Origin of the sequence: Streptomyces sp. GSL17-111 (assembly GCF_037911585.1) — a bacterium.
In the GTDB taxonomy this organism is placed as follows: Bacteria; Actinomycetota; Actinomycetes; order Streptomycetales; family Streptomycetaceae; genus Streptomyces.
The window spans coordinates 4,362,745-4,477,477 of record NZ_JBAJNS010000001.1 but is presented as its reverse complement, the minus strand read 5'-3'; the positions used below and the strand labels follow the sequence as shown (position 1 = coordinate 4,477,477).

At 72.8% G+C, this 114,733-nt stretch carries 98 protein-coding genes, 4 tRNA genes, 1 pseudogene and 1 riboswitch (2 of these 104 running past the window's edge); of the genes and pseudogenes, 36 read left to right on the top strand and 67 right to left on the bottom strand.

The annotated features are described in order from the left end of the window. The 8 genes from V6D49_RS19975 to V6D49_RS19940 all read left to right on the top strand — a co-directional run. A protein-coding gene (locus V6D49_RS19975) for a cytochrome P450 (protein WP_340561639.1) crosses the window boundary here: on the top strand, positions 1-1,138 show its 3' portion. 257 nt of this gene lie to the left of the window's left edge; 1,138 of the gene's 1,395 nt are visible here — the last part of the coding sequence; the start codon falls outside the window, past its left edge; the stop codon is at positions 1,136-1,138. Then, a complete protein-coding gene (locus tag V6D49_RS19970; RefSeq protein WP_340561637.1) occupies positions 1,135-2,376 on the top strand; it encodes a cytochrome P450 family protein in 1,242 nt (413 codons plus the stop codon). Before V6D49_RS19975 ends, V6D49_RS19970 begins: the two co-directional genes overlap by 4 nt. 77 nt (positions 2,377-2,453) lie before the next feature. After that, positions 2,454-3,785 (top strand): NAD(P)/FAD-dependent oxidoreductase, encoded by a 1,332-nt coding sequence (locus V6D49_RS19965; RefSeq protein ID WP_340561636.1) that lies wholly within the window; start codon positions 2,454-2,456, stop codon positions 3,783-3,785. A 59-nt stretch (positions 3,786-3,844) separates the two neighbouring features. Next, positions 3,845-6,400, top strand: a complete 2,556-nt coding sequence (nirB, locus tag V6D49_RS19960; RefSeq protein WP_340564161.1) for a nitrite reductase large subunit NirB — start codon at positions 3,845-3,847, stop codon at positions 6,398-6,400. Further along, the gene (gene nirD, locus V6D49_RS19955) at positions 6,397-6,822 is read left to right on the top strand and encodes a nitrite reductase small subunit NirD (RefSeq protein WP_340561634.1); all 426 of its coding nucleotides are present in this window, start codon (positions 6,397-6,399) and stop codon (positions 6,820-6,822) included. Before nirB ends, nirD begins: the two co-directional genes overlap by 4 nt. A gap of 113 nt (positions 6,823-6,935) precedes the next feature. After that, positions 6,936-7,886 carry an aldo/keto reductase gene (locus tag V6D49_RS19950; RefSeq protein ID WP_340561633.1) on the top strand — a complete coding sequence of 317 codons (951 nt, stop codon included), beginning with the start codon at positions 6,936-6,938 and terminating at the stop codon, positions 7,884-7,886. 458 nt (positions 7,887-8,344) lie between these two features. After that, positions 8,345-8,522: riboswitch (cyclic di-AMP (ydaO/yuaA leader) on the top strand. Between the two features lie 3 nt (positions 8,523-8,525). Next, the gene (locus tag V6D49_RS19945; protein WP_340561632.1) at positions 8,526-9,893 is read left to right on the top strand and encodes a transglycosylase family protein; all 1,368 of its coding nucleotides are present in this window, start codon (positions 8,526-8,528) and stop codon (positions 9,891-9,893) included. Positions 9,894-10,091: 198 nt separating this feature from the next. Further along, a complete protein-coding gene (locus V6D49_RS19940; RefSeq protein ID WP_340561631.1) occupies positions 10,092-11,246 on the top strand; it encodes an alkaline phosphatase PhoX in 1,155 nt (384 codons plus the stop codon). A gap of 175 nt (positions 11,247-11,421) precedes the next feature. Here the strand turns inward: V6D49_RS19940 and ppdK are convergent, their stop codons facing one another. Next, entirely contained in the window at positions 11,422-14,166 is a 2,745-nt protein-coding gene (ppdK, locus tag V6D49_RS19935) for a pyruvate, phosphate dikinase (RefSeq protein ID WP_340561629.1), read from the bottom strand. A gap of 764 nt (positions 14,167-14,930) precedes the next feature. Between ppdK and V6D49_RS19930 the strand changes: the two genes are divergently transcribed. Beyond that, positions 14,931-16,385 (top strand): MGH1-like glycoside hydrolase domain-containing protein, encoded by a 1,455-nt coding sequence (locus tag V6D49_RS19930; protein ID WP_445330557.1) that lies wholly within the window; start codon positions 14,931-14,933, stop codon positions 16,383-16,385. Here the strand turns inward: V6D49_RS19930 and dusB are convergent. The 5 genes from dusB to V6D49_RS19905 all read right to left on the bottom strand — a co-directional run bounded on the left by dusB (position 16,331) and on the right by V6D49_RS19905 (position 20,774). Beyond that, positions 16,331-17,464, bottom strand: coding sequence for a tRNA dihydrouridine synthase DusB (dusB, locus tag V6D49_RS19925; RefSeq protein ID WP_340561627.1), 1,134 nt, complete (start codon positions 17,462-17,464; stop codon positions 16,331-16,333). The two genes, V6D49_RS19930 and dusB, sit on opposite strands and share 55 nt — an antisense overlap. Positions 17,465-17,483: 19 nt before the next feature. After that, a complete protein-coding gene (locus tag V6D49_RS19920; protein ID WP_191207908.1) occupies positions 17,484-17,912 on the bottom strand; it encodes a Fur family transcriptional regulator in 429 nt (142 codons plus the stop codon). Positions 17,913-18,006: 94 nt separating this feature from the next. After that, complete coding sequence (locus tag V6D49_RS19915; protein ID WP_340561626.1) at positions 18,007-18,885, bottom strand: metal ABC transporter permease; 879 nt, start codon at positions 18,883-18,885, stop codon at positions 18,007-18,009. After that, positions 18,882-19,667: a metal ABC transporter ATP-binding protein gene (locus V6D49_RS19910; protein ID WP_340561624.1), complete on the bottom strand. Its 786-nt coding sequence runs from the start codon at positions 19,665-19,667 to the stop codon at positions 18,882-18,884. The genes V6D49_RS19915 and V6D49_RS19910 overlap by 4 nt, the downstream gene beginning before the upstream one ends. Before the next feature lie 36 nt (positions 19,668-19,703). Next, positions 19,704-20,774: a metal ABC transporter substrate-binding protein gene (locus V6D49_RS19905; protein ID WP_340561622.1), complete on the bottom strand. Its 1,071-nt coding sequence runs from the start codon at positions 20,772-20,774 to the stop codon at positions 19,704-19,706. A gap of 165 nt (positions 20,775-20,939) precedes the next feature. Between V6D49_RS19905 and V6D49_RS19900 the strand changes: the two genes are divergently transcribed. Further along, positions 20,940-22,322, top strand: coding sequence for a glycine--tRNA ligase (locus V6D49_RS19900; RefSeq protein WP_340561620.1), 1,383 nt, complete (start codon positions 20,940-20,942; stop codon positions 22,320-22,322). 81 nt (positions 22,323-22,403) lie between these two features. On the opposite strand, the gene V6D49_RS19895 is transcribed toward V6D49_RS19900, so the two are convergent. Together V6D49_RS19895 and V6D49_RS19890 are read right to left on the bottom strand one after the other, a co-directional pair. Further along, positions 22,404-23,228, bottom strand: coding sequence for an isoprenyl transferase (locus V6D49_RS19895; protein WP_340561618.1), 825 nt, complete (start codon positions 23,226-23,228; stop codon positions 22,404-22,406). Positions 23,229-23,928: 700 nt separating this feature from the next. Beyond that, positions 23,929-24,948: an aldo/keto reductase gene (locus V6D49_RS19890; protein ID WP_340561617.1), complete on the bottom strand. Its 1,020-nt coding sequence runs from the start codon at positions 24,946-24,948 to the stop codon at positions 23,929-23,931. A 153-nt stretch (positions 24,949-25,101) separates the two neighbouring features. Between V6D49_RS19890 and V6D49_RS19885 the strand changes: the two genes are divergently transcribed. Then, positions 25,102-25,692 (top strand): TetR/AcrR family transcriptional regulator, encoded by a 591-nt coding sequence (locus tag V6D49_RS19885; RefSeq protein ID WP_340561615.1) that lies wholly within the window; start codon positions 25,102-25,104, stop codon positions 25,690-25,692. Between the two features lie 172 nt (positions 25,693-25,864). Here V6D49_RS19885 and recO read toward each other — a convergent pair whose 3' ends face one another. Further along, positions 25,865-26,614, bottom strand: coding sequence for a DNA repair protein RecO (gene recO / locus V6D49_RS19880; protein WP_340561614.1), 750 nt, complete (start codon positions 26,612-26,614; stop codon positions 25,865-25,867). A 100-nt stretch (positions 26,615-26,714) separates the two neighbouring features. Further along, entirely contained in the window at positions 26,715-26,978 is a 264-nt protein-coding gene (locus V6D49_RS19875; RefSeq protein ID WP_340561613.1) for a hypothetical protein, read from the bottom strand. A gap of 236 nt (positions 26,979-27,214) precedes the next feature. Here V6D49_RS19875 and leuA point away from each other — a divergent pair, with 236 nt between their 5' ends. Further along, positions 27,215-28,933, top strand: coding sequence for a 2-isopropylmalate synthase (leuA, locus tag V6D49_RS19870; RefSeq protein WP_340561612.1), 1,719 nt, complete (start codon positions 27,215-27,217; stop codon positions 28,931-28,933). Positions 28,934-29,119: 186 nt separating this feature from the next. Further along, positions 29,120-29,833 (top strand): TerB family tellurite resistance protein, encoded by a 714-nt coding sequence (locus tag V6D49_RS19865; protein ID WP_445330556.1) that lies wholly within the window; start codon positions 29,120-29,122, stop codon positions 29,831-29,833. A gap of 34 nt (positions 29,834-29,867) precedes the next feature. On the opposite strand, the gene era is transcribed toward V6D49_RS19865, so the two are convergent. The 7 genes from era to V6D49_RS19830 form a co-directional block, all read right to left on the bottom strand. Further along, positions 29,868-30,800: a GTPase Era gene (era, locus tag V6D49_RS19860; protein WP_340561610.1), complete on the bottom strand. Its 933-nt coding sequence runs from the start codon at positions 30,798-30,800 to the stop codon at positions 29,868-29,870. A 110-nt stretch (positions 30,801-30,910) separates the two neighbouring features. Further along, entirely contained in the window at positions 30,911-31,261 is a 351-nt protein-coding gene (locus V6D49_RS19855) for a cytidine deaminase (RefSeq protein WP_340561608.1), read from the bottom strand. Between the two features lie 33 nt (positions 31,262-31,294). Then, a complete protein-coding gene (locus V6D49_RS19850; RefSeq protein WP_340561606.1) occupies positions 31,295-32,053 on the bottom strand; it encodes a hypothetical protein in 759 nt (252 codons plus the stop codon). Positions 32,054-32,137: 84 nt separating this feature from the next. Then, positions 32,138-33,451, bottom strand: coding sequence for a hemolysin family protein (locus V6D49_RS19845; RefSeq protein ID WP_340561604.1), 1,314 nt, complete (start codon positions 33,449-33,451; stop codon positions 32,138-32,140). Between the two features lie 6 nt (positions 33,452-33,457). Continuing rightward, positions 33,458-33,955, bottom strand: coding sequence for an rRNA maturation RNase YbeY (gene ybeY, locus V6D49_RS19840; RefSeq protein WP_340561602.1), 498 nt, complete (start codon positions 33,953-33,955; stop codon positions 33,458-33,460). 48 nt (positions 33,956-34,003) lie between these two features. Then, positions 34,004-35,020: a PhoH family protein gene (locus V6D49_RS19835; RefSeq protein ID WP_340561600.1), complete on the bottom strand. Its 1,017-nt coding sequence runs from the start codon at positions 35,018-35,020 to the stop codon at positions 34,004-34,006. Between the two features lie 110 nt (positions 35,021-35,130). Then, positions 35,131-36,201 (bottom strand): carbohydrate kinase family protein, encoded by a 1,071-nt coding sequence (locus V6D49_RS19830; RefSeq protein ID WP_340561598.1) that lies wholly within the window; start codon positions 36,199-36,201, stop codon positions 35,131-35,133. 37 nt (positions 36,202-36,238) lie between these two features. On the opposite strand from V6D49_RS19830, the gene V6D49_RS19825 reads away from it, so the two are divergent. Next, the gene (locus V6D49_RS19825; protein ID WP_340561596.1) at positions 36,239-37,537 is read left to right on the top strand and encodes a family 4 glycosyl hydrolase; all 1,299 of its coding nucleotides are present in this window, start codon (positions 36,239-36,241) and stop codon (positions 37,535-37,537) included. A gap of 24 nt (positions 37,538-37,561) precedes the next feature. Here the strand turns inward: V6D49_RS19825 and V6D49_RS19820 are convergent, their stop codons facing one another. The 7 genes from V6D49_RS19820 to hrcA form a co-directional block, all read right to left on the bottom strand. Continuing rightward, positions 37,562-38,215: a maltokinase N-terminal cap-like domain-containing protein gene (locus tag V6D49_RS19820; RefSeq protein ID WP_340561594.1), complete on the bottom strand. Its 654-nt coding sequence runs from the start codon at positions 38,213-38,215 to the stop codon at positions 37,562-37,564. Between the two features lie 28 nt (positions 38,216-38,243). Continuing rightward, positions 38,244-39,161, bottom strand: coding sequence for a ribonuclease Z (locus V6D49_RS19815; protein ID WP_340561592.1), 918 nt, complete (start codon positions 39,159-39,161; stop codon positions 38,244-38,246). A 60-nt stretch (positions 39,162-39,221) separates the two neighbouring features. After that, positions 39,222-39,575 carry an HIT domain-containing protein gene (locus V6D49_RS19810; RefSeq protein WP_340561591.1) on the bottom strand — a complete coding sequence of 118 codons (354 nt, stop codon included), beginning with the start codon at positions 39,573-39,575 and terminating at the stop codon, positions 39,222-39,224. A 30-nt stretch (positions 39,576-39,605) separates the two neighbouring features. Then, positions 39,606-40,343: a 16S rRNA (uracil(1498)-N(3))-methyltransferase gene (locus tag V6D49_RS19805; protein ID WP_340561590.1), complete on the bottom strand. Its 738-nt coding sequence runs from the start codon at positions 40,341-40,343 to the stop codon at positions 39,606-39,608. Then, on the bottom strand, positions 40,340-41,395 hold the full coding sequence (locus V6D49_RS19800) for a nitronate monooxygenase (RefSeq protein ID WP_340564156.1): 1,056 nt from the start codon (positions 41,393-41,395) through the stop codon (positions 40,340-40,342). The genes V6D49_RS19805 and V6D49_RS19800 overlap by 4 nt, the downstream gene beginning before the upstream one ends. A 70-nt stretch (positions 41,396-41,465) precedes the next feature. Beyond that, a complete protein-coding gene (gene dnaJ, locus V6D49_RS19795; RefSeq protein ID WP_340561588.1) occupies positions 41,466-42,593 on the bottom strand; it encodes a molecular chaperone DnaJ in 1,128 nt (375 codons plus the stop codon). After that, positions 42,594-43,610, bottom strand: a complete 1,017-nt coding sequence (hrcA, locus tag V6D49_RS19790; protein ID WP_191207931.1) for a heat-inducible transcriptional repressor HrcA — start codon at positions 43,608-43,610, stop codon at positions 42,594-42,596. 196 nt (positions 43,611-43,806) lie between these two features. Here hrcA and V6D49_RS19785 point away from each other — a divergent pair, with 196 nt between their 5' ends. From V6D49_RS19785 to hemW, 3 genes are read left to right on the top strand one after another with little or no spacing between them, the layout of a single operon-like run. Next, the gene (locus V6D49_RS19785; RefSeq protein WP_340561587.1) at positions 43,807-44,538 is read left to right on the top strand and encodes an MBL fold metallo-hydrolase; all 732 of its coding nucleotides are present in this window, start codon (positions 43,807-43,809) and stop codon (positions 44,536-44,538) included. A 36-nt stretch (positions 44,539-44,574) separates the two neighbouring features. Beyond that, on the top strand, positions 44,575-45,426 hold the full coding sequence (locus tag V6D49_RS19780; RefSeq protein ID WP_340561586.1) for a DUF3097 domain-containing protein: 852 nt from the start codon (positions 44,575-44,577) through the stop codon (positions 45,424-45,426). 22 nt (positions 45,427-45,448) lie between these two features. After that, positions 45,449-46,681, top strand: coding sequence for a radical SAM family heme chaperone HemW (gene hemW / locus V6D49_RS19775; protein WP_340561584.1), 1,233 nt, complete (start codon positions 45,449-45,451; stop codon positions 46,679-46,681). 242 nt (positions 46,682-46,923) lie between these two features. Here hemW and rpsT read toward each other — a convergent pair whose 3' ends face one another. Continuing rightward, positions 46,924-47,190, bottom strand: a complete 267-nt coding sequence (gene rpsT / locus V6D49_RS19770; RefSeq protein WP_340561582.1) for a 30S ribosomal protein S20 — start codon at positions 47,188-47,190, stop codon at positions 46,924-46,926. A gap of 199 nt (positions 47,191-47,389) precedes the next feature. On the opposite strand from rpsT, the gene lepA reads away from it, so the two are divergent. Both lepA and V6D49_RS19760 read left to right on the top strand, forming a co-directional pair. Further along, positions 47,390-49,258: a translation elongation factor 4 gene (gene lepA / locus V6D49_RS19765; protein ID WP_340561581.1), complete on the top strand. Its 1,869-nt coding sequence runs from the start codon at positions 47,390-47,392 to the stop codon at positions 49,256-49,258. Between the two features lie 466 nt (positions 49,259-49,724). Next, a complete protein-coding gene (locus V6D49_RS19760; RefSeq protein WP_340561579.1) occupies positions 49,725-51,617 on the top strand; it encodes an AMP-dependent synthetase/ligase in 1,893 nt (630 codons plus the stop codon). 88 nt (positions 51,618-51,705) lie between these two features. Here V6D49_RS19760 and V6D49_RS19755 read toward each other — a convergent pair whose 3' ends face one another. Both V6D49_RS19755 and V6D49_RS19750 read right to left on the bottom strand, forming a co-directional pair. Beyond that, positions 51,706-52,179 carry a pyridoxamine 5'-phosphate oxidase family protein gene (locus V6D49_RS19755; protein WP_340561577.1) on the bottom strand — a complete coding sequence of 158 codons (474 nt, stop codon included), beginning with the start codon at positions 52,177-52,179 and terminating at the stop codon, positions 51,706-51,708. 162 nt (positions 52,180-52,341) lie between these two features. Then, positions 52,342-52,587: a hypothetical protein gene (locus V6D49_RS19750; RefSeq protein ID WP_340561575.1), complete on the bottom strand. Its 246-nt coding sequence runs from the start codon at positions 52,585-52,587 to the stop codon at positions 52,342-52,344. Between the two features lie 70 nt (positions 52,588-52,657). Here V6D49_RS19750 and holA point away from each other — a divergent pair, with 70 nt between their 5' ends. Continuing rightward, positions 52,658-53,650 carry a DNA polymerase III subunit delta gene (gene holA, locus V6D49_RS19745; RefSeq protein WP_340561573.1) on the top strand — a complete coding sequence of 331 codons (993 nt, stop codon included), beginning with the start codon at positions 52,658-52,660 and terminating at the stop codon, positions 53,648-53,650. Between the two features lie 4 nt (positions 53,651-53,654). On the opposite strand, the pseudogene V6D49_RS19740 reads toward holA, so the two are convergent. The 12 genes and pseudogenes from V6D49_RS19740 to V6D49_RS19685 form a co-directional block, all read right to left on the bottom strand. Next, positions 53,655-56,159, bottom strand: a pseudogene (locus V6D49_RS19740) (ComEC/Rec2 family competence protein); the annotation flags it as partial. Next, complete coding sequence (locus tag V6D49_RS19735; protein WP_340561572.1) at positions 56,156-57,235, bottom strand: ComEA family DNA-binding protein; 1,080 nt, start codon at positions 57,233-57,235, stop codon at positions 56,156-56,158. The pseudogene V6D49_RS19740 and the gene V6D49_RS19735, both read right to left, overlap by 4 nt. Before the next feature lie 174 nt (positions 57,236-57,409). Beyond that, positions 57,410-58,255: a DegV family protein gene (locus V6D49_RS19730; RefSeq protein WP_340561570.1), complete on the bottom strand. Its 846-nt coding sequence runs from the start codon at positions 58,253-58,255 to the stop codon at positions 57,410-57,412. A gap of 64 nt (positions 58,256-58,319) precedes the next feature. Then, positions 58,320-58,979 (bottom strand): hypothetical protein, encoded by a 660-nt coding sequence (locus V6D49_RS19725; RefSeq protein ID WP_340561568.1) that lies wholly within the window; start codon positions 58,977-58,979, stop codon positions 58,320-58,322. 184 nt (positions 58,980-59,163) lie between these two features. After that, a tRNA-Ala gene (locus tag V6D49_RS19720) sits at positions 59,164-59,236 on the bottom strand. Between the two features lie 160 nt (positions 59,237-59,396). Beyond that, on the bottom strand, positions 59,397-59,630 hold the full coding sequence (locus tag V6D49_RS19715) for a hypothetical protein (protein ID WP_191207945.1): 234 nt from the start codon (positions 59,628-59,630) through the stop codon (positions 59,397-59,399). A 209-nt stretch (positions 59,631-59,839) separates the two neighbouring features. Continuing rightward, positions 59,840-59,912: transfer RNA gene (locus V6D49_RS19710), tRNA-Ala, on the bottom strand. A 103-nt stretch (positions 59,913-60,015) separates the two neighbouring features. Then, positions 60,016-60,651 (bottom strand): histidine phosphatase family protein, encoded by a 636-nt coding sequence (locus tag V6D49_RS19705; protein WP_340561566.1) that lies wholly within the window; start codon positions 60,649-60,651, stop codon positions 60,016-60,018. Then, entirely contained in the window at positions 60,651-61,067 is a 417-nt protein-coding gene (gene rsfS, locus V6D49_RS19700; RefSeq protein WP_340561565.1) for a ribosome silencing factor, read from the bottom strand. The genes V6D49_RS19705 and rsfS overlap by 1 nt, the downstream gene beginning before the upstream one ends. Before the next feature lie 130 nt (positions 61,068-61,197). Continuing rightward, on the bottom strand, positions 61,198-63,126 hold the full coding sequence (locus V6D49_RS19695) for a LytR C-terminal domain-containing protein (RefSeq protein ID WP_340561563.1): 1,929 nt from the start codon (positions 63,124-63,126) through the stop codon (positions 61,198-61,200). A gap of 13 nt (positions 63,127-63,139) precedes the next feature. Continuing rightward, positions 63,140-63,769, bottom strand: a complete 630-nt coding sequence (gene nadD, locus V6D49_RS19690) for a nicotinate-nucleotide adenylyltransferase (RefSeq protein ID WP_340561561.1) — start codon at positions 63,767-63,769, stop codon at positions 63,140-63,142. 40 nt (positions 63,770-63,809) lie between these two features. After that, positions 63,810-63,971 (bottom strand): hypothetical protein, encoded by a 162-nt coding sequence (locus V6D49_RS19685; RefSeq protein WP_340561560.1) that lies wholly within the window; start codon positions 63,969-63,971, stop codon positions 63,810-63,812. 177 nt (positions 63,972-64,148) lie between these two features. On the opposite strand from V6D49_RS19685, the gene V6D49_RS19680 reads away from it, so the two are divergent. Continuing rightward, positions 64,149-65,252, top strand: coding sequence for a M48 family metallopeptidase (locus V6D49_RS19680; RefSeq protein ID WP_340561558.1), 1,104 nt, complete (start codon positions 64,149-64,151; stop codon positions 65,250-65,252). 58 nt (positions 65,253-65,310) lie between these two features. Here V6D49_RS19680 and V6D49_RS19675 read toward each other — a convergent pair whose 3' ends face one another. The 5 genes from V6D49_RS19675 to proB all read right to left on the bottom strand — a co-directional run bounded on the left by V6D49_RS19675 (position 65,311) and on the right by proB (position 70,426). Then, positions 65,311-66,429, bottom strand: a complete 1,119-nt coding sequence (locus V6D49_RS19675) for an SCO2583 family membrane protein (protein WP_340561556.1) — start codon at positions 66,427-66,429, stop codon at positions 65,311-65,313. A 69-nt stretch (positions 66,430-66,498) separates the two neighbouring features. Then, positions 66,499-67,122, bottom strand: a complete 624-nt coding sequence (locus V6D49_RS19670) for an SCO2584 family spore wall biosynthesis protein (RefSeq protein ID WP_340561554.1) — start codon at positions 67,120-67,122, stop codon at positions 66,499-66,501. A gap of 74 nt (positions 67,123-67,196) precedes the next feature. Beyond that, positions 67,197-68,495, bottom strand: a complete 1,299-nt coding sequence (locus tag V6D49_RS19665) for a glutamate-5-semialdehyde dehydrogenase (protein WP_340564154.1) — start codon at positions 68,493-68,495, stop codon at positions 67,197-67,199. Between the two features lie 131 nt (positions 68,496-68,626). Continuing rightward, positions 68,627-69,079: a hypothetical protein gene (locus V6D49_RS19660; RefSeq protein ID WP_445330555.1), complete on the bottom strand. Its 453-nt coding sequence runs from the start codon at positions 69,077-69,079 to the stop codon at positions 68,627-68,629. A 195-nt stretch (positions 69,080-69,274) separates the two neighbouring features. Then, positions 69,275-70,426 (bottom strand): glutamate 5-kinase, encoded by a 1,152-nt coding sequence (gene proB / locus V6D49_RS19655; protein ID WP_340561553.1) that lies wholly within the window; start codon positions 70,424-70,426, stop codon positions 69,275-69,277. A 314-nt stretch (positions 70,427-70,740) separates the two neighbouring features. Between proB and V6D49_RS19650 the strand changes: the two genes are divergently transcribed. Further along, positions 70,741-72,843 carry a hypothetical protein gene (locus tag V6D49_RS19650; RefSeq protein WP_340561551.1) on the top strand — a complete coding sequence of 701 codons (2,103 nt, stop codon included), beginning with the start codon at positions 70,741-70,743 and terminating at the stop codon, positions 72,841-72,843. Between the two features lie 3 nt (positions 72,844-72,846). On the opposite strand, the gene obgE is transcribed toward V6D49_RS19650, so the two are convergent. From obgE to folC, 15 genes are all read right to left on the bottom strand, one after another. Then, on the bottom strand, positions 72,847-74,289 hold the full coding sequence (obgE, locus tag V6D49_RS19645; protein WP_340561549.1) for a GTPase ObgE: 1,443 nt from the start codon (positions 74,287-74,289) through the stop codon (positions 72,847-72,849). 137 nt (positions 74,290-74,426) lie between these two features. Next, positions 74,427-74,684 (bottom strand): 50S ribosomal protein L27, encoded by a 258-nt coding sequence (rpmA, locus tag V6D49_RS19640; RefSeq protein ID WP_191207955.1) that lies wholly within the window; start codon positions 74,682-74,684, stop codon positions 74,427-74,429. A 14-nt stretch (positions 74,685-74,698) separates the two neighbouring features. Further along, complete coding sequence (rplU, locus tag V6D49_RS19635) at positions 74,699-75,019, bottom strand: 50S ribosomal protein L21 (RefSeq protein WP_191207956.1); 321 nt, start codon at positions 75,017-75,019, stop codon at positions 74,699-74,701. Between the two features lie 262 nt (positions 75,020-75,281). Further along, on the bottom strand, positions 75,282-79,175 hold the full coding sequence (locus V6D49_RS19630) for an Rne/Rng family ribonuclease (RefSeq protein WP_340561547.1): 3,894 nt from the start codon (positions 79,173-79,175) through the stop codon (positions 75,282-75,284). A 239-nt stretch (positions 79,176-79,414) separates the two neighbouring features. Next, complete coding sequence (locus V6D49_RS19625) at positions 79,415-80,215, bottom strand: TIGR03936 family radical SAM-associated protein (RefSeq protein WP_340564150.1); 801 nt, start codon at positions 80,213-80,215, stop codon at positions 79,415-79,417. Between the two features lie 61 nt (positions 80,216-80,276). After that, complete coding sequence (locus tag V6D49_RS19620; protein WP_340561545.1) at positions 80,277-80,834, bottom strand: GNAT family N-acetyltransferase; 558 nt, start codon at positions 80,832-80,834, stop codon at positions 80,277-80,279. 5 nt (positions 80,835-80,839) lie between these two features. Beyond that, positions 80,840-82,765, bottom strand: coding sequence for a TIGR03960 family B12-binding radical SAM protein (locus V6D49_RS19615; RefSeq protein ID WP_340561543.1), 1,926 nt, complete (start codon positions 82,763-82,765; stop codon positions 80,840-80,842). Positions 82,766-82,958: 193 nt separating this feature from the next. Continuing rightward, on the bottom strand, positions 82,959-84,146 hold the full coding sequence (gene rodA, locus V6D49_RS19610) for a rod shape-determining protein RodA (protein ID WP_340561541.1): 1,188 nt from the start codon (positions 84,144-84,146) through the stop codon (positions 82,959-82,961). Then, the gene (mrdA, locus tag V6D49_RS19605) at positions 84,146-86,305 is read right to left on the bottom strand and encodes a penicillin-binding protein 2 (protein ID WP_340561539.1); all 2,160 of its coding nucleotides are present in this window, start codon (positions 86,303-86,305) and stop codon (positions 84,146-84,148) included. The genes rodA and mrdA overlap by 1 nt, the downstream gene beginning before the upstream one ends. A gap of 13 nt (positions 86,306-86,318) precedes the next feature. Beyond that, positions 86,319-87,074, bottom strand: coding sequence for a rod shape-determining protein MreD (gene mreD, locus V6D49_RS19600; RefSeq protein WP_340561537.1), 756 nt, complete (start codon positions 87,072-87,074; stop codon positions 86,319-86,321). Between the two features lie 3 nt (positions 87,075-87,077). Further along, positions 87,078-88,175 (bottom strand): rod shape-determining protein MreC, encoded by a 1,098-nt coding sequence (gene mreC, locus V6D49_RS19595; RefSeq protein WP_340561536.1) that lies wholly within the window; start codon positions 88,173-88,175, stop codon positions 87,078-87,080. A 127-nt stretch (positions 88,176-88,302) separates the two neighbouring features. Next, positions 88,303-89,322, bottom strand: coding sequence for a rod shape-determining protein (locus V6D49_RS19590; RefSeq protein WP_191208269.1), 1,020 nt, complete (start codon positions 89,320-89,322; stop codon positions 88,303-88,305). A gap of 317 nt (positions 89,323-89,639) precedes the next feature. Next, positions 89,640-90,053, bottom strand: a complete 414-nt coding sequence (gene ndk, locus V6D49_RS19585; RefSeq protein ID WP_340561534.1) for a nucleoside-diphosphate kinase — start codon at positions 90,051-90,053, stop codon at positions 89,640-89,642. A 101-nt stretch (positions 90,054-90,154) separates the two neighbouring features. Then, positions 90,155-90,499 (bottom strand): DUF4233 domain-containing protein, encoded by a 345-nt coding sequence (locus V6D49_RS19580; protein WP_340561533.1) that lies wholly within the window; start codon positions 90,497-90,499, stop codon positions 90,155-90,157. Beyond that, complete coding sequence (gene folC / locus V6D49_RS19575) at positions 90,499-92,046, bottom strand: bifunctional tetrahydrofolate synthase/dihydrofolate synthase (protein WP_445330554.1); 1,548 nt, start codon at positions 92,044-92,046, stop codon at positions 90,499-90,501. Before folC ends, V6D49_RS19580 begins: the two co-directional genes overlap by 1 nt. A gap of 90 nt (positions 92,047-92,136) precedes the next feature. On the opposite strand from folC, the gene V6D49_RS19570 reads away from it, so the two are divergent. Further along, on the top strand, positions 92,137-92,625 hold the full coding sequence (locus tag V6D49_RS19570; RefSeq protein ID WP_340561531.1) for a ribose-5-phosphate isomerase: 489 nt from the start codon (positions 92,137-92,139) through the stop codon (positions 92,623-92,625). A 31-nt stretch (positions 92,626-92,656) separates the two neighbouring features. Beyond that, the gene (locus V6D49_RS19565; protein ID WP_340561529.1) at positions 92,657-93,478 is read left to right on the top strand and encodes an Fpg/Nei family DNA glycosylase; all 822 of its coding nucleotides are present in this window, start codon (positions 92,657-92,659) and stop codon (positions 93,476-93,478) included. Here V6D49_RS19565 and V6D49_RS19560 read toward each other — a convergent pair. Further along, complete coding sequence (locus V6D49_RS19560; RefSeq protein ID WP_340561527.1) at positions 93,466-94,698, bottom strand: GNAT family N-acetyltransferase; 1,233 nt, start codon at positions 94,696-94,698, stop codon at positions 93,466-93,468. The two genes, V6D49_RS19565 and V6D49_RS19560, sit on opposite strands and share 13 nt — an antisense overlap. 113 nt (positions 94,699-94,811) lie before the next feature. On the opposite strand from V6D49_RS19560, the gene V6D49_RS19555 reads away from it, so the two are divergent. After that, entirely contained in the window at positions 94,812-95,966 is a 1,155-nt protein-coding gene (locus V6D49_RS19555; RefSeq protein WP_340561526.1) for a PP2C family protein-serine/threonine phosphatase, read from the top strand. 18 nt (positions 95,967-95,984) lie between these two features. On the opposite strand, the gene V6D49_RS19550 is transcribed toward V6D49_RS19555, so the two are convergent. After that, positions 95,985-97,148 (bottom strand): acyltransferase family protein, encoded by a 1,164-nt coding sequence (locus tag V6D49_RS19550; protein WP_340561525.1) that lies wholly within the window; start codon positions 97,146-97,148, stop codon positions 95,985-95,987. 344 nt (positions 97,149-97,492) lie between these two features. On the opposite strand from V6D49_RS19550, the gene V6D49_RS19545 reads away from it, so the two are divergent. Further along, the gene (locus V6D49_RS19545; RefSeq protein WP_340561523.1) at positions 97,493-97,687 is read left to right on the top strand and encodes a hypothetical protein; all 195 of its coding nucleotides are present in this window, start codon (positions 97,493-97,495) and stop codon (positions 97,685-97,687) included. Between the two features lie 115 nt (positions 97,688-97,802). Here V6D49_RS19545 and V6D49_RS19540 read toward each other — a convergent pair. Next, positions 97,803-97,873: transfer RNA gene (locus V6D49_RS19540), tRNA-Gly, on the bottom strand. Positions 97,874-97,951: 78 nt separating this feature from the next. Between V6D49_RS19540 and V6D49_RS19535 the strand changes: the two genes are divergently transcribed. The 5 genes from V6D49_RS19535 to clpX all read left to right on the top strand — a co-directional run bounded on the left by V6D49_RS19535 (position 97,952) and on the right by clpX (position 102,756). Beyond that, positions 97,952-98,028, top strand: a tRNA-Pro gene (locus V6D49_RS19535). Positions 98,029-98,245: 217 nt separating this feature from the next. After that, positions 98,246-99,664 carry a trigger factor gene (gene tig, locus V6D49_RS19530; RefSeq protein ID WP_340561521.1) on the top strand — a complete coding sequence of 473 codons (1,419 nt, stop codon included), beginning with the start codon at positions 98,246-98,248 and terminating at the stop codon, positions 99,662-99,664. Between the two features lie 274 nt (positions 99,665-99,938). Then, positions 99,939-100,544 (top strand): ATP-dependent Clp protease proteolytic subunit, encoded by a 606-nt coding sequence (locus V6D49_RS19525; protein WP_340564147.1) that lies wholly within the window; start codon positions 99,939-99,941, stop codon positions 100,542-100,544. A 94-nt stretch (positions 100,545-100,638) separates the two neighbouring features. Beyond that, complete coding sequence (locus tag V6D49_RS19520) at positions 100,639-101,319, top strand: ATP-dependent Clp protease proteolytic subunit (RefSeq protein WP_191207974.1); 681 nt, start codon at positions 100,639-100,641, stop codon at positions 101,317-101,319. 150 nt (positions 101,320-101,469) lie between these two features. Continuing rightward, positions 101,470-102,756: an ATP-dependent Clp protease ATP-binding subunit ClpX gene (gene clpX, locus V6D49_RS19515; RefSeq protein WP_191207975.1), complete on the top strand. Its 1,287-nt coding sequence runs from the start codon at positions 101,470-101,472 to the stop codon at positions 102,754-102,756. 67 nt (positions 102,757-102,823) lie between these two features. On the opposite strand, the gene V6D49_RS19510 is transcribed toward clpX, so the two are convergent. The 4 genes from V6D49_RS19510 to V6D49_RS19495 all read right to left on the bottom strand — a co-directional run bounded on the left by V6D49_RS19510 (position 102,824) and on the right by V6D49_RS19495 (position 106,895). Continuing rightward, the gene (locus V6D49_RS19510) at positions 102,824-103,768 is read right to left on the bottom strand and encodes a hypothetical protein (protein ID WP_340561519.1); all 945 of its coding nucleotides are present in this window, start codon (positions 103,766-103,768) and stop codon (positions 102,824-102,826) included. A 152-nt stretch (positions 103,769-103,920) separates the two neighbouring features. Further along, positions 103,921-104,847, bottom strand: coding sequence for a hypothetical protein (locus V6D49_RS19505; RefSeq protein WP_340561517.1), 927 nt, complete (start codon positions 104,845-104,847; stop codon positions 103,921-103,923). Between the two features lie 121 nt (positions 104,848-104,968). After that, positions 104,969-106,090 carry a hypothetical protein gene (locus V6D49_RS19500; RefSeq protein ID WP_340561515.1) on the bottom strand — a complete coding sequence of 374 codons (1,122 nt, stop codon included), beginning with the start codon at positions 106,088-106,090 and terminating at the stop codon, positions 104,969-104,971. Positions 106,091-106,295: 205 nt separating this feature from the next. Further along, a complete protein-coding gene (locus tag V6D49_RS19495; protein ID WP_340561514.1) occupies positions 106,296-106,895 on the bottom strand; it encodes a biotin transporter BioY in 600 nt (199 codons plus the stop codon). A gap of 283 nt (positions 106,896-107,178) precedes the next feature. Between V6D49_RS19495 and V6D49_RS19490 the strand changes: the two genes are divergently transcribed. After that, positions 107,179-108,603, top strand: a complete 1,425-nt coding sequence (locus tag V6D49_RS19490; protein WP_340561512.1) for an amino acid permease — start codon at positions 107,179-107,181, stop codon at positions 108,601-108,603. Between the two features lie 135 nt (positions 108,604-108,738). Beyond that, complete coding sequence (locus tag V6D49_RS19485; protein WP_340561510.1) at positions 108,739-109,383, top strand: superoxide dismutase; 645 nt, start codon at positions 108,739-108,741, stop codon at positions 109,381-109,383. 139 nt (positions 109,384-109,522) lie between these two features. Here V6D49_RS19485 and V6D49_RS19480 read toward each other — a convergent pair whose 3' ends face one another. Continuing rightward, complete coding sequence (locus V6D49_RS19480) at positions 109,523-110,152, bottom strand: mycothiol-dependent nitroreductase Rv2466c family protein (RefSeq protein ID WP_340561508.1); 630 nt, start codon at positions 110,150-110,152, stop codon at positions 109,523-109,525. Positions 110,153-110,322: 170 nt separating this feature from the next. Here V6D49_RS19480 and pepN (V6D49_RS19475) point away from each other — a divergent pair, with 170 nt between their 5' ends. From pepN (V6D49_RS19475) to pepN (V6D49_RS19465), 3 genes are all read left to right on the top strand, one after another. Next, on the top strand, positions 110,323-112,926 hold the full coding sequence (gene pepN, locus V6D49_RS19475) for an aminopeptidase N (RefSeq protein ID WP_340561506.1): 2,604 nt from the start codon (positions 110,323-110,325) through the stop codon (positions 112,924-112,926). A 149-nt stretch (positions 112,927-113,075) separates the two neighbouring features. After that, positions 113,076-114,131, top strand: coding sequence for a hypothetical protein (locus tag V6D49_RS19470; protein ID WP_340561505.1), 1,056 nt, complete (start codon positions 113,076-113,078; stop codon positions 114,129-114,131). Between the two features lie 83 nt (positions 114,132-114,214). Next, positions 114,215-114,733: the 5' portion of an aminopeptidase N gene (gene pepN, locus V6D49_RS19465; RefSeq protein WP_340561503.1), read on the top strand. 2,058 nt of this gene lie beyond the right edge of the window; only the first 519 of its 2,577 coding nucleotides appear in the window; it begins with the start codon at positions 114,215-114,217; the stop codon falls past the right edge of the window.

The following is a 114,733-nucleotide window of genomic DNA, read 5'->3' as shown; positions in this document are numbered from 1 at the left end:
GCGCGAGGGCCGGGTCCCGGCGGACTCCCCGATCATGCCGATGGTCGGCTGGCGCCCCGCGCTGCTGTTCGCCGACGGCCAGCAGCACCGCAGGATGCGCGCGGCCGTCTCCGACGCCCTCACCCGCATCAACGGACACGAACTGCGCCGCACCGTGCGGTTCACCGCCGAACGCCTCATCACCTCCTTCGCCGAGCGCGGCGAGGCCGACCTCGTGCCGCACTTCGCGCGGAAGCTGCCCATGGAGGTCATCATGCGGCTGCTGGGCCTGGACGAACGGACCGGGCAGCAGCTCGTGCAGGCCATCGCCGGCACCGTCGTCGCCAACGCCGACTCGGCCAACGCCAGCCGCCGCATGGGCGCCATCCTCGGTCAGCTCATCGAGGACAAGCGCCGCGAACCCGGCAACGACGTGACGTCCGCGCTCCTCGCCCACCCGGCCCGGCTGACGGACGAGGAGGTGCTGCACAACCTCGTCGTCATGTTCGTGGCGGGCAACCAGACGACCGTCAACTGGATCGCCACCACCCTGCGCATCCTGCTCACCGACGCGGCCTTCCGCTCCTCGCTGACCGGCGGGCACCTCACCGTCGACGACGCGCTGGACCTGGTGCTGTGGCGCTTCCCCCCGACGCAGAACTTCCCGGCCCGCTACGCCACCCGGGACCTGCACTTCGGCGGTCAGCACATCCGGGCCGGGGACATGCTCATCCTCGGCCTCGCCGCCGCCAACGCCGACCCGTCCGTCCTGCCCCCCGACGGGCGGCCGGTCACCGGCAACCGCTCCCACCTGGCCTTCGGCGCCGGGCCGCACGCCTGCCCGGCCCAGGACCCGGCCCGCCTCATCGCCCGCACCGCCGTGGACACCATCCGGCACCGGCTGCCGGACATGGAGCTGGCCGTGGAGGAGCACGAGCTGGCGTGGGTCAAGTCGCCGTGGACCAAGGGACTCGCGGCGCTGCCGGTCCGCTTCGCCGACCCGCAGCTCCCCGCGCCGGCGGACCCGGGCGGCGACCCCGGCGTCGTCCCGCACCCCGCCCCGGCGTACCCGCGTCCTCCGTCCCCGTCGGCCTCCGACGGCCGCCCCGCGCAGCACCCCGTGCCCTATCCGGCCCACCCCCAGGGAGAGCGAAGATGACCGAGGCCCACAACCCGCCGCACCGCCTCGACCCGGCGGGCGGCTGCCCGCACGCCGCGAACGCCCGCTTCCTCGCCGAGGGTGCCGTCGCCCGGGTCGTGCTCCCGGACGACGTGGAGGGGGCGATCGTGCTCGGGCACCAGGAGCTCAAGGAGTTCCTGTCGCACCCCGACGTCGCGAAGAACGCCCGCCACTTCACGGCGCTGGAGAACGGCGAGATCCCCGAAGGCTGGCCGCTGCGGACGTTCGCCACCGTGCAGAGCATGACCACGGCCGACGGCGCCGACCACCGTCGGCTGCGCTCCCTGGTGAGCCGGGCGTTCACCTCCCGCCGCGTCGAGGCGCTGCGTCCCCGGGTGGAGGAACTGGCCGCCCGCCTGCTGGACGACCTGGAGCGGGCCGCCGCGCAGAGCGAGGACGGCACGGCCGACCTGCGCCGGAACTTCGCCATGCCGCTGCCCATGGGCGTCATCTGCGAGCTGCTGGGCGTGGACGCGGAGCAGGGCGAGCAGTTGCACGCCCTGTCCAACCGCGTCGTCTCCACCAGCCTCAAGCCCGCCGACGTGGTGGCCGCCAACCAGGAGCTGCTCCAGGTCCTCGCGCAGGTCGCGGCGGCCCGGGCGGCCGACCCGGGCGACGACCTCACCAGCGCCCTGATCGCCGCCCGCGAGGAGGACGGCGACCGGCTGAGCGAGCCGGAGCTGATCGGCACCCTGATGCTCATGGTCATCGCGGGCCACGAGACGACGCTGAACCTCATCACCAACGCCGTCCGGGCACTGTCCGGCCACCCGGAGCAGCTGGACGCCGTGCGGTCCGGGAAGGCCGACTGGGCCGACGTCGTCGAGGAGACGATGCGCTGGGACAGCCCCGTCAGCTACTTCCCCTTCCGCTACCCCACCCGGGACCTGACGCTGGACGGCACGGTCATCCCGGCGGGCACGCCCGTGCTCGCCGGATACTCCGGGGCCGGGCGGGACCCCCGGACGCACGGCGCGGACGCCGACGTGTTCGACGTCACCCGCACTCAGGTCCGCCACCTGTCCTTCGGGCACGGCGCCCACTTCTGCATCGGGGCGCCGCTGGCCCGCATGGAGGCGTCCCTCGCGCTGGAGGCCCTGTTCACGCGGTTCCCGCAGCTCACCGTGGCCGTGGACGAGACGGAGATCCCCCGGCGCGGCAGCTTCGTCGGCAACAGCGTGCCCGTCCTGCCGGTGCGGCTCACAGCCGCACCGTGACGGGGCTGAGGCCCGCGTTGCGCGGGGGAAACAGCCGGGAACCCACCGGGTAACAGCGACGCCGCACGCTGGGGGACATGACCTCGAAACAGCGTGTGGTGGTGATCGGCGGCGGCATGGCCGGAGCCCGGCTCGTGCAGCAGCTCGGCCGCGCCGCCGACGCGCCCGGGCGCTCCCGGCACGCCGTCACCGTGATCGGCGAGGAGCGGCACCCGCCGTACAACCGGGTGCTGCTCGCCGAGGTGCTGGCCGGGCAGTACACGCCCGACGTCATCGCCCTCCCGGCCCCGGGCCCCGACGTGCGGCGGCTGACGGGCGTCCGGGCGGTGCGCGTCGACCGGGCCGAGCGGCGGGTCGTCTGCGACGACGGCGGCGTCGTCGCGTACGACGCGCTCGTCCTGGCCACCGGCTCGAACCCGGTGCTGCCGCCGGTGCGCGGCCTGTTCGACGACGGCGGCCCCGGCGTCGCCGACGCGGGCCTGCCCGACGGCGTCCACCCCTTCCGCACCCTCGACGACTGCGCCGCGCTCGCCGGAGCGGCCGGGCCCGGCAGCCGGGCCGTGGTCATCGGCGGCGGGCTGCTCGGCGTCTCGGCGGCGCGCGCGCTGGCCGCCCGGGGAGCCCAGACGGTCCTCGCCCACCAGGGTGAGCACCTGATGGAACGCCATCTGGACGCCACCGCCTCCGACCTGCTGCGCACCCACCTGACGGGCCTCGGCGTCGAGGTGCACACCGAGTGCCGCGTACGCGGCCTCGGCACGGGGCGCGACGCCCGCACCGGCCGCCGCACGGTGCGCTCGGTGACGCTGGCCGACGGCTACGCGCTGGACACCGACCTCGTCGTGCTGGCCTGCGGGGTGCGGCCGCGCACCGGGCTGGCGCAGGCCGCCGGACTCACCGTCGCCCGGGGCGTCGTCGTCGACGACGGGCTGCGCACCGACGACCCGCACATCTTCGCCATCGGGGACTGCGCCGAGCACCGCGGCACCGTCTACGGCCTGGCCGGTCCCGCGCAGGAGCAGGCCGACGCCCTGGCCGCCGTGCTGCTGGGGCGGGACCCCGCGCCCCGCACCGCGTACTCCCCCACGGCCCCGCCCGTCCCCGCGCGGGCCGGCGGCCCCTACACCGGCACCCGTGCCCTGACCCGACTGACCCTCGCCGGCCCCGGACCCCTGGACCTGGCGGCCTTCGGGGAGACCGTGCCGCGACCCGACGACGACGTCGTGCACCTGGCCGACGCCACCCGGGGGGCGTACCGCAAGGTCGTCGTCCGGGGCGACCGGCTCGTCGGCGGCATCCTGCTGGGCGACCTCGGCACCGTCGGCGCGCTCGCCCGCACCTGGGAAGGGGACGAGCCCCTGCCCTCCGCACCGCTGCTCCACCTGCTCACGAACGATGGAGGCCTGTGACCGTGTCGCACTCGTCCCAGCCGCAAGCGAAGCCGACGATCGTCCTGGTCGGCCACGGAATGGTCGGGCAGCGCTTCCTCGAAGCCCTGGCCGCCGAGGGCGTCACCGCCCGCGCCCGCGTCGTGGTGCTGTGCGAGGAGCCCCGCCCGGCCTACGACCGGGTCCAGCTCACCTCGTACTTCTCCGGCGTCACTCCCGAGCAACTGTCCATGACCGACGAGGCGTTCCTCGCCGAGCACGGCGTCGAGCTGCATCTGGGCGACCCGGCCGAGACGGTGGACCGGGCCTCCCGCACCGTCACGGCCCGCTCGGGGCGGACCTTCCGCTACGACACCCTGGTGCTGGCCACCGGTTCGTACCCGTTCGTACCGCCGGTGCCGGGCAAGGACAGCGCGGGCTGCTTCGTCTACCGCACCATCGAGGACCTGCTGGCCATCGAGGAGTTCGCGAAGAACGCCACCTCCGGCGTGGTCGTCGGCGGCGGGCTGCTCGGGCTGGAGGCGGCGGGGGCGCTCAAGGGCCTCGGCGTGCGGGCGCACATCGTCGAGTTCAACGACCGCCTCATGGCCCTCCAGGTCGACGACGGCGGCGGGGCCGCGTTGCGCCGCAAGATCGAGGACATGGGCCTGACCGTCCACACGGGCGTCGGCGGCAAGGAGATCACCGCGAACGCGGACGGGACGGTGACCGGCATGGTGCTGTCCGACGGCTCCACCCTCGACACCGACATGGTGATCTTCTCCGCCGGGGTGCGCCCCCGCGACCAGCTCGCCCGCGACTGCGGTCTGGACGTCGGCGAGCGGGGCGGTGTCGTCGTGGACGCCCGGTGCCGCACCAGCGACCCGGCGGTCTACGCGATCGGCGAGTGCGCCAAGGCCGTCGACGGGATGGTGTACGGACTGGTCGCGCCCGGCTACGAGATGGCCGAGGCGGCCGCCGCCGCCATCGCCGGGACGGCGGCGGGCGAGGGCTTCACCGGCGCCGACACCTCCACCAAGCTCAAGCTCCTCGGCGTGGACGTGGCCTCCTTCGGCGACGCGCACGGGACGGCCGAGGGCTGCCTCGACGTCATCTACGCCGACTCCCGCGCGGGCGTCTACAAGAAGCTCGTCATCGCCTCGGACGGCGCGCTGCTCGGCGGCGTCCTCGTGGGCGACGCCGACGCCTACGGGCTGCTGCGGCCGCTGACCGGCTCCGTCCCGCCGGTCGCCCCCGAGTCGCTGGTGCTGCCGGCCGGCGCCGGCGCGCCCGCGCAGCTCGGCCCGTCCGCGCTGCCGGACGAGGCCGTCGTGTGCAGCTGCCACAACGTCACCAAGGGGACGATCCGCGCCGCCGTCACCGAGCACCGGTGCGGCACGGTGCCGGAGGTGAAGAAGTGCACGAAGGCGGGGACGGGTTGCGGCAGTTGCGTGAAGGTGCTCGGCCAGCTCGTGGACGCCGAGCTGACCGCCCAGGGCATCGAGGTGGACCCGGGGCTGTGCGCCTGCTTCGGCCAGACACGGCAGGAGCTGTACGAGATCGTGCTCGCGCTGCGGCTGACGTCCTTCCGGCAGCTCCTGGACGGCCACGGCCGCCCCGAGGCGCGCGGCGGCGAGGGCTGCGAGGTCTGCAAGCCCGCCGTCGCCTCGATCATCGCCTCGCTCGCGCCGACCATCGGCGCCGGGGGCTACGTCCTCGACGGTGAGCAGGCCGCCCTCCAGGACACCAACGACCACCACCTCGCCAACCTCCAGCGCAACGGCTCCTACTCGATCGTCCCCCGCGTCCCCGGGGGCGAGATCTCGCCGGAGAAGCTCATCGTCATCGGCCAGGTCGCGCAGGACTTCGGCCTGTACACGAAGATCACCGGCGGCCAGCGCATCGACCTGTTCGGCGCCCGGGTGGACCAGCTCCCACAGATCTGGGCGCGGCTGGTGGACGCCGGGTTCGAGTCGGGACACGCCTACGGCAAGGCACTGCGGACGGTGAAGTCCTGCGTGGGGCAAACCTGGTGCCGCTACGGCGTGCAGGACTCGGTGAAGATGGCCATCGACCTGGAGCTGCGCTACCGGGGCCTGCGCGCCCCGCACAAGCTCAAGTCGGCCGTCTCCGGCTGCCAGCGGGAGTGCGCCGAGGCGCAGAGCAAGGACTTCGGCGTCATCGCGACCGCGGGCGGCTGGAACCTGTACGTGGGCGGCAACGGCGGCGCCACACCCCGGCACGGCGACCTCCTGGCGCAGGACCTCTCCGACGCCGAACTCGTCCGGCTCATCGACCGTTTCCTGATGTTCTACATCCGTACCGCCGACCGGCTGGAGCGCACCTCGGTGTGGCTGGAGCGCATCGAGGGCGGCCTGGACCACGTCCGCGACGTCGTCGTCCACGACTCCCTGGGCATCTGCGCGGAGCTGGAGGCCATGATGGCCGAGCACGTCGCGGGCTACCGGGACGAGTGGGCCGAGACCCTGGCCGACCCGGAGCGGCTGCGGCGCTTCGTCTCCTTCGTCAACGCCCCGGACGCCCCCGACCCCTCGGTGCGGTTCGTGCCGGAGCGCGACCAGAACAAACCCGACCTCGACATCCTGGCCGGCCCGGACCTCCCCGTCCGCACCCTCGAAGGAGCACCCCTGCCATGACCGACGTGCTGACCCCTGACGCCCCCGCCGCGACACCGACCGTCACCGGGGACGCCGCAGCCACCGGGGACACCGCCGCCAACGCCGCCACGGGCACGGCGCGCGTCGAGGTGCGGACCGGCGGCGCGTGGGCGGCCGTGTGCGCCGTCGAGCACCTCGTCCCCGGACGTGGCGTCGCGGCCCTGCTGCCCGACGGCGGCCAGATCGCGCTGTTCCTCGACCGCACCGGCACCGTCCACGCCATCGGCAACCGTGACCCGTTCACCGGCGCCTACGTGCTCTCCCGGGGCCTGCTCGGCTCGGTTGACGGAGCACCCTTCGTCGCCTCGCCGCTGCTGAAGCAGCGCTTCGACCTGGCCAGCGGACGCTGCCTGGACGACGAGACCGTCACGGTGCCCGCGTACGCGACGCGCGTGCGGTGACCCCCGACCGGCGCCGCCCCGCCCTGTCCGTCGGGCGGCGCCCCACCTTCCGGGCCCGGCCCGGCCGCCTCGCGCGTGCCGCGCCGGGCCCGGCCGCATGGAAGGCTGGCGGGGTGACGACGACAACGAACACCGCCCCCCTCCTGTACGGCTGCATGGGTCTGGGCGGCGCCTGGGACGCGGCCGGGTACGAGGCGGCGGACGTCGCCGAGGCCGAGGCGGCCGTGGAGGCCGCCCTCGACAGCGGGATCACGACGTTCGACCACGCCGACATCTACGGGCGGGGGAAGGCCGAGGCCGTCTTCGGCGAGGTCCTCTCCCGCACGCCGGGGCTGCGCGAGCGGATCACCCTCCAGACCAAGTGCGGCATCCGGCTCGCCGACGGCGAGCGCCCCGGCGTCTACGACCTGCGCGGCGGCAGCATCACGCGGCGGGTGGAGGAGAGCCTCACCCGGCTCCGGACGGACGCGCTCGACGTGCTGCTCCTGCACCGGCCCGACCCCCTCGCCGATCCGGACGGGATCGCCGAGGCCCTGACGTCCCTGCACCGGCAGGGCCTCGTCCGCCGCTTCGGCGTCTCCAACATGAGCGCGGCACAGATCGCCCTCCTCCAGTCGCGGACGGACGTACCGCTGGAGGTGAACCAGCTGGAGATGAGCCTCCACCGGCGCGACTGGCTGGAGGCGGGCGTCCTCGTCAACACGCCCGAGGCCACCGGGAACGGCTTCCCCCACGGCACGGTGGAGCACTGCCAGGCCGCCGGAATACGGCTCCAGGCGTGGGGGGCGCTCGCCCAGGGCCGCTACACCGGACGTCAGGGGACGGACGCCGAGCGGGCGACGGCGGAGCTGGTGGCGGAGCTGGCCGAGGTGAAGGGCACGACGCCCGAGACCGTGGTGCTGTGGTGGCTCCAGCGCCACCCGGCGGGCGTGGCACCGATCGTCGGCAGCGTACGGCCGGAGCGCATCCGTGCCTGCGCGGACGCCGCGCTCCGGCATCCGGCCCTCAGCCACGAGGAGTGGTACGCGCTCTGGTTGACGGCCCGCGGTGTCCCCCTGCCGTGAGGGCCCCACCGCGACAGCCCGCCAGCACCGCCAGCGCGAACTCCCCCCCGGACCACCAATAAGCCTCACAAGAGACACAAACGGACATTACGACCAGGCTCGCCTGATGCACCATCAGAACAAGAGCGCCGGGATTGGACCGATATAAAGAGGCGACCGACGGGCAGGTGACCGGACTCACAGCACCCCGGACCGTGTGCGATCGCACCGCCGGCCCCGTTGTCACCGCCTCGCCAATTTCCCTGCTGACCAGGGATTTTCGGACATACGGAAAGATCCGCCCTCTTACGCTCGGAATCAGCCCCGGTGCGCACCGTGCCGAAGGCCCGTCCCGGTGGTCTCGTCACCGGGCCCAGCCGCTTGTCTGGTGCAAAGCGTTGTGTTTACGGTTCCTCCGCACCGCATCGGATGCGGTGCCCTACCGCCGGGACGCCGAATCCTGCCGCCCGGCCGGGGGAATTCCTGAAAGACCAGGGCGGCAGGAGCGGGGGAACCAGGTAAGCGCCGTGCCGTGTATCCGTACCGGTACGGCTAGGGGTGAAGCCACGACCCGACGCGTTTCGGCGCGAGGGGAGTGGCCGGGCTTCTCCGGTCCGAATCCGACAGCTCACCTCGTAGGCGTAGGAGAGGAACACACCTATGTCCCGTGGTCGTCACCGCCGTCCGCGCAAAGCCCTGATAACCCGTCACGTCGCCCGTGCTTCCCTCATCGCCACCGCCGGTGGCGTGGCCGTGCCCCTCGCCGCGGGCTCCGCGAGCGCCGCCGACGTCTCCGTGTGGGACAAGGTCGCCCAGTGCGAGAGCACCGGCGACTGGTCGATCAACACCGGTAACGGCTTCTACGGCGGCCTGCAGTTCCAGCAGTCCTCCTGGGAGGCTGCGGGCGGCACGCAGTACGCCCCGCGCGCCGACCTCGCCACCAAGGACCAGCAGATCGCCGCCGCCGAGCGCCTGCTGGAGATGCAGGGCCCGGGCGCCTGGCCCGTCTGCGGCCCCCGTGCCGGTCTGGCCAAGAACGGCCCCGCCCCGCAGATCGACCCGGCCGGGGACACCGCCGAGCCGAAGGCCGAGAAGACCGAGAAGGCCGACAAGAAGGCGGAGCCCAAGCCCGAGCCCAAGGCCGAGAAGCCCGCCCCGAAGGCCGAGAAGGCCCCCGAGCCCACGAAGGCCGACAAGGCCGACAAGGCCGACAAGGCCGACAAGGCCGACAAGAAGGCCGCGACCGCCGAGGACTACACCGTCGTCAGCGGTGACACCCTCTACGGCATCGCGACGGTCCACGCGGTGGACGGCGGCTGGAAGGCCGTCTACAAGACCAACCAGGGCGTCGTCGGCTCCGACCCGGACCTGATCTTCCCCGGACAGCGCCTGAGCCTGGACGTGACCGAGGCGGCGGCTCCGCAGCAGGACGAGGGAGCCAAGGCCGAGCCCAAGCCGGAGCCGAAGCCCGAGAAGCCCGCGAAGAAGGCGGAGCCCAAGCCGGAGCCCAAGCCCGAGCCCAAGGCTGAGCCCAAGGTGGAGAAGCCCGCTCCGGAGCCGGCCAAGGAGGCCAGCAAGCCCGAGCCGAAGGCCGAGAAGCCGGCCGAGCAGGCGGCTCCGGCGAGCGGCTGGGTCCGCCCGGTCGACGCCTCGCCGAGCACGCCGTACCGCGCCACCGGCTCGTCCTGGTCCAGCGGTTACCACACCGGCGTGGACTTCTCCGCTCCGTCCGGCTCCACCGTGCGCTCGGTCGGCGCGGGCACCGTGGTCTCCGCTGGCTGGGGCGGCTCGTACGGCAACCAGGTCGTCATCAAGCACGCGGACGGCCGCTACAGCCAGTACGCCCACCTGTCCTCGCTCTCCGTCTCCACGGGCCAGAGCGTGACCGGCGGGCAGCAGATCGGGCTGGTCGGTTCCACCGGCAACAGCACCGGCCCGCACCTGCACTTCGAGATCCGCACCGGGGCCGGCTACGGGTCGGACATCGACCCGCTGGCGTACCTGCGGGCTCAGGGCGTCAGCATCTGATTCCCAGCCCCACGGTTCTCCCCTGACCCGAACCGGTCGCGCCCATCACCGGCGCGACCGGTTCGGGTCGTTCACGCGGCGGTGGCGAGCCGTTGCGGCGACCGTCGCGAAGGCGCCATGCGGCGCTCCTAGGGTCCTGCGGGCTGGACCCCGGCGCCGCCTGGGCGACGGGGCCGAGACGACTCCGGTGAGGTATCCGTGGAACGTCGCTCCTTCCTGCGCGGCACCGTGGTGAGCGGTTCGGCCGTCGCCTTCGGTTTCACCCTCATGCGCGGCGCCGCCTACGCGGACCCGGCCCAGCCGGGACCGAGCCCCTACGGTCCGCTCAACTCCCCCGACGCGAACGGCATCCGGCTTCCCGACGGGTTCGGCAGCCGCGTCGTCGCCCGCTCCGGCCAGACCGTGAGCGGCACCTCCTACGTCTGGCACAGGGCACCCGACGGCGGGGCGTGCTTCCCCTCCGGCAGCGGCTGGATCTATGTCTCCAACTCGGAGATCAACCCGGGCGGCGGAGCGAGCGCCCTCCGGTTCAACTCCTCCGGGTCGATCACGGGGGCCTACCGCATCCTCTCCGGCACCCGGCAGAACTGCGCGGGCGGGGCCATGCCGTGGGGCACGTGGCTGTCCTGCGAGGAGGTCGACCGCGGGTACGTCTACGAGACCGACCCCTACGGCACGCACGGCGCGGTGCGGCGCGCCGCGATGGGACGGTTCAAGCACGAGGCCGCGGCGGCCGACCCGCAGCGCGAGGTGGTCTACCTCACCGAGGACGTCAGCAACGGCTGCTTCTACCGTTTCGTACCCGACACGTGGGGCGACCTGTCCTCCGGCCGGCTCCAGGTGCTGACGGCGGGTTCCGGCACCGCCGGGTCCTTCGGCTGGGCGGACGTGCCCGACCCGAGCGGCTCCACCGCCACGCGCCACCAGGTCTCGGCCGCCAAGCACTTCAACGGCGGCGAGGGCTGCCACTACGCGGACGGCGTCGTCTGGTTCACGACCAAGGGCGACGGCCGGGTGTGGCGGCTGAACCTGGCGGCGAGCACGTACGAGCTGGCCTACGACGACTCACTCGTCGGCGGGAGCGCTCCGCTGACCGGGGTCGACAACATCACCGGCGCGTCCTCCGGTGACCTGTTCGTCGCCGAGGACGGCGGCAACATGGAGATCTGCGTGATCACGCCGGACGAGGTCGTGGCGCCGTTCCTGCGGATCGACGGGCAGTCCGGCTCCGAGATCTGCGGACCGGCCTTCTCCCCCGACGGCACCCGGCTGTACTTCTCCAGCCAGCGCGGGGCGAGCGGCAGCTCGTCCGGTGGCATCACCTACGAGGTGACCGGCCCCTTCCGCAGCTGACGCAGCTGACGCAGCAGACCCGGCCGACGCGGCAGACCCCGCCGATCGACGGGCCCGGCGGAGAGAGGGGGCGGTGCGGCACCTCCGCACAGGTGCCGCACCGCCCCCTCCGTGGTGCCGGGGCCGCCGCGCGGTGAGGGTGCGCGGCGCGGCGGCCCCGGTGGTCCGGCCCCGGTCAGCGGCTGTCGCTGCCCGCGCTCTCGGCCGCCGCCCGGCCCGCCTCCAGGCGGGCGACGGGGATGCGGAACGGGGAGCAGGAGACGTAGTCCAGGCCCACCTCGTGGAAGAAGTGCACCGACTCCGGGTCGCCACCGTGCTCGCCGCAGACGCCGAGCTTGAGGTCGGGCCGGGTGGCCCGGCCGTCCGCCACGGCGTCCGAGACGAGCCTGCCGACGCCGTCCTTGTCGATCGTCTCGAACGGGGAGACGCCGAAGATGCCCTTCTCCAGGTAGGCCGTGAAGAAGCTGGCCTCCACGTCGTCGCGGCTGAAGCCCCACACCGTCTGGGTGAGGTCGTTGGTGCCGAAGGAGAAGAAGTCGGCCGACTCCGCGATCTGGCCGGCGGTCAGCGCGGCGCGGGGCAGCTCGATCATCGTGCCGAGCGTGAGCTTCAGCTCGACGCCGTGCTCGCGCTCGATCTCCTCGATGACGCGCTCGGCCTCGTCGCGGACGATCTCCAGCTCCTGGACCGTGCCGACCAGCGGGATCATGATCTCCGCGCGCGGGTCGCCCTTGGCGGCCTTCCGCTCGGCCGCGGCCTCGGCGATGGCCCGGACCTGCATGGTGAACAGGCCCGGGATGACGAGGCCGAGGCGGACGCCGCGCAGGCCCAGCATCGGGTTCTGCTCGTGCAGCCGGTGGACGGCCTGGAGGAGCCGCAGATCGTTCTCGTTGGCGTCCTTGCGGGCCTCGGCGAGCGCGACCCGTACGGACAGCTCGGTGATGTCGGGCAGGAACTCGTGCAGCGGCGGGTCGAGCAGCCGGACGGTGACGGGCAGTCCGTCCATCGCCTCGAAGAGCTCCTTGAAGTCGCCCTTCTGCAGCGGGAGCAGGGCGTCGAGCGCCTGGCTCCGCTCGGTGTCCGTGTCGGCGAGGATGAGCCGCTCGACCAGTTCGCGGCGCTCGCCGAGGAACATGTGCTCGGTGCGGCACAGCCCGATGCCCTGGGCACCGAACCGGCGGGCGCGGGCGGCGTCCTCGGCGTTGTCGGCGTTGGCCCGCACGCGCAGCCGGCGGACGCGGTCGGCGTAGGCCATGACCCGGTGCACGGCCTGGACGAGCTCGTCCGCGTCGTCCGCACCCGCGTGCATGCGCCCCTCGAAGTACTCGACCACGGGCGAGGGCACGACGGGCACCTCGCCCCGGTAGACCTTGCCGGTGGAGCCGTCGATGGAGACGACGTCCCCCTCGTCGATCACCAGGGTGCCCTTGCCGTCCGGCGCGGGGGCGGTCAGCTGGCGGCGCTTGGTGTCGACCTCCAGGTCCTCGGCGCCGCAGACACAGGTCTTGCCCATGCCCCGGGCGACGACGGCGGCGTGCGAGGTCTTGCCGCCGCGCGAGGTGAGGATGCCCTCGGCGGCGATCATGCCGTCCAGGTCGTCGGGGTTGGTCTCGCGGCGGATGAGGATGACCTTCTCACCCGAGCGGGACCACTTCACGGCGGTGTAGGAGTCGAAGACGGCCTTGCCGACGGCCGCGCCCGGCGAGGCGGCGATGCCGCGCCCGATCTGGTCGGCCTTGGCGCTGAGGTCGAAGCGGGGGAACATCAGCTGGGCGAGCTGTGCGCCGTTGACCCGCTGGAGCGCCTCGGCCTCGTCGATGAGGCCCTGGTCGACGAGTTGCGTGGCGATGCGGAACGCGGCGGCGGCGGTGCGCTTGCCCACCCGCGTCTGGAGCATCCACAGCTTGCCGCGCTCGATGGTGAACTCGATGTCGCACAGGTCCTTGTAGTGGAGCTCCAGCGTCTCCATGATCTGCATCAGCTCGTCGTAGGACTTCTTGTCGAGCTGCTCCAGGTCCGCGAGCGGCACGGTGTTGCGGATGCCCGCGACGACGTCCTCGCCCTGGGCGTTCTGGAGGTAGTCGCCGTAGACGCCCTGCTGCCCGCTGGCCGGGTCGCGGGTGAAGGCGACGCCGGTGCCGGAGTCGGGGCCCAGGTTGCCGAAGACCATGGAGCAGACGTTGACGGCCGTCCCCAGGTCGCCGGGGATGCGCTCCTGGCGGCGGTAGAGCTTGGCGCGGTCGGTGTTCCACGAGTCGAAGACCGCGCGGATGGCCAGGTCCATCTGCTCGCGGGGGTCCTGCGGGAAGTCCCGCCCGGTCGCCGTGCGGACGATGTCCTTGAACCGGTCGACGAGGGTCCGCAGGTCGGCGGCGTCCAGCTCGACGTCGGTGACGGCGCCCTTGGCCTCCTTGGCCTCCTCCAGCGCCTCCTCGAACAGTTCGCCGTCCACACCGAGGACGGTCTTGCCGAACATCTGGATGAGGCGCCGGTAGGAGTCCCAGGCGAAGCGCTCGTCACCGGCCTGGGCGGCCAGACCGGTGACCGAGGCGTCGGAGAGGCCGATGTTGAGGACGGTGTCCATCATGCCGGGCATGGAGAACTTGGCCCCGGAGCGGACGGAGACCAGCAGCGGGTCGTCGGCCTGGCCGAGGCGCTTGTCCATCTGCCGTTCCAGCGCGGCGAGGTGCTCGCCGACCTCGTCCCGCAGCGCGGGGGGCTCGGTGCCGTTCTCCAGGTAGAGGCAGCACGCCTCGGTGGTGATGGTGAACCCGGGTGGCACCGGGAGACCGAGATTCGTCATCTCCGCGAGGTTCGCGCCCTTGCCGCCGAGGAGATCCTTGAGGTCCTTGTTGCCCTCGGTGAAGGCGTACACGAACTTGGTGGTGTTCGTGGATACGTGATCGTGAATTTCCGGCACGGGACTCGCTCCTCGTGTACGGCCTGCCTAGCTGCCCTGACGGCGGGGAGCGTACCCAGATCCAAGGCCGATGAGCAGGGGCAGCGGCACGTCGCAGGGCCACAACCACCCATCCGCCAGCGGATCGAAAGTAAAGGCTCCCCCAAGGAGCCGACCGCACCGCGTTCGAGAGATGAACGCATCATGACGCAGCGCGGCCCCCCGACCGCCACCCGATCACCGTGAGCGACGATGACCGCCTCCCGGCACTCCGGCGGAGGTGGCACTGAGTGCCGCTCATTGGAGAACTGGACACACCAAGGGAGCGCTCATGTGAGCAGGTTTCGTATCACTCGTGGCGAGGATCACGGAGTCACCCCCGCTGCGTCCCAGGATTCGGACGGACGTCACCCTTCCGTCACCGACACCGTCGCCGGCCCCGGACGGCACCCGCACCGAGCGCCCCGACCGCACCGCCGTCGATCGATGTGATGTGCACCACGGCGGCGTCACTCCCCGCACTCGTCGGAGAGCTCCGCGCCGGGCGGGCGGTCGAGGACGTGCGCGGGCGCCACGCGTCCCCCCACGCCGCGGGCGGGAGTTGACCGGAGGCGTCCGATTCACCGGCCCTGTCACGGTTCCGTCCGTCCGGTGTGTCAAGATTTCACCGGTGTGACCTACCTACTGTTCCCGGCCCGGCCCGGAGACGCATACTGCTGCGAGTTCGTTCACCCGACACCGGCGACGACCGCGCCGCCGGGAGACATCCGACACCGGAGCCCCTCGTGGACCGCGTGACCGAGACCGCGCTGCTGACCACCGTCCCGCACCAGACCGCCCCCGCGCCCGAGCGCCCGGCGGTCCGCCCGACGGTGCTCGCCCGCCGCGCCGCACGCGTCCTGGCCGTCAACCGGACCGGTGGCGCGACCGTCCCGGCCCGCAGCCTCTACCCCCACCAGTGGAGCTGGGACTCCGGGTTCATCGCGATCGGCCTGCGCCACCGCTTCCCCCTCCGCGCCCAGCAGGAGCTGGAGACGCTGCTGGCCGCCCAGTGGGAGGACGGCCGCGTCCCGCACATCGTCTTCAACCCCGTCGTGCCGCGCGGTGCCTACTTCCCCAGCCCCGACTTCTGGCGGTCCTCCGACGCGGGCCGACCCGCGGGCGCCCCCCGCGAACGCGAGACCTCCGGCATCGTCCAGCCGCCCGTCCACGCGCTGGCCGCGTGGCTGGTGCACCGGGCCGACCCCGAGCTGTCCCGGCGGCGTGCGTTCCTGGCGCGGGCGTACCCGAAGCTGGCGGCCTGGCACGCCTACCTGGCCACCCGCCGCGACCTCGGCGGACACGGGCTCGCGGCCTGCGTCCACCCGTGGGAGCCGGGGATGGACAACAGCCCCTGCTGGGACGCCCCGCTGACCCGCGTCCCGCCGGCCCCGCGCGGTTCCTTCCGGCGCGCCGACCTCGACCACGGCGCTCCCGCCGACCGTCCGACGGACCTGGACTACGGTCGCTACGTGCGGCTGGCCGCCGACTACCGGGACTCCGGCTACCACGACGGCTCCGCCTTCGCCTTCGCCGTGGAGGACCCGGGCTTCAACGCGCTCCTGACCGCCTCCGAGCACGCACTCGCCGACATCGCGCGCGAGCTGGGCCTCGGCCACCGGTGCACCGCGCACGAGGAGCGGGCACGGCGACTGACCGAGGCCATGGTGCGGCGCCTGTGGTCGCCGGGGAGCGGACAGTTCCTCTCCCGCGACCTGGTCGCCGGTGGGCTCGTCGCCGAGCGCAGCGCGGCCGGCCTGCTGCCGCTGGCCGTCCCGGGCCTGCCCGGCGGCGTCGCCGCGGCGCTGGTCCGCACGGCCGCCGGGCCGCACTTCGCGCTGGACGGGGGCATCGGCATGGTGCCCAGCTACGACCTGCGCGGAGGGGCGTTCGACCGGCACCGCTACTGGCGCGGCCCCGCCTGGTTCAACGTGAACTGGGTGCTGGAGCACGGGCTGCGCCGCCACGGGTACGCCGGACGGGCGGACGCGCTGCGGGCCGCGATGCTGACGCACGCGGACGCCACCGGGTTCGCCGAGTACCTCGACCCGGTCACCGGGGAGGCGCGCGGAGCGATCGACTTCGGATGGACGGCGGCGCTCACCCTCGACCTGCTCGCCACCCGGGGCGAACCCTGGACCGGCGGTCAGCCGCCCGAGGTGTCCAGCTCGGCGTCCGAGCCGACCGCCGCACAGGCGTAGGGGTCGTCCAGCCAGCCGTCGGGCAGGACGACGCGGTTGCGCCCGTGCGTCCGCCCGCGCGGCCCCTCGGCCCCCGGCGGCCAGGGCTGGTCCAGGTCCAGGCCGTCCAGCAGGGAGCGCAGCTCCGCCAGGGACGCCGCCGTCGCGAGGCTGCTGCGCGCCTGCGAGCCGACCGAGAAGCCCTTGGTGTACCAGGCGACGTGCTTGCGGAAGTCGATGACGCCCCGGGCCTCGTCCCCCAGCCACTCCCCCAGCAGCCGCGCGTGCCGCACCATGACGTCGGCGACCTCGCGCAGGGTGGGCGCGGCCGTCTCCTGCGCCCGGCCCTCGAAGACGGCGACGAGGTCGCCGAACAGCCACGGCCGGCCGAGGCAGCCCCGGCCGACGACGACGCCGTCGCAACCCGTCTCCCGCATCATCCGCACGGCGTCCCGCGCCGACCAGATGTCCCCGTTGCCGAGCACCGGGATCTCCGTGACGGCCTCCTTGAGGCGGGCGATGGCCGTCCAGTCCGCCGTGCCGGAGTAGTGCTGGGCGGCGGTGCGGCCGTGCAGGGCGATCGCGGTGACGCCCTCCGCCACGGCGATGCGCCCCGCGTCCAGGTAGGTGAGGTGGTCGTCGTCGATGCCCTTGCGCATCTTCATCGTCACCGGCAGACCGTTCGCGCCGGTGACGGCCTCGCGCAGGATGTCGCGCAGCAGGTTGCGCTTGTAGGGCAGGGCGGAGCCGCCGCCCTTGCGGGTGACCTTCGGAACGGGGCAGCCGAAGTTCAGGTCGATGTGGTCGGCCAGGTCCTCGTCGGCGATCATGCGGACGGCCTTGCCGACCGTCACCGGGTCCACGCCGTAGAGCTGGATGGACCGGGGACGCTCGGAGGCGTCGAAGCGGACGAGCTGCATCGTCTTCTCGTTGCGTTCGACGAGCGCCCGGGTGGTGATCATCTCGCTGACGAAGAGCCCCTTGCCGCCGCTGAACTCCCGGCACAGCGTCCGGAACGGGGCGTTGGTGATCCCCGCCATGGGCGCGAGCACGACGGGGGGCGTCACGGCGTGCGGGCCGATCGCGAGCTGCTGGGACATGGCCTGACGCTTCTTTCCGCTACTTCTTCTTCCGGTCCGGGCGCGCCGCGCACTCCCCGCAGGTGCCGAAGATCTCGACGGTGTGCGCGACGTCGACGAAGCCGTGCTCGTCGGCGATGGCGTCGGCCCACTTCTCCACCTGCGGCCCCTCCACCTCGACGGCCTTGCCGCAGGAGCGGCACACCAGGTGGTGGTGGTGGTCGTCCGTGCTGCACCGGCGGTAGACGGCCTCGCCCTCGTCGGTGCGCAGCACGTCCACCTCGCCGGCGTCGGCGAGGGACTGGAGCGTGCGGTAGACGGTCGTCAGCCCGACCGAGTCGCCTCGGTGCTTGAGCATGTCGTGCAGCTCCTGCGCACTGCGGAACTCGTCGACCTCGCTCAGTGCCGCCGACACCGCGGCGCGCTGCCGGGTCGAACGGCCACGGACTGGGGGACCTGCGGTCGCCACCGTTGCCTCCTTAAGGGCACCCCTTCGGGTGAATCGGCTCGCCCTGGTCGCGCTCAATTGTGCCAGGTGTGGCAGCAGCGACCGGGCGTGCCCGTCAGCCCCCGGCCGGCTCCCTGCTCAGCATGCCCGACGGCACCTCGTCCCCGGCCGCCCGCACCGCCCGCCGACGGGTGACGAGCGGCGTCAGCGCGGCCAGGGCGGCGAAGACCGCGATGGCCAGCAGGACGATCGTCGCCCCCGGCGGTACGTCCGCGTAGAACGACACCACCGTGCCGGAGACGGCCACCAGCGTCCCGAGGGTGACGGACAGGCCCAGCGTCACCGCGAAGCCCCGGGTGACCTGCTGGGCCGCCGCGACCGGGATGACCATGAGGGCGCTCACCAGCAGCAGCCCCACGACCCGCATCGCCACGGTGACCGTCACGGCCGCCGTCACCGCGAGCAGCAGGTTGAGCAGCCGCACCGGCAGCCCCGTCACCCGGGCGAACTCCTCGTCCTGGCAGACGGCGAACAGCTGGCGGCGCAGCCCGAGGCACACCGCGAGCACCGCGCAGGACAGCAGCACGACGGCCGTCACGTCCTCGGCCGCCACGGTGGTGACCGAGCCGAACATGGCGGTGAGCAGGTCGGCGGTCGAACCGCCGGGGGCCAGGTTGATGATCATGACGCCACCCGCCATGCCGCCGTAGAACAGCAGGGCGAGGGCGATGTCGCCCCGGGCCTTGCCGTACCAGCGCACCAGCTCGATGGCCACCGCGCCGGCCGCCGAGACGAGGACCGCCGTCCAGACGGCGTTGGTGCTGAGCAGGAAGCCGAGCGCCACACCGGTCAGGGCGATGTGGCCGATGCCGTCGCCCATGATCGCCTGGTGGCGCTGGACGAGGTAGATGCCGACGGCGGGCGCGGCGACGCCGACCAGCAGCGCGGCGAGCAGCGCGCGCTGCATGAACGCGTAGTCGAGAATCTCGATCATGAGAGCTGCCCCGTTTCGATCCTGGGGACGGCGGACGCCGGGTGGGCGACCTCGCTGTCGTGCGGGTGGCAGGCCGGGTCGTGCAGCTGCTCGGGACGCGCGACGCGCTCCACCCGGCCGTCGCGCAGCACCACGGAGCGGTCGATGAGCGGCGCCAGCGGCCCCAGCTCGTGCAGCACGAGGAGCACCGACGCCCCCGACGCCACCTGCTCGCGGAGGGCGTCGGCGAGGACGTGCTGGCTGGCCAGGTCCACACCGGCCAGCGGCTCGTCCATGATCAGCAGCTCCGGCTCACCGGCCAGGGCGCGCGCGATGAGCACCCGCTGGTGCTGACCGCCGGAGAGGGCGCTCACCGAGTCCTTCGCACGCCCGGCCATGCCGACCAGCTCCAGCGCGCGCTGGACGGCCGCCCGGTCCGCGCGGCCCAGCGGCCGCAACCGGTGCCGGGCCAGCCGACCGGAGGAGGCGACCTCACGGACGGTGGCGGGCACGCCCGCCGCCGCGGTGGACCGCTGCGGCACGTACCCGACGCGCCGCCAGTCGCGGAAGCGCCGCAGCGGCGTGCCGAACAGCTCCAGCTCACCGGAGGTCAGCGGCACCCGGCCGAGGACCGCGCGCACGGCCGTCGACTTCCCGGAGCCGTTGGCGCCGAGCAGCGCGACGACCTCGCCGCGCCCGACGGCCAGGTCGATGCCCCGCAGCACCGGACGCGCACCGAGGACGGCGTGCGCTCCGCGCAGGGATATGACGGGGGTGCCGTCGTCGGGGGCCGGGACGTCCATGTGGTGCTCCTTACGTGGCTCCGGTCGCCGGCTCCGTCACGCGGTGCCGAGCGCCTTCTGCAGTGCGGTCAGGTTCGCGCGCATGACCTCGAGGTAGTCGTCCCCGCGGGAGGCGTCGGTGATGCCCTCCAGCGGGTCCAGCACGTCCGTCTCCAGGTTGAGGTCCGTGGCCAGAGCCTGCACGGTGCCGTCGCTCGCGTTCGTCTCGAAGAAGACGGTCGTCACGCTCTCGCGCTCGGCGACGGCGTGCAGGTCCTTCATCCGGGCGCCGCTGGGCTCCTCGTCCGGGCTGATCCCGGCGATGGCCTCCTGATCCAGCCCGTAGCGGGCGGCGAGGTGGCCGAAGGCGGCGTGGGAGGTGATGAAGGTGTTCGTCTCCGGGTTGCTCAGGCCCTCCTCGAAGGCGGTGTCCAGCTCGCCCAGCTCGGCGACGAGGTCGTCGGCGTTCTTGCGGTAGTCGGCCGCGTGGTCGGGGTCGGCCTCGGCCAGCGCCTCGCCGACGCCCTCCGCGACGGCGGCGTACTGCACCGGGTCGAGCCACACGTGCGGGTCGAGACCACCGTGGTCGTGCCCGTCGTGCCCGTCGTGGCTGTCGCCCTCGTCCTCGCCCTCGTGGCCGTGGTCGCCCTCGTGGCCGTGGTCGCCCTCGTGGCCGTGGTCGTCCTCGCCCTCGTGGCCGTGCTCCTCCTCGGCGGGCGCGCCGTGCGTCTCGGTGCCGCCCTCCGGGCGCGGTGCCTGCTCGGCCAGCTCGGACGCCTCAACGACGTGCTCGACGCCGGACTGCTTCACCGCCTCGTCGACGGCGGGCTGCAACCCCTCGACGTAGACGACGAGCCCGGCCTCCGTCAGCTCGGCCGTCTGCCGCGGGCTGATGACCAGATCGTGCGGGTCGACGCCGGGACCGGTGAGGGTGCTGACGGCGACGTGCTCCCCGCCGATCTCCTCGGCCAGGAACTCCATCGGGTAGAAGGAGGCGACGACGGCCAGCTTGCCGTCCTCGGTGGTTCCCGAGTCGCCCGATCCACAGGCGGTCAGTGCGGACAGGGCGAGAGTGCAGGCCCCGGCGACCGCGGTGGCGGATATGAGAGGGCGGCGTCGAGCGTTCATGACACTCATTTTCAACACTGTTGGAAACCGTTGTCAAATTCGAACAGCGTTCGCACGCTCCGTGACCGGCCGGGCGTCGTCCTCCCCCGCACCGATTTGATCCGGGGGCCTCAAGCGCCGGTAACCTGAGCTATTCCGTCGTCGTTTCGTAACGAAGAGAGCACCGTGGCCGCCGACAAGATCGACACCATCGTCAGCCTCAGCAAGCGCCGTGGCTTCGTCTACCCCTGCAGCGAGATCTACGGCGGTCAGCGGGCCGCCTGGGACTACGGCCCGCTGGGCGTGGAGCTGAAGGAGAACATCAAGCGCCAGTGGTGGCGTGCGATGGTCACCGCCCGCGAGGACGTGGTCGGCATCGACTCCTCGGTGATCCTCGCGTCGGAGGTGTGGCAGGCCTCCGGGCACGTCGCCACCTTCACCGACCCGCTCACCGAGTGCACCTCCTGCCACAAGCGCTTCCGCGCCGACCATCTGGAGGAGGCGTACGAGGCCAAGCACGGCCGTCCGCCCGAGGGTGGCCTGGCCGACCTCAACTGCCCCAACTGCGGCAACAAGGGCACCTTCACCGAGCCCAAGCAGTTCTCCGGCCTGCTCTCCACCCACCTCGGCCCCACGCAGGACTCCGGTTCGGTCGCCTACCTCCGGCCGGAGACGGCGCAGGGCATCTTCACCAACTTCAGCCAGGTGCAGCAGACGGCGCGCCGCAAGCCGCCGTTCGGCATCGCCCAGATGGGCAAGTCGTTCCGCAACGAGATCACGCCGGGCAACTTCATCTTCCGCACGCGGGAGTTCGAGCAGATGGAGATGGAGTTCTTCGTCAAGCCGGGCGAGGACGAGCAGTGGCACGACTACTGGATGGAGCAGCGCTGGAACTGGTACCGGGGGCTCGGCCTCTCCGAGGCCAACATGCGCTGGTACGAGCACCCGAAGGAGAAGCTGTCCCACTACTCCAAGCGCACCGCTGACATCGAGTACCGGTTCAGCTTCGGCGGCTCGGAGTGGGGCGAGCTCGAGGGCGTCGCCAACCGCACCGACTACGACCTGAACGCCCACTCCGCCGCCTCCGGTCAGGACCTGTCGTACTTCGACCAGGAGGCCGGCGAGCGCTGGACGCCGTACGTCATCGAGCCGGCCGCCGGTGTGGGCCGCGCGATGCTCGCCTTCATGCTGGACGCCTACATCGAGGACGAGGCGCCCAACGCGAAGGGCAAGATGGAGAAGCGCACGGTCATGCGCCTCGACCCGCGTCTGTCGCCGGTCAAGGTCGCCGTGCTGCCCCTCTCCCGCAACGAGCAGCTCTCCCCGAAGGCGCGCGGTCTGGCGCAGACGCTGCGGGGCCACTGGAACATCGACTTCGACGACGCGGGCGCCATCGGCCGCCGCTACCGCCGTCAGGACGAGATCGGCACGCCGTTCTGCGTCACGGTCGACTTCGACACGCTGGACGACAACGCGGTCACCGTGCGCGAGCGCGACACCATGAAGCAGGAGCGCGTCTCGCTCGACCAGGTGGAGTCCTACCTGGCGAGCCGCCTCATCGGCTGCTGACGCCCGCGGGGGCGGCCACGTCCCGCCCCCGGCCCTCGGCCCCGGTCCGCCCCAGGCGGCCGGGGCCGAGGCGTCGGCGGCTCAGGTACCCGTGGCCGGACGGGCCGGGACCTCGTTGGGCAGGGCACCGCCGAAGCGCCGGTCGCGCTGGGCGTACTCCAGGCAGGCCCGCCACAGGTCGCGGCGGTCGAAGTCGGGCCAGAGGACGTCCTGGAAGACCATCTCGGCGTAGGCGCTCTGCCAGATCAGGTAGTTCGACGTGCGCTGCTCACCCGAGGGGCGCACGAAGAGGTCGACGTCCGGCATGTCCCGGTAGTAGAGGTACTTGCCGAAGGTCTTCTCGTTGACCTTGGACGGATCCAGCCGGCCGTCGGCCACGTCGCGCGCGATCGCCGCGGCGGCGTCGGCGATCTCGGCGCGACCGCCGTAGTTGACGCAGAAGTACAGCGTCATCGCCCGGTTGTTCTTCGTCTGCTCCTGCGCGATCTGAAGCTCCTGGACGACGGACTTCCACAGCTTCGGCATCCGCCCGACCCAGCGGATGCGGATGCCGAGGGCGTCCATCTCGTCGCGGCGGCGGCGGATGACGTCCCGGTTGAAGTTCATCAGGAAGCGCACCTCCTCCGGCGAGCGCTTCCAGTTCTCGGTGGAGAAGGCGTAGAGGGAGAGGTTCTTGACGCCGATCTCCAGGCAGCCCTTGAGCACGTCGAGCACGACCGCCTCGCCCATGCGGTGCCCCTCGGTGCGCGGCAGGCCGCGTTCCTTCGCCCAGCGCCCGTTGCCGTCCATCACGACCGCCACGTGGTTCGGCACGAGTTCGGCGGGGATTTTCGGCGGACGGGCGCCGGAGGGGTGGGGTTCGGGTGCGGTGTAGCCACGGGACGCGCGCGACTGCCGGCTCAGCATGCTCAACTCCTTGACGTGCTCCCTGGCCTCAGGGCCAGTGACTGCGGCCTGGGTCGGCTGACCCTTCCGCGGGCTTCCTGCTTCACCGCGCTGTGCCGGGACTCTCGTCCTGGTCTTACCGGCGCTCCACGAGGCGTTTGGTGTCTCCGCCCGCCCGGCGGCGACAATACAGCGTCCTTCGAAGAGGACGTTGCGCGCTGCGTTGTGGTCCCGGTCGTGCACGGCCTTGGCGAGACGCGCTGCGCCCGAGACCGGACACCGCGAGGTCTTCCACGAACACCGCTTGGTTGTCGCGCATGGTCGGTGTGGAGGCCTGTGGTGCCAGTCCCGGCGCCGGTCCGCCACCTTGGCGTGCTGGCGTGCGACTCTGACGCGGGCCTTGGCCCGGTTCCTCGACCCCTTGGCCTTGCGGGACACATCCCGCTGAAGGCGCCCCGGCTTCTTCTCCGCCCGGCGCGGAAGGCGCGGGCTGTCGACCTTCCGAGTACGACCCCGACGACCCGCGCATGGGTCCCGGAGCGGGTCGGTCAGCCATGACGGAGGCACGGGCACAGGCCCCTGGTGATCACAGAGTGTCGCCACTCCACGATCACCGGGACCTGGGCCCGACGTGTCGCCGGAGACCTCCCACGCCGCCTGTTTGCGCGCGTGCGGCGGATCGCTGACGGGCCGCCGGGTGAGGAGGCTCTCGCTGGGACGATCAGCGTCGCCGCAGTGACGAGTCGAGCAGCGCGGGCGGAGTGTCGTTCTTCTCGTGTGCGGCGAGATCGGTGCCGGGGGCGACGATGCCGTCGATCGCGTCGAGTACGTCGGCGGAGAGCGTGATGTCTGCGGCGGCGAGCTGCGAGTACAGGTGGTCCAGCGTGCGAGGGCCGAGGAGGGCGCTGGTCACGCCGGGGTGCGCGGTCACGAAGGCGAGTGCGAGCTGGATCATCGTCAGGCCGGCCTCGTCGGCGACCTTGGCCAGTTGCTCGACGGCGTCGAGCCTGGCCCGGTTGGAGGGGATGGTGGTGTCGAAGCGCTGCGGCATGAAGGTTGAACGGCTGGTGGTGATCTCACTGCCCTCGCGGATCGCGCCCGACAGCCAGCCCGAGGCCAGCGGGCTCCACACCATCACTCCGAGCCCGTACTGCTCGGTCACGGGCAGGACGTGCGTCTCGATGCCGCGCTGCAGGATCGAGTAGCTGGGCTGTTCGGTGACGTAACGGCTCAAGCGATGTTCACGGGCGGCCCACTGGGCTTGCACGATGCGGTAGGCCGGAAAGGTCGAGGAGCCGAAGTAGCGGATCTTTCCCGCGCGCTGCAGGTCGGTCAACGCCGACAGGGTCTCCTCGTCGCTGGTGTTCGAGTCCCACCGGTGGATCTGGTAGAGGTCGACGTGGTCGACGCCGAGCCGACGCAGGCTGTCCTCCAGCGCGGTGACCAGCCAGCGGCGCGAACCGCCCTGGCGATTGCGCTCGTCGCCCATCGGCATGGTCGCCTTCGTGGCCAGCACGATGTCGTCGCGGCGCCCGCCGATGGCCTTGCCGACCATCTCCTCCGACTCGCCGCCGCTGTACACGTCGGCGGTGTCGATCAGGTTGATCCCCGCCTCCAGCGCGGCGTCGACGATGCCTGTGACCTCGTCCTGCGTGGTGCGCCCGATCTTTCCGAAGTTCATCGCGCCGAGCGCGAGGGTACTGACCTGCACACCGGTGCGGCCCAGGATGCGGTACTGCATGACCGTGTCTCCTCATGAGGGGTGAAGCGCGGTGCGTTACATGGCTTGGTTACCCGGCCCTGCTCTGACATCATGAGCAAAGCGGAACCTTGTTCCGGAAACGATACGGAACATCGTTCCGCTTTTGCAAGCGCAGAGTGGAAGGAGCGTGCGGTGGGCGACAGCGGCGAGGGCGCGAGGCAGGCGGCCCCGTCCGGGCGGAAGGACGCCCGACGTAACAGGGAAACCCTGCTCGATGCGGCCGCCACGGTCTTCGTCACGTCAGGCGTGGACGCGCCGGTACGCGACATCGCGGCCAAGGCCGGCGTCGGACTGGGTACGATCTACCGCCACTTCCCGACACGAGCAGACCTCATCATCGGCGTCTACCGGCACCAGGTCGACGCCTGCGCCGATGCGGGCCCGGCCCTGCTGGCGACCGGCTCTCCGTACACAGCCCTAGGGCAGTGGATCAACCTCTTCGTCGATTTTCTGGTGACCAAACACGGACTCGCCGCCGTGCTGCAGGCCGACAACGCCGATTTCGAGGCGCTGCATGCCTACTTCCTCGACCGACTCCTACCCGTCTGCACCGAACTGCTCGAAGCCGCAGCCGTCACCGGCGAGATCCGCCCCGACATCGACGCGTACCAGCTCATGCGCGGCGTCGGTAACCTCTGCATCGGCGCGGAGAGCGACACCCGCTACGACGCACGCCGCATGGCCGAACTCCTCGTCGCAGGGCTACGCCGATCACACCACTGACCTCGGCGACCCCGCGCGATCGCCGTCCCGGATCGACCGCTCCCCTCGGCCTCTTCGGCACCGCCGAGTAAGCCGCCGCCTCGGCCCCCTTCCTGCGCCCGCCTTGTCGCCAGGACTTCCCGTGCCGCGCGGCCTCGGAGGTCGGCAGGGATCAGGGCCGAGGGTCTCCCGGTCAGCTCTTGTCGACGTACCGCAGGGAACGCAGCCCCCGCTCCAGGTGCCAGTGCAGATAGGCCGAGACCAGGCCGCTGCCCTCGCGGACGTGGCGGGGCTCGGCGGCGTCCGCCGTCGGCCAGTCGCCGGACAGCAGCGCGGCCAGCAGGCGGACGGCCTCGGGTGAGGGGACGACGCTGCCGGGCACCCGGCAGTCGGGGCAGACGGTGCCGCCCGCGGAGACGGAGAAGAAACGGTTCGGGCCCGGCATGCCGCACCGGGCGCAGGCGTCGAAGCTGGGGGCGTAGCCGCCGACGGCGAGCGAGCGCAGGAGGAAGGCGTCCAGGACGAGCCCCGGCGCGTGCTCCCCGGCGGCCAGTGTGCGCAGGCCCCCCACCAGGAGCAGGTACTGCTGGACGTTCGGCTCGCCCTCGTGGTCGGTGAAGCGTTCCGCCGTCTCCAGCATGGCCGTGCCGGCGGTGTAGCGGGCGTAGTCCGTGACGATGCCCCGGCCGTGCGGCGCGATCGTCTCCGTCTGCGTGCACAGGGGCAGTCCGCGCCCGACGAGCTCGCTCCCCCGGGCGAAGAACTGCACGTCCACGTGGGAGAAGGGCTCCAGCCGGGCGCCGAACTTCGACTTCGTCCGACGCACCCCCCGGGCCACGGCCCGCACCCGGCCGTGGCCCCGGGTGAGGAGGGTGATGATGCGGTCCGCCTCGCCCAGCTTCTGGGTACGCAGCACGATGCCGTCGTCGCGGAACAGGCTCATGGCCCCATCTTCGCAGCCGCCGCGCGCCCGCGTCTCCGTGCCCCGGGTGCGCGGGCGTGGGGTGCGGGGCAGGCGACGCGGGTGCGCGGGGCGGACCCCGCTACTCCGGCCGCTCCGCCGCGTGGAGGACGGCCGTGATCAGCGAGGACTGGGCGGACGTGAGCCGGGGGTCGGCGCAGTAGACGGAGGCGTCGTCCACGGTGATCTCGTAGTTGAACCCCTCCGGCACCCCGACCGGCGGCGTCTCGTGACCCTCGGCCACGGCGGTGCGGGCCAGCTCGGTCAGCTCCGGGTCGGACGTCCGGAGGGTGGCCCGGCGGGGGCGGCCGCCCTGGCCGCCGGTACGGATGACGGTAATGTCCATATCCTCACGGTAACCGACCGTACGCACCGTGTGAAGGCATGACAGGTCTCGCATATTGATACAGGTTCCGCAGGGCCGGGAACGCTCGGTTACGCTACCGCCATCATGCGATTCGGGCTGCTTCTCCTTAGCCGCCGCGGTGAGGGCCTGTAGAGGCCGACCCCCTCCCCGCGGAGTTCGGTGCTGCCACCGTCGGCCTTCTGCAGAAGCCACGCCGCGACAGGAGCCCACACCCCATGAGCAATCGCCAGCAGCCCTCGGGAATGCCGATCCGCAAGTACGGCCCGTACGAGGCCGTGGACATCCCCGACCGCACCTGGCCGGACCGCCGGATCACCCGGGCGCCGCGCTGGCTGTCCACCGACCTGCGGGACGGCAACCAGGCCCTGATCGACCCGATGTCCCCGGCCCGCAAGCGGAAGATGTTCGACCTGCTGGTGGCCATGGGCTACAAGGAGATCGAGGTCGGCTTCCCCGCCTCCGGCCAGACGGACTTCGACTTCGTGCGGTCGATCATCGACGAGGACGCGATCCCCGAGGACGTCACGATCTCCGTGCTGACGCAGGCCCGCGAGGAGCTGATCGAGCGGACGGTCGAGTCGCTGGTCGGTGCGCGCCGGGCGACGGTGCACCTGTACAACGCGACGGCGCCGACGTTCCGCCGCGTCGTCTTCCGCGGCACCCGCGAGCAGGTGCGGCAGATCGCTGTGGACGGCACCCGCCTGGTCATGGAGTACGCCGACAAGCTCCTGGACGACCGCACCTCCTTCGGCTACCAGTACAGCCCGGAGATCTTCACGGACACCGAGCTGGACTTCGCGCTGGAGGTCTGCGAGTCCGTGATGGACGTGTGGCAGCCGGAGGAGGGCCGGGAGATCATCCTGAACCTGCCGGCCACCGTGGAGCGCTCCACGCCCTCCACCCACGCGGACCGCTTCGAGTGGATGTCGCGGAACCTGTCCCGGCGGGAGTTCGTCTGCCTGTCCGCCCACCCGCACAACGACCGGGGGACGGCGGTGGCCGCCGCCGAGCTGGCGGTGATGGCGGGCGCCGACCGCGTCGAGGGCTGTCTGTTCGGGCAGGGCGAGCGCACCGGCAACGTCGACCTGGTCACGCTGGGGATGAACCTCTTCTCCCAGGGCGTGGACCCGCAGATCGACTTCAGCCAGATCGACGAGGTGCGCCGCACCGCCGAGTACTGCAACCAGATGGAGGTCCACGCCCGGCACCCCTACGCCGGCGACCTCGTCTACACGTCCTTCTCCGGCTCCCACCAGGACGCCATCAAGAAGGGCTTCGAGGCCATGGAGGCCTCGGCCGCCGAGGCGGGGACGACGGTCGACGAGATCCCCTGGACGGTCCCGTACCTGCCGATCGACCCCAAGGACGTCGGCCGCTCCTACGAGGCCGTCATCCGGGTCAACTCGCAGTCCGGCAAGGGCGGCATCGCCTACGTGCTGAAGAACGACCACAACCTGGACCTGCCGCGCCGGATGCAGATCGAGTTCTCGCGCATCATCCAGGAGAAGACGGACGCCGAGGGCGGCGAGATCACGCCGTCGCAGATCTGGGACGCCTTCTGCGACGAGTACCTGCCGACGCCCGACCGCCCCTGGGGCCGGCTCGCCCTGCGCAGCGCCCAGTCGGAGACGACCAAGGACGGGCACGACGCGCTGACCGTGGAGGCCGTCATCGACGGCGAGCAGACCGTGCTGGCGGGCACCGGGAACGGCCCGATCTCGGCGTTCTTCGACGCGCTGGCCGGCAACGGCATCGACGTGCGGCTGCTGGACTACGTCGAGCACACGCTCAGCCAGGGCGCGAGCGCCCAGGCCGCCTCGTACATCGAGTGCGCCATCGACGGCCAGGTCCTGTGGGGTGTCGGCATCGACGCCAACACCACCCGCGCCTCCATCAAGGCCGTCGTCTCCGCCGTCAACCGCGCGTCCCGCTGAAAAAGTTGACGGCCCGTCCAGCCGCTGACGGCCGCTGACCGGCGACGCCCCCGGCCGGAACCGCTGGTTCCGGCCGGGGGCCCCACTTTGTCCGGTACTGGAGGCTGACGCCGACCCGTCCCTGTGGTTAACATCACGTCCTGGCGTGGCGACACCGGCGACGAGGCCGGGCGACGGAGGTGCGGCGTGGGCGGACTGCGCGTGGCGGGCAGGCACCGGGGGACACTCCCGGCGGACGGCTGGGGGCGTGTGGGCACGGGCCTGCGCACCGGCGTCCGCACCGCGTGGACCACCGTGGCCGACGGCGAGTTCTTCTGCGCCGCGTGCGGCGGCGACCGCAACTACGAACGGCGCACCGGACGTCGGCGGCTGGAGCTGCTGGGCGTGCCGCTGCTGCGGGGCAACGCGACGGAGCCGGTCCTGGCGTGCACGTCCTGCGGGGAGCACTTCGGCCCCGAGGCACTGACGCACCCGACCACGACGCGGCTCGCCGCGCTGCTGCGCGACGGTGTGCAGGGCGTGGCGCTGGCCGCGCTGGCCATCGGCGGCACCGACCACCCGGCGGCCCGCCGCGCGGCCGTCGCGTCCGTGCACGCGGCCGGCTACCCGGACTGCACCGAGGAGCAGCTGCTCACCCTGTGCGCGGCGCTGCGGAGCGACACCTCCGCCGGGGCGTGCGTCGGCGTCGAGATCGAGCTGCACGCCGTGCTCGGCCCCCTCGTGCCGCACCTCGCCGAGCCCGGGCGGGTGGGCCTACTGCTGCAGGGTGCCCGCATCGCGCTGGCGGACGGGCCGTACTCGCCGGGGGAACGCGCGGTGCTGACCGCGCTCGGCAGTGCGCTGGAGTTCACCCCGGAGCAGACGCAGGCGCTGCTCGTGGCGGCCCCCGAACGCGGCTGACCCGAGCCAAGCCGACCCGCCCGGGGGCGCCGCGTCAGAAGCCCAGGCGGCGCAGCTGCTTGGGGTCGCGCTGCCAGTCCTTGGCGACCTTCACGTGCAGGTCCAGGAAGACGGGGGTGCCGAGCAGCGCCTCGATGTGCGTGCGGGAGCGGCTGCCGACCTCCTTGAGCCGCTTGCCGCCCGGGCCGATCACGATGCCCTTCTGGCTGGGCCGCTCGATGTACAGGTTGGCGTGCACGTCCAGCAGCGGCCGGTCGGCGGGACGGCCCTCGCGGGGCAGCATCTCCTCCACGACGACGGCGATGGAGTGCGGCAGTTCGTCACGGACGCCCTCCAGCGCTGCCTCCCGGATCAGCTCCGCGACCATGACCTGCTCCGGCTCGTCGGTGAGGTCGCCGTCCGGGTACAGCGGCGGGCTCTCGGGCAGCATCGGGGCGAGCAGGTCGGCCAGCAACGAGACCTGGCTGCCGTCGACGGCCGAGACGGGCACGATCTCGGCCCACTCGATGCCCAGTTCGCGGCCCATCCGATCGACGGCGATGAGCTGCTCGGCGAGCGCCTTGGAGTCCACCAGGTCGGTCTTGGTCACGACGGCGACCTTCGGCGTGCGCTTGAGTTTGGCCAGCTCGGCGGCGATGTAGCGGTCGCCGGGGCCGGTCCTCTGGTCGGCCGGCAGGCAGAAGCCGATGACGTCGACCTCGGCCCAGGTGGAGCGCACGACGTCGTTCAGCCGCTCCCCGAGCAGCGTGCGGGGCTTGTGGAGACCGGGGGTGTCGACCAGGACGAGTTGGGCGTCCTCGCGGTGCACGATGCCCCGGACCGTGTGCCGGGTCGTCTGCGGCCGGTTGGAGGTGATCGCGACCTTCGTGCCCACAAGTGCGTTGGTCAGGGTCGACTTGCCGGCGTTGGGGCGGCCGACGAAGCAGGCGAAGCCGGCGCGGTGCGGTGGGCTGGGAGGGGCGCTCATCCCCCCATTCTCCCTGATCGCCGGGGCACCCCCGACCGCTGCCACCCCGGACGCCGGACGGACGGTGGCCGGTGCCCGGTGTCCGGGCCGGGCGGGCCCGGCCCGGGGCGTCAGCCCGCCGTGAGGGTGGCGCGGAGGGTGCCGTCCGGCGCGGCCAGCAGGACGGGCGTCGTGCCGCCCAGGTCGGCCACGGCCGCGAGGTCGCCACCGGGCAGCGCTCCGGCGTCCGAGACGACGGCGGCGGCCTCCAGGGACTGCGCGCCGGACGCGACGGCCATCGCGACGGCGGTCTGCAGCGCCGTCAGTTCCAGCGAGGGCAGGGTCACGGTGCTCGCGACGTAGGTGCGGCCCGTCTCGTCGCGCACGGCCGCGCCCTCGGGCACGGCGTTGCGGGCGCGAGCGCTGCGCGCCAGGGTGATGATCTTGCGGTCCTCGGGATCGACGGCCTGGGCATCAGTCATGGCGTCGAGCTTACTTGGGCCGAAGACGGCGGGTCACAGCCGTGTGGCGCCGGGGAAGCTCCCGGCGGGGGACGGCGTGCCGCCGGCGGCCACCGTGCGCAGCTTCTCCAGGGCGAGCCGGGCGAAGGGCACGATGCCCCCGGCGCCCAGGTCCTCCCGGCCGGACTGCGCCACGTGCACGGTGTGCGCGCCGACGCGGACGTGGACGACGTCGGCGACGACCGTGACCGGACGGTCCCCCGTCCCCGCCCGCACGTACCGCACCGCCACGCTCTCGTCTCCCAGCTTCGGCACCGCCGCCCGTTCGGCGTGGTAGTCGACCCGGTGGCCCGAGACCTCGGGGCCCTCGGTGAGCTGGAACCCCGGACACTGCCCGGCCGCCGCGCGGAACGACGCGAGGGCGCCCCTGGCGGCGTCGACGTCGGCGTGCGAGCCGGTGCGGGCCACCAGGAAGGGGCCGACCTCGGTCCGGGCGAAGCGGGCCTCACCGCCGCCGGACGGGCCGCGGAACAGCACCCGGCACGGCCCTTCGCCCGGTTCGGGGACACCGATGCCGCGTTCCCTGGCGGCGGCGGAGGTGTCGGCGGCCCAGCCGGCCGGCAGGTCGGCGAGGCTGAGCACGGCCAGCCGCAGGCGTTCCTCGGTGAGCCGTCCGGCCTGGGGGGTCGGCCCCGCCTGGCGTCCGGAGGTCCCGGTACTGCCCGCGCAGCCGCCCGTCAGCACGACCGGCCCGGCCAGCAGGACCAGGACGAGCGCCGCGCGGACGAGGCCCGGGCGCTGGTGCGCTTCCATGGCTCGCATGGCACCCATGGGCGCACGCGGCCCGGGGGTCGGCCAGTGCCGTTCACCCGGCCGGGTGAGAGCGGACGGCCGGGGTCACGGCGCGCTGTCGTCCGGCTGCTCGGCGTCGACGCGCTCCACGAGGACGCGGTCGATCCGGTTACGCCGGCCCGCGGTGGACTCGGCGGTCAGGCGCAGCCCGGCGAGCGCGGGGTCGGCCGGGTCCTCGGAGAGGTCGGCGACGGCGGAGGCACCGGCGATCGGGACGCGGCCGAGGAGCTTGGCCAGCAGCCCCCCGACGGTCTCCACGTCCTCGTCGTCGAAGCCGGTGAGGCCGTACAGCTCGCCCATGTCCTCGATGTCGAGCCGCGCGGTGACGCGGAAGCGCCCGTCGCCGAGGTCCTCCACCGGCGGCAGCTCCCGGTCGTACTCGTCGGTGATCTCGCCGACGATCTCCTCCAGGATGTCCTCGATGGTGACGATGCCGGCCGTGGACCCGTACTCGTCGATGACGACGGCCACGTGGTTGCGGTCGCCCTGCATCTCGCGCAGCAGGTCGCCCGCGTTCTTGGTGTCGGGCACGAACGCGGCCGGGCGCATCGCCGAGGAGACCAGCTCGGACTCGGCGTCCCGGCTGATGTGCACCTTGCGGGCGAGGTCCTTGAGGTAGACGATCCCGACGACGTCGTCCTCGTTCTCGCCGATGACGGGGATGCGGGAGAAGCCCGAGCGCAGCGCGAGCGTCAGCGCCTGGCGGATCGTCTTGAAGCGCTCGATGGTGACCAGGTCGGTGCGCGGGACCATGACCTCGCGCACCAGCGTGTCGCCGAGCTGGAAGACGGAGTGCACCATGCGGCGCTCGTCGTCCTCGATGAGCGACTCCGACTCGGCCAGGTCGACCATGGCCCGCAGCTCCGCCTCCGAGGCGAAGGGGCCCTTGCGGAAGCCCCGGCCCGGGGTGAGCGCGTTGCCCAGCAGGATCAGGAGCTGCGGCAGCGGTCCCAGCACCCGGGTGAGGGGCAGCAGCACGTACGCGGCGGCCGTCGCGGTGTTCAGGGGGTGCTGGATGCCGATGGTGCGGGGGGAGACGCCGACGGCGACGTAGGAGACGAGCACCATGGTGCCGATCGCCACCGCCAGCGCCTGCCAGGGCTCGGCGAAGTAGCGCAGGCACGCGTAGGTGACGAGCACACCGGCCGCCATCTCCGAGGCGACCCGGAGCAGCATCGCGAGGTTGAGGTAGCGGACCGGGTCGGCGGCGACGGCGGCCAGTTTCGCGCTGCCGCGCCGGCCGCTGCGCACCGCCTGCTCGGCCCGGAAGCTCGTGGTGCGCGCCAGCCCGGCCTCGGCGCAGGCCGCCAGCCAGGCGACGACGACGAGGGCGACCGCGAGGGTGAGGAGCTGCGTCATGGCCCGTCAGCCTACGGTGGGGGCGGGGGACGGGCCCGTGAGGCCCTGGTCCGACCGCCAGCCGTCCACGATCGCCTGTTGGAGACCGAACATCTCGGCCTTCTCGCCGGGCTCCTCGTGGTCGTAGCCGAGCAGGTGCAGCACACCGTGCACGGTGAGGAGCTGGAGCTCCTCGTCCATGGTGTGCTGCGTCGGGGCCTGCTCGGCCTGCCGGGCGGCGACCTCGGGGCACAGCACGATGTCGCCGAGCAGGCCCGGCGGGGGCTCGTCCTCGTCCTTCCCCGGCGGACGCAGCTCGTCCATCGGGAAGGACATGACGTCGGTCGGCCCCGGCAGGTCCATCCACTGCACGTGGAGCTGCTCCATGGCCGAGGCGTCGACGACGATGACGGACAGCTCCGACATCGGATGGATGCGCATCCGGGTGAGGGCGTAGCGGGCGATGTCGAGAATCGCCTGCTCGTCGACCTCCTGCCCGGACTCGTTGTTCACGTCGATGGACATGTGTGCGCTGGTGCTCTTCCCTCGTCTCGGCCTGCGGGCTGGCGCAGCTTACCGGGCGCCGCCTCCGTCACCACTGCGGACGTCGTAGCGCTCGTAGGCGTCCACGATACGGCCCACGAGCTTGTGCCGGACGACGTCGGTGCTGGTCAGCCGGGCGAAGTGGACGTCGTCCACGCCCTGCAGGATGTCCTGCACCTGACGCAGGCCGGACCGGGTGCCGTTCGGCAGGTCGACCTGGGTGACGTCACCGGTGATGACGATCTTGGAGTCGAAGCCGAGCCGGGTGAGGAACATCTTCATCTGCTCGGGGTTGGTGTTCTGTGCCTCGTCGAGAATGATGAAGGCGTCGTTGAGCGTGCGTCCGCGCATGTAGGCCAGCGGCGCGACCTCGATCGTCCCGGCCGCCATGAGGCGCGGAATGGAGTCGGGGTCGAGCATGTCGTGCAGCGCGTCGTACAGCGGGCGCAGGTAGGGGTCGATCTTCTCGTACAGCGTCCCGGGCAGGAACCCGAGCCGCTCGCCCGCCTCGACCGCGGGCCGCGTCAGGATGATGCGGTTGACCTGCTTGGACTGGAGCGCCTGGACGGCCTTGGCCATCGCCAGGTACGTCTTTCCGGTACCGGCCGGGCCGATGCCGAAGACGACGGTGTGCTCGTCTATGGCGTCGACGTAGCGCTTCTGGTTGAGCGTCTTGGGGCGGATGGTGCGCCCGCGGTTGGAGAGGATGTTCTGCGTCAGCACCTCGGCCGGTGTCTCGGCGGAGCCGTCGCCCTCCTCCCGCAGCATGGCGATGGAGCGCTCCACCGCGTCCTCGGTCATCGGCTGACCGGTGCGCAGGACGAGCATCATCTCGTCGAAGAGCCGCTGGACGAGCGCGACCTCCGCCTCGTCGCCGGTGGCGCTGATCTCGTTGCCCCGGACGTGGATGTCCGTGGCGGGGAAGGCCTCCTCGATCACGCGGAGGAGGCGGTCGCCCGAACCCAGCACCGTGACCATCGGGTGCTTGGCGGGAACGGCGAACCGGGCCTGTGCCTGGGGTGCCTGGGAAGTCGATGTCTGCGTCATGGGCCGGCGCTGGGCCTTGCTCATCCCTCTCCGTAGCGGCGATGCGTTGCGCTACCCAGGTTACGCCGCCGCACCGACACCGCCTCCGGGTTTTCCGTCCGGCGCCGCCGCTACGCCCGGGGGAAGCCGATGGTCGGCACCGCGCGCCGGAGCGGAAGGGCGCGCTCACCGTCCGCGAGCAGAGCGCGCAGGAACCCGTACCGGCAGTCGACGTCCGCGCCGACGGCGGCACAGCCGTGGACGCGGTGGCACCAGGCGGCGATCTCCGGCCAGCCCGGCGCGGCGAGCGAGCCGCCGAAGTGCTGCACCGACAGGGAGGCCACCAGCCCGGCGAAGGCCAGCCGCTCGGCGAGGGGCCACTCGGCGAGCGAGGCCATGACGAAGCCCGCCATGAAGACGTCGCCCGCCCCCGTCGGATCCAGGACCTCCACCTCCACGCCCGGGACCTCGGCCGTCCGCCCGGTGCGGCCGTCCGCCGCGTAGGCGCCCTCGGGGCCCAGCGTCACGACGGCCAGCGGCACGTGCTCGGCCAGGGCGCGGGCGGCGGCGCGCGGGCAGTCGGTGCGGGTGTAGCGCATGGCCTCCTCCGCGTTCGGCAGGAAGGCCTCGCAGTGCCGCAGCTCGGTGAGGGCGGCCAGGTCCCAGCGGCCCGTCCCGTCCCAGCCGACGTCCGCGAAGACGCGGCCGCCGTCGCGCGCCGTCCGCCCGATCCACTCCTGGGGGGCACCGGGCGTCAGCGAGGCCACGGCGGCGCGGGTCGGCGGCGGCGCGGCGGGGAGCGGTTCACGCGGCGGCGGGGCCTCGTGCCCGTGGGAGACCATCGTGCGCTCGCCCTCGTAACCGAGCGAGACGGTGACCGGCGAGTGCCAGCCGGGCACGGTGCGGGAGAGCGAGAGGTCCACGCCCTCGCCCTGACTGAGCTCCTCGCGGCAGAACGCGCCGTACACGTCGTCGCCGAACGCCGCCGAGAGCCAGGTCCGCAGCCCCAGCCGGGCGAGCGCGGTGGCCATGTTCGCCACGCCGCCGGGGCTGGAGCCCATGCCCCGGGCCCAGGACTCCGTGCCGCGCACCGGGGCGGAGTCGAGCCCGGTGAAGACGATGTCGAGGAAGACGGTCCCGGTCAGATACACGTCGCAGGCCGGGTCCTGCGGGGTCCGCACGGCGGCGAGTGGATCGAGCATGCCGCCAGTGTGCCGGACGCCCGGTACCGTCCGTCCCATGCGACTTTCCCTTCTGGGCGGGGGCGGATTCCGGGTGCCGCTGGTGTACGGCGCGCTGGCCCGTGCGGACGGCGGCATCACGGACGTCGTCCTCCACGACACCGACCCGCTGCGGCTGCGCGTCATCCGCTCGGTGCTGGACGGGATCGACGGCGGCCCGCGCGTGCACGTCGCCGCCGACCTCGACGACGCGCTGCGGGGCGCGGACTTCGTCTTCTCGGCGATCCGCGTCGGCGGCACCGCCGGACGGGTGCGCGACGAGCGCGCCGCGCTCGCGGAGGGCGTCCTCGGGCAGGAGACGGTGGGGGCCGGCGGCCTGCTGTACGGGCTGCGCACGGTGCCCGTCGCCGTGCACATCGCCGAGCGCGTCCGGGCCCTGGCACCCTCGGCGTGGGTCGTCAACTTCACCAACCCGGCCGGAATCGTGACCGAGGCGATGTCGGCGGTCCTCGGCGACCGGGTGATCGGCATCTGCGACTCCCCCGTCGGCCTCGTCCGACGCGCCGCCCGGGCGGCCGGGGCCGATCCGGACACCGTCGACTACGACTACCTGGGCCTGAACCACCTCGGCTGGCTGCGCTCCCTGCACAGCGCCGGGCGCGACCTGCTGCCCGGCCTCCTCGCCGACCCCGCCGCACTGGGCACCTTCGAGGAGGGTCGGCTCTTCGGTGCGCAGTGGCTGGCCACTCTCGGGGCCCTGCCGAACGAGTACCTGCACTACTACTACTTCCGACGCGAGACGCTGGCCGCCGCCCGGGCGGCCGGTGAGACGCGTGGCGCGTTCCTCGCGCGGCAGCAGGGCGCCTTCTTCGCCCGGGCCGCCGAGGATCCCGCGGCGGCGGCAGCGCTGTGGGAGGCGACGCGGCGGGAGCGGGAGGAGACCTACCTCGCCGAGGCGCGGTCCGCGTCCGGCGGCTGGCAGCGCGACGCCGACGACCTCGACGGCGGCGGCTACGACCGCGTCGCCCTCGCCCTGATGCGCGCGATCGCCACCGACCGCCCGACCCGGCTGATCCTCAACGTGCGGAGCGCGGGCACCGTCGCGGCGCTCCCGGACGACGCCGTCGTGGAGACGGTGTGCGAGGTGACCGGCTCCGGCGCCCGTCCGCTGCCCGGCGCCGCGCCGGGCGCCGCCGAGCTCGGCCTCATGCTCCAGGTGAAGGCCGCCGAGCGGGCGACGATCGCCGCCGCGACGACCGGTTCACGCCGCGCCGCCCTGCGGGCGCTCGCCCTGCACCCCCTGGTCGACTCCCCCGCCGTCGCCGACCGCATCCTCACCCGCGCCCCCTGGCCCTGACCCCCGGTCACGGGCGCGCGAAGGTCAGGGGCGGGTGGGGGTGCGGTGGAGGAGGGTGAGGGGGCCGCGCTGCTCGGCTCCGTCCGGTGTGCGCCACACGCCGGTGACCGAGGCGTCGGCCTCCCGGGCGGCGGCCGACGCCGAGCTCAGCACGCGCAGGACGGTCAGGGTGTACGCCCCGACCCGCACCGCGCTGGCGTCGCGGTCGTCGGTCACCGGCCACGGCGGGGGCGGCGGCGCGGCATCACCGGCATCACCGACGACCACGACGGAGTCGTCCGGGGTGTCGGACGTGTTCTGGTGCTGCGGCCGGGCACGGCCCTGGAGGAGGGCCAGCAGCTCGGTCCCGAGCACGGGATCGCGGACGCCGTCGTAGACCCAGCGCTTCCCCAGCACGCCGTGCTCGGAGGTGCCGGCCAGCGCGGGCTCGGCCCCTTCCAGCGGCGCCCCGCGATAGGTGAGCGGCACCTGGTAGGTGCGCGGCTCCTCCCCCGCCGTATCGGTCACGACCATGAACTCCATCCCGACCGCGCCCTCGGGGTCGTCGAGCCGGAAGCCGCCGGAGACGGCGAGGCGGGGCGCCCCGGCGGAGCCGTCGTACCAGGGCTGCGCGGGGAGCCAGCCGGTGAGGAGGGCGAGCTTGCCGGGCTCCATGGTCGTCCTGTGAATGAGTGCCATGATCACCCAACCACCGGGCGTCCGCGCGCTATTCCGGGGCGGTCCGGCGGCGCGGCACCGGCACGCGCAGCAGGTCGCGGGCCACCGTCAGCTCCCCCGTGAAGCCGGCCGCCCGGGCCTGCCCGGCGAAGACGTCGGGGTCGGGGTAGCGCTGGGAGAAGTGCGTCAGCACCAGGTGGCGGACGCCCGACCCGGCGGCGACGCGGCCCGCCTGCCCGGCGGTGAGGTGGCCGTGCTCCCGGGCCAGCGCGGCGTCCTCGTCGGTGAAGGTCGACTCGATGACGAGGAGGTCGCAGCCCTCGGCCAACTCCCAGACGCCCTCGCACATCCGGGTGTCCATGACGAACGCGAACCGCTGGCCGGGACGCGGCGCGCTGACGTCGGCCAGCCGCACGCCCCGCAGTTCGCCCGCGCGCTGGAGGCGCCCGACGTCCGGGCCGCGCACCCCGGCGCGGGCCAGCAGTTCCGGCACCATGCGGCGTCCGTCCGGCTCCACGAGCCGGTAGCCGAAGGACTCCACCGGGTGGGACAGCCGTCGCGCGGAGAGGGTGTAGGAGCGGGTCCGCGCGAGGACGCCGTCGGCGGCGACGGGCTCCTCGCGCAGCGGAACCCGCTCCCGGTAGGCCGTCGCGTACCGCAGGCGGTCGAAGAAGTGCTGCCCGCTCGCCGGATAGTGGGCCGTCACCGGGTGCGGCACGGCGTCGAGGTTGATGCGCTGGATGACGCCGGCGAGCCCGAGGGAGTGGTCACCGTGGAAGTGCGTGACGCACAGCCGGTTCAGGTCGTGCGCGGCGACCCCGGCGCGCACCATCTGACGCTGCGTGCCCTCCCCCGGGTCGAAGAGGAACCCTTCACCGTCCCAGAGCAGCACGTAGCCGTTGTGGTTGCGGTGCCGGGTCGGTACCTGGCTCGCGGTGCCGAGGACGACCAGTTCACGTACGGACATGCGAAGGGTGCCGGGCTTCCGTGGGGGTGGTGACGGCCGGTGCGGACGCCGCGGACGGGCTCAGCCGGGTGGCCACTGCAGGCCGCGACCGGCCAGGACGTGCGCGTGGGCGTGGAAGACGGTCTGCCCGGCGGCCGAACCGGTGTTGAAGACCACGCGGTACGCCTCGGCCTTCTCCTCTGCGGCCACCTCGCCGGCCTCCTTCAGGACGTCGGCGGCGAGTTGCGGCGCGGCGGCGGCGAGCGTGGCGGCGTCCGGATAGTGCGCCTTGGGGATCACCAACACGTGGGTGGGCGCCTGGGGGTTGATGTCCCGGAAGGCGACGGTCGTCTCGGTCTCACGCACGACCGTCGCCGGCACGTCGCCCGCGACGATCTTGCAGAACAGGCAGTCGGCCTGCGGTTCTCCAGCCATGCCCCGGACTCTACCGCCCGGCCCGCCGCGTCAGCCCCAACGGCCGGAGCGGCCGAGCAGCAGCGCGGCGGCGGCGGTGCCGGCGGTGGAGGTGCGCAGCACGGTCGGGCCGAGTCGGTACGGGCGCGCGCCCGCCTCCGCGCAGGCCGCCAGCTCCTCCGGGCTGACCCCGCCCTCCGGCCCGACGACGAGCACGATGTCGCCCTGCGGCGGGAGTTCGGCGCGGGCCAGCGGCTCGCCGCCCTCCTCGTGCAGCACGGCGGCGAACGCGGCCCCGGCCAGCAGCGGGCCGAGCCGCCGGGTCGAGACGGGCTCGGCGACGTCGGGGAACCGCAGCCGGCGCGCCTGCTTGCCCGCCTCGCGGGCGGTGGCACGCCACTTGGCCAGCGACCTGGCCCCGCGTTCGCCCTTCCACTGCGTGATGCAGCGGGACGCCGTCCAGGGCACGATGGCGTCGACGCCGGTCTCCGTCATCGTCTCCACCGCCAGCTCGCCCCGATCGCCCTTCGGCAGCGCCTGGACGACCGTGATCCTCGGATGCGGTGCGGGCTCGGTGCGCACCTCCCGGACGTCGACCTCCAGCCGGTCCTTCCCGGAGGCGGCCGTCACCGTGCCGTGGCCGCCCGTCCCGGCGCCGTCGGTGAGCACGACCTCCTCCCCCGCGCGCAGCCGCTTGACCGAGACGGCGTGCCGTCCCTCGGGGCCGTCCAGCAGAACCGGCCCCGTCCGCAGCCGTCCCGGTTCGACGACGAAGACGGGGGCGGTCATGCCGGGCCCCCGGGCTCGGTCCGCCGGCCGGGCAGGGCGGCGCGGGCCTCGTACAGTTCGGCGGTCAGCAGGGCGACGAGTTCGGCGGCCGGCAGCGGACGGGCCAGCCGGTGGCCCTGGCCGGCCCACAGGGCCATGCCCTGCGGGTCACCCGCCGCGGCGGCGGCCCTGCGCAGGGGCGCGGTGAGGTGGTGGAGCTGCGGGTAGGCCGCCGGTGCGTAGGGGCCGTGCTCCCGCAGGAAGCGGTTGACCAGGCCACGGGCCGGTCGTCCGGTGAACGCGCGGGTCAGCTCCGTGCGCGTGTAGAGGGAGCTGGTCAGTGCCGCCTTGTGCAGCGGATGGGCGCCGGACTCGGGGCAGGCGAGGAACGCGGTCCCCAACTGCGCCGCGCTCGCGCCCGCCGCGAGGACGGCGGCGATCTGCCCGCCGCGCATGATGCCGCCGGCCGCCACGAGCGGCAGCGGCACCGCTTCGGCGACGGCCGCCAGCAGCGGCAGCAGCGCGAGCCCGACCCCCGGGGCGTCGTCGCGGGGGTCGGGCTGGTGGACGCTCAGGTGGCCACCCGCCTCGACACCCTGCACACACAGCGCGTCGGCCCCGGCCCGGTGCGCGGCACGGGCCTCGCTCGGCGAGGTGACCGTGACGACCGTCACCGTGCCCACGGCGGCCAGCCGCTCGAGCACCGCCGGATCGGGGCAGCCGAAGGTGAAGCTGACCACCGGGACGGGATCGTCGAGCAGGACGGCGAGCTTGCCGTCGTACCCGTCGTCGGTCCCCAGCTCCGGATCGCCCAGCTCCGTCTTGTACCACTCGGCCTCGCCCGCGAGCTGCTCCGCGTAGACGGCGATCCGCGCCGAGGCGTCCTTGCCGGGACCGACGGGCGGCTGCGGCAGGAAGAGGTTGACGCCGAAGGGCCGGCCGGTGCGCCGCCGCAGCTCGCGGATCTCGGCGTACAGGGCCTCCGGTGTCTTGTACCCGGCGGCGAGGAACCCGAGGCCGCCCGCCTCGCTCACGGCGGCGGCCAGCTCGGGCCCGGAGCCGCCACCCGCCATCGGCGCCTGCACGACCGGGTGCTCGTACAGGGCGCTCAGCGGGGGCGGCGGGTGCCCGGTCACCGGTGGATCACCGGCCGCTCCAGGCGTCCTTCAGCCGGGAGAACAGGCCCTGCTGACCCGGCTGGAACTGGCCCGTGGGACGCTCCTCGCCGCGCAGCTTCGCCAGCTTGCGCAGCAGCTCCTCCTGCTCGGGCTCCAGCTTGCCCGGCGTCTGCACCTCGACGTGCACGATGAGGTCGCCCCGGCCGGAGCCACGCAGGTGCGTCACACCGCGCCCGTGCAGGGGGATGGACTGGCCGGACTGGGTGCCGGGCCGGATGTCCACGTCCTCGACGCCGTCCAGCGTCTCCAGCGGGCACTTGGTGCCCAGCGCGGCGGCCGTCATGGGGATGGTGACCGTGCAGTGCAGGTCGTCGCCCCGGCGCTGGAAGACCGGGTGCGGCGTCTCGCGGATCTCGACGTAGAGGTCGCCGGCCGGGCCGCCGCCGGGGCCGACCTCGCCCTCCCCCGCGAGCTGGATCCGGGTGCCGTTGTCGACACCGGCCGGGATCTTGACCGTGAGGCTGCGGCGGGAGCGGATGCGTCCGTCGCCCGCGCACTCCGGGCAGGGCGTGGGGACGACCGTGCCGAACCCCTGGCACTGCGGGCACGGGCGGGACGTCATGACCTGGCCCAGGAAGGACCGGGTGACCTGGGAGACCTCGCCCCGGCCCCGGCACATGTCGCAGGTCTGCGCCGAGGTGCCCGGCGCGGCGCCCTCGCCGCTGCACGTGCCGCACACCGTGGCGGTGTCGACCTGGATCTCCTTGGTGGTGCCGAACGCGGCCTCCTCCAGGGTGATCTCCAGCCGGATCATGGCGTCCTGGCCCCGGCGGGTGCGCGACCGCGGACCGCGCTGGGCGGTCGTCCCGAAGAAGGCGTCCATGATGTCGGAGAAGTTGCCGAAGCCGCCCGCGCCGAAGCCACCGCCGCCACCCGGGCCGGCCGGGTCGCCGCCCAGGTCGTACATCTGCTTCTTCTGCGGGTCCGACAACACCTCGTAAGCGGTGTTGATCTCCTTGAACCGCTCCTGGGTCTTCGGGTCCGGGTTCACATCCGGGTGCAGCTCGCGCGCCAGCCGGCGGAATGCCTTCTTGATCTCGTCCTGCGAAGCGTCGCGCTGCACGCCCAGGACCGCGTAGTAGTCCGTGGCCACTTACGACTCCGCGAGAAACTGTCCGACGTAACGTGCCACTGCGCGTACCGCTCCCATCGTTCCGGGGTAGTCCATGCGGGTCGGTCCGACCACGCCGAGTTTGGCGACCGTCTGGTCGCCGGAACCGTAACCGACCGACACGACGGACGTGGAATTGAGACCCTCGTGCTCGTTCTCGTGCCCGATCCGCACGGTGACGCCCGGGTCCGTGGCCTCACCGAGCAGCTTGAGCAGCACGACCTGCTCCTCCAGCGCCTCCAGCACGGGCCGGATCGTCAGCGGGAAGTCGTGCCCGAACCGGGTCAGGTTCGCCGTGCCGCCGATCAGCAGGCGCTCCTCGGTCTCCTCGACGAGCGTCTCCAGCAGCGTCGCCACGACCGCCGAGACCGCGCCGCGGTCCTCCGCGTCGAACGACTCCGCCAGGTCCTGCACGAGGCGGGGCACCTCGGTGAACCGCTGGCCCGCGACCCGGCTGTTCAGCCGCGCCCGCAGGTCGGCCACGGACGCCTCGCCCACCGGGTCGGGGCAGTCGACCATGCGCTGCTCGACCCGGCCGGTGTCGGTGATGAGGACCAGCATGACGCGGGCCGGGGCCAGCGCCAGCAGCTCCACGTGCCGCACCGTGGACCGCGTCAGCGACGGGTACTGCACGACGGCGACCTGCCGGGTGAGCTGCGCCAGCAGCCGCACCGTCCGGCCGACGACGTCGTCGAGGTCCACCGCGCCGTCGAGGAAGTGCTGCACCGCGCGCCGCTCGGGCACCGACATGGGCTTGACGCCCGCCAGCCGGTCCACGAAGAGCCGGTAGCCCTTGTCCGTGGGGATGCGGCCCGCGCTGGTGTGCGGCTGGGCGATGTAGCCCTCGTCCTCCAGCGCGGCCATGTCGTTGCGCACGGTGGCCGGGGAGACGTTGAGGCTGTGCCGCTCGGTGAGCGCCTTGGAGCCCACCGGCTCCTCGGTGCCCACGTAGTCCTGGACGATGGCGCGCAGCACCTGGAGTCGACGTTCGCTGAGCATGGTGGCGCACCTCCCGTCCGGCCGTGCCTCGTCCTGCCCTGTCGTTCCCGGTCATTCCCGCCCTGGCACTCGGGGGGCCCGAGTGCCAATTCCCGGGACCAGTGTACGGCCGGGTACCACGGCCCGGGCAAGGGCGGCCGGACCGACCGTACCCCGCGACGGGCGCGGCGGCCCCCATGCCGTTAGCGTCGGCCGTATGACGGCACTGCTGAACGGGGAGTGGGAGGAGCCGGCGCCCGGTGTGGTGCGGCGGCGGCTGCCCGGCTGGGACGAGACGGTCGGGGCGGTGCGCGGGCGCGACGGCGTGCTGGTCGTCGACACCGGCGCCTCCCTGCGCGCGGGCGCCGCGATCCGGCGGCAGGTCCAGGAGCTGTTCGGCCTTCCTGTGACGCACATCGCCCTCACCCACCCCCACTTCGACCACGTGCTCGGCACCGCCGCGTTCGCCGGGGTCGAGGTCTACGGCGCGGTCGGCATGACGGCGCTGCTCCCCCGGCTCGCCGACGAGCTGCGGGCCGACGCCGTCCGTCACGGCCTGGCACCCGACGAGGCCGCCGGGGCGGTCGACGTCCTGGTCGCCCCGCACCACCAGGTGTGCGGCGAGCTGACGCTCTCGCTGGGCGGCGGGCGTCAGGTGATGCTGGCCAACGTCGGCCCCGGGCACACGGCGCACGACCTGGCCGTCTTCGTGCCGGGCGACCCGGAGGTCGTCTTCTGCGGCGACCTGGTCGAGGAGTCCGGTGAACCGCAGGCCGGGCCCGACGCGCACCTCGGGGTGTGGCCCGACGCCCTCGGCCGCCTCCTCGCCCTCGGCGGGCCGGACGCCGTGTACGTCCCCGGCCACGGTGCGCTCGTCGACGCCGCCTTCGTCCGGGCCCAGCGCGACGCCCTCCGCGCCCGCTTCGCCACCGAGTCAGGGGACGCGTGAGGACGGCTCCGCACGGGGCGGGGGCACAATGCGGGGATGCGCCGCAACGACCGTCACAGCCGCTATGACAACGTCGACTTCACCGCGCCGTGGAAGCGCCAGGCCCCGGCGCCCGAGGTGGCCGCCGACGCCGGCCTCGTCGTCGAGGAGGCCGACACGGGATTCTGCGGCGCCGTCGTCCGCTGCGAGAAGACCGCCGAGGGGCCGACGGTCACTCTGGAGGACCGCTTCGGCAAGCACCGCGTCTTCCCCCTGACGCCGCGCGGCTTCCTGTTGGAGGGACGCCCGGTGACCCTCGTCCGGCCCCGGCGGGCCGCCTCCCCGCAGCCGCCGCGGCGCACCGCCTCCGGATCGGTCGCGGTGCCCGGCGCCCGGGCCCGCGTCGCCCGCGCCGGGCGGATCTACGTCGAGGGGCGGCACGACGCCGAACTCGTCGAGCGGGTGTGGGGTGACGACCTGCGCGTGGAGGGCGTGGTCGTGGAGTACCTGGAGGGCGTCGACGACCTGCCCGCCGTCGTCGAGCGCTTCGGGCCGAGCGAGGACGCCCGGCTCGGCGTCCTCGTCGACCACCTCGTGCCGGGCTCGAAGGAGTCCCGCATCGCCGAGGCCGTCGGCGGCGAGCACGTCCTCGTCGTCGGCCACCCCTTCGTCGACGTGTGGGCGGCGGTGAAGCCCGCCTCGCTCGGCATCGACCGCTGGCCCGACGTGCCGCGCGGCCAGGACTGGAAGACCGGCGTGTGCCGGGCGCTCGGCTGGCCGCCCAACACCGGTGCCGCCTGGCAGCGCGTCCTGGCCGCCGTGCACTCCTACCGGGACCTGGAGCCCGAGCTGCTGGGCCCGGTGGAGCGGCTGATCGACCACGTCACGGTCGGCGGGCCGACCGGCTGACGCGATCACGGACAATGGACGCATGCCCTCCGCACTTCCCGACGGCGAGCCCGTCCCCGTGGACGGCGCGCTGCCCGCCGCCGCCCTGGCCGGGAGCGCCGACCGTCCGCTCGGCTTCTACCTGCACGTCCCCTACTGCGCGACCCGCTGCGGGTACTGCGACTTCAACACCTACACCGCCGACGAGCTGCGCGGCGCGGGCGGCGCGTCGGCCTCCCGCGAGACCTACGCGGCGACGCTGACCGAGGAGGTGCGGCTCGCCCGCACGGTGCTGGGCGACGACCCGCGCCCGGTGAGCACCGTCTTCGTGGGCGGCGGCACACCGACCCTGCTGCCCGCGGCCGACCTGGGCCGGATGCTCGCCACCGTCCGCGAGGAGTTCGGGCTGGCCGACGACGCGGAGGTGACCACCGAGGCCAACCCGGAGTCCGTGGACCCGGCGTACCTGGCCGAGCTGCGTGCGGCCGGCTTCAACCGCGTCTCGTTCGGCATGCAGAGCGCCCGCGCGCACGTCCTGCGCGTCCTGGACCGCACGCACACGCCCGGCCGGCCGGAACGCTGCGTCGCCGAGGCGCGGGCGGCCGGGTTCGAGCACGTCAACCTGGACCTGATCTACGGCACCCCCGGCGAGTCCGACGACGACTGGCGGGCCTCACTGGACGCCGCCATCGGTGCCGGGGCGGACCACGTCTCGGCGTACGCGCTGATCGTCGAGGAGGGCACTCGGCTCGCCCGGCGCATCCGGCGCGGGGAGGTGCCGATGACGGACGACGACGTCCACGCCGACCGTTATCTCATCGCCGAGGAGGCGCTGAGCGCGGCGGGCTACACCTGGTACGAGGTCTCCAACTGGACCCGATCCCCGGCCGGGCGCTGCCGGCACAACGAGCTGTACTGGACGGGTGCCGACTGGTGGGGCGCCGGGCCGGGCGCCCACAGCCACGTCGGCGGCGTGCGGTGGTGGAACGTCAAGCACCCCGGCGGCTACGCCCAGGCGCTGGCCGAGGGCCGCTCCCCCGGCGCCGGGCGCGAGGTGCTCGCCGAGGAGGACCGGCGCGTGGAGCGCATCCTGCTGGAGCTGCGGCTCGCGGACGGCTGTCCGCTGCACCTGCTCGCCCCGCAGGGCGCGGACGCCGCACGTCGGGCGCTGGCCGACGGGCTGCTGCGACCGGACGCCTACGCCGACGGCCGCGCCGCCCTCACCCTCCGGGGCCGCCTCCTGGCCGACGCCGTGGTCCGCGACCTCGTCGACTGAGGCGGGGGCCTTCGGCATGCGCGCCCCACCGTCACGCGGGCATGCCGAAGGCCCCGCCTCCCGGGGATGGGAGGCGGGGCCTTCGGGTGGTACCGGTGTGCGCCGCACCCGCGTGGCGAACGCAGGCCGCGTGCGGCGCCGTCGTGCTTCCGTCGGTGCCTCGGGGACGGGCGGCTGATGAGAGGGCAGCCGCGATCCGTCACCGCGTCACCGCGGTGGGGCCGCCCGTGCGGCCCCGCGGATCACTTCTGCAGGTTGGAGACCTGGCGGGCCAGCGCCGACTTCTTGTTGGCGGCGTTGTTCTTGTGCAGAACGCCCTTGCTGACGGCCTTGTCCAGCTTGCGGCCGGCCACGGCGACGGCGGCGGTGGCCTTCTCGGGCTCACCGGCGGCGACGGCCTCACGCACGCGGCGCACGGCGGTCTTCAGCTCGGACTTGACGGCCTTGTTGCGCTGCCGGGCCTTCTCGTTGGTCTTGATCCGCTTGATCTGGGACTTGATGTTCGCCACGAAGGAGCCTTTTCAGGATCGGAGATGTCTCTTCCGTGCGCTCGCGGCGGCCGGCGAAGAGGGCGCACGGCGGCACGAGGCACAGTCGCCCACGGTACCAGCAGGGCTGTTGACCGCCCTAATCGGTCCGTGGGCGGGGGACGTGGGACGATGGGGGCGACGTACCGAACCGCAAGCCATGACCTCGACAGGACCCCGCGTGCCCGCGACCCCCTCGAACGTGCCCGAGCCGCGTCGTACCGACCCGGCGCTGATCCGCAACTTCTGCATCATCGCGCACATCGACCACGGCAAGTCCACGCTCGCCGACCGGATGCTCCAGCTGACCGGCATCGTCGAGGAGCGCCAGATGCGCGCCCAGTACCTCGACCGCATGGACATCGAGCGCGAACGCGGCATCACGATCAAGTCGCAGGCCGTGCGGATGCCGTGGTCGCCGACGTCGGAGGACGGCGCCGCGACCCCGCACATCCTGAACATGATCGACACCCCGGGGCACGTCGACTTCACCTACGAGGTCTCCCGGTCGCTCGCCGCGTGCGAGGGCTGCATCCTCCTGGTGGACGCCGCCCAGGGCATCGAGGCGCAGACCCTCGCCAACCTGTACCTGGCGATGGAGAACGACCTCACGATCATTCCGGTGCTCAACAAGATCGATCTGCCGGCCGCCCAGCCCGACAAGTTCGCGGCCGAGCTGGCCCACCTGATCGGCTGCGAGCCCGAGGACGTCCTGCGGGTCTCTGCCAAGACGGGTGAGGGCGTCGGGGAGCTGCTGGACGAGGTCGTGCGCCTGGTTCCCCCGCCCGTCGGCGTCAAGGACGCACCGGCCCGGGCGATGATCTTCGACTCCGTCTACGACGCCTACCGGGGCGTGGTGACGTACGTGAAGGTCGTCGACGGCGAGCTGGGGCGACGCGAGCGCATTCGCATGATGTCGACGAACGCCGCGCACGAACTGCTGGAGATCGGCACCAACTCCCCCGAGATGACCGCGGCCGACGGCCTGGGCGTGGGGGAGGTCGGCTACCTGATCACCGGCGTGAAGGACGTGCGGCAGTCCAAGGTGGGTGACACGATCACCCAGTTCCACAAGGGGGCCACCGAGGCGCTGCCCGGGTACAAGGACCCGAAGCCCATGGTCTTCTCCGGCCTCTACCCGCTGGACGGCTCCGACTACCCGGAGCTGCGCGACGCCCTCGACAAGCTCCAGCTCAACGACGCCGCGCTGGTCTACGAGCCGGAGACGTCGGCGGCACTGGGCTTCGGCTTCCGGGTGGGCTTCCTCGGCCTGCTGCACCTGGAGGTCATCCGCGAGCGACTGGAGCGCGAGTTCGGCCTCGACCTGATCGCCACCGCTCCGAACGTCGTCTACCGCGTGGTGATGGAGGACCGCACGGAGCACATCGTCACCAATCCGAGCGAGTTCCCCACCGGCAAGGTGGAAGAGGTGCACGAGCCCGTGGTGCGGGCGACGCTGCTGGCGCCGAGCGAGTTCATCGGCGCGATCATGGAGCTGTGCCAGACCCGCCGGGGCAACCTCCAGGGCATGGACTACCTCTCCGAGGACCGCGTCGAGCTGCGCTACACGCTGCCGCTCGCGGAGATCGTCTTCGACTTCTTCGACGCGCTGAAGTCCAAGACCCGCGGCTACGCCTCCCTGGACTACGAGCCCACCGGCGAGCAGAGCGCGGACCTGGTAAAGGTCGACATCCTGCTGCACGGCGACAAGGTCGACGCGTTCTCCGCCATCGTGCACAAGGACAAGGCCTACGCGTACGGCGTCCGCATGGCCGGCAAGCTGCGCGAGCTCATCCCGCGCCAGCAGTTCGAGGTGCCCATCCAGGCCGCCGTCGGCTCGCGGATCATCGCCCGCGAGACCGTCCGCGCCATCCGCAAGGACGTCCTGGCCAAGTGCTACGGCGGTGACATCTCCCGCAAGCGGAAGCTGCTGGAGAAGCAGAAGGAGGGCAAGAAGCGGATGAAGGTCGTGGGCCGCGTCGAGGTCCCGCAGGAGGCGTTCATCGCCGCCCTCTCCAGTGACGACAGCGGCGAGAAGAGCAAGAAGTAGATCCCCCGTACGAGGCGGGAGCGAACCGGGTTCACCACCGGCTCTCTCCCGCCTTTTGCGTTCCCCGCGCCGGTGCGCGTTCGATTCGTCCGGCCGAAAATGCCGTCGGACGCACGGAATTCGGATAGGCACGCCGGGACAGCGGACCGGTCGGACGAAAAGGGCCGGTTTCGACGTTTCCCCGCCGGCCCTTCCTCCGTTGTTCCCTCCGGATACCGGCCCGGAAAGGACGACACGATGAGTCGGCTGGACAGTGGGTCACCAGGCGTGGTCGCCGCAGCACGAACGCACTGGGCGAAGCGCCGGAAACGTTGTGCCCGGTCACAAACCCGGGGCGGGCCGCAGCGTAACGAAAGCGTTGCGCCGCCGCAGGCTCTTTCGTCCCCGGGCCCTGGCCCTTAGTCTGATCAGCACTTCAGTTACTCGTGAGTCACCCCCCAGAACGACGCGGGCCACGGAGGATGTCGTGAGCGACACGCAATCCCAGATCGAAAACCGTCCGCCCTCCGTGGCGGCACTGTTTCTCGAACGCATCGAAGCCACTCCGGAGGGTGAGGCCTATCGTTATCCGGTGCCGTCGGCATCGGGCTCCGGACCGGACGATTGGAAGTCCTACACCTGGGCCCAGGCGGCCGACCGCGTCTTCGCCGTCGCCGCCGGTCTGATGGACCTCGGCATCGAGCCCGAGCAGCGCGTCGCGATCATGTCCAACACCCGGGTGGACTGGATCCTCGCGGACCTGGGCGTCATGTGCGCCGGGGCCGCGACGACGACCATCTACCCCGGCACCAACGCCGAGGAGGCCGCCTACATCCTCGCCGACTCCGAGAGCCGGGTACTGGTCGCCGAGGACGCCACCCAGCTCGCCAAGGCCCGGGAGAAGCGCGCCGAACTCCCCGACCTCGCCCACGTGGTGGTCATCGACCCGGCGGGTGAGCCCGTCACCGACCCGGCCGACCCCGAGGGCTGGGCCCTGACGCTCGACGAGCTGATGACGCGGGGCCGCGGCTACCTGGAGAAGCACCCCGACGCCGTCACCGAGACCGTCCGGGCGCTCCGGTCCGACCAGCTCGCCACCCTCATCTACACCTCCGGCACGACCGGCAAGCCCAAGGGCGTACGGCTCCCCCACGACAACTGGTCCTACATGGGCAAGGCCATCGCCGCGCAGGGCCTGGTCGAGCCGGACGACGTCCAGTACCTGTGGCTGCCGCTGGCCCACGTCTTCGGCAAGGTGCTGACGACCGGCGGGGTCGAAGTCGGTCACGTGACCGCGGTCGACGGCCGCATCGACAAGATCATCGAGAACCTGCCGGTCGTCCAGCCGACCTACATGGCCGCCGTGCCCCGGATCTTCGAGAAGGTCTACAACGGCGTCGCCTCCAAGGCCAAGGCCGCCGGCGGCGCCAAGTACAAGATCTTCCTGTGGGCGGCCGAGGTGGCCCGCGAGTACGCCAAGGTGACCCAGGACAACCACCGGCGCACCGGAACGGCCTCCGCGCCCACCGGGCTGAAGATCAAGCACGCGATCGCCGACAAACTCGTCTACGCGAAGCTGCGGGACGCCTTCGGCGGACGGCTGCGCGCGTGCATCTCCGGTTCGGCCGCCCTCGCCCCGGACATCGGCTACTTCTTCGCCGGTGCCGGCATCCACATCCTGGAGGGCTACGGGCTCACCGAGTCCAGCGCCGCCAGCTTCTGCAACCCCGGCGAGGGCTACCGCACCGGCACCGTCGGCAAGCCGCTGCCCGGCTGCGAGGTCCGCATCGCGGAGGACGGCGAGGTCCTGCTGCGTGGCCCCGGCATCATGCAGGGCTACCACGGGCTGCCGGAGAAGACCGAGGAGGTGCTGGAGCCGGACGGCTGGTTCCACACCGGCGACATCGGCGAACTCTCCGACGACGGCTTCCTGCGGATCACCGACCGCAAGAAGGACATGTTCAAGACCTCCGGCGGGAAGTACGTCGCCCCCACGGAGATCGAGGGCCGCTTCAAGGCCGTCTGTCCCTATGTCTCCACCATCCTGGTGCACGGCGCGGACCGGAACTACTGCACGGCGCTCATCGCGCTCGACGAGATCGCCATCATGGGCTGGGCCGAGGAGCACGGGCTGAAGGGCAGGAGCTACGCGGACGTCGTCGCCTCCCCCGAGGTGCGGGAGCTCGTCGGCGGGTACGTGGAGCGGCTCAACGAAAACCTCCAGCGCTGGCAGACGATCAAGCAGTTCCGCGTCCTGCCGCGCGACCTCGACGTCGAGCACGGCGAGCTGACGCCGAGTCTGAAGCTGAAGCGGCCCGTCGTCGAGCGGGAGTTCGGCCACCTGCTGGAGGAGATGTACGCGGGCGCACGGGAGAAGTAGCCACCGGTGACGTGAGCGGCGCGAGCGCCGGGGGCGCCGGGTCCGGGACGGGTGTTCCGGACCCGGCGCCCGCCGCCGTCCGTCCGGCTCACACCCGCCACAGGCCGTCGCGCATCAGCAGTCGGCCGGCCAGTTCGTTCTCCTCACGCCAGGCGCGCACGGTGCGCGGGCGGCAGCGGAGGAAGACCCACTCCGCCCGGCCGCGCGGGTCGAAGCCGGTACGGGCGACGAACGACGCGCCCTCCTCCGGGGAGAGACCGTCGGTGGCGACGGCCTCCGTGACCGCCTCGATCAGCACGACGTCCCGGGTGTGGCCGAGGGCGAGCCGCGCGAGCCCGCCCGTGCCCGTGCCCGACAGCAGGTTGCGGGCCGTCGGAGTGCCGCGTCGGGTGCACAGCAGCAGGGTCTCACCGTCGTAGGCGAACGACAGGGGCACCATGCACGGCACACCGTCCGGGGAAGCGGTGGCCACCCACACGTCCACGTCGTGCGCCAGTCTTTCCAGGACGTCACGCTTGCGCTGGTCGGCCGGGCGGGGAGGGGCGGGGTCGCGGTGCGTCATGGTGGGCACGCTAGCCAGCCCGCCACCCCCGCGTATCGGTCGGCCGACCCACCGCGGCGTAGGCCCTTGGACCTGGGCCGTCGGCCCGAGCCGACCGGCAGGCAGACAGGCAGGCAGGCAGGCAGGCAGGCAGGGGGAGACGGCACGCGCGACCGACCCGCGTCAGTCCCGCTCGAGCCAGCCGTCGTGGGAGGCGGCCAGCGCGTCGAGCGCGGCGGCGTCCCAGCGCGCCCCCGGGTCCTCCACCACGACGAGCCACTGGGCGTCCTCGGCGTCGTCCTCACCGGCCAGCGCGTCGCGCACGAGCTGCGGCTCCTGCGGCAGACCGAGCCGTTCGGTCAGTTCCTCGGCCACTTCCTCCGCGCTGTCCCGGTCGGGCAGGACGAGCACGTGTCGTACATCGTTCACCGGGCCATTGTGCCGGTGTCCGCCGCGTGCGGCCGAGGGGGTGTCCGAGGGGCGTGGGATGCTGGGCGCGATGCCCCCGAAAGCGAAGAACACCGCAGCGGACCACGTCCTCGCGCCGTGCAGCCTCCTCGTCGGTCAGGAGGAGCTGCTCGTCGACCGTGCCGTGCGCCAGGTCGTCGACGCCGCGCGCGCCGAGGACGCCGACACCGACGTGCGGGAGCTGGCGCCCGGCGAGTTGCAGCCGGGCACCCTGGCGGAGCTGACGAGCCCGTCGCTGTTCGCCGAGCGCAAGGTCGTCGTCGTGCGGCAGGCCCAGGACCTGACGGCGGACACCGTCAAGGACGTCAAGGCGTACCTGTCGGCTCCCGCCGAGGAGATCACCCTCGTGCTGGCCCACGCGGGCGGCGCCAAGGGCAAGGGCCTGCTGGACGCCGCGCGGAAGGCCGGGGCCCGTGAGGTGCCCTGCGCGAAGGTCACCAGACCGGCCGACCGGCTGGCCTTCGTGCGCGGGGAGTTCCGCGGGATCGGTCGCTCGGCCACTCCGGAGGCCTGCCAGGCCCTGGTGGACGCCATCGGCAGCGACCTGCGGGAGCTGGCCTCGGCGTGCGCGCAGCTCACCGCGGACGTCGAGGGGACGATCGACGAGGCCGTGGTGGGCCTCTACTACACCGGCCGCGCCGAGGCGTCCAGCTTCACGGTGGCCGACCGCGCGGTGGAGGGCCGCGCCGCCGAGGCGCTCGAAACCCTGCGCTGGGCACTGGCCACCGGTGTCGCCCCCGTCCTCGTGACCAGCGCGCTGGCCCAGGGCGTACGCGCCATCGGCAAGCTGGCCTCGGCGCCGGGCGGTATGCGACCGGGGGATCTGGCCCGCGAGTTGGGCATGCCGCCGTGGAAGATCGACCGGGTGCGTCAGCAGATGCGGGGCTGGAACGCGGACGGGGTGTCGGTGGCGCTCCGCGCGGTGGCGGAGGCCGACGCGGCGGTGAAGGGCGGCGGCTACGACCCCGCCTACGCGCTGGAGAAGGCGGTGGTGACGATCGCCCGCGCCGCCCGCTCGCGCTGACCCGTCCGGCCGCGTCCACCGCGAGCGCCCCGTCGAGGTCGGTGCGGTGGATCTGTGCCCCGGCCCTTCGCAGGGCGGTCAGGGTCACCGGAGCGGGGTGGCCGTGATCGTTGTCCTGGCCGCACGAGACGAGGGCGATTCCGGGCGCCAGCCGATCGAGCAGCGGCGGGTGCTGATGCGCCGACCCGTGGTGCGCGACCTTGAGCACGTCCACCCGCGGCAGGTCCGGGCGGGCGGCCAGCAGCCGCCGCTGAGCGGCGGGTTCGAGGTCGCCGGGCAGCAGGACGGTCAGCCCCGCCGTCCGCAGCAGCAGGGTGACGCTCGCGTCGTTGATGCCCAGCCCCCCGGCCCCGGCGGGCGGCCACAGCACCTCCCAGCTCAGCCCCCGGCCCACGCGGCGGCGTTCGCCCTCGGAGGCGGTCAGCAGGGGTACGCGCGCGGCAGCGGCCGTCCGCTCCACGAACCGGGCCTGTGCCGAGCCGTCCGGGACGGTGGTGACCTGGACGGCGCCGACCGTCCGGCCCCGGAGGACGCCGGGCAGGCCGCGTACGTGGTCGGCATGGAAGTGGCTGAGGACGAGCAGCGGGACGCGGTCGACTCCGAGCCTGCGCAGGCACCGGTCCATGGCCCGTGGATCGGGCCCGGCATCGACGACGAGGGCCGTGCCGGGGCCCGCCGAGACCACCAGGCCGTCCCCCTGCCCGACGTCGCACATGACGAGCCGCCAGTCCGGGGGTGGCCAGCCGGTCACGGCCCGGGTGAGGGGCGGCGGGCGCACCAGCGCGACGACGAGGAGCAGGGCGAGGCAGGCGGCCGGCCAGGGACGCCGTAGGACCCGGCGGGCCAGCGCGAGCGCCACCAGGGACGCGGCCGCCAGGAGCGCGGCGCCGGACCAGCCGTCGGGCCAGCTCAACTCGGCGCCCGGGAGGGCGGCGCCGGTGCGGGCGACGAGGCCGATCCACCGGGCGGGCCAGGCGGCACACCACAGCAGCGGTACGGCCAGTGGCGGCACCACGGACACCACGGCCAGCGCCGCCCAGCCGAGCACCGTGACCGGCGCGAGGGCCAGCTCGGCGAGCAGGTTGCACGGGATGCCCACGAGGCTGACGCGGGCCGTGAAGACGGCCACCACCGGTGCGCAGGCGACCTGCGTGGCGACCGCGACGGACAGGACCTCCGCCAGCCGGTGCGGAACACCGCGCCGCCGCAGGGCGCGGCTCCAGCGCGGGGCGACGGTCAGCAGCGCGGCAGTGGCCAGGACGGAGAGCAGAAAGCCGTAGGAGCGGGCGAGCACGGGATCGTGGAGGACGAGAAGCAGCACCGCGGCGGCCAGGGCCGGGAGCAGGGAACGGCGGCGCCCGGTGGCGACGGCCAGGAGGGTCAGACCGCCGCAGACGGCCGCCCGCAGGACGCTGGGCCCGGGACGGCAGACGGTGACGAACGCGAGGATGAGCCCGCAGCCGAGGACGGCGGTCACGCGCAGCGGCACACCGAAGCGGCCCGCCAGACCGCCGCGTTCGGCCAGCGACGCCCTGCCGGGGGCGCCGATGAGGACGGTCAGCACCACGGCGAGCTGGCTGCCGCTGACGACGATCATGTGCGTCATGTCCGCCGTCTCGACCGCCTGCTGGAGGTCGGGCGGAATGCCTGCGGCGTCCCCGACGATCAACGCGGGCAGCAGGGCACGGGCGTCGGCTGGCAGCCCGGCACAGGCCGCGCGGAGGTCCGCCCGGATGCGCCCCGCGATCCGCTGCACGGTGTCGGGCGGAGCGATGACCTGCGGTTCCCCGGTACCGGAGGGCCGGAGCACCGCCGCCAGCCGCCCGCCCTGGCCGGGGAGGGGCGGGGTGAGGCGGGCGGGAAGCCGGAGCCGGGTCGACGGCAGCAGGGAGAGCCAGCGGTGCGGCGCGTCGACGACGGCCACGACGAGCACCGGGCTGCTGATCTCCGTCACGCCACCGTCCGGAGCGGTGACCCGCGTGGCCTCGGCCGTGACGACGACGGGACGCGGGGCTCCGTCGGCACGGGGCCGCGCGAGCCGGGGGTCCGCGGTGAGGGTGATCTCCACGGTGGTGTGGGCCCGTCGCTCGGCGAGCTCCGCCAGCGGCCCGGCACCGACCGCCGCCGTGTGCAGGCCGGCGACCACGCCGCCGGCCGCCGCGCACAGCAGGGCCAGCGCCGTGCAGACCAGAAGACCCCGCGAGGCCCGTACCGGACGGCGGGTCCGCGCGACGCCGAGGAGGACGCAGGCCGTCAGGCAGCAGCAGCCCGCTCCGGCGGCGACGAGACGTCCGTCGGCCCCCAGGGCCAGGGCCGCCGCCGCCCACGTGGCCAGGGCGGGCGGTACCAGCCGCAGGTCGGGCGGTGCCTCCTCGCGCGGGTGGGAGGCGCCGAGGCGGTGGCCCGAGGCGGTGTGCACGGCGGCCCGGGGCCCGGCGGCCGTCGACCCCGGCGGGGGGTGCGCGGCCGCACGCGTGACCCGACCGGCGCGGGCGGGCGGTGTGGTCACGGGACGACCCGGTTCTCGAGTTCGGCGAACCTGCTGTCACCGATGCCGCCGACGTCCCGCAGCTGATCGACGGTGCGGAACCCGCCCTGCTCCGTCCGGTGGTCCACGATCTTCCGGGCCAGCACGGGCCCGATCCCCGGCAGGGTGTCCAACTCCTCGACCGTCGCCGTGTTGAGGCTGACCGGCCCCGGTCCGGGCCCCGCTCCGCCCTCCACCGGCAGGCCGCCGGGGGGCGGTGTCACACCGACGAGGACGTGCTCACCGTCGAGCAGCACGCGGGCGCGGTTCAGTGCGACGGTGTCCGTCCCGGTACGGACGCCACCGGCGGCCGCGAGGGCGTCCGCGACCCGGGAGCCCGCCGGGAGCCGGTGGACGCCCGGCTCCCTGACCTCGCCCGCCACGTCCACGAGGACGTGGCCGCCCTCGGCGCCGGCCGCAGGTGAGGGCGACGGGGCGGACGGCGGGGAGGGGCCCGCGTCGAGCGCGGTGACGGCCGCCGGGACGCGGACGGGCTCCGGGCGGCCGTCCCACAGCTCCAGGCCGGCGAACCCGGCGGCCACCAGCAGGACGACGACCAGCGCGGCGACCGCCCGGGGCTCCACGGCGCACCGTGTCTGGAGCCACAGCGGCAGCCGGTCGCGCAGGGCGGGGCGCGCGGGGTGCGGCGCGCCGGACGGCGACTCGGACAGCGACTCGGGCGGGGAGGGTGATCCCGGAGCGGGTGTCCGGTTCCGCCCGCGCTCCGGCGCCGGTGAGGGTCGCGTGGTACCGCGCCGCAGTCTGCTGCGCCGGACGGCGTCCCGGGCCGCCGCGACGGCGTCCTGCCGCGACAGGGCGGCGGCGTCCGGCCGCGCGCCACCGCCGGGACCGGGAGGCGGGGATACCGGGTCCAGGGCGCGGTCCGGCCCCGGCTCCGGCCCCGGCTCCGGCCCCGGCTCCGGCTCCGGGAGCCCGGGCGGTGGTGCGGCGAGCAGCGTGGCGGCGCGGGCCCGGACCACCGCCCTGTGCGCGGCGGACTTTCGCCCGGCGGGCTTCCGCCCCGGGCCCGTCGTGTCGGTCTGCGATCGAGGACTCATGCGCCCGACGGTAGGGACCGTTCCGGCACTTCGCTGCACTCCACGAATTCCGGTGGAATACCGGCCGGTTGTGGATAACTCAACCCCCCGCGCGAGCGAACGCGCCACACCGCCTTGACGCCGGCCCCCTCCGCGGCGTCCGCCCGCCCGGCCGGATCAGCCCGATCCGCCGGATCAGCAGGGCGAGACGACGGTGGCGAGCAGGCCGGGGCCGGTGTGCGCGCCGATGACGGCTCCGACCTCACTGACGTGCAGCTCCCGCAGGCCGGGCACACGGTCCCGCAGCCGGTCGGCGAGCTGCTGGGCCCGCTCGGGCGCGTCGAGGTGGTGAACGGCGACGTCCACCGGGACCGTGCCCGCCCGGGCTACGGCCAGTTCCTCCAGCCGGGCGATGGCCCTGCTCGACGTCCGCACCTTCTCCAGCGGCCCGATGCGTCCCTCGGTCAGCTCCAGCAGCGGCTTCACGGCGAGCGCGGAGCCCAACAGCGCCTGTGCCGCACCGATGCGGCCGCCGCGCCGCAGGTGTTCCAGGGTGTCGACGTAGAAGTAGGTGGACGTGTCGGCCGCCCGCTTCTCGGCTGCGGCCACGGCCTCGTCGAGGGTCCCACCGGTGCCGGCGGTCTCGGCGGCGGCCAGCGCGCTGAAGCCGAGAGCCATCCCGACCAGGCCCGAGTCCACGACCCGGACCGGGAGCGGGGCGTCGGCCGCGGCCAGGACGGCTGCGTCGTGGGTGCCGGAGAACTCGGCCGACAGGTGCAGGGAGACGACGCCGTCGGCCCCGGCCTCGGCGGCCGCCCGGTAGGCGGCGGCGAACATCTCGGGGCTCGGCCGGGACGTGGTGACGGGACGGCGCCGACGCAGCGCCTCGACCAGGGCGCGCGCGGAGATCTCGGCGCCCTCCTCCAGCGGCTCGCCGTCCACCACGACGGTCAGCGGCACCGAGGTGATGCGGTGCTCCCGCAGTGCCTCGGGCGGCAGGTACGCCGTGGAATCGGTGATGATCGCGACATGACGGGCCATGGCCCGGAGATTACTGCGTCGCGCGGGGCGGTGGCAGCCTGACCTCCGCCGCCGCCCCGGCGGGCTAGCCCCCGTCGGCGTCGGACGCCTTGCGCAGGCCCGGTCGGGACGGGCTCGGCGGCGGGTCGGACAGCGGCAGGGGCTGCGGCTGCGGCGCCGGCTCCGTCAGGGGCTGTTGCGGTGGGTCCCAGTGGCGCAGCGCACCCGACTCGATGGCGATCTGGTCGCGCAGCGCGCCGAGTTCCTCCCCGTGGTGGCGTCGGGCGCGGTCTCGCGCCGCGAACCGCAGGGAGTCGGCCGACTCCCTGATCTCCTGCGCGCGGCTCCGCAGCTCGGGGAGCTGAGCGGTGATGCGGGCGCGGTCGGGCTCGCGGTCCATGAGCGCGCCCATCTCCCGGTCCAGACCGCGCGCGTGCTCGTGCAGCCGGTCCAGCAGCGCGGCCGCCTCGGCCAGGGAGGGGTCGCCCGGGCTGGCGGCGGTCAGCTCGCGGCGCGTGCTGTCGATGGAGGAACGGAGTTCGAGCCGGGCGCGCGCCAGCTCACCGACCGGGCCGAACTGGGCGGAACGGGCCCGCAGCGCCGTGGTGTCGATGGTTTTGCGGACCTCGGTGGTGGTGCGCCGGACACCGCTGCGCACGGCACGCACCGCTTTGACGGTCGCGATCACCCCGAGGACCACGAACGCCAGGAAGATCAGGGACACCACCGAAACAGCGATCTCCATGGCCGAGCCTTCCCTCCGTCGCCTGCCGTCGGTTCCAGCGTACGGGCTGCGAGGCGGCGTGAGTCGGCGGAGCCCCGGACCGCTCCCGAAGTCCGTCCCCTAGGGGATCGCCCGAGGACCGACGTCCGGTGGGCCGCAACGCGACGGCGGGCCACTCCGAAGGAGTGGCCCGCCGTGTGAACTGTGGAGCTAAGGAGAATTGAACTCCTGACCTCTTGCATGCCATGCAAGCGCTCTACCAACTGAGCTATAGCCCCGGGTCTGGTCCCCCGCAGGGTTTCCCCCGCGGCGGCGACGCCTACTGTACACGGACCGGGCGGTGCGGCGCCAAGTCGGTTTTCCGAAGCCCTCCGGGCCGCGCGGGAGGCGGCGGGGTGGCGGGCGCCGCGACCGTGGGGGCGAACGGGTCGCGGCGGGTCAGACGGTGACGAAGGAGTAGAAGCGCTTGAGGGTGCAGTGTTCGTCCAGCAGGCGGCCGTAGATCGGCTCGCCCTCCAGCTCGCGGTACGTCTCGATGGGGTCGCCCTTGATGATCAACGCACGGGCGCACTCGACACACCAGTACTGGTAGCGGGCGTTGAGCGGCTCCATGTCCCGCACGATGGGCGTGCCGCTGCCGCACCAGTCGCACTTCCGGCTGTGCGCCCCCATTCAGGCCCCGGCCTCGGGGGTCGGTCCGGATGCGAGCTGGCCCTCGCGTGGGCGGTGGATGCGCCTGGGCACCGCGGCGTCCCTCCCTTTCGGGCTGTTCCCCCTGCTGGCGATGATTCTGCCACGTCACGACGGAACACAGCAGACCGTCCCGGTGCCGGGACGCGGAAATCCCGCCCTCCACACGGAGGACGGGATCAGTGTCGCTGTGGAGCTAAGGAGAATTGAACTCCTGACCTCTTGCATGCCATGCAAGCGCTCTACCAACTGAGCTATAGCCCCGCGCTCCCGGCTTCACCCGGTGTGACCGGCGGGCCGCGAACGAGTAGAACTCTACCTGGCGACCAGCCGAAACGCGAAATCCGGCCGGGGCGGAACGGACCGTTCAGTCGTCGTCCCCGAGGACGGGTTCGGGCAGGCTGCCGGCGTTGTGCTCCAGCAGCCGCCAACCGCGCAGGCTCTCGCCGAGGACGGACCAGGAGCAGTTCGACAGGCCGCCCAGCGACTCCCACGCGTGCGGCTCCAGCCCCAGCAGCCGGCCGATCGTCGTGCGGATGGTGCCGCCGTGGCTGACGACGACGAGCGTCCCGCCGTCGGGCAGCTTGTCGGCGTTGCGCTCCACCACGGGCGCCGCCCGGTCGGCGACCTCCGTCTCCAGCTCCCCGCCGCCGCGACGGACCGGCTCCCCGCGCTTCCAGGCCGCGTACTGCTCGCCGTACCGCTCGACGATCTCGTCGTGCGTCAGCCCCTGCCACTGCCCGGCGTAGGTCTCCCGCAGGGCGTCCTCGTGCTGTACCTCGTGGCCGGTGAGGGACGCCAGCTCCGCGGCCGTGGCACGGGCGCGGACGAGGTCGGAGGCGATGATCGCGTCGGGCCGGAGAGCGGCGAGGAGCCGGGCGGCGCGGCGTGCTTGGTTGAGTCCCTCGGCGGTGAGGGGGATGTCGGTGGAGCCCTGGAAGCGGCGCTCGAGGTTCCACGAGGTCTGCCCGTGCCGCCACAGGACGATCCGGCGCCCCCGCATCACTCGTCCTCCGCCGCGTCGGGTCGGGGGGCGTCCTTGGTACGGGTGGCCTCGGCGTCGGCGGGGAGGTCAAGCTCGGGGCAGTCCTTCCACAGCCGCTCCAGGGCGTAGAAGACACGCTCCTCGCTGTGCTGCACGTGCACCACGACGTCGACGTAGTCGAGCAGCACCCAGCGGCCGTCGCGCTCGCCCTCTCGGCGGACGGGCTTGGCGCCCAGCTCCTTGAGCAGCCGCTCCTCGATGCCGTCGACGATCGCCTTGACCTGACGGTCGTTGGGCGCCGAGGCGAGGAGGAAGGCGTCGGTGATGGCGAGGACGTCGCTCACGTCGTAGGCGACGACGTCGTGTGCGAGCTTGTCCGCGGCGGCCTGGGCCGCGGTGTTGATCAGCTCCATGGAGCGGTCGGTGGCGGTCACAGGTGAAGGCTTTCGGTCGGGAACACGGAGGAGTACACAGAAAAGTACGCCTCAAGGGTCTCACGACGCGCCGCACGTCACGTGCGAGGCGGGCCACCGCCCCGGCACGGCCCGGGGCGGTGGCCCGCCGCTAGGAGTCGAAGTCCGTCCCGAGGACGACCGTGACGTCGGCGTTGGCGGCGCCCTCCCCCTGCCGGACGGCGTCCTCGGGGAGCCCGAGGGTCTTCGCGACCTCCTCGGCCTTCTCCGCGTCCGCCTCGTCGGCGTAGGTCACGGTGCTGCTGTCGGCCGAGGCGTCGGCCTGCCGCGCCGGCACCACGGTGTAGCCCCCGTTGATGAGCGTGATCTGGGCGCTCTGCGCGGCACCCTCCTCGCCGGTGGCGTCGCGGACGCTGACGCTCACGGCGGCTCCCGGATCGGAGTTGCGCACGGTACCGCCCAGCACCTCCTTGACCAGCCCGCGCGCCGTCTCGTCGCTGAGCGTCCCGTTCTGCTCCACGGGGAGCAGGGTGGTCTCCAGCTTGTCGGCACGGGCGTGGGCGGCGAGCTCCGCGAGGGCTCCGCCGAGCTGGCCGTCGGTGAGCGACGGGTCGGGGATCTGCCCCAGGCCGACGACGGTCTCGGTGGCGGCGGCGGGGTCGGTGGAGAGTTTCTCCAGGACCGCGTGGATCACCCGCCCGAAACGGGCGAGCTGCCGGGTCTGCTCCTCGTCCTCGGCGCGGTGGGTGGCGTACGCGACGGCCGCCCGCCCGTTGAGGTCGCGGTTCGGTCCCTCGGCGACGAGGGGCGGGTCGTCCTCCTCCTCCGCCGGGACGGTGGCGTCGGCGTCGAGGGTGATTCCGCCGACGGCTTCGACGAGGTTCTCCAGGAACGGGGTGTCCAGCCGCCACGTGCCCTGGAAGGTGGCGCCGAGAAGGGTCCCGAGGGCCTCCCGGGTGGCCCCCGCACCCTGCCCCTCGAAGGACTGTCCGAGCGTCGTCGTGCTCCCGTCGGTCGTCGTCAGGGCGAGGGAGTTGGGCAGCAGGACGGTGGTGCTGCTGCCCGCGGCCTCGTTGCGGACGAGCAGGGCGGTGGAGACGTTCTCGGTGTCGATGTCCCGCAGGTGCAGGACGACCACGTCGGGCCGCTCCCCGCCGGGCTTGGCGGCCTCCGTCCCGTCCTCTCCCAGGAACGGCAGCTTCCCCGCCGACCACAGGTAGCCGGTGCCGCCGACGACCAGCAGCACGGCGGCCACCACGAGGGCGATCGTGCGGTGGCGTCCGCGGCGCTTGGCCTCCTCTCGGCGTTCCGTCCGACTCTCGCTGAACTTCATCCAGTCGATGACGTCTTCGGACTGCCCGCTCTCCTCCTCGATGAAGGAGAACTGCTCCGTCCGGTACGGTTCGCCGTCCTCGGCCGGGCTCGCACCGGCCCGGTCGGCCACGTGCGGCGGGCCGCCACCGTCCTCGGCGCGACCGGAGCCGTCGGTGGCACCCTCCGGCGGCGTCCCGGGCGCGGGCCCGGAACCGGGCTCGGGCTCGGGCTCGGCCCGGTACGCGGGGTACGTCTCGTAGGCGGCCTGCTGCCCGTACCCGGGCTCCTGCGGGTACGACTGCTGCTGCCCGTACTGCCCGTACGCCGCCGACCCGTCGTACGAGGGGGCAGCCGGGTAGGACGTCCCCGGGTAGGACGCCTCCGGATAGTCCGACCCCGGGTAGGACGCCTCCGGGTACGGCGTGGCGGACGCCTCCGGGTGCGGTGCGTAGGGCTGCTGGGCGGATTCGGTGAACGGCTGCTGCTGCGGCATCCACGCCGTCGCGTCCTGCCCGCCCTGGTAGGGGTCGTACCCGTAGCCCGGTGCGCCGGTCCCTTCCGGAGCGGCGTAGCCGTCCGGTGCGCCGTAGCCGTACTCCGGTGCGGGCTGCCGGGGGGCCTCGGCGACGGGGGGCGCGCCGTAGGCGTCGGGGTTCGGGGCGTAGGCCCCCGGGTCCGGGGCGTACGGGTCCTCGTAGACCGGCCGACCGTACTCGTCGTACCCGACGAACCGCTGTGCGCCGTACGGTTCCTGTCGGTCGTTCACGCCTGCCGCCCCTCTAGCTGTTCGGTACCGACGCGTCCCGGTAGAGGCGGCGCTTGGTGATGTACCGCACGACGCCGTCCGGCACGAGATACCAGACCGGGTCGCCGTGCGCCACCCGCGCCCGGCAGTCCGTGGAGGAGATCGCCAGGGCCGGCACCTCGATGAGGGAGACCCCGCCGTCCGGCAGGCCGGGGTCGGCGAGGTGGTGGCCGGGCCGGGTGACGCCGATGAAGTGGGCCAGGGAGAACAGCTCGTCGGCGTCCCGCCAGGTCAGGATCTGGCCCAGGGCGTCGGCGCCGGTGATGAAGAACAGGTCGTCGTCGGGGTGCTCGGCCCGCAGGTCCCGGAGCGTGTCGATGGTGTACGTCTTGCCGCCCCGGTCGATGTCCAGGCGGCTGACGGAGAACTGCGGGTTGGAGGCCGTGGCGATGACCGTCATCAGGTAGCGGTCCTCGGCGGGCGACACCTGCTGGTGGCTCTTCTGCCACGGCTGGCCGGTGGGCACGAAGATGACCTCGTCGAGATCGAACCGCGCCGCCACCTCGCTGGCCGCGACCAGGTGGCCGTGGTGGATCGGGTCGAAGGTCCCGCCCATCACGCCGAGCCGGCGCCTGCCCGGGCCCGGCACTATGTGCTCTGCCATGCGCTGACCCTAACCGCTGTCGCCCCGCCGCCCGCGTCGCTCAGCGGTCCCGGTTGAAGCGGGTGGTGCCCCACAGCAGGAGCAGCAGGATGAACAGCCCGATGCCGCCGATGAGCCACGGGTTGAGGCTGGCGTACGCACCGTGCTCCTCGCCTTCCGAGGCGATCAGGGAGAGGACGGGGGCGGAGCTGAGAAGAGTCATCGTCATCTGGACCTTGTCCGGGAGGGAACTGGGCAGGAGGTTCAGCACATCGTAAGCGGAGAGGATTCTCGCGGCCGGTGCACCCACCCCGTAGGCTGGGCCGGGCCGGTCGCCGAGACCGACCGGAACGGCCTGTGAGGGGACGGGCCTGACGCACTCTCGCTACATGGGGGCCGAATGAGCGACAGCACGAGAAAAACCGGGCACCTGCCGGGCCGTGACCGGCGGCGCTTCCCGGAGATCTCCTCCCGGGCCTACGAACACCCCTCCGACCGTTCCGCGCTCGTGGCGCTGCGCAAGCTGACGGGCTTCGACACGGTCTTCAAGACGCTCAGCGGCCTGCTGCCCGAGCGCAGCCTGCGGCTGCTGTTCCTCTCCGACTCCGTGCGGGTGGGCGACCAGCAGTTCGCCTACCTCAACGACATGCTGCGCGACGCCTGCTACATCCTGGACCTGGAGAAGGTCCCGGCGATGTACGTGACGCAGAACCCGCAGCCCAACGCCATGTGCATCGGCCTCGACGAACCGATCATCGTCCTGACCACCGGCCTGGTGGAGCTGCTGGACGAGGAGGAGATGCGCGCGGTCATCGGGCACGAGGTCGGGCACGCACTGTCCGGACACGCCCTCTACCGCACCATACTGCTCTTCCTGACCAGCTTCGCGGTGAAGGTCGCGTGGATCCCGCTGGGCAACGTGGCGATCATGGCGCTCGTCACGGCGCTGCGCGAGTGGTTCCGCAAGTCGGAGCTCTCGGCGGACCGGGCCGGCCTGCTCGTCGGGCAGGACCTGGAGGCTTCGATGCGCGGGCTCATGAAGCTCGCCGGCGGCCACCACCTGCACGAGATGAACATCGACGCCTTCCTCGCCCAGGCCGACGAGTACGAGAAGGCGAACGGCGACCTGCGGGACTCCGTGCTCAAGATCCTCCAGGTGCTGCCCCGCACCCACCCCTTCACCACGGTCCGCGCGGCCGAGCTGCGCGCCTGGGCGCAGAGCCGCGACTACCAGCGGGTCATGGACGGCCACTACCCGCGTCGCGGCGAGGACAACGACACCTCGGTGACCGACTCCCTCCGGGAATCGGCCGGCCACTACCGGGACTCGGTGAAGAACAGCAAGGACCCCCTCATGGGCCTCATCCGGGACGTCGCGGGCGGCGCCGGCGACCTCGGCGGCAAGCTGCGTGACTTCGCGACGGGCGGCGGACGCCGGGCGGACGGCTCCGGCGACGGCGACGGCACGGCGGACGGCGGCCAGGGCGGCCCGAAGGGCTCGTAGCCCCTCCTGCCCCGGGCCCACGCGGTGCGGGCCCGCGCCGGCGCGGGCCCGGGGCGCGTCAGCGGCGGGACGGGTCCGGCTGCGCCGCGTCGGCCAGCACCCCGCACACGGGCGATCCGAGGGGCCGGTCGGCGAAGGGATCGGTGCCGGTCACCTCCTCGCCGTCGGCCGACTCGCCGGCGGCGAGCGGCCGCAGCATGTCGGTGTTGGGGGTGCCGCAGGCCAGCGGACCGGCCTGCATGACGACGTGTTCCAGGCGCAGCCGCTGGTCCAGCAGGTCCGCGCGCTGCATCACCATGCGCACCTGGCGCCGCACGGTGACCAGCGAGGAGCGCTCCTCGTCGGCCTGCCCCGCAGCCCGTACGGCGTAGACGAAGACGTGGTCGGCCGTGACCTCCAGCGCGTTCGGGTCGCGCTGGGTGACGGTCAGGGAGCCCCGGACCCGCACCCCCGCGTCGGACAGCGTCACCTTCTGGGTGTCGAAGCGGACCAGCCAGCCGGTCACGGGCGGGACGCCGTCGGGGCCGCCGGCGCTCTGGGTGGTGGTGCCCGTGGTCGCCGCCTCCCGCACGCTCCGGTCGAGGTCGGTGCGCTGGTCCGGGACGAGGAACCGCCGCACGGGGGTGAGGCTGCTGCCCCTGAGGACGCGGGAGTCCACCGCGGAGGCGACGACGTAGTTCTTGGCGAGCTCGAGCGCGGCCCCGACCTGTGTCTCGGTGAAGTCCCGGGTCGCCGTCGGCTCGGGCCGCGTCACACCCGCCGCACCGACGCGGAAGTCGGCGGCGGGGCCGGTGGCGAACAGGCGCTCGGGCGTACCTCCCGGCACCGGGCCGCGCGGGCTGAGGGGGACGACGGAGGCCCGCAGCGGCGGGGCCTCCCCCACCGGCTCCCGCTGGTAGGCGCCGGACATGCCCATGTACACGGCGGTGGCGAAGGCGAGGACGACCAGGGTGAGCAGGACGATCCCCTGCTTGACGGAGGACCCGCCGAGGCGCATGACGCCGGACGGCTGCCGCCGCACCGGGTGCTCCCGGTGCTCGGGGTCGTCCAGCCGCTCCTGGGCCGAGTACTCCTGCAGACGGGCCTGCCGCACGAACGACTCGTCGAAGACCGTCGAACGGAACTCGTCGTCACTGCCTCCCGGTATGCCGTCGGGAGAATCTGCACGCCCGGCCATACAGACAGAGTAGGCCGCTCGCGGGGTGTGTACACGCCCTGCCCCGCGTCGAGTTCAGGAAAGCGGGGCTCAAAAGGCCGCGGCGGCTCCGGCCGGGGCCTGTGGGTGGGGCGCGGGGGCGCCGAGCCCGTCCGGCTCCGTGGAGGCCGGGGGGTTGCGGGGCTCCTCGCGCTGTGCGGGTGCGCCACGCTGGGCGGCGGTGAGGGCCATGGCGACCGCGCCGACGCCCATGAGGACGGCCAGCACCCAGGCGACCGGGCGGTACCAGCGCACCGGCGCCCGGTGGCGGGCGGAACGGCCGGCGGCCCACTCCGCGTAGTGGGGATTGGGGTGGGCGCGGACGGCATCGTCGTCGAACGGGTCGTCGTCCTCGCTGTCGAGGTAGTCGTAGGACGGGTACCTCGACGAGAAGCCGTCGTCGTCGGCGTCGTCCGGGTGGCCCTCCGGGCCGCCGTGACCGCCCTCCGGGCCGCCGTGACCGCGAGCCTCCTCGCGCGACGCCGCCGCCTCGGCCTCCGCCCTGGCCCGGGCCGCGGCCCGGTGCCGTTCGGCGGCGGTGGGCTCGTGCACCACCGCCGCACGGATGAAGTCCTCGTCGAGGACCACGGCGTCGAAAACGTTCTCGGCACCGTGGTCGCGGTCGTCAGGCCCCTCGTCGTCGAAGGACGGCGGGCCGGTCGCCTCGTCCGGCACCCCACCAGCGTAGACCCGTTCCGTGCTCCGGGGCAGAGGATCGGCGCATTCCGCCCCCGACGCCCGGCGCCGGTTCAGTCGCGCACGTGCCCGTCGCCGGTGACGACGTACTTGGTGGACGTCAGCTCGGGCAGACCCATCGGACCGCGCGCGTGCAGCTTCTGGGTCGAGATGCCGATCTCCGCGCCGAAGCCGAACTGGCTGCCGTCGGTGAAGCGGGTGGAGGCGTTGACCATGACGGCCGTGGAGTCCACCAGGGAGACGAAGCGGCGGGCGGCGGCGGTGTCACGGGTGACGATGGCCTCGGTGTGCCCGGAGCTGTAGCGGCGGATGTGGGCGACGGCGGCGTCCAGGTCCGGGACGACGGCGGCGGCGATGTCGTAGGAGAGGTATTCGCTCTCCCAGTCCTCCTCGGTGGCCGCGACGACGTCCGCGCCCGCCTTCTGCCAGACCGCGTCGCCGTGCACGGTGACGCCGGCGGCGGCGAGGGCCTCCAGGGCACGCGGCAGGAAGACCTCGGCGACGCCTTCGTGCACGAGGACGGTCTCCGCCGCGTTGCAGACGCTCGGCCGCTGGGCCTTGGCGTTCACCAGGATGTCCACGGCCATGTCCACGTCGGCCCGCTCGTCCACGTAGACGTGGCAGTTGCCGGTGCCCGTCTCGATCACGGGGACGGTGGATCCCTCGACGACCGTTTTGATGAGCGAGGCGCCGCCGCGCGGGATCAGCACGTCGACCAGGCCCCGTGCCGTCATCAGCTCCGTCACGCTGTCCCGGCTGAGGCCGGGGACGAGCTGGACGGCGTCCGCCGGCAGCCCGGCGGAGGCCACCGCGTCCCGCAGGACGGCGACGAGCGCGCGGTTCGAGGCGTACGCGGAGGAGGAGCCCCGCAGCAGGACGGCGTTCCCGGACTTCAGGCACAGCGCGGCGGCGTCGACCGTCACGTTGGGGCGGGCCTCGTAGATGATGCCGACGACACCGAGGGGCACCCGGACCTGCCGCAGCTCCAGGCCGTTCGGGAGGGTGGAGCCCCGGACCACCTCGCCGACGGGGTCGGGCAGGGCGACGACGTCACGCACGTCGGCGGCGATGGCCGCGATGCGCTCCGGGGTCAGGGTGAGCCGGTCGATGATGGCCTCGGCCGTGCCCGCGTCCCGTGCCGTGGCGGTGTCCTCGGCGTTGGCGGCCGTGATCTCGGCGCTGCGCTCCACCAGGGCGTCCGCGATGGCCAGCAGGGCGCCTTCCCGGGCGGTGCGCGGCAGCGGCGCCAGGAGGGTGGCGGCCTCCCGCGCGCGGCGGGCCGTCTCCAGGACGGGGGAGTCCGTCGCGTTCGCGGTGGCCGGGGTCGCGGGGCCGGGGGTCCCGGAAGGCATCGAGGCGCTGGTCATGCCGTCAGCGTATGACAGGTCGCGCGGCGTTCTCACGCCGTCGTCCACGCTGCGAGACGCGGGGCACGGCGCTGCGCCCTCGGGCGTCCTCGCCCGGCCACAGAGGGGGCCCGTGCTCAGAACGGGTGGACGCCGACGGGCGACGCGGGCGGCGGACCGTACCCCTCGGCGATGCGCTGGTGGTAGGTGTCCCGGTCGACGACCTCCAGGCCGACGATCTCCCAGGCCGGCAGCCGGGCGCTCGCCCGGTGCTCGCCCCACAGGCGCAGTGCGACGGCGGCGGCGTCCCGCAGGTCCCTGGCCTCCTCCCAGTACCGGATCTCGGCGTGGTCGTTGGCGTACCGGCTCGTCATGAGGAACGGGTGGTCGTGCGCGAGCTGCTCCAGCCCCCGGCGCACCTCACCGAGCGGCACGGCCGTCCCGGAGACGCTGAGCGTGACGTGCCACAGCCGGGCCGTCTCGGGTTCGGCGGTTCGCTCCTCGCCGCCCGCCGCCGGCTGCGGCACGGTCGCCGTCGGCGCGGTGTCCTGCCGGGGAGGGGCGTCACCGACGCTGGCCAGTCGCCTCACGGCGGCCTCCTTCGCGGTCCTGGCTGGTGCCCGGGCTCCGTCCGTCTACGGAAGGCACCGGCGGCCGTACTCCCGACGGCCGCACCACAGTTGACCAGTCCCCGGGCACGCGCGTGACCGTTTTCGCGAAGGTGTCCGTGGAAAGGCTGACGCGACGGCGCGGTATGGACGTCCGGCCGGGCGTCGCGGGGTGCGTCAGGGGCGGAGCAGCACCAGGTCGTCGCGGTGCACGATCTCCCGCTCGTACTCCGGTCCGAGCTCGCGGGCCAGCTCCCGGGTGGAGCGCCCCAGCAGCTGGGGGATCTCCTTGGCGTCGAAGTTGACGAGGCCGCGGGCGACGGGGTGTCCCTCCGCGTCCCGCAGCTCCACCGGGTCACCGGCCGAGAAGTCGCCCTCGACGCGCTGCACGCCTGCGGGGAGCAGGGACGTACGGCGGCCGACGACCGCGTCCACGGCGCCGTCGTCGAGGATCAGCGCACCCTGCGGGCTGGAGGCGTGCGCGAGCCAGAGCAGCCGGTCGGCGCTGCGGCGCCCGGTGCGGTGGAAGAACGTGCCGGTCACGCGCCCGGCGAGGGCGTCGGCCGCGTGGCGGGCGGAGGTGAGGACGACGGGGATGCCGGCCCCGGCGGCGATGCGGGCGGCGTCGACCTTGGTGACCATGCCGCCGGTGCCCACTCCGGCCGCCCCGACGCTGCCGAGGGAGACGTCCGCGAGGTCGGCGGGGCCGTGCACCTCCTCGATTCGGGAGGCGCCCGGGCTGCTGGGGTCGCCGTCGTAGAGGCCGTCGACGTCGGAGAGGAGCACGAGGAGGTCCGCCCGCACGAGGTGCGCGACGAGGGCGGCCAGCCGGTCGTTGTCGCCGAACCGGATCTCGTCGGTGGCGATCGTGTCGTTCTCGTTCACCACCGGTACCGCGCCCATGGCGAGCAGCTGTTCCAGGGTGCGGAAGGCGTTGCGGTAGTGGCCACGACGGCTGGTGTCGTCGGACGTCAGCAGGATCTGGCCGACGCGGCGACCGTAGCGGGCGAAGGACGCGGTGTAGCGCGCGACGAGCAGACCCTGGCCGACGCTGGCGGCGGCCTGCTGGCGGGCCAGGTCACGCGGGCGGCGGTCGAGCCCGAGAGGGGCGAGACCGGCGGCGATGGCGCCGGAGGAGACGAGGACGATCTCCTTCTCACGGCTCTCCCCGTGCTTGGCGAGGACGTCGACGAGCGCGTCCACCCGGTCGGCGTCCAGGCCACCGGCCGCCGTGGTGAGCGAGGAGGAGCCGACCTTCACGACGATGCGCCGGGCCCGCTCGACCTCGTGCCGCAGGACCTCGTCGCGTGTCCCAGCTGCCGCTGCCACGGATACCCCCAGCCGTGCGTTCCTGACATATGCGCACCTGAGTGCGCCGTACGGCGGCAATCTACGTCAGGTCGCTCTCGTTCCGCTCGCACGGCCCACGGGGCGGACGACCGGACGGGTGCCGCGCCCCGGCGGGGCGGGCGAGGGGCCACCGGGCGGCGTGAACGTGAGCTGTACGATGGAGGATCAGCCGGTTACGCACGATGACCCTTTTGCCCTGCCTCGGTCGCTGTTCGGTCAGCGGTCCGGGCTGCCCGTCGTCGTCCGACCGGCTCCTCTACCCTCTGTCACCCGCCTCTTCAGGAGCCTGCCCCGTGCCATCCGCCGGACTCCTCTCCGCACGCAAGGGGCAGCTGTACGCGCTCCTCGCCCTGCTGGCGCTCTACGCGGCCCAGCTCGCCGGTGCGCTGCTGCCCAACCTGCCGCTGTTCGTCATCGCCTCCGCGGGCGGGCTCGCGCTCGACCTCGTGGTGCAGCAGCGGAAGCCGAGCCTGCTGGCGGTGCTCGGCCGGGCACGGTTCGACGTCACGGCCCGGCAGCTCGTGCGCGACCTGCTGCTGGTCGTCGGGGTGGCCCGGCTGGCCGAGCCCACCACCGCCGGTGAGGCGACGGTCGTGGCGGGCCTGCTGCTGGCGTACGCCGCGCACTTCGCCTGCCAGCTGGTGGCGGTGCTCGTCCGACGTGACCGGGCGCTGCCCGTCCTCACCCGCAACGTGGACGCCTCCCAGCTCGGCCTGAGCCCCGCTCCGCCGCGCATACTGGCCCGGCAGCCGGGCCGCCGCCTGCTCTCCTTCATGGTGCCCGCCACCGCCGGCCTGCTCGTGACCGTGGTGACGCGCGACATGGTGTGGGGCGTGGCCGGCGTGGCGGTGGCGATCGCCGCCTTCGTCGCCGGCACGGGCTGGCTGGCCCGGTGGCTGCTGCGCGGGCGGCGGGCGCCCGACGAGCGCACGACGCTCGACTGGCTGGACGCGTGGCTGGCCGCCTACCGGCCGACCCACGCCATGTACTTCTCCGGGGGTTCCTCCTCGGCGTACCAGGCGAACATGTGGCTCGGCACGCTGGCCGCCGTCGAGGGGCGTCCCCTGATCGTGCTGCGCGAGCGGTTCATGATGCAGAGGATCGCCGCGACGGACGTCCCGATCGTCTGCCTCCCCAAGGTCGCGCACCTGATGGCACTGGAGCACTCGCCGCTGAAGATCATGATCCATCCGGCGAACTCCGGGAAGACCTCGCAGGTCCTGCGCATCCCCTCCATCAAGCACACCTTCGTCAACCACGGTGAGAGCGACAAGCTCTCCAGCTGCAACCCGTACGCGAAGGCCTACGACGAGGTGTGGGTCGCCGGGCCGGCGGCGCGCGAGCGCTACCAGCTCGCCGACATCGGTGTCGACGACCGCGACGTGGTCGAGGTCGGCCGTCCGCAACTCGCCCCGATCCGTCCCCTGGCCGGGCCGCCCTCCGGACCGTTCCTGAACGTGCTGTACGCCCCCACCTGGGAGGGCTGGACCGACGACCCGGGCAACACCTCGATCATGCTGGCCGGCGAGAACCTCGTCCGGGCCCTGCTGGCGGACCCGACGGTGCGCCTCGTCTACAAGCCGCACCCCATGACCGGCTCGGTGGACCCGCGGGCGGGCGAGGCCGACGCGCGCATCCGGGCCCTGATCGACGCGGCGAACGCCGCTCGGGCCGCCGAGCCGGGCCGCGAGCGGCCGGGGCCGCAGGCCGCCGCCGACCTGGCGCGCCGCACCGCCGAGCTGAACGAGCTGGCCGACGCCGTCTTCCGGCCGGACGCCGACGACGTCGAACGGATGCTCGTGCAGACGCTCCCCGAGCCGGGGCGGGCCGAGGCCGTCGGCCGGGCCCAGGAGGCCTGCGAGGCGGCGTACTGGGCCTCCGTGCCCGGGTGGGAGCACCAGATCGTCGACGCACCGCTGCCGGGCCTCTACTCCTGCTTCAACACGACGGACCTGCTGATCAGCGACGTCTCCAGCGTGGTCTCGGACTACCTGGCCAGCGAGAAGCCCTACGCGGTCGCGAACACCTCGGGGCTGAACGAGGAGGCCTTCCGCGCCGCCTTCCCGACGGTCCGGGCCGCGACGATCCTGACGCCGGACGCCGCCGGAGTGCCCGCGCTCCTGGCCGCCGTCCGCGACCCGGCGCTGGACACCCTGGCCGGGGCGCGGACGGAGCTCAAGCGTCACCTGCTCGGCCCGGACGAGCCGCCCTCGCTGGCGCGGTTCGACGCGGCCGTGCAGGCCCTGTGCGCACGGGCCGACGCGCGGCGGGCCCGTCAGCCCGCCGCCGGCGAGGAGTCCCTGCGGGAGGACGCCCTCCGCGAGGAGACCCGCCTGCGCCTCGGCGAGGCCGTCCCCGGCGAGGCGGAGGAGTCCGAGGACTCCGTGACGGCCTGACCCTCAGTCGAAGGGGTCGAAGGCGTCGTACTCCTGCTGGCTCTCGTCCCGCTCGGCGTCGCGGTCACGGCGACGCTGGGCGGCGGGCCGGACGCCGTCCATGCGGTGGTCCTCGCCCCGGCGACCCAGCATCTCCGCACCGGCCATGACCGTCGGCTCCCAGTCGAACACGACGGCGTCGTCCTCGGCCCCGATGGCGACGCCGTCCCCCTCGCGGGCACCGGCCTTCAGCAGCTCCTCCTCGACACCGAGGCGGTTCAGCCGGTCGGCGAGATAGCCGACGGCCTCGTCGTTGTTGAAGTCGGTCTGCCGCACCCAGCGTTCGGGCTTCTCGCCGCGCACCCGGAAGAGGCTCTCCGCCTCGCGGGTGACGGTGAAGCCCGCGTCGTCGACCGCCTGCGGGCGGATGACGATCCGGGTGGCCTCCTGCGGGGGACGCGCGGCCCGGGCCTCCTCGACGATGCCGGCCAGCGCGAACGACAGCTCCTTGAGCCCCTGACGGCTGAGCGCCGACACCTCGAAGACGCGGTAGCCGCGCCCCTCCAGGTCGGGGCGGACCATCGCGGCGAGCTCCTGGCCGTCGGGGATGTCGACCTTGTTGAGCACGACCAGCCGGGGCCGGTCGTCCAGGCCCCGCCCGTACTGCGCCAGCTCCGCCTCGATGACGTCCAGGTCGGAGAGCGGGTCGCGGTCGGACTCCAGCGTCGCGGTGTCCAGGACGTGCACGAGGACGGCGCAGCGCTCGACGTGCCGCAGGAACTCCAGCCCCAGGCCCTTGCCCTCGCTCGCCCCCGGGATCAGCCCCGGCACGTCGGCCACCGTGTAGACGCTGGACCCGGCCGTGACCACACCGAGGTTCGGCACGAGCGTGGTGAACGGGTAGTCGGCGATCTTCGGCTTGGCGGCCGAGAGCACGGCGATCAGCGAGGACTTGCCCGCCGACGGGTAACCGACGAGCGCCACGTCGGCGACCGTCTTCAACTCCAGCACGATGTCGCGCGCCTCACCGGGCACGCCCAGCAGCGCGAAGCCCGGCGCCTTGCGCCGAGCGGACGCCAGGGCCGCGTTGCCCAGCCCGCCCCGGCCGCCCTCACCGGCGACGAAGCTCGTGCCCTCGCCGACGAGGTCGGCCAGCACGTTGCCCCGCTTGTCCAGCACCACGGTGCCGTCCGGCACGGGCAGCACCAGGTCCTCGCCGTTCGCGCCCATGCGGTGGCCGCCGGCGCCCGGCTTGCCGTTGGTGGCCTTGCGGTGCGGGCTGTGGTGGTACTCCAGGAGGGTGGTCACGCTCTGGTCCACGACGAGGACGACGTCCCCGCCCCGGCCGCCGTTCCCGCCGTCCGGGCCACCGAGCGGTTTGAACTTCTCCCGGTGCACGGAGGCACAGCCGTGGCCCCCGTTACCCGCGGCGACGTGCAGCTCGACGCGGTCCACGAAGGTGGTCATGACGGATGCCTCCCGGCTTGGTCGGTGCTCTTGGGCTTGTCAACACGCCGAGGGCGGAGCCGCTTCCCCGCGCGTGCGCGCGGGTGAGGCGGTCCGCCCTCGACGTGAATGCTGGGTCGTACGTGTGTGCGGTGCCGTTACTCGGCGACCGGCACGATGTTGACGACCTTGCGGCCACGGGCCGTGCCGAACTGCACGGAGCCGGCGGCCAGCGCGAACAGCGTGTCGTCGCCGCCGCGGCCGACGCCCGCGCCCGGGTGGAAGTGGGTGCCGCGCTGACGGATGAGGATCTCGCCCGCGCTCACGACCTGACCGCCGAAACGCTTCACGCCGAGGCGCTTCGCGTTGGAGTCACGACCGTTCCGGGTGGACGATGCGCCCTTCTTGTGTGCCATCTGTACTCAGTCCCTTACTTCGCCGGGGCGGGGATGCCGGTGATCTTCAGCGCGGTGTGCAGCTGACGGTGACCGATGCGCTTCTTGTAACCGGTCTTGTTCTTGTACTTCTGGATGTCGATCTTGACGCCCTTGTGGTGGTCCACGACCTCGGCCTGGACCTTCACGCCGGCCAGCACCCACGGGTCGCTGGTGACGGCGTCCCCGTCGACCACGAGCACGGTCGAGAGCTCGACGGTGTCGCCGACCTTGCTGCTGGACATACGGTCAACCTCGATGACGTCGCCGACAGCAACCTTCTGCTGACGGCCGCCGGTGCGCACGATCGCGTACACGCGGAACTCTCTCTCGTTCGTCGTTCGGAAACCCCTGATGCCAGCCGCCGTCCGCAGGCGTCCGCGAGGACGTCCACGACAACCCGGGAGTCAGCGACGGCCTCTCCCCTCGGCCTGTCCGGCCGGGTGGGAGGGAGGTGCTCAGGAGCACTGGCGCGTGTGACACGCCAGCGGTCAAGATTACGGCCCCTGACCAGGCCGGTCAAACCGGCCCCGGACCACGGCGGCGGGCCGGACGGGAAACCCGCCCGGCCCGCCGCCGTCACTCCTCAGTGGGGGCCGACACGGACGGAGCCGCAGGCTGCTCGGCCGCGGCCGCCCGGGTCGCCGCCGTCTTCGCCGTCGACTTCTTCGCGGCGGCGCGCTTGGCGGTCGTCTTCTTCGCCGCCGCCTTCTTGGCCGGCGCCTTCTTCTCGGCGACCTTCTTCGCCGTGGCCTTCTTGGCCACCGCCTTCTTCTCGGCGGCCTTCTTCGCGGGCGCCTTCTTCGCGGCCGTCCTCTTCGCGGCCGTCCTCTTCGCGGCCGTCCTCGCCGGCTTCTCCTCGGCCTCGCCGACAGGCTCGGCCCCGCCCGCAGGCTCCGCCTCGGCTCCGGCGGCCGCCGGAAGGACGATCGCCTCGGCCGCCTCGCCCTGCGGCGCTCCGGTCGGTGCGGTCACCCGGCGGGTGGCGCGGCGACGCGGACGGGCCGGGGCGGGCTCGCTCTCGGCGACGGCCTGGTCGGCGGCCGGTTCGGGCTGCGGCTCCGCAGTCGGCTGAGCCACCGGCTCGTCGACGGGTGCGGCCGTCGCTCCGGCGGCCGGGATCACGGTCACCGCGGCCTCCGCCGACTCCTCGGCCGCCTTCGGCGCACCGGCCGGCACGGAGACCTTACGGCTCGCCCGACGACGTCCCCGGGGAGCGGGCTCGGCCGGGGCCTGCGCCGCGACGGGGGCCGGCTGCGGCTCGGGCTCGACCGGCGCCGGCTCGGGCTCGGGGGCGGGCTCGGGGGCCGCCGCGACGACGGTCACCGCCGCCTCGGCCGACTCCTCATCGGCCTTCGGCGCGCCCGCCGGCACGGACACCTTGCGGCTGCCGCGCCGACGCGTGCGACCCGTGTCCCGCTCCGGCGCGGCGGCGGGCTCGGGCTCCGGCTCCGCTGCGGGAGCGGGCTCCGCGACCGCCTCGGGGGCGGACTCGGCGGCGACGTCCGCACCGGCGGGGGCGGCGGGCGCCCCGGACTTCCGGCTCACCCGGCGACGGCCCCTGCCCCGGTGCCGGGACGCGGCCTCCTCCGCCTCGGCAATGCTGCTGTACAGGTCCTCGTCGGGTTCGAAGGCCGGCTCGGGCAGCGCCTTCGGTGCCTGCTCCGCGACGGGCTCCAGGTCCTCGGGACGTTCCCGGTCCACGGGCTCGGGCTCCACCGGCGCGACCGACTCGACGGGCTCGGCCTGCGACGCCTCCGGCTGGCCGCCGCCCTTGCCCTTCTTCTTGCGCTTGCCGCCGCCACCGGCGGCGTGTGCCTGCTCCATGTGCACGAGGAGACCGCGCCCGTTGCAGTGCACACACGGCTCGGAGAAGGACTCCAGCAGGCCCTGTCCGACCCGCTTGCGGGTCATCTGCACCAGACCGAGCGAGGTGACCTCGGCGACCTGGTGCTTGGTGCGGTCCCGCCCCAGGCACTCCAGGAGCCGCCGCAGGACGAGGTCCCGGTTGGACTCCAGCACCATGTCGATGAAGTCGATCACGATGATGCCGCCCAGGTCGCGCAGCCGCAGCTGGCGCACGATCTCCTCGGCCGCCTCCAGGTTGTTCCTGGTGACCGTCTCCTCCAGGTTGCCGCCCTGACCGGTGAACTTCCCGGTGTTCACGTCGACGACGATCATCGCCTCGGTGCGGTCGATCACCAGGGAGCCGCCGCTGGGCAGCCAGACCTTGCGGTCCAGCGCCTTCATCAGCTGCTCGTCGATGCGGTACGTCGCGAAGACGTCGACCTCGGAGGTCCATCGCTGCAAGCGCTCGGAGAGGTCGGGCGCCACGTGGGTGACGTAGCTGTGGATCGTCTCCCAGGCCTCGTCACCGCTGACGACGACCTTGGTGAAGTCCTCGTTGAAGATGTCCCGCACCACACGCACGGTCATGTCCGGCTCGCCGTAGAGCAGGGTGGGCGCGTTGCCCTTCTGGGCCCGCTTCTGGATGTCCTCCCACTGGGCCTGGAGCCGCTTGACGTCACGGGCGAGCTCGTCCTCGCTGGCCCCTTCGGCGGCGGTGCGCACGATGACGCCGGCGTTGTCCGGGACGACCTTCTTCAGGATCTGCTTCAGCCGGGAGCGCTCGGTGTCGGGCAGCTTGCGGCTGATGCCGGTCATCGAGCCCTCGGGCACGTAGACCAGGTACCGGCCGGGCAGGGAGACCTGGCTGGTCAGCCGGGCGCCCTTGTGACCCATCGGGTCCTTGGTGACCTGGACCAGGACCGACTGGCCCGACTTCAGCGCCGTCTCGATCCGGCGCGGACCGCCGGAGACGCCCAGCGCCTCGAAGTTGACCTCACCGGCGTAGAGCACGGCGTTGCGGCCCTTGCCGATGTCGACGAACGCGGCCTCCATCGACGGCAGCACGTTCTGGACCTTGCCCAGGTAGACGTTGCCGACGTAGGAGGTGGCCTGCTCCTTGTTCACGAAGTGCTCGACGAGGACGTCGTCCTCCAGCACCGCGATCTGCGTGCGCTCGCCGCTCTGCCGGACGATCATCTCCCGCTTGACGGCCTCGCGGCGGGCCAGGAACTCGGCCTCGGTGATGATCGGCACCCGGCGGCGGCCCTGCTCGCGGCCCTCCCGGCGGCGCTGCTTCTTGGCCTCCAGCCGGGTCGAACCCTTGATCGCCTGGACGCCGTCTCCGTCGTCCGCCTTCTTCTTGCGCGGCTCACGGACCTTGACGACGGTGCGTTCCGGGTCGTCCCCGGACGACTCGGCGGCGGCCGGAGCGTCGTCCCCGCCGCGCCGACGGCGGCGGCGACGCCGACGGGAACTACTGGTGGAAGCGGACGTGCCGCCCTCGTCCCCCTCGTCGGAACCCTCGTCGGACTCCTCCGCGCTGTCGTCCCGGCCCTCGCCCGTGGCGTCGGCACCGGTGCCCCGCGCGGATCCGGAGCCCTCGTCGTCGGAGGACTGGTCGGGCGTGTCGCCGTCGCCGTCACCGTCACCGGCTTCACCCCGGCGACGGCGGCGGCCGCCCCGGCGGCGGCGCCGCGCCGGGCGCTCACCCGCCTCGTCGGAGTCCTCGCGGGGCTCGTCCCCGCTCCCGTCGGAGGTGTCCTCGGTGTCGTCGGAGTCCTCGGAGCGTGAGGCGTCCGCGGCCCTCGCGGCCTTCGCGGCCTCGGGACGCTCCGCACGCCCGCCGGCGTCGGCGGCCCGGCGACGACGCCGGCGCGCCGGGCGCTCGTCGGCCACGGGCGCCTCGTCCTCGGTCTCGTCCGCGTCCTCATCCTCGGCCTGCGCCGCAGCAGCGGAGGCCGCGACGCTCTGCGGCGTCTGGAAGGTGGGCTCGGTGAACACCGGCGGCTGGAAGACGGCGGTGGGCGGAAGGGCGGGCTTGGTGCGGCGGCCACGGCCCACGGGCTCGGCGGCCGACGCCGGGGCGTCGTCACGCTCCTCCGCCGGGGCTGCGGCGGCCTTGCGCGCCCGTCGCGCGGGCTTCTCCCGCTTCTCGTCGGACGCCTGCCCGGTCCCGCTCTTCTCGGCGGGCTCGCTCTTCGCGGCGGGCGCCCGCTTCTTCCGCTTGCCGGAGGTCTCCGGCTCCGGGGCCGGCGTGGGCGGTGCGGCCTCGGCGGCCGACTCCTTCCCGGCCTCGGCCGGGGCGTCGGACGCCGGGGCGTCCGAGGACTCGGCGGCGGCCGGGGCGGTGCTCTTGCGCGTGGCCCGGCGCCGGGTGCGCGGAGGCTTGGCCTCGGCGGCCGCATCGGGGGCCGTGGACTGCGCCACGGGCTCCTCGGCGGCCGGCGCGGTGGCCTCCACCGGCCCGGCGGCCTCCTCGGCGGCACCTTCCTGTACCTCGGGGGCCGGGGCGGGCGGACCCGCAGGCCGCGAGGCGGCCCTGCGCCGTCTACGCGAGGGGAGGTTGTCGCTCGGTGTGGTGTTCTCCGGGCGCTCCGCCGGAGCGGATTCTGTCGGTTCGAGCATGCGCGGGTGTCTCCCGTCACGCTCCCGGATGCCACGCCTGCGCTCGCCGCGGATACGCGGCATCGGGACGGTGTCGCGGTCCGGGGCGCGGGCGCCGCACGGGAGCTGTTGTCTCACTCGCCGGTTCCTGGCCATCCGGCCCGGCTACGGCGAAAGTCTGTCGGTGTGTGCGCCGGCCTTCCGGCGGTACCCGGGTGGCTCCCTGGTGCCTGGCACGTCGGCGGCGTCGCGACGGCGCCCTACGCGGTGGGCCCGGGCGCCGTCGCGACGCTTGCAGCGTCGCGGTCGGGCGCCAACGGATCAGCCACCGTGCCACTCTCCTCGTCGAGCGGCCCCTGCGCCAGCCTGGTCACCGCTGCGGGGACCGGCGGCGCCAGGCCGGCCGCTGCGCGGAGACCGGACAGGACGTCGTCGGGTCGCACGGCAGGTGTCAGGTGCCGTACCACCAGGCGCAGTATCGCACAGGGAGCGGTGTCCGGCCTATCGGGCGCCTCTCCCCCGGGCGTCCGGACGACCTCCAGGGAGGCCACCGCCGCACGGGCGTCGAAGGTGCGCAACCCCTTTTTCGTCTCCCGCTGCACCTCGACGCTCGGCGCGTCGAGGAACGCCCGGACGGCCGACTCGGCCTCGGCGGGCTCGACCTTCTCCAGCCGCAGCTCCCACCGGGAGGCCGTCAGGCGGTCGGCGAAACCGGAGGTGTGGGCCTCCACCGCGTCGAGCACGTCGAGCCCGGGCGGCAGGGACGCGTCGAGCAGCGTGCGCAGCGCCTCCGGCTCGCGCCGGTCGGCCAGCGCGATCTCCAGGTACTCCGCCTCGCTCGCCGTCCCGGTGGGGGCGGCGTTGGCGTAGGAGACCTTGGGGTGCGGCGTGAAACCGGCCGAGTAGGCCATGGGCACCTCGGCGCGCCGCAGCGCGCGCTCGAAGGCGCGCTGGAAGTCTCGGTGGCTGGTGAACCTCAGGCGGCCACGCTTCGTGTAGCGCAGTCGGACGCGCTGTACGGCCGGTGCGGGCGGCGGGCCTTCGGGCTGTCGCTTCCCCAGGGGTCCTTCTCCTTGCTGAACGCGCCGCCCGGAGGGGGCGCTGGGTCGATCGGGTGCAAGCCTAGTCCGACGGGCGCCGCGACGTCGTCGGCACCCAGTAGCGGAGCTTCTCCGCCCGGCGGTCCTCGAAGACACCGCCGCAGCGCTCGATGACCCTGCGGGAGGCGACGTTGTCGTGGTCGCAGGTGACGAGGACCGGGTCGATGCCCAGCTCCGCCGCGTACGGCAGGGCCGCCCGCAGCATCGCGGTGGCGTGCCCCCGGCGCCGGGCCGAGGGACGGACGTCGTAGCCGATGTGCCCGCCCCACTCCAGCAGCCGCTGGTTGAGCGCGTGCCGCAGGGCGAGCCGCCCGAGGTAGACGTCGCCGTCGACCCACCACCAGGTCGTGGAGGGGACGTGCCCGGGCGGGCGCGGCGTCGTGTCCAGGGCGTCCGCGCGGACACCCGCCACGTACTGGGCGAAGCCCTCCGGGCCGCCCCACCGCGCCGCGTACAGCCGGATGTCCCGGCCGATCATGGAGGCGTCGTCCGCGCCCCCGCGGCCCTCCTCGCGCAGTTCGTCCATGGCGGCGAGGAAGGAGGCGTGCACCCGCTCGGTGGGCAGGACGAGTTCGGGCACGGCCGCTACTTCACCACGGTCAGCGGCAACAGCTTCTTGCCGGTCGGGCCGATCTGGATGGAGGTGTCCATCTGCGGACAGACGCCGCAGTCGAAGCAGGGCGTCCAGCGGCAGTCCTCGACCTCGGTCTCGTCGAGGGCGTCCTGCCAGTCCTCCCACAGCCAGTCCTTGTCGAGGCCGCTGTCGAGGTGGTCCCAGGGCAGCACCTCCTCGTAGGTGCGCTCGCGGGTCGTGTACCAGTCGACGTCGACGCCGTGGCCGGGCAGGGTCTTCGCCGCGCACTCCATCCACAGGTCGTAGCTGAAGTACTCACGCCAGCCGTCGAAGCGTCCGCCGGCCTCGTAGACCGCGCGGATGACGTCACCCACGCGGCGGTCGCCGCGCGACAGCAGTCCCTCGACGATGCCGGGCTTGCCGTCGTGGTAGCGGAAGCCGATGGACCGGCCGTACCTCTTGTCGGCGCGGATCGCGTCCCGCAGCTTGCCCAGCCGGGAGTCGGTCTCCTCGGCGGACAGCTGGGGCGCCCACTGGAAGGGCGTGTGCGGCTTGGGCACGAACCCGCCGATGGACACGGTGCAGCGGATGTCGTTCGACCGGGAGACCTCGCGGCCCTTGGCGATGACCTTCGTCGCCATGTCGGCGATCTGGAGGACGTCCTCGTCGGTCTCGGTGGGAAGGCCGCACATGAAGTAGAGCTTCACCTGGCGCCAGCCGTTGCCGTAGGCGGTGGCCACCGTGCGGATCAGGTCCTCCTCGGAGACCATCTTGTTGATGACCTTGCGAATGCGCTCGCTGCCGCCCTCGGGGGCGAAGGTGAGGCCGGAGCGGCGTCCGTTGCGGGTCAGCTCGTTGGCCAGGTCGATGTTGAACGCGTCGACGCGGGTGGAGGGCAGGGACAGACCGATCTTGTCCTCCTCGTACCGGTCGGCCAGGCCCTTCGCGACGTCGCCGATCTCACTGTGGTCGGCCGAGCTGAGGGAGAGGAGACCGACCTCCTCGAAGCCGGTGTTCTTCAGGCCCTTGTCGACCATCTCGCCGATACCGGTGATCGAGCGCTCCCGCACCGGCCGGGTGATCATGCCGGCCTGGCAGAACCGGCAGCCCCGGGTGCAGCCCCGGAAGATCTCGACGGACATGCGCTCGTGCACGGTCTCGGCGAGCGGGACCAGCGGCTGCTTGGGGTAGGGCCACTCGTCGAGGTCCATGACGGTGTGCTTGGAGACCCGCCACGGCACGCCCGAGCGGTTCGGCACGACGCGGGAGATCCGGCCGTCGGCCAGGTACTCCACGTCGTAGAAGCGCGGCACGTAGACGCCGCCGGTCCGCGCGAGGCGCGTGAGCACCTCGTCCCGGCCGCCCGGACGTCCCTCGGCCTTCCAGGCGCGGACGATCTCGGTCATCTCCAGGACGGCCTGCTCGCCGTCGCCGATGACGGCGCAGTCCACGAAGTCCGCGATGGGCTCGGGGTTGAACGCGGCGTGGCCGCCGGCCACCACGATCGGGTGATCCTCGGTGCGCTCGGCGGCGTCCAGGGGAATGCCGGCCAGGTCGAGCGCGGTGAGGAGGTTCGTGTAGCCGAGCTCGGTGGAGAAGGAGACGCCGAAGAGGTCGAAGGCGCCGACCGGCCGGTGCGCGTCGACCGTGAACTGCGGCACGCCGTGCTCCCGCATCAGCGCCTCCAGGTCCGGCCAGACGCTGTAGGTCCGCTCGGCGAGGACGCGCTCGCGCTCGTTCAGCACCTCGTAGAGGATCATGACGCCCTGGTTGGGCAGGCCGACCTCGTAGGCGTCCGGATACATCAGCGCCCAGCGGACGTCGGCCTCGTCCCACTCCTTGACCGTGGAGTTCAGCTCGCCGCCGACGTACTGGATCGGCTTCTGGACGTGCGGGAGGAGGGCCTCCAGGCGCGGGAAGACCGACTCGACAGGCATGGGTGGTGTCCTCGGGTACGGGGCTGTGCTGATACGGACCGTGCTGGCGGGCCACCGGGCGCGTGGAGCCGACGGCCCCGCCGTGGGGGCGCGGGCCACGGCGTGGCACCGCGGTGATCCTCCAGCGTAACCCGTCCGGCGGGACCGCCGTCCCGCACCCGTCGTGCCCCCGCCGCGCGGGGCGTGGTGCGGCTCAGGCCGACAGCGGGCGCTGTATGCGGACGGACTGGAGCATGCCGATCGCGATCCAGACGGCGAACATCGACGAACCACCGTAGGAGACGAACGGCAGGGGCAGCCCGGCGACGGGCATGATGCCCAGCGACATGCCGATGTTCTCGAAGGACTGGAAGGCGAACCACGCCACGATGCCCGCCGCGATGATCGTGCTGTAGAGGTCGGTCGCCTCCCGTGCGATGCGGCACGCCCGCCACAGGAGGACGGCGAGCAGCAGCAGGATGAGGGAACCGCCGACGAAACCGAGCTCCTCACCGGCCACGGTGAAGATGAAGTCCGTCTGCTGCTCGGGCACGAACTGGCCGGTCGTCTGCGAGCCCTCGAACAGGCCGGTGCCGAAGAGGCCGCCGGAGCCGATGGCGATGCGGGCCTGGTTCGTGTTGTAGCCGACGCCCGAGGGGTCGAGGGCGGGGTTGGCGAAGGCCGCGAAGCGGTTGAGCTGGTACTCGTCGAGCAGTCCGAACAGCCACACCGCGACGGCACCGGCGGCGCCGGTGACGATCAATCCGAACACCCAGCGGTTCGCGGCGCCCGAGGCGAGCAGCACGCCCAGGATGATCACCACGCACACCATGACCTGCCCGAGGTCCCCCACGACGGCGACGGGAAGGGCGGCCAGGGCCAGCGCCTGGACGACGGTGCGGTGGTCGGGATGCTCCCGGTCGCCCGCGTCGACCTTCGCCGACAGCAGCACCGCCATCCCGAGGATGATGGTGACCTTGATGAACTCCGAGGGCTGGATCTGCAGGCCCGGGGCGAGGTTCAGCCAGGCACGCTCGCCGTTGATCGTGGCGCCGAGCGGGGTGTAGACGAGGCCGATCAGGACGAGGGCGAGCGTGTAGAGGACCGGCATGAGCGAGCGCAGCCGCTGATGCCCTATCCAGACGACGCCGATGGCCAGGGCGACGCCGATGGCGGTGTTGACGACGTGTTTGTAGAGGAACTGCTGCGGGTCACCGCCGGTCAGCTCGGTGCGGTTGCGGGTGGCGGACCAGACGAGCAGCGCACCGATGGCGCACAGCAGCAGCGGCACGAGCATCAGCGGCCAGTCGAGCCGCCGGGCCAGCGAGCCGCGGGCGGTCAGGCGGGACCACAGGCTCTTGGGCGGTCCGACGCTGCCGCTGTCGAAGGAGTGGACGCTCATCAGCTGAACTCCGCCTCACGCCAGAACTTCACCAGCTTGGGGTCGGTGCGCTCCGACTGCACCGTGCCGGTCGGGCTGATCTTCGGCAGATCCTTCTCGGGCTCCGGCAGCAGGGCCTTCTTCCGGTCGATGGAGCCGTCCTCCTCGACGCCGTAGATCGCGTCGTAGATGTTGCGGACGGCCGGACCCGAGGCGCCGGAGCCGGTGCCGGCCTGGGAGATCGTCATGACGATCGTGTAGTCGTCGGTGTACGTGGCCAGCCAGGACGTCGTCTGCTTGCCGTAGACCTGGGCGGTGCCGGTCTTGGCGTGGATCGGGATCTCGTCGTGCGGCCAGGTGGTGAAGCGCCAGGAGGCCGTACCCCGGGTGGCGACGTCCTGGAGCGCCTGGTCGATCTGGGAGACCGTCTTCTTGGAGGCGGGCAGCTTGCCGTGGGCCTTGGGCTCGATCATCTCGACCTCGCGGCCGTCGGGGCTGACGATCGCCTTGCCGACGGTCGGGTCGTACAGGGTCCCGCCGTTGCTGATGGCCGCGTAGCCGGTCGCCATCTGGATCGGGGTGACGAGGATGTCGCCCTGGCCGATGGCGTAGATGATGCTGTCGCCCGCCCGCAGCTGCATGCCCGTCTCGCAGTTCTCGCGGGCGAGCTTGGCGACGTAGTCCTTCTGCTCGTCACCGGTCTTCTTGGCGGCCTTGGCCTGCTTGCACCAGCTGTCCTTGTTCGCCTCCCAGTAGTCCTGCTTCCACTGGCGGTCGGGGATGCGGCCGGTGACCTCGTTCGGCAGGTCGATGCCGGTCTTCTTGCTGAGGCCGAAGTCCTTGGCCGCCCGGTACAGGTGCTCGTCGGCCTCGCCGGGCTTCGCCTTGGAGCCGCCGTCCTTGCGCCACTCGGTGTGCCCGAGCCGGTAGAAGACGGTGTTGCAGGAGACTTCCAGCGCCTTGCCGAGGGTGATGGGCCCGTGGCCGGTGGACTCGAAGTTGGCGAAGCTGTGGCTGCCGAGGCTGTAGGAGCTGCTGCAGGAGTAGGTGTCGTTGAAGGGGTAGCCCGCGTTGACGGCCCCCATCGAGGAGACGACCTTGAAGATCGAGCCGGGGGCCGCCTGCCCCTGAATGGCGCGGTTGAGCAGGGGGTAGTTGGAGTTCTCCCCGGTGAGCTCGGCGTACTGCTCGGCGTCGATGCCGCCGACCCAGGCGTTCGGGTCGTAGTCGGGCTGGGAGGCCATGGCCACGATCCGGCCCGTCTTGGACTCCATGACGACGACGGCGCCGGAGTCCGCCTCGTAGGGGCGGCCCGTGATCGAGTCGGTCTGCTCGCGGGCCGTTTCCATCGCCTGGTTGAGCTGGTACTCCGCCACCGCCTGCACCCGGGAGTCGATGCTGGTCACCACGGAGGATCCGGCCATCGGCTCGTCGCTGTCGGCCATGCCGAGGACGCGGCCGAGCTTGTCCACCTCGTAGCGCAGGACGCCCGCGTCGCCGCGCAGCTGGGTGTCGTAGGAGCGTTCGAGGCCGGAGCGGCCGACCTGGTCGGAGCGCAGGAGCGGCGAGTCGGTGTCCTTGGCCTTCTGCACCTCGTCGTCGGTGACCGGCGAGAGATAGCCGAGCACCTGGGCGGTGTTGGCCTTGTAGGGCGCGGGGTAACGGCGGACGGCGGCGGGTTCGGCGGTGATGCCGGGGAAGTCCTCGCCGCGCTCGCGGATGGTGAGGGCCTGCTGGGTGGTGGCCTCGTCGGTGATGGGGATGGGCTGGTACGGGGAGCCGTTCCAGCAGGGCTGGGGCGTCTCGTTGTTGCACAGCCGCACCTTGTGGGCGACCTCTTCCTCGCTCATCCCCAGGACCTCGGCGACGCGGCCGAGGACGGCCTCCCCGTCGTCGCGCATCTTCATCAGCTCGGTGCGGCTGGCGGAGACGACCAGACGGGTCTCGGTGTCGGCGAGGGGGACGCCGCGCGCGTCGTAGAGGGTGCCGCGCGGGGCGGGCTGGACGACCTGCTGGACGTGGTTGCCCGCCGCCTCCTCCTGGTACTCGTCGCCGTTGCGGATCTGCAGGTACCACAGCCGGCCGCCGAGCGTGAGGATCAGCGAGAAGACGAGGATCTGGATGGCGATCAGGCGGATGGTGACGCGCGACGTGCGCCCGGTCTCCGGAATGTTGCTCATGAGGCCCTCCCCGTCACAGCCGCTTGACTCCCTTGATGCGTCCCGCCCGGGTCCGCAGCGAGCGGCCCAGCAGCCCACGACCGCCGCCCCCGCCGCCACCGGCCCAGGCCCAGCCGCCCCGGCCCGGGCGACGCCCGAGACCGGCGCGCTTGCCGAACCGTCCGCCGCCCACCGTGCCGCGGGACAGCGCGCCCGCTCCGGCGGCGAGCGGCCCGTAGCCGCTCTCCCCCGCCGTGCCGGCGCCACCGGCGGCCTCGCCGATGGGGTCGGGGTCCGCGCGGCGGGCCAGTGCCATGACGAGCGGGACGGTGAAGGGAGCGAGCAGCAGGTCGTACAGCGTCGCGGTGAACAGCAGTCCCCCCAGGCCCACGTGGCGTGCCGCGCCGTCGCCGACGAGTGCGCCCACGCCCGCGTAGAGCAGCGTGGAGGCGAGCGCGGCGCCCGCGACGACGAGCATGGGCAGGGTGGCGCTGCGGTGCCGGCCGCTCTCCGGCTTCGTCAGCCCGGCGACGTACCCGACGACGCAGAGCACGAGGGCGTAGCGGCCGACGGCGTGGTCGGCGGGAGGTGCCAGATCGGCCAGGAGCCCGGCGGTGAAGCCGATGAGGGCGCCGCTGGTGTGGCCGTAGACGAGGGCCAGGCCGAGCACCGTCAGGAGCAGCAGGTCGGGGGTGGCGCCGGGAAGCTGGAGCCGGGCGAGCACGGTGACCTGCAGGACCAGGGCCACGACGAGCAGCGTCGCCGACAGCAGCATGCGGTTGAAGCGCATCGGCTACTCCACTCCCTCGTCGGCCCCGACCACGCCGGCCACTTCCTCGGTGTCCCTGCCGACGGCGTCCGGGTCGGCCGAGCCGTCGGGCTCGGTCTCCTGAGGGCCCCGCGGCCCCTGCGGGTCCAGTTCGTCCTGGCCGCCCTGGCCCTCCAGACCGTCCTGGCCCTCGGCGCCCTCCTCCAGCGGTTCGCCGTCCGGTCCGACGGTCACCGTGACGGTGGGGGTCGGCTCGGCCTCGGGCGGATCGGGGAGCACGGTGTCGCGGGGGTTCTCACGGGGCGGTTCGACGACGACACCGACGATGTCGAGACGGCTGAACCCGACGTAGGGCTCGACCCGGATGGTGCGGGTGAGGCCGCCGGTCGTCGGGGGTACCTCGACGACCTTGCCGACGGGGACGCCGGGCACGAAGGGCCGGTCACCGCTGGAGCCGAAGGTGACCATGCGGTCGCCCTTCTTGACGTCGGCCTTGCTGTTCAGCAGTTGCACCGTGAGCCAGCTGTCGCCGCGTCCGGTGGCGAACCCGAGCTCGTCGTTGCCCTCCAGCCGGGTACCGACGGTGAAGTCGGGGTCGGTGGCCAGCAGTACGGTCGACGTCGTGGGGCCGACGGTGGTGACGCGGCCGACGAGTCCGTCGCCGTTGAGCACGGTCATGTCGGTGGTGATGCCGTCGCGCTTGCCGACGTCGAGGGTGATGGTCCAGGAGAAGCCCTGGGCGGCTCCGATGGCGATGACCTGCGCGCCCTTGACGCCGTACTGGCCGACGGCCGCCGTCCGCAGGAGCTTGTCCAGCTGGGCGGCGCGGGAGTCGCGGCGGTCCTCGGAGCCCAGCCGCGTCTTGAGCTCGGCGTTCTCGCGTTCCAGGGCGGCCAGCCGGTCGTGCCGGTCGCCGGACTCGCGGACGGCCGTTATGGCGTTGCCCACCGGGTCGACCGCGCCGGCGACGGCGTTCTCCGCCGGCCCGAAGACGGAAGCGGCGCCTTCCCGGGCACTGTCGAGCGGCGAGCTCTCACCACTCCTCATGTCCACCGTGATCAGTGCGAACGCGATGGCTACGAGGAGGATGAGCAGAAGCCGGCTTTCTCGGGAGTCCCTCACGTGCGACTGCCGTGCCTTCCCCTTGTCGGAACCGTGTCTGCCTTAAGGACCTTCGGTGCGATCCGGTGCGCTGTCCACCGGTATGACCCGGACGGGCGTACGGTCACCCGCCGTCCGGTCTCCACGGTCACCTGCGCGGCTGTGAGTCCAGGACCTGCTGGAGCGCCTCGAACTCCTCGACGCACTTCCCGGAGCCGAGCGCCACCGAGTCCAGCGGGTCCTCGGCGATGTGGATGGGCATGCCCGTCTCCTGCCGCAGCCGCTCGTCGAGGCCGCGCAGCAGGGCGCCGCCGCCGGTGAGGACGATGCCGCGGTCCATCACGTCGCCCGACAGCTCGGGCGGGCACTTGTCGAGCGTCGTCTTGACGGCGTCGACGATGGAGTTGACCGGTTCCTCGATGGCCTTGCGCACCTCGGCGGCCGAGATGACGACCGTCTTGGGGAGGCCGCTGACCAGGTCACGGCCGCGGATCTCGGTGTGCTCGTCCTGCTCGAGGTCGTAGGCGGACCCGATGGTGATCTTGATGGACTCGGCGCTCCGCTCGCCGAGGAGGAGGCTGTACTCCTTCTTCACGTGCTGGATGATCGCGTTGTCCAGTTCGTCGCCCGCGACGCGGATGGACTGGGCGGTGACGATGCCGCCGAGGGAGATGACGGCGACCTCCGTGGTGCCGCCGCCGATGTCGACGACCATGTTGCCCGTCGCCTCGTGCACCGGAAGACCCGAGCCGATCGCGGCGGCCATCGGCTCCTCGATGATGTGCACCTGCCGCGCGCCCGCCTGCGTGGACGCCTCGATGACCGCGCGGCGCTCGACCCCGGTGATGCCGGAGGGCACGCAGATGACGACGCGGGGGCGGGCGAGGTAACGGCGCCGGTGCACCTTCAGGATGAAGTAGCGCAGCATCCGCTCGGTGATCTCGAAGTCGGCGATGACGCCGTCCTTGAGCGGGCGGACCGCCACGATGTTCCCCGGGGTGCGGCCGATCATCTTCTTCGCCTCCGCACCCACGGCGAGAATCCCGCCGGTGTTGGTGTTGATAGCGACGACGGACGGCTCGTTGAGGACAATTCCGCGCCCTCTGACGTACACCAGCGTATTCGCGGTCCCGAGGTCGATCGCCATGTCACGGCCGATGAACGACATGTTGTTCGCCATGAGGATACGTCTGGCCTTCCAGCAGGAGCGAAGTGGATGAGCAGGCACGAGGGCAGGAAGCGCTGCGGATCGCGGAGGGTCTTCCGGAGGCCTCCATCGTAGTCGCGATGATTCGAACTACGAGGATCGGGTTCCCCCGCCATTGTGGTGCAGGCGACGACCGGACCTACCCCTGGTGACGTCGCGTCCGGGTGATTCGTTCCCGCTGCGGGCGACGAATATGCACGAGGCGGCCGAACGGACCCGGCCGCCTCCGCGAGGCGTGAGGTGGCGGTGGCTCAGCTGACACACCGCCAGAAAAGGATTCAGGCGCCCTGAGGGAAGAAGATCTTCATCTCACGTTCGGCGGATTCGGCGGAATCCGAGGCGTGAATGAGGTTTTCCCGGACAATTGTTCCGAAATCCCCTCGAATGGAGCCCGGAGCCGCCTGGATCGGGTCCGTGGGACCGGCCAGCGCCCGCACGCCCTCGACGACGCGCTCGCCCTCGACGACCATCACCGCCGACGGGCCCGACGTCATGAACTCCAGCAACGGCGCGTAGAACGGCCGTCCTTCGTGCTCCGCGTAGTGCTGCTCCAGAGTGGCCCGATCCAGCGTGCGCAGCTCCAGCGCAGTGATCGTCCAGCCCGCCTTGGCTTCGAGGCGGCCGATGATCTCGCCCATCAGGCCGCGCCGGACCGCATCGGGCTTGAGGAGGACGAGGGTGCGCTGGCTCATGGGCCGCTCCTTGCTTGTCGGGCCCGTTCGGGGGCGTCACGGGCGCGGGGGGACGCGCTGAGGCTACACAACGAACGCGGTCGGGCGCCCGCGGACGCCCGTCAGGGAGCCGGCGGCGACGCGGCGGCCCGCTCCGCCTTGGCCCGGTCCACCGTCGTCCCGACCCTGATCGACACCCACCACAGGAGGGCGAAGACGGCACCCAGGACAAACATCGTCGGCACCACGAAGCCGCTCGCGATCAGCGCGACCTGGAGGGCCCAGCCGAGCTGGACGCCGCCGGGGCGGCCGAGCATGCCGCACAGCAGCAGGCACAGCGCCATGGCGACGCCCGAGACGGTCCACACGGTGGCCGTTCCGTGGTCGGTCAGCCGCATCGCGACGAGCCCCGCGAAGCCGATGACGAAGAACTCCGCCAGCAGCGTGGAAGCACACAGCGTCCGCATCAGTGGTCCTTCCCCAGCAGCAGCCGGGCCTCGCCGACGGTGATCACCGACCCGGTCACCAGCACCCCGGCCCCGGAGAACTCGTGCTCCTCCTCGGCCAGGGTGATGGCCGCCTCCAGCGCGTCGTCCAGCCGCGGCTCCACCTGGACCCGCTCCTCGCCGAACACCTCGACGGCCAGGGCCGCCAGGGCGTCCACGTCCATCGCCCGGGGGGTGGAGTTGCGCGTGACGACGACCTCGGCGAGCACCGGTTCCAGCGCCTCCAGCACGCCGCGCACGTCCTTGTCACCGCTCGGCCCGACGACGCCGACGAGCCGGCTGAAGCCGAACGCCTCGGAGACCGCCTCCGCCGTGGCGCGCGCACCACCCGGGTTGTGCGCGGCGTCCAGGAGTACGGAGGGGCTGGAGCGCACGAGTTCGAGACGGCCGGGCGAGGTCACGGCGGCGAAGGCGGTGCGGATGGTGTCCACGTCGAGCGTGCGCCCCTGCTCGGCCCCGACGCCGAAGAACGCCTCGACGGCGGCCAGGGCCACGGCGGCGTTGTGCGCCATGTGCGCGCCGTGCAGCGGCAGGAACAGGTCGGGGTACTCGCCGCCGAGCCCGCGCAGCGTCAGCAGTTGACCGCCGACGGCGACCTCCCGGCTGACGATCCCGAACTCCAGCCCCTCACGGGCGACCGTCGCGCCCTGTTCGGCGGCCCGGCGCATGAGGACGGCCGCCGCCTCCACGGGCTGCTGGGCCAGGACGACCGTCGCGTCGGGCGCGATGATGCCGGCCTTCTCCTGGGCGATCTCGGCGGGTGTGCCACCCAGCCGCTCGGTGTGGTCGAGGGAGATCGGGGTGACGACGGAGACGCCGGCGTCGATGACGTTGGTGGCGTCCCAGCTGCCGCCCATGCCGACCTCGACCACCGCGACCTCGACCGGCGCGTCCGCGAACGCCGCGTAGGCCATGCCCGTCAGCGCCTCGAAGAAGGAGAGCCGGTGCTCCTGGGTGGCGTCGACCAGGTCGAAGAAGGGCTTGGTGTCCTCGTACGTGCGGATGAAGGACTCGGCGGGCAGCGGCGTCCCGTCGACGCTGATGCGCTCGGTCATCGACTGCACGTGCGGGCTGCTGTACCGCCCGGTGCGCAGCTCGAACGCCCGCAGGAGCGCGTCGATCATGCGGGCGGTGCTCGTCTTGCCGTTCGTCCCGGTGATGTGCACGGACTGGTAGGAGCGCTGCGGTTCCCCGAGGACGTCCATGAGCGCCCGGATGCGGTCCAGGCTCGGTTCCAGCCGCGTCTCCGGCCAGCGGTCGAGCAGCTCCTGCTCCACCGCGCGCAGGGCGCGGTCGGTCTCCGGATCCGCCGGGCGGGCGGGCACGTCGTCGGCGGCGAGCGATCCGGCCTGGGTGCGCAGCGTGCGGCTGCCCGCCTCGATCACCGCGAGGTCGGGATCGCGCTGGGTCTCCTCCCCCACGATCTCCTCGAACTCCTCGAACGGGTCGCTCCCGAAGGGGTCGCCTTCTGGTCCTGTACTGCCTGGGGTGCCGGGGGTGTCGCTCACGTCCGCCAGTCTACGGAGGCCCGGCGCGTGCTTCGCGGGCGCGCCGCCCCGGAGCCCCCACGCCCGCCGCCGCGTGTCAGACTCGTGCCCATGCGCGTCTACCTCGGCTCCGATCACGCCGGCTACGAACTGAAGAACCACCTGGTGGAGTGGCTCAAGGCCAACGGCCACGAGCCCGTCGACTGCGGCCCGCACCTCTACGACGCGGCCGACGACTACCCGCCCTTCTGCCTGCGGGCCGCCGAGCGCACCGCCGCGGACAGCGACGCGCTGGGCGTCGTGGTGGGCGGCTCGGGCAACGGCGAGCAGATCGCCGCCAACAAGGTGCGCGGCGTGCGGGCGGTGCTGGCCTGGAGCGAGCAGACCGCCGCCCTGGGCCGGGAGCACAACAACGCGAACGTGATCAGCGTCGGCGCGCGGATGCACTCCACCGAGGAGGCCACCCGCTTCGTCGAGGTGTTCCTCACCACGCCGTTCAGCGGTGACGAGCGCCACGAGCGCCGCATCGAGCAGCTGGCCGGTTACGAGGCGACGGGCGAGCTGCCCCCGATCCCGGCCCACCACCCCCAGCAGGACTGAGCCACCGAGAGCGGGAGACGCGGCGCCGGACATGCCCGAGGGCCACACGATCCACCGGCTGGCGGCGGACTACGGGGAGCGCTTCGGCGGCCGGGTCGTCCGCGCGTCCAGCCCGCAGGGCACGTTCGCGGACGCCGCACGGCGGCTGGACGGCCTCCCGCTGCGGACGGCCGAGGCCGTCGGCAAGCACCTGTTCCTGGGCTTCGGGCCCGGCACCGGCTGGGTGCACGTCCACCTCGGCCTGTTCGGCAAGGTGTTCTTCGGGACGCCGGACGACCCGGTCGGCGTCGACCCGCCCCCGACCGTCCGGCTGCGGCTGGCGCACGCCGACGCCTACGCCGATCTGCGCGGACCGACGCGCTGCGCGTTGGTGACCGACGCGGACAAGGACGCCGTCGCGGCCCGGCTGGGCCCCGACCCGCTGCGGCCGGGCGCCGACCCCGACCGCGCCTGGGCGCGGATAGCGCGCAGCCGCACCGCGATCGCCGTGCTGCTGCTCGACCAGAAGATCGTGGCCGGCGTCGGCAACGTCTACCGGGCCGAGGTGCTCTTCCGGCACGGGGTCCACCCCTACCTTCCGGGACGGGAGCTCACCCGGGCGCAGTGGCGGGCGCTGTGGGACGACCTCGTCGCCCTGATGCCCGAGGGCGTGCGGCACAACCGCATCGACACCGTCCGCCCCGCGCACACGCCCGAGGCGATGGGCCGCCCGCCGCGCGTGGACGACCACGGCGGCGAGGTGTACGTCTACCGCCGGGCGGCGCAGCCGTGCCACGTGTGCGCGACCCCGGTGCGGACGGCGGAGCTGGCGGGGCGGAACCTGTTCTGGTGCCCGGCCTGTCAGAAGCCGTAGGGCGACCAGGGGGCCCGCGTGGCCCGGAACGCGGTCGAGGCCGCCTCCAGCGCGCCGGGCCGCAGCTCCCGGACGAGGCCGGCTTCGGCCAGCCCCCTCAGCGGAACGCCGCCCAGGTAGGCCGCGCCGAGCTCCCGGACGTCGAGGGCCAGATCGGCCGGGGCTTCGGTGCGCTCGCACACGGCTCCCACGGCGTCCGCGCTCAGCCGCCAGCGGCCGGCGTTCCACGGGCAGAAGGCGTCGGCGACGTCGAGCACGACGTCGAGCGCGCCGCCGTAGGAACGGGCCGCCAGGGCCGTACCGACCTCGACGAGCCGCACGTACAGCTGGTCCGCGACGCGCAGCCGGCAGCGGCGCGGATCGGAGACGAGGTGCTGGAACGGGTCGTCGACCGGTCGGCTGTCCAGCTCGATCGACGCGGTGAGGTCGATGCCCGCCAGGTACCGCCAGAGGGCGGCGCGGGCGCCCGGCTCCAGCGCCTCCAGGTCACGCACCTGGACGCTCCCGTACGGGCCGGACTCGTCCCACTGCGGCTTCACCGCGTACCGCACGTAGCCGAGGAGCTCGCCGTCCCGCTCGGCCAACACGCACTGGAGAGGTGAGGCACCGCCCCGCTCCGCCGGCGGGTCCTCGATCTGCCGCTGCGCCCAGGCCTCGGAGATCCGGGTCAGCATGCCGGGCCGGCCGGGCACCAGGCGGGCGTAGAGGGCCTCGCAGTCCGGCAGGGCCTTCCGGGGGTCCACCAGGCGCAGCCGGACGTCGTCGGCCTCGGGCGGGGACACGAAGGTGACGCGCGTCGTGTCGACGGTGGCACGCAGCCGGCGGCTGGCCCCGCCGTAGCCGTACCGGCCGTAGATCGCCGGTTCGGAGGCGGTGAGGATCGCCAGCGGTTCACCGGCCGCCCGGACGTCGTCCAGCTGACGGCGCATCATGCCCGTCAGCACGCCCCGGCGGCGGTGTGTGGGGGCGACGCTGACCAGGGACACCGCCGCCGAGGGCACCGCCGTGCCGCCGGGGACGGTCATCCGGAAGCCGTAGGCGGTGGCCGTCCCGACGACGTCGTCGCCGTCGAGCGCGGCGAGTGACCGCTCGGGCTCCCACACGCGGTACCAGGAGCTCCGCTCGGCGGGCTCCTGCGGATCACCGCCGAAGGCCCGGATCACCGTGCCGTAGTACGCGTCCCAGTCGTCGGGGCCCATCGCCCGGAGCTCGGTCGTCATACGTCCACAGGTACCAGGGCGATGCGAACGGAGCATCCGATTTTCGAACGGGATGACCATGGGCTGAGGTGCGGAATCGACGCACGCCGGACACCCGGATAGGCTCCCGATCCATGGCAGGACGTACCGGTTCGGCCGGGCAGGCGGCCCGCACGGACCGCAGTCGTAAGGCGTGGCACCGGGCCCGGCTCCGGCTGCGGCGCTCCGGTGTCGACTCCTTCCGCGGTCACGGCTCGGACCGCCTCATCTTCGGCACGCTGTTCCTCATCGTGATCCTCTTCACGTGGGGCACGGTCGCCCAACCGCTGTGGGTCGCCCCCGAGACGCTGGTCCTGCCCGTCATCGCGGGTGGGCTGCTGCTGCGCCCGGTCAGCCTCCTGACGCTGTACGCCGCCTCCGCCGTCGCGCTGGTCGTGGAGTCGGTCGTGCTGGGCCCCTACACCGACGGGGCCGGACGGGTGACGCCCGGCACCGTGCTCGTGGTGGCTGCCGTGGGGCTGGCCGGGCTGCTCATCGCGCAGTTCCGGATGCGGGTGGGCGTGCCCTGGACCGGGGGCAGCACCATGCTCTTCGACCTGCGCGAGCGGCTCGGCGTGCAGAGCAGACTGCCGAAACTGCCGCGCGGCTGGCATGCCGAGATGTCCCTGCGCCCCGCCGGGGGTCAGTCGTTCTCCGGGGACTTCGTCGTGGCGGCCCGCACGGGCAAGGAGCGGCGGACCCTGGAGATCGTGCTCACCGACGTCTCCGGCAAGGGCATGGACGCCGCGTCCCGGGCGCTCCAGCTCTCCGGTGCCTTCGGCGGCCTCCTCGGCTCTCTTCCGCCGCCCGCCTTCCTGCCCGCGGCCAACGCCTACCTGCTGCGCCAGGAGTGGGACGAGGGCTTCGCGACCTCCGTCCACCTCGTGTTGGACCTGGACACCGGCGACTTCGAGTTGCTGTCCGCCGGGCACCTGCCGGCGATGCAGCTGAGCGCCGGAGCGGGCACCTGGACGCCGCAGACAGCCGAGGGTCCGCTGCTCGGCGTCCTGGACGGGGCGGAGTTCCACCCCGCCAAGGGCCGGCTGCGGCGCGGGGACGTGCTCATGCTCTTCACCGACGGGTTGGTCGAGGCGCCCGACCGGGACCTGACGGAGGGCATCGACCGGCTCACCGGCGCGGCCGAGACGCACATCGTCACCGGGTTCCGCGGGGCGGCGTGGCACCTGATCGAACGGGTGGCCCGCGACGTCAACGACGACCGGGCCCTGCTCCTGCTCTGCCGGGACTGACCGATGGGGGCAACGTCCTCAGCGCGCGGTCGCGTTCACCTTTTCCGGTGAGGTTTTCCCCGGTGCGTCGCGGAAGAACCAGTCCATCCTCGGCTCCACCACGGGTCGGAAGACCCGCCGGACGGGCTCGGTGCACAGGACGGTCATCATCGCGAGCGCCAGCAGGGAGATGACGAGGTGGCCCAGCGGGGTGTCGGCGCCGGAGAGCGCGTACCAGTCGAACTCCCGCGCCGCCTGGATGAGATAGACGTGCAGCAGGTACGCGAAGATCGTGCCCGCTCCCAGCGCCGTGAACCACGTGGTCCGGCCGGGCGTCCACGCCACCAGGCAGGCCGTCAGCACGAGTGCGCAGCCGAAGATCGCCAGGGTCATCACCGGACCCGCCCACCAGGGCGCGCCCAGTTCCTGGGCGGAGCTCGTGTGGAGCAGCCACTCGTCGTCCATCGCGGGCGCCGCCCAGTAGGCGAAGGCGAGGAACCCCAGGGCCACGGGGGCGGCGACGAGGCGTGCCGTCCTGGTCCGCACCAGGTCGAAGTGCTCACGGCGCAGGTGGAGGCCGAGCACGAAGAACGGCAGGAACTGCAGGACCCGCATGAGGTTCAGCTCGCCCCCGATGCCCGGGGTCGCGCTCGCGACGGCGGCGAGCGCGAGCGCGACGGGTAGCGGCCAGCGCAGCAGCTTCCAGACGGGTGCGGTGAGCCGCCAGATGAAGAGGGCGACGAGGAACCACAGGGCGTACCCGGGGCTGAAGAACGACAAGGGGCGGTCGGGGTCCGCGATCTGACGCATGAACAGCGTGTAGACGACCTCGAAGACCGCGTAGGGCACGGCGACGCCGGTGATGAGGCGTCGCACCTGCCCCGGGCGTGCCTCGAAACTCCGCGACAGATACCCGGAGACGAGGACGAACGCCGGCATGTGGAAGGCGTAGACGAACATGTAGAGGGCGGCGATGCTCCGGTTCTCGCCCGTCAACGGCGCCCAGGCATGGCCGAGACCCACCAGCAGGATCGTCAGGAACTTGACGTTGTCCAGGAACGGGTCGCGCTGCTTCGCCGGTCTGCCCCCGGCCCCTTCGGCGGCCGGCGAGCCGGACGCGCGGACCTCCGGTGCGCGCGCCGTGGAGGACGTCTGGGTCGGGGCGGTGGGGGACGCCGTCCGCCCGGAAGCAGGGGGGAACATCCACCGCACCATAGACGGGATAGAAGGGAAACGAAAACGAGCGGCGTCAGGTTGCCTGGAGCGGTAAAAATTCTTCACTTCGTGTCCACACCGTGACCATGCGAACGATGATGCTCCCGCTAAGCCCTACTTCGTCGCTTTTCGCCTTCGCGCGTGTCCGACCCCGCCACGCCCGTCCACCGCACGCGCTTCCCGGTGCCCTGGCGCCCCGTTCACACCGTCACTGCTCCAACGGGCTCCTGCGCTCACCCGGTTGGTGGCACGATGGTGCGGGCGAGGGTGCACGAGCGGACCGACACCCTCAGGCCGGTGACGAGGCGTTCCGACCGAAGGTGTGATCTGTTGTGGCCATTTCGCTCTCTGTGGTGCTGTTGCTCGCGATCATCCTCGTGGTGATGATCCGCGGCGGCTCCATCAAAACGGGCCCGGCGATCGTCGCCGCGCTCTTCGGCTTCTTCCTCGCCTCCAGCGGCATGGCGCCGACCATCCAGAACCTCCTGGACTCGGTGGCCCGGTCGATCAACTCGATCAACTTCTGAGCCGGACGCCACCGGTCTGCGGGCCCGCGCCGCGAAGAGCCGCGCGAAAGACCGACGAAAGACCCGCGAAAGACCGCAGCCCGGGCCTCGCGGGCCCGGGCTGCGGTCGTCGGTGAGCGGGCGACGGGAATCGAACCCGCGTAGCCAGTTTGGAAGACTGGGGCTCTACCATTGAGCTACGCCCGCGAGCGCCTCACACGTGGTCACCGACCGCCGTGCGGCACGCAGTGCATCGTACGCCATGTACCCTACGTGTCGCACCGGCGGGGTGTGGCGCAGCTTGGTAGCGCGTCCGCTTTGGGAGCGGAAGGTCGTCGGTTCGAATCCGGCCACCCCGACCACGTAGTATGAAAGACGCGCGTGCCTGTGTCGTGTCCGTGTTTCCCGCCGGGATACGTCTCCTGATCGGGATGCGGGGCGCCCCAGCCTGAGGGCAGACCTCCTGAGGGCAGACCTGCGGAGCAGGTCTGGCGCACGTCCGCAGAGCGTCCGAGGAACGTGCTCACCGCGCGTTGCGAGGATGACCATCCCGAGCAGTCAGCCCCAAGGAGACCGACCGTGAAGAGCGCCGTGGAGAACCTGAACCCGACCCGGGTTCGGCTCACTGTCGAGGTGCCCTTCGAGGAGCTCAAGCCCAGCCTCGACGCGGCGTACAAGAAGATCAACCAGCAGGTCACCGTGCCCGGCTTCCGTAAGGGCAAGGTCCCGGCGCGGGTGATCGACCAGCGGTTCGGCCGGGGCGCGGTGCTGGAGGAAGCCGTCAACGACGCGCTGCCGAAGCTGTACCAGAGCGCCGTCGAGGAGGGTGAGCTGAACCCGCTCGGCCAGCCCGAGGTCGACATCACCGAGCTCAAGGACAACGAGCTGCTCGCCTTCACCGCCGAGGTGGACGTGCGGCCCGAGATCGAGATCCCGGACTACTCCGGCATCGAGGTCACCGTGGACGCCGTCGAGGTGTCCGACGAGGACGTGGACCAGGCCGTCGAGCAGCTCCGTGAGCGCTTCGCCTCCACGTCGCCCGTCGAGCGCGCCGCCGCCGAGGGCGACGTCGTCAAGCTCGACCTGGAGGCCAAGGTCGACGGCGAGGTCCTGCCCGACGGTGTCGCCAAGGGCATCGACTACACCATCGGCTCCGGTGAGCTGCTGGAGGGCATCGACGACGCGGTCACCGGCCTGGAGGCCGGCGGCACCGCGACCTTCACCTCCACGCTCAAGGGCGGCTCCGCGGCCGGCCAGGAGGCCGAGGTCAAGGTGGACGTCGAAACCGTCTCCGCCCGCGAACTGCCCGAGCTCGACGATGACTTCGCCCAGCTGGCGAGCCAGTTCGACACGATCGCCGAGCTGCGCGACGACAGCCGCAAGCGGCTGGAGCAGAACAAGAAGTACGAGCAGGCCACCGAGGCCCAGCAGAAGGTGCTGGAGGAGCTCATCGAGCTCATCGAGGTGCCCGTCCCCGAGAAGCTCCTCGAGGACGAGATCAACACCCGCAAGCACAACCTCGTCAACCACCAGCTCGGCCAGATGGGCATGGACCTCGCCACGTACCTGCAGCTGCAGGACAAGAGCGAGGAGGACTTCGACGCCGAGCTCAGGGAGCAGGCGGTCAAGGGCATCAAGACCCAGTTCGTGCTGGACGAGCTCGTCTCCAAGGAGAAGCTCAACGTCAGCCAGGAGGAGCTCACCGAGCACCTCATGCGGCGTGCCCAGTCCTCCGGTATGAGCCCCGACCAGTTCGCCCAGGCCGTCGTCGAGGGCGGCCAGGTGCCGATGCTCGTCGGCGAGGTGGCGCGCGGCAAGGCGCTGGCCCTGGTCGTCGAGTCCGTGACGGTGAAGGACAGCAACGGCGAGGTCGTCGAGCTGGACGACGAGGACGAGGGCGAGGAGGCCGCCGAGGCCACCGAGACCGCCCAGACGTCCGGGGACGCCGCCGAGGCCCCCGCGACCGAGCAGGCGGCCGAGGACAAGAAGGAGGGCTGACCGCCCTCCCGGCCCGGCCGACGTACCGCCGCAACGGGCCCGTGCGCACGCGCGCGCACGGGCCCGTTCGCGTCCGGCGCAACGGCTTCGGGCCTCCCCACGCGACCAGCCGGAACGGTGCCTGCGCTCACAGCGAACAGTTCTCGGACCGGGATGGCCGCGCCGGACCTGCGCGTTAGGGTCCATGTACACGAAGACGCTAGCGACGGCCGGGGAGCCGCCTTACCGCGGCCCGGCCGTCCGGACACGAGCAGGTGGACACGTGACGCTTCCGATGCCTTCCGCCGCCGGTGAGCCCAACTTCGGTGGTGGGCTCGGCGACCAGGTCTACAACCGGCTGCTCAACGAGCGGATCATCTTCCTCGGCCAGCCGGTGGACGACGAGATCGCCAACAAGATCACCGCGCAGCTGCTTCTCCTCGCCGCTGACCCGGACAAGGACATCTACCTCTACATCAACAGCCCGGGCGGTTCGATCACGGCCGGCATGGCGATCTACGACACGATGCAGTACATCAAGAACGACGTCGTGACGATCGCGATGGGCCTCGCCGCCTCGATGGGCCAGTTCCTGCTCAGCGCGGGCACCCCGGGCAAGCGCTTCGCCCTGCCGAACGCCGAGATCCTGATCCACCAGCCGTCCGCGGGTCTCGCCGGGTCGGCCTCGGACATCAAGATCCACGCCGAGCAGCTGCTGCGCACGAAGAAGAAGATGGCGGAGCTGTCGGCCCAGCACACCGGCCAGACCGTCGAGCAGTGGAACCGCGACGCCGACCGCGACCGCTGGTTCAACGCGCAGGAGGCCAAGGAGTACGGCCTGCTGGACGAGGTCATCGGCTCCGCGGCCGACATCCCCGGCGGTGGCGGCACGGGCGCCTGAGCGCCTCCGCCCAGCCGCCCCGGGGGCCCCGCCCGGCCCCCTCCCGCAGCCCGCAGCCAGACCTCATGAGGATCACCAGGACGGTGGACACCCGATGAACAACTACCCCGGCGCCGGCCTTCACGAGCGCTCCGACGCTCGCTACACCGGCCCCTCCCCCGACTCCCGCTACGTCGTTCCCCGCTTCGTCGAGCGCACCTCCCAGGGCGTGCGCGAGTACGACCCGTACGCGAAGCTCTTCGAGGAGCGGGTGATCTTCCTCGGCGTGCAGATCGACGACGCCTCGGCCAACGACGTCATGGCACAGCTGCTGTGCCTGGAGTCGATGGACCCGGACCGTGACATCTCGATCTACATCAACTCGCCCGGTGGTTCCTTCACCGCGCTGACCGCCATCTACGACACCATGCAGTTCGTGAAGCCCGACGTGCAGACCGTCTGCATGGGCCAGGCGGCCTCCGCCGCCGCCGTGCTGCTCGCGGCCGGCACGCCCGGCAAGCGGATGGCGCTGCCCAACGCGCGTATCCTGATCCACCAGCCGTACAGCGAGACCGGCCGCGGGCAGGTCTCGGACCTGGAGATCGCCGCGAACGAGATCCAGCGCATGCGGACACAGCTGGAGGAGATGCTGGCCAAGCACTCCACCAAGCCGATCGACCAGATCCGCGACGACATCGAGCGCGACAAGATCCTCACCGCGGAGGAAGCTCTGGCGTACGGTCTGGTGGACCAGATCATCTCCACCCGCAAGACGTCGGTCGGGCTGGCGGGCTGATCCGCCCGGCAGACCGGCACCGTGGTGCCCCCCTTGGGCGTCAGTCGTTCCAAGGGGGGCCCATTCAAGGGCCTGGGCAAGGTACCTTCGAAAGGCAAGGACCAGGAATCGCCGGGGCCCCGGCGGTGACAGGCGAAGGGGAAGCACCTCGTGGCACGCATCGGTGATGGCGGCGACCTGCTCAAGTGCTCGTTCTGCGGCAAGAGCCAGAAGCAGGTGAAGAAGCTCATCGCGGGCCCAGGTGTGTACATCTGCGACGAGTGCATCGATCTCTGTAACGAGATCATCGAGGAGGAGCTCGCCGAGTCCTCCGAGGTCCGCTGGGACGAGCTGCCCAAGCCCCGGGAGATCTACGAGTTCCTGGAGGGCTACGTCGTCGGGCAGGAGGCCGCGAAGAAGGCCCTGTCCGTCGCCGTCTACAACCACTACAAGCGCGTCCAGGCGGGTGAGAACGGCGGCCCGCAGGGCAAGGACGACGCCATCGAGCTGGCCAAGTCCAACATCCTGCTCCTCGGCCCGACCGGCTCGGGCAAGACGCTGCTGGCGCAGACCCTGGCCCGCATGCTGAACGTCCCGTTCGCCATCGCCGACGCGACGGCGCTGACCGAGGCCGGGTACGTCGGCGAGGACGTCGAGAACATCCTGCTCAAGCTGATCCAGGCGGCGGACTACGACGTCAAGAAGGCCGAGACGGGGATCATCTACATCGACGAGATCGACAAGGTCGCCCGGAAGAGCGAGAACCCGTCGATCACGCGCGACGTCTCCGGCGAGGGCGTGCAGCAGGCCCTGCTGAAGATCCTCGAAGGCACCACGGCGTCCGTGCCACCGCAGGGCGGGCGCAAGCACCCGCACCAGGAGTTCATCCAGATCGACACGACGAACGTGCTGTTCATCGTGGGCGGCGCCTTCGCCGGTCTGGAGAAGATCATCGAGTCGCGGGCGGGTGCGAAGGGCATCGGCTTCGGCGCGACGATCCGCTCCAAGCGCGAGATGGAGTCCGCGAACCACTTCGAGGAGATCATGCCGGAGGACCTGGTGAAGTTCGGGATGATCCCCGAGTTCATCGGCCGTCTTCCCGTCATCACCTCCGTGCACAACCTGGACCGCGAGGCCCTGCTGAAGATCCTCGTGGAGCCCCGCAACGCCCTCATCAAGCAGTACCAGCGGCTCTTCGAACTCGACGGCGTGGAGTTGGAGTTCGACCGTCCGGCGCTGGAGGCCATCGCCGACCAGGCGATCCTGCGCGGCACCGGCGCACGCGGGCTGCGGGCCATCATGGAAGAGGTCCTGATGTCGGTGATGTACGAGGTGCCGTCCCGCAAGGACGTGGCCCGCGTCGTCATCACCGCGGACGTCGTCCATTCGAACGTGAACCCGACGCTCGTGCCGCGGCACCGCGGCTCGGAGTCCGGTCCGCAGGAGAAGTCGGCGTAGCCCGCCGTCGTACGGCGTGGGGCCCGGGAGCAAGCCGCTCCCGGGCCCCACGCCGTTCGGTCGGGCGTCACTCGGCCCGGACGCGCGCCTCCGCCCGGAAGTCGGCCGTCAGCTGCGCCCCGGTCTCCATGGACGTCGTCCCGAGCAGGGCGAGCGGCATGACCATCCCCACCGTGCTGTGGTCCCCCCAGACACACAGCGGTACGGACACCTGGACGCCCTCCTGCTCGTCGGCGACCTGCTGGCACTTCAGTACGGCACCCTCGAACCCCTCGGGCGTGAACGTCTCCGGGTCGCCGACGAACTCCGTGGTGCTCCCCTCGTCCTTCGCCGCCTCGCTCCGCACGAAGCGGAAGAAGTCGTCCACCGCGCGCTCCGGGTCCTCGACCTCGCCCCACACGCCGCCGAAGAAGGCCATCCGCATGCTGGCGAACGGGTTGTCGTCGCCCGAGGTGCCCGCGTCGTCCGGGTCCAGCGTGCTGTAGCCACCCTGCACCGAGGTGCCGTCCGAGATGCCCAGCTGCTCCATGACGGCCATGAGCTCGGCGTCGTCACGCGAGCCGCCGTCCATCCCGCTGTCGTCCTCGGAGAGCAGGTAGTCCCCCACCTTCTCGGGCAGGTCGAGGCGGTGCGGTCCGTCGTCGGCGATCGCGGAGCCGTCGCCGCCGGTGAGGAGGACGACGCCGGCGACGAGTGCGCCCACCACGGCGAGCGCGCCGGCGGCCAGGCCGACGACCTTGCCCTTCGAGCGCCGCCGGGGCGGCGGGGGCGGCGCCTGACCACCGTGCGGGGAGGCCTGCCCGTACGGCTGCTGCGGTGCGTACGGACCCTGCGCGTAGGGCTGGTGCCCGTACGACGGCTGGGCGTACGGGCCTGCGGGCTGCGGCTGCGGCTGCGGCTGCGGGGTTCCGTACGGCGGGTGCGGTGCGGGCGGCGCGCCGTACGGGTTCGGCTGCGGTGGCTGCTGACCGTACGGCCCCGGTGGTGGTGGCGGTGGCTGCTGGTGGCTCATCACGCTTCCCCTCCCGGTGCGTGCCGTGTGCACGCACTCACGTGTCGTCCCCATCCTCCCGGAACGCGTTCGGCACGTCACATCCGGTACGGACGGCGCGGGGGCGGGCCCGGAGAACGGGCCCGCCCCCGGTACGACGGCGTCCGTCCGGGTCACTCGACCTTGACGCGGGCCTCCGTCCGGAAGTCGGCGGCCACCTCGGCCGAGTCCTCGACCGACATGGCGCCGACGACGCTCAGCGGCATCACCATGCCCACGGTGCTGTAGTCGGCCCACACGCACAGGGAGGTGCTGAAGGTCGTGGGCATCTCCTCGTCACCCTTGGACTCGACCTCCTGACACTTCATCACCGCGCCGTCAAGTCCCTCGGGGGAGACGGACTGTGGGTCGCCGACCAGCTCGGCTTCGTCCGAGGGGTCCTTCTCCGACTCCTCCCTCATCGCGGTGAAGAAGTCGTCCACGGCCTGCCCCGGGTCGTCGACCTTCCCCCACACGCCGCCGTAGAACGCCATGCGCATGGTGGCGAGGCTGCCCTCGTCCAGCGCCGACGGGTCGCTGGTGTCCAGGGTGGTGTACTGGCCCTCGACGGACTCGCCGTCGGAGACCCCGAGGGTCTGCAGGAGCTTCTGGAAGTCCTCGTCCCCGCTGCCGCCCGTGCCGGAGCCGCCGTTCTCCTCCAGCTTGTAGTCGCCGACCGCCTCGGGGACGACGAGCCGGTGGGGGCCGTCGTCGGCGACGTCGGAGTTGCCGTCCCCCGTGAAGTAGAGGATGCCGCCGATGACGGCGCCGACCACGAGGACGGCACCGACGGCCAGGCCTATGACCTTGCCGGTGCCGCTCTTGCGCGGCGGGGGCGGCGGGACGTACCCGCCGGGCTGCGGCTGGCCGTAGGGCTGCTGGCCGGGCTGGCCCGGGTAGCCGTACCCGGGCTGGGCCGGGGGCTGCTGCGGATAGCCGTAGCCGGGCTGGCCGCCGCCGGGCTGGCCGTAGGGCTGGGGGCCGGGACCCGCTCCGTAGGGCCCCGGCTGCTGGGGCTGCTGTCCGTACGGGCCCTGCGGCGGCGGCTGGTGGTAACTCACGACGCTTCCCTCCGTGGGCATGCTCCATGCATGCATTGACGCGTTACTGACATCTTGGCCGAGAAGAGCCGGAAGGTCCCCAGCGGCCACCACTTGGGTTCCAGACCCTCACATGCGGTGCTCAGTCCGCCGCCACCCGGAGCTCCGCCCGCACGTCCGCCGTGAGCTGCGCGCCTTCGGCGAGCGACCGGGAGCCGCTCATCCGGATCGGCATGACCACCGCCACCGTGCTGTCGTCGGCCCAGACGCACAGCGGCGTCTCCTGGACCTGCCCCTGGAAGTCGGCGTCGCTCATGACCTGGCACTTCATCACGGCGCCGTCCAGCCCGTCCGGGCTCATCGCCTGCGGTGCGCCCTGGAGTTCGCCCTCCGCGTCCGCAGGCTGCTCCGCCTTCAGCTGTGCGAAGAAGCCGTCCACCGACGCCTCCGGGTCCTGCACGGTGCCCCAGGCCCCGGCGACCATGAGCATCTCCATCGACTCGAGGGCGCTCGGGTCCTCCAGGCTCTCCGGGTCGCTCAGGTCCCAGGTGGAGTAGGCGCCCTGGGCGCCCTCGGCGTCGTCGACACGCATCGCGTCGATCGCCTCCTGGAACCCGGCCGCGTCGGTGGGCACGCCGCCGTCCTCGCCCGCCATGAGGGTGTAGGTGTCCAGCAGCCGCTCGGGCAGCACCAGTTCGTAGGGCGCCTGGCCACCGGGCCGGTCCGCCGGGTCCTGCGAGGGGGAGTCGGCGTCGCCCTCCTGGTCGCCGTCGTCCCCGTCCTCCGTCCCGGCCTCTCCGCCCGGGCGGTCGGCGTCCTCGGGCTCCTCCCCGCCCTCGGAGTCCCGGCCCGTGTCGGCGTCCTGGGACGCGCCGGGCTTCTTGTCGGCGTCGGCGGACGTGTCGTCGTCCCCACCGGTGAGGAGCAGGACACCGGCGATGAGGGCACCGACGACGACCACGGCGGCGGCCGCAAGACCGATCAGCTTGCCCTTTCCGGGCCCCGCGCTTTCCGGTACGGGCGTCTGGGGGAGGTGGCCGGGCGGGGGCGGCGGCAGGGTCGGCGGCACGTCGGGCGCCTTGTCGGCCGGGACGTCGGCCGTCCCGTCCGAGGGAGCGGGCGTGGCCGGGGGGTCGGCCGACGGTGGTGGCGGCGGGGTGACGGGCGGCAGGTCGAGTGACGGCGGATCGGCGGGCGGCGGGCCGGGCGGCCGGGACGGCTCCCCGGGCGGCTGGTCCGGCGGCGGCTGGTGGTCGTGGCTCACGGTGCTTCCCTCCCCTGGCATGCCCTCTGCATGCGCGTACGCGTTCTGTACATCTTTCCGGGTCGGGGTCCGGCCTCGTGCAGCGGCCTCGCATCCGGTGCGGGGCCCTCGCGACCGTCGCCGATGCGGCCCGCGCCACCGCGCGCGAGGGCCCCGCGCCGGATTCACCTCCGGTGCGGGGCCCTCGCGCGGTGCTGAACGGGCGTCAGGGCCTGCGGTGGACCAGGCTCCAGGCCGTGGGCAGGGCCGCCATCGCGAGGGCGGCCTTGAGCGCGTCACCGATGAGGAAGGGCACGAGTCCCTTGGCCACGGCCTCCCCGGCGCTCAGATCGGCGGCCACGGCGAGGTAGGGCACGCCGACGGCGTAGATGATCGCGGTGCCGACGGCCATCGTGCCGGCGGTGCGGAGCACGCTGCGGTCGCCGCCCCGGCGGGCGAGGGCCCCGACGACGACGGCGGCGAGCAGCATCCCGACGACGTAGCCGAACGCGGGCATGCCCGCACCGTGGCCGCCCTGCGCGAACCAGGGCACGCCGGCGACACCCGCGACGACGTAGAGGCCGAGGGAGAGCAGGGCCCGCTGGGCGCCGAGGCCGGCGCCGACGAGGAGCGCGGCGAAGGTCTGGCCGGTGACCGGCACGGGGAAGCCGGGGGGCTGGACGGCGAGCTGTGCGGCGATGCCGGTGAGCGCCGCCCCGCCGAGCACCAGGGCCACGTCGCGCGCGACGGAGCGGCTGAGCGTCGTGGCGGGCAGGACGTCGGCGAGGACGGCACCGGGACGTGCGCCGACTGCGGCTGTGCTCATGCGTGAGCCTCCTGTGACGAGGGGGACAGGGGGGACGTGTCGACGCTATCCGAAGGGGCGCGGCGGTCGTCCGTGACGTTGGCGACAACGTCGGGCGTCTACAGTTGTGCGGACGGACATCGCAGGTGAAAGCCCGACTGTCCGGACAGCGGACCGTGACGTGCGCCATTGAGGCGCGCGTGAGAAGCCGCTCACACTGGCGGACGTTCCGGAGTGACCGCCTCCGCTGACGCTCCGCCGAACCTCCGCCCCCCCTCGTACCTCCTCCCTCCTTTGGACCCCCATGGCTTCCTCCCCCACCCACGAGGCGTCCCCCTCCGCCCCGTCCGCTCCGGCGGACGACACGGGGACGCAGGGCGCCCTCACCCACGGCCTCAAGCAGCGTCACCTGTCGATGATCGCGCTCGGCGGCGTCATCGGCGCCGGGCTCTTCGTCGGCTCGGGGGCGGGCATCGCCGCCGCCGGGCCGGCCATCGTCCTGGCCTTCGCGGTGTCCGGGCTGCTGGTGATGCTGGTCATGCGCATGCTCGGCGAGATGTCGGCCGCACGTCCCGCGTCCGGGTCGTTCTCCGTGCACGCCGAGCGGGCGCTGGGGCCGTGGGCCGGGTTCACGGCGGGCTGGATCTTCTGGGTGCTGCTGTGCGTCGCGGTCGCGGCCGAGGCCGTCGCGGCGGCGGAGATCATGCTCACCTGGCTGCCGGGCACCGGGATGTGGATGTGGGTCGCCCTGTTCATGGCCGTGTTCTGCACCACGAACCTGGCCTCGGTGAAGAACTTCGGCGAGTACGAGTTCTGGTTCGCGGCGCTGAAGGTGTTCGCCATCGTGGCGTTCCTGGTCATCGGCGCCCTGGCGATCGCCGGGCTGCTGCCCGGCACCGACGCCCCGGGGACGTCGAACCTCACGGGGAACGGCGGCTTCTTCCCGAAGGGTGCCGACGGCCTCATCGTGGGTCTGCTCGCGTCGGTGTTCGCCTACGGCGGTCTGGAGACGGTCACCATCGCGGCGGCCGAGTCGAAGGACCCGGTGCGCGGTGTCGCCAAGGCCGTGCGGACGGCGATGTGGCGGATCGGCGTGTTCTACGTGGGCTCCATGGCGGTCATCGTCATGCTCATCCCGTGGGACGACGCGTCGCTGGCCAGCGGCCCGTACGCGGCCGTGCTGGACCACATCGGCGTCCCGGCGGCGGGGGAGGTCATGAAGGTCGTGGTGCTGGTGGCGCTGCTGTCCGCGATGAACGCGAACATCTACGGCGCCTCGCGGATGGCCTTCTCCCTCGTGCGGCGCGGCGAGGGGCCCCCGCTGCTGGGCAGGGTCAGCGGCGGCGTGCCGCGCCTCGCGGTGGTGGCGTCGTCCGCGTTCGGCTTCTTCGCGGTGCTGCTGAGCCTGTGGTGGCCGGACACGGTGTTCCAGTGGCTGCTCAACATGGTGGGCGCCGCCGTGCTCGTCGTGTGGGGCTTCATCGCCGTCTCGCAACTGCGGACGCGCCGCAGGCTGGAGCGGGAGAGCCCGGAGAAGCTCGTGGTGCGGATGTGGGCGTTCCCGGTCCTGACGTGGGTGGCGATCGTCGGCATCGCCGGCATCTTCGTGCTCATGCTGCGGGACGGCGACACCCGCGAGCAGCTCGCCGCCACCGGCGGCCTGACGCTGGCGCTCGCCCTCGTGGGCCTGCTGCGGCAGCGGCGGGCGGCGCGGACGACGAACGGCTGACGGCCGCGCCGTCACTCGCTCCTGACCAGGGGGCGGCCCCACCGGGGTCGCCCCCTTTTCGCTTCCCCGGACTCTTGTTGCTGTTACTGTCTAATTGCAAGTGATATGCAAGAGCGGCCGGAGGGGAACAAGCGCATGGCCACGCTGTACACGTTGCCGGAACTCCCGTACGACTACGTGGCGCTGGAGCCCGTGATCAGCGGCGAGATCATCGAGTTGCACCACGACAAGCACCACGCCGCCTACGTGAAGGGCGCGAACGACACGCTGGAGCAGCTGGCGGAAGCGCGGGACAAGGAGAACTGGGCCGGCATCAACGGGCTGGAGAAGAGCCTCGCCTTCCACCTGTCCGGGCACATCCTGCACTCGATCTACTGGCAGAACATGACGGGCGACGGCGGCGGCGAGCCGCTGGAGAAGGACGGCACGGGCGAGCTGGCGGACGCCATCGCCGAGTCGTTCGGCTCGTTCGCGAAGTTCAAGGCACAGCTCTCCAAGGCCGCGGCCACCACCCAGGGGTCCGGCTGGGGCGTGCTCGCCTACGAGCCGGTCACCGGCCGGCTGATCGTGGAGCAGATCTACGACCACCAGGGGAACGTCGGCCAGGGATCGGTGCCGATCCTCGTCTTCGACGCCTGGGAGCACGCCTTCTACCTGCAGTACCGCAACCAGAAGGTCGACTTCGTCGAGGCCATGTGGCGCGTCGTCAACTGGCGGGACGTCGCGGCGCGTTACACCGCCGCCAAGGAGCGCGCGAACAACCTGCTGCTCGCTCCCTGAACCGGGCCGACGGACGTCGGCCCCTTCCGTCCCCTGCCCTCGTGATCGTCTTCTCACCGTTCACCGGGCAGGTGTGCGGGGGCTTGCCCGGGTGCCCGTCGCACCCGGGCAGGCCCCCGCCTTCGTGTGCGGCGACCGCTCAGTCGAAGACCGGCTCCGCGTCCCGCGTGCGCTTGATCTCGTAGAAGCCCGGCGTCGACGCCACGAGCAGCGTGCCGTCCCACAGCCGGCCCGCGGCCTCCCCCTTCGGCGCGGGGGTGACGACCGGGCCGAAGAAGCCGAGCGGAGCGCCGTCCGCCCCCGGCACGGCGATCACCGGGGTGCCGACGTCCTGGCCGACGAGCCCGATGCCCTCGGCGTGGGACGCGCGCAGCGCCTCGTCGTACTCGGTGCTCTGCATGGCGTGCACCAACTCGGGGTCGAGCCCGGCATCGGTGAGGGCACCGGCGATCGTCTCGGCCGTCCGCTCCTCACCGCGCACGTGGAAGCGGGTGCCGAGCGCCGTGTAGAGGGCGCCGAGCACCTCCGGGCCGTACTTCTGCTCGGCGGCGACGCAGACCCGCACCGGGCCCCAGCCGGTGTGCAGCAGCTCCCGGTAGTGCTCCGGAAGCTCGTCGAGCTTGTCCTCGTTGAGGACGGACAGGCTCATCACGTGCCAGCGCACGGAGACGGGACGGACCTGCTCCACCTCCAGCATCCAGCGGGACGTCAGCCAGGCCCAGGGACACAGCGGGTCGAACCAGAAGTCGGCGGTCGTCTTCTCGGACAACGGGTCTCCTCACATCGGTCACGGCGCTACCACCGGTGGTAACACCGCGTGGCCCGGTCCGCATTCCCGCCGGGGACGGAATCCGGGCCTGCCCAGCCGGCCGGTGGTCATGGCATGCTGACCCCCGTTGTTCGATATGCGAGACCAGGTGTCACACAAGGAGTCGTTCCGTGCCCGGAGAGAACCTGACCCGTGAGGAGGCCCGGGAACGGGCCGAGCTGCTCGCCGTGGACGGATACGAGGTGGCCCTCGACCTGCGGGGCGCGGTCGGGCCGGCCCCCGGGGACGGCCCGCGCACGTTCCGCTCCACCACGACGATCCGGTTCCGCAGCTCCCGTCCGGGCGCCGAGACCTTCGTCGACCTGCTGGCACCGCACGTCCACTCGGTGACGCTCAACGGCGCGGACCTCCCGGTGGACCGCGTCTTCGACGGCAGCCGCGTCCGGATCGGCCCGCTGGCGGCGGAGAACGAGCTGACGGTCGACGCCGCGTGTGCCTACAGCCGTACCGGTGAGGGGCTGCACCACTTCGTCGATCCGGAGGACGGGGAGACCTACCTCTACACCCAGTACGAGCCCGCCGACGCCCGCCGGGTCTTCGCCAACTTCGAGCAGCCCGACCTCAAGGCGCCCTTCGACTTCACCGTCACCGCCCCGGCGGCGTGGACGGTGCTCAGCAACGGGGACCGGGCGGGCGCCCCCGAGCAGCACAGCGACGCCTCGGCCACCTGGCGCTTCGCGCGCACCCGGCCCATCTCGACGTACATCACCGCCGTCGTCGCCGGTCCCTACCACTACGTGGCCGACCGGTACAGCCGCCGTCTGGCCGACGGCACCGAGCTGACGATCCCGCTCGGCGCGCTGTGCCGCCGGGGGCTGGCCAAGCACTTCGACGCCGACGACGTCTTCCGGGTGACGAAGGAGGGTCTGGACTTCTTCCACGACCACTTCGACTACCCGTACCCCTTCGGCAAGTACGACCAGGCGTTCGTCCCCGAGTACAACCTCGGCGCCATGGAGAACCCCGGCTGCGTCACCTTCCGGGAGGAGTTCGTCTTCCGGGGCAAGGTCACCGAGGCCTCCTACGAGGGCCGGGCCAACGTGATCCTGCACGAGATGGCCCACATGTGGTTCGGCGACCTGGTGACCATGGAGTGGTGGGACGACCTGTGGCTCAAGGAGTCCTTCGCGGACTTCATGGGCTCCTTCGCCCAGGTGGAGGCCACCCGGTTCGACGCCGGGTGGATCACGTTCGCCAACCGGCGCAAGGCCTGGGCCTACCGGGCCGACCAGCTGCCCTCCACCCACCCGATCACGGCGGACATCCGGGACCTGGAGGACGCCAAGCTCAACTTCGACGGCATCACCTACGCCAAGGGCGCCTCCGTGCTCAAGCAGCTGGTGGCCTACGCCGGACGGGACGCCTTCCTGGAGGGCGCACGCCGCTACTTCAAGCGGCACGCCTACGGCAACACCCGCCTCGAGCACCTGCTGGCCGTGCTCAGCGAGACCTCCGGCCGCGACATGGGCGAGTGGGCCCGCGCCTGGCTCCAGACCGCCGGGGTCAACACACTCACCCCCGAGGTCTCCTACGGCGAGGACGGCCGCGTACGCGAGCTGGCCGTCCTCCAGGAGGCACCCGAGGCGCACCCGGTGCTGCGTCCGCACCGCGTCGCCGTCGGCCTCTACCGCCGGTCGGCCCCCGGCGGCCCGCTCACCCGGTACGCCCGCGCGGAGCTGGACGTGGCCGGGGAGCGCACGGTCGTCACCGAACTGGCCGGCGCCGAGCGGCCCGACCTGGTGCTCGTCAACGACGACGACCTCACGTTCTGCAAGACACGGCCCGACGCCCGCTCGCTGGCCACCCTGCGCGCGGACCTGGGCGCCGTGCGGGACCCGCTGGCCCGGGCCCTGTGCTGGTCGGCCGTGTGGAACCTGACGCGGGACGCGCTGCTGCCCGCGCGGGACTTCCTGCGCCTGGTGCTGCGCTTCGCGGGCACCGAGAGCGACGTCGGCGTGCTCCAGATGCTGCACGCCTGGACGCAGACCGCGCTCGACCACTACGTCACGGCCGGGGAGCGGGCGGGCGCGGCGCGCGAGCTGGCCGAGGGCGCCGAGCGCGAGCTGCGGGCCGCCGAGCCGGGCAGCGGCCACCAGCTCTCCTGGGCGCGGTTCTTCGCCGCGACGGCGCGTGGCGACGCGCACCTGACCCTGCTCCAGGAGCTGCTGGACGGCGGGCAGCGGATCAAGGGCCTGGACGTCGACCAGGAGCTGCGCTGGGCGTTCGTCGGACGGCTCGCGGCCACCGGCCGCGCCGACGCGGCGGCGATCGACGCCGAGCTGGCCCGCGACGACACCGCCTCCGGCAAGCGGCACCAGGTGCGCTGCCTGGCGGCGCGCCCCTCGGCGGAGGTCAAGGAGGAGGCGTGGAACGCCGTCGTCGAGTCCGACCGGCTGTCCAACGCGCTCGTCGACGCCACGATCAGCGGCTTCATGCAGGGCGGCCAGCGGGAGCTGCTCGAACCCTACGTGGAGCGGTACTTCGCGGTGCTGGAACGGGTGTGGGCGGAGCGTTCGATCGAGATCGGCATGTCGGTGGTGCGCGGGCTCTACCCGGCGCTGCTGAGCACCCCGGAGACGCTGGCGGCGACGGACGCCTGGCTGGCGTCGCACGCGGACGCGCCGCCGGCGCTGCGCCGGCTGGTGCTGGAGGCCCGCGACGACCTCGCGCGCGCCCTGGCCGGACAGGCGTGCGACGCGGCGGCCGAGGTCTGAGCACCGCGCCGCTCCGTCCCAGGTGGGGCGGGGCGGCGCGGCCCGTTATCGGCAGTCACGCGGGCGCCCTTGAGGACGGAATCGTCCCGGTTCGTCGACGAGCGGGTAACAGCGGTTGGGGGCCTGGAACGGCCGGGCATCGCCCCGGCATGAACCACGACACTCCGCTCACCCCCCGCCCCCTCGGTGACCTCTCCGACGTCCGCGGGCGCGTCGTCACGGCCCGCACCCTGCGCGAGCGGGGCGTGCCGACCTCCCTCGCCCAGGAGCGCTGCCGCCGCGGCGGTCCCTGGCAGCGTCCGCTGCCCGGCGTGTACCTGCTGCACGCCGGGCCCGCGACGAGCGAGGAGCGGCTTCACGCCGTCCTGCTCTACGCCCGGCGCGAGCCCGCCCCCGGCGCGGTGATGATCACCGGACCGGCGGCCCTGGCCCTGCACGGGCTGCCGTCCGCTCCCCCACTGCCGTCGCAGGAGCGCATCGACCTGCTCGTGCCGCACACCCGACGGCTGCGCTCGGCCGGCTGGGCGCGGATCGTCCGGGCGCACCGGGTGCCCGAGCCGGAGGACGTCGCGGGCGTGCCCGTCGCCCCGGTGGCCCGCGCGGTGGCCGACGCCGTGGCGCGGCTCACCGACGCCGTCACCGTCCGGCGGCTGATGACGGAGGCGGTGCGCGGCGGGCACTGCGAGGCACAGACCCTGGTGCGGGAGCTGACCCGGGCGCGGGTGCTGTCGCGGCCGCACGTGGTGGACGCCGTCGACGCCCTGCTCGCCGAGGGCCGCGCGCTCGGCGAGGAGCGGCTGTACGCCATGGTGCGCGACTGCGGGCTGCCGGACCCGTACTGGAACGTCGACCTGCGGCTGCCCGCCGGGCCGTACCTGGGCCGTGTGGACGCCTACTGGCCCGGTCAGGCGGTCGCCGTGGAACTGGACGTCCGGCGCGGCCACGACGACCACGACGACGGCGGCTTCGGCGGCTTCGACGGCTTCGACGGCGTGGACGGCTTCGACGTCCTGGAGGCCGACACCGTGTGGACGGAGCACGTCCGCAGGCGGGAGGCGCTGGAGCGGCTCGGCGTCACGGTGGTGCGGCTGTGCCCGCTGCGGCTGCGCGACGCTCCGCGGGAGCAGGCGGCGGTGGTGCGCACGGCGCTGATGACGTGGGAGGAACGCGACCCGGCGGCCCACCTCGTGGTGCTGCCCAGGTGAGCCGCGCACCGGTCGGGCGGGCGTGGAAGGATGGCGGGACCGCCGGCAATGAAGCCCGAGACTACCGATGAGGGAGACACCAGGTGCCTGGGACGAATCTGACCCGTGACGAGGCGCAGGAACGGGCGCGCGTCCTGACCGTGGACGCGTACACCGTGGAGCTGGACCTCTCCGGGGCGCAGGAGGGCGGGACGTTCCGCTCGGAGACGACGGTCCGCTTCGAGGCGAGCGAGCCCACGAGCACCTTCGTCGACCTCGTCGCCCCGGCCGTGCACGAGGTGCGGCTGAACGGCGAGGCGCTGGACCCGGCCGAGGTGTTCGCCGACTCCCGGATCGCCCTGCGCTCCGTCGCGGCGGGCGTGAACGAGCTGACCGTCGTCGCGGACTGCGCCTACACCAACACCGGTGAGGGGCTGCACCGCTTCGTCGACCCGGTGGACCAGCAGGCCTACCTCTACACGCAGTTCGAGGTGCCGGACGCGCGCCGCGTCTTCGCCTGCTTCGAGCAGCCGGACCTGAAGGCGTCGTTCCGGTTCACCGTCACCGCGCCCGCCGGGTGGACGGTCATCTCCAACGCGCCGACGCCGAAGCCCACGGGCCCG

What these genes read in the sequence shown, in the direction of transcription:
- V6D49_RS19970 (WP_340561637.1), top strand. Translation starts at nt 1,135, where the DNA reads ATGACCGAGGCCCACAACCCGCCGCACCGCCTCGACCCGGCGGGCGGC.
- V6D49_RS19965 (WP_340561636.1), top strand. Translation starts at nt 2,454, where the DNA reads ATGACCTCGAAACAGCGTGTGGTGGTGATCGGCGGCGGCATGGCCGGA.
- nirB (WP_340564161.1), top strand. Translation starts at nt 3,845, where the DNA reads ATGGTCGGGCAGCGCTTCCTCGAAGCCCTGGCCGCCGAGGGCGTCACC.
- nirD (WP_340561634.1), top strand. Translation starts at nt 6,397, where the DNA reads ATGACCGACGTGCTGACCCCTGACGCCCCCGCCGCGACACCGACCGTC.
- V6D49_RS19945 (WP_340561632.1), top strand. Translation starts at nt 8,526, where the DNA reads ATGTCCCGTGGTCGTCACCGCCGTCCGCGCAAAGCCCTGATAACCCGT.
- dusB (WP_340561627.1), bottom strand. Translation starts at nt 17,464, where the DNA reads ATGTCCCAGCAGCTCGCGATCGGCCCGCACGCCGTGACGCCCCCCGTC.
- V6D49_RS19915 (WP_340561626.1), bottom strand. Translation starts at nt 18,885, where the DNA reads ATGATCGAGATTCTCGACTACGCGTTCATGCAGCGCGCGCTGCTCGCC.
- V6D49_RS19910 (WP_340561624.1), bottom strand. Translation starts at nt 19,667, where the DNA reads ATGGACGTCCCGGCCCCCGACGACGGCACCCCCGTCATATCCCTGCGC.
- V6D49_RS19905 (WP_340561622.1), bottom strand. Translation starts at nt 20,774, where the DNA reads ATGAACGCTCGACGCCGCCCTCTCATATCCGCCACCGCGGTCGCCGGG.
- V6D49_RS19895 (WP_340561618.1), bottom strand. Translation starts at nt 23,228, where the DNA reads ATGCTGAGCCGGCAGTCGCGCGCGTCCCGTGGCTACACCGCACCCGAA.
- V6D49_RS19890 (WP_340561617.1), bottom strand. Translation starts at nt 24,948, where the DNA reads ATGCAGTACCGCATCCTGGGCCGCACCGGTGTGCAGGTCAGTACCCTC.
- recO (WP_340561614.1), bottom strand. Translation starts at nt 26,614, where the DNA reads ATGAGCCTGTTCCGCGACGACGGCATCGTGCTGCGTACCCAGAAGCTG.
- V6D49_RS19875 (WP_340561613.1), bottom strand. Translation starts at nt 26,978, where the DNA reads ATGGACATTACCGTCATCCGTACCGGCGGCCAGGGCGGCCGCCCCCGC.
- leuA (WP_340561612.1), top strand. Translation starts at nt 27,215, where the DNA reads ATGAGCAATCGCCAGCAGCCCTCGGGAATGCCGATCCGCAAGTACGGC.
- era (WP_340561610.1), bottom strand. Translation starts at nt 30,800, where the DNA reads ATGAGCGCCCCTCCCAGCCCACCGCACCGCGCCGGCTTCGCCTGCTTC.
- V6D49_RS19855 (WP_340561608.1), bottom strand. Translation starts at nt 31,261, where the DNA reads ATGACTGATGCCCAGGCCGTCGATCCCGAGGACCGCAAGATCATCACC.
- V6D49_RS19850 (WP_340561606.1), bottom strand. Translation starts at nt 32,053, where the DNA reads ATGGAAGCGCACCAGCGCCCGGGCCTCGTCCGCGCGGCGCTCGTCCTG.
- V6D49_RS19845 (WP_340561604.1), bottom strand. Translation starts at nt 33,451, where the DNA reads ATGACGCAGCTCCTCACCCTCGCGGTCGCCCTCGTCGTCGTCGCCTGG.
- ybeY (WP_340561602.1), bottom strand. Translation starts at nt 33,955, where the DNA reads ATGTCCATCGACGTGAACAACGAGTCCGGGCAGGAGGTCGACGAGCAG.
- V6D49_RS19835 (WP_340561600.1), bottom strand. Translation starts at nt 35,020, where the DNA reads ATGACGCAGACATCGACTTCCCAGGCACCCCAGGCACAGGCCCGGTTC.
- V6D49_RS19830 (WP_340561598.1), bottom strand. Translation starts at nt 36,201, where the DNA reads ATGCTCGATCCACTCGCCGCCGTGCGGACCCCGCAGGACCCGGCCTGC.
- V6D49_RS19825 (WP_340561596.1), top strand. Translation starts at nt 36,239, where the DNA reads ATGCGACTTTCCCTTCTGGGCGGGGGCGGATTCCGGGTGCCGCTGGTG.
- V6D49_RS19820 (WP_340561594.1), bottom strand. Translation starts at nt 38,215, where the DNA reads ATGGCACTCATTCACAGGACGACCATGGAGCCCGGCAAGCTCGCCCTC.
- V6D49_RS19815 (WP_340561592.1), bottom strand. Translation starts at nt 39,161, where the DNA reads ATGTCCGTACGTGAACTGGTCGTCCTCGGCACCGCGAGCCAGGTACCG.
- V6D49_RS19810 (WP_340561591.1), bottom strand. Translation starts at nt 39,575, where the DNA reads ATGGCTGGAGAACCGCAGGCCGACTGCCTGTTCTGCAAGATCGTCGCG.
- V6D49_RS19805 (WP_340561590.1), bottom strand. Translation starts at nt 40,343, where the DNA reads ATGACCGCCCCCGTCTTCGTCGTCGAACCGGGACGGCTGCGGACGGGG.
- V6D49_RS19800 (WP_340564156.1), bottom strand. Translation starts at nt 41,395, where the DNA reads ATGGCGGGTGGCGGCTCCGGGCCCGAGCTGGCCGCCGCCGTGAGCGAG.
- hrcA (WP_191207931.1), bottom strand. Translation starts at nt 43,610, where the DNA reads ATGCTCAGCGAACGTCGACTCCAGGTGCTGCGCGCCATCGTCCAGGAC.
- V6D49_RS19785 (WP_340561587.1), top strand. Translation starts at nt 43,807, where the DNA reads ATGACGGCACTGCTGAACGGGGAGTGGGAGGAGCCGGCGCCCGGTGTG.
- V6D49_RS19780 (WP_340561586.1), top strand. Translation starts at nt 44,575, where the DNA reads ATGCGCCGCAACGACCGTCACAGCCGCTATGACAACGTCGACTTCACC.
- hemW (WP_340561584.1), top strand. Translation starts at nt 45,449, where the DNA reads ATGCCCTCCGCACTTCCCGACGGCGAGCCCGTCCCCGTGGACGGCGCG.
- V6D49_RS19755 (WP_340561577.1), bottom strand. Translation starts at nt 52,179, where the DNA reads ATGACGCACCGCGACCCCGCCCCTCCCCGCCCGGCCGACCAGCGCAAG.
- holA (WP_340561573.1), top strand. Translation starts at nt 52,658, where the DNA reads ATGCCCCCGAAAGCGAAGAACACCGCAGCGGACCACGTCCTCGCGCCG.
- V6D49_RS19735 (WP_340561572.1), bottom strand. Translation starts at nt 57,235, where the DNA reads ATGAGTCCTCGATCGCAGACCGACACGACGGGCCCGGGGCGGAAGCCC.
- V6D49_RS19730 (WP_340561570.1), bottom strand. Translation starts at nt 58,255, where the DNA reads ATGGCCCGTCATGTCGCGATCATCACCGATTCCACGGCGTACCTGCCG.
- V6D49_RS19725 (WP_340561568.1), bottom strand. Translation starts at nt 58,979, where the DNA reads ATGGAGATCGCTGTTTCGGTGGTGTCCCTGATCTTCCTGGCGTTCGTG.
- V6D49_RS19715 (WP_191207945.1), bottom strand. Translation starts at nt 59,630, where the DNA reads ATGGGGGCGCACAGCCGGAAGTGCGACTGGTGCGGCAGCGGCACGCCC.
- V6D49_RS19705 (WP_340561566.1), bottom strand. Translation starts at nt 60,651, where the DNA reads ATGCGGGGGCGCCGGATCGTCCTGTGGCGGCACGGGCAGACCTCGTGG.
- nadD (WP_340561561.1), bottom strand. Translation starts at nt 63,769, where the DNA reads ATGGCAGAGCACATAGTGCCGGGCCCGGGCAGGCGCCGGCTCGGCGTG.
- V6D49_RS19685 (WP_340561560.1), bottom strand. Translation starts at nt 63,971, where the DNA reads ATGACTCTTCTCAGCTCCGCCCCCGTCCTCTCCCTGATCGCCTCGGAA.
- V6D49_RS19680 (WP_340561558.1), top strand. Translation starts at nt 64,149, where the DNA reads ATGAGCGACAGCACGAGAAAAACCGGGCACCTGCCGGGCCGTGACCGG.
- V6D49_RS19675 (WP_340561556.1), bottom strand. Translation starts at nt 66,429, where the DNA reads ATGGCCGGGCGTGCAGATTCTCCCGACGGCATACCGGGAGGCAGTGAC.
- V6D49_RS19665 (WP_340564154.1), bottom strand. Translation starts at nt 68,495, where the DNA reads ATGCCTTCCGGGACCCCCGGCCCCGCGACCCCGGCCACCGCGAACGCG.
- obgE (WP_340561549.1), bottom strand. Translation starts at nt 74,289, where the DNA reads ATGACCACCTTCGTGGACCGCGTCGAGCTGCACGTCGCCGCGGGTAAC.
- rpmA (WP_191207955.1), bottom strand. Translation starts at nt 74,684, where the DNA reads ATGGCACACAAGAAGGGCGCATCGTCCACCCGGAACGGTCGTGACTCC.
- V6D49_RS19630 (WP_340561547.1), bottom strand. Translation starts at nt 79,175, where the DNA reads ATGCTCGAACCGACAGAATCCGCTCCGGCGGAGCGCCCGGAGAACACC.
- V6D49_RS19615 (WP_340561543.1), bottom strand. Translation starts at nt 82,765, where the DNA reads ATGCCTGTCGAGTCGGTCTTCCCGCGCCTGGAGGCCCTCCTCCCGCAC.
- rodA (WP_340561541.1), bottom strand. Translation starts at nt 84,146, where the DNA reads ATGAGCGTCCACTCCTTCGACAGCGGCAGCGTCGGACCGCCCAAGAGC.
- mrdA (WP_340561539.1), bottom strand. Translation starts at nt 86,305, where the DNA reads ATGAGCAACATTCCGGAGACCGGGCGCACGTCGCGCGTCACCATCCGC.
- mreD (WP_340561537.1), bottom strand. Translation starts at nt 87,074, where the DNA reads ATGCGCTTCAACCGCATGCTGCTGTCGGCGACGCTGCTCGTCGTGGCC.
- V6D49_RS19590 (WP_191208269.1), bottom strand. Translation starts at nt 89,322, where the DNA reads ATGTCGTTCATCGGCCGTGACATGGCGATCGACCTCGGGACCGCGAAT.
- ndk (WP_340561534.1), bottom strand. Translation starts at nt 90,053, where the DNA reads ATGAGCCAGCGCACCCTCGTCCTCCTCAAGCCCGATGCGGTCCGGCGC.
- V6D49_RS19580 (WP_340561533.1), bottom strand. Translation starts at nt 90,499, where the DNA reads ATGCGGACGCTGTGTGCTTCCACGCTGCTGGCGGAGTTCTTCGTCATC.
- V6D49_RS19570 (WP_340561531.1), top strand. Translation starts at nt 92,137, where the DNA reads ATGCGCGTCTACCTCGGCTCCGATCACGCCGGCTACGAACTGAAGAAC.
- V6D49_RS19565 (WP_340561529.1), top strand. Translation starts at nt 92,657, where the DNA reads ATGCCCGAGGGCCACACGATCCACCGGCTGGCGGCGGACTACGGGGAG.
- V6D49_RS19560 (WP_340561527.1), bottom strand. Translation starts at nt 94,698, where the DNA reads ATGACGACCGAGCTCCGGGCGATGGGCCCCGACGACTGGGACGCGTAC.
- V6D49_RS19555 (WP_340561526.1), top strand. Translation starts at nt 94,812, where the DNA reads ATGGCAGGACGTACCGGTTCGGCCGGGCAGGCGGCCCGCACGGACCGC.
- V6D49_RS19550 (WP_340561525.1), bottom strand. Translation starts at nt 97,148, where the DNA reads ATGTTCCCCCCTGCTTCCGGGCGGACGGCGTCCCCCACCGCCCCGACC.
- V6D49_RS19525 (WP_340564147.1), top strand. Translation starts at nt 99,939, where the DNA reads ATGCCTTCCGCCGCCGGTGAGCCCAACTTCGGTGGTGGGCTCGGCGAC.
- V6D49_RS19520 (WP_191207974.1), top strand. Translation starts at nt 100,639, where the DNA reads ATGAACAACTACCCCGGCGCCGGCCTTCACGAGCGCTCCGACGCTCGC.
- V6D49_RS19510 (WP_340561519.1), bottom strand. Translation starts at nt 103,768, where the DNA reads ATGAGCCACCAGCAGCCACCGCCACCACCACCGGGGCCGTACGGTCAG.
- V6D49_RS19495 (WP_340561514.1), bottom strand. Translation starts at nt 106,895, where the DNA reads ATGAGCACAGCCGCAGTCGGCGCACGTCCCGGTGCCGTCCTCGCCGAC.
- V6D49_RS19490 (WP_340561512.1), top strand. Translation starts at nt 107,179, where the DNA reads ATGGCTTCCTCCCCCACCCACGAGGCGTCCCCCTCCGCCCCGTCCGCT.
- V6D49_RS19485 (WP_340561510.1), top strand. Translation starts at nt 108,739, where the DNA reads ATGGCCACGCTGTACACGTTGCCGGAACTCCCGTACGACTACGTGGCG.
- V6D49_RS19470 (WP_340561505.1), top strand. Translation starts at nt 113,076, where the DNA reads ATGAACCACGACACTCCGCTCACCCCCCGCCCCCTCGGTGACCTCTCC.